The organism is Acidovorax sp. Leaf73 (assembly GCF_916855635.1).
GTDB lineage: Bacteria > Pseudomonadota > Gammaproteobacteria > Burkholderiales > Burkholderiaceae_C > Acidovorax > Acidovorax facilis.
Window position 1 is genome coordinate 56,075 of the sequence record NZ_CAKASI010000009.1, and the last position, 110,308, is coordinate 166,382.

At 65.4% G+C, this 110,308-nt stretch carries 108 protein-coding genes, 1 tRNA gene, 1 pseudogene and 1 riboswitch (2 of these 111 cut by a window edge); of the genes and pseudogenes, 46 read left to right on the forward strand and 64 right to left on the reverse strand.

Going from position 1 to position 110,308, the window contains the following annotated elements; all coding sequences use genetic code 11:
- The 3 genes in view from LPA35_RS24820 to LPA35_RS24830 are tightly spaced (at most 11 nt apart) and all read right to left on the reverse strand, a layout consistent with a single transcriptional unit that may run on beyond the window.
- Window positions 1-400, reverse strand: partial view of a response regulator transcription factor gene (locus tag LPA35_RS24820; protein WP_228899864.1) — the 5' portion only. 293 nt of this gene lie to the left of the window's left edge; the window shows 400 of its 693 coding nt (coding positions 1-400); it begins with the start codon at window positions 398-400; its stop codon lies beyond the left edge, outside the window.
- Window positions 397-2,640 (reverse strand): PAS domain S-box protein, encoded by a 2,244-nt coding sequence (locus LPA35_RS24825; protein ID WP_228899867.1) that lies wholly within the window; start codon window positions 2,638-2,640, stop codon window positions 397-399. Before LPA35_RS24825 ends, LPA35_RS24820 begins: the two co-directional genes overlap by 4 nt.
- A gap of 11 nt (window positions 2,641-2,651) precedes the next feature.
- On the reverse strand, window positions 2,652-3,716 hold the full coding sequence (locus tag LPA35_RS24830; protein WP_121507220.1) for a CDP-6-deoxy-delta-3,4-glucoseen reductase: 1,065 nt from the start codon (window positions 3,714-3,716) through the stop codon (window positions 2,652-2,654).
- 71 nt (window positions 3,717-3,787) lie between these two features.
- On the opposite strand from LPA35_RS24830, the gene LPA35_RS24835 reads away from it, so the two are divergent.
- Window positions 3,788-4,744, forward strand: coding sequence for an NAD-dependent epimerase/dehydratase family protein (locus tag LPA35_RS24835; protein WP_228899871.1), 957 nt, complete (start codon window positions 3,788-3,790; stop codon window positions 4,742-4,744).
- 25 nt (window positions 4,745-4,769) lie between these two features.
- Here LPA35_RS24835 and LPA35_RS24840 read toward each other — a convergent pair whose 3' ends face one another.
- The 7 genes from LPA35_RS24840 to LPA35_RS24870 all read right to left on the reverse strand — a co-directional run bounded on the left by LPA35_RS24840 (window position 4,770) and on the right by LPA35_RS24870 (window position 10,339).
- On the reverse strand, window positions 4,770-5,507 hold the full coding sequence (locus LPA35_RS24840; protein WP_228899873.1) for a DUF4124 domain-containing protein: 738 nt from the start codon (window positions 5,505-5,507) through the stop codon (window positions 4,770-4,772).
- A 55-nt stretch (window positions 5,508-5,562) separates the two neighbouring features.
- A complete protein-coding gene (locus LPA35_RS24845) occupies window positions 5,563-6,081 on the reverse strand; it encodes a hypothetical protein (RefSeq protein WP_228899876.1) in 519 nt (172 codons plus the stop codon).
- Between the two features lie 329 nt (window positions 6,082-6,410).
- Entirely contained in the window at window positions 6,411-7,373 is a 963-nt protein-coding gene (locus LPA35_RS24850; RefSeq protein WP_121419286.1) for a chemotaxis protein, read from the reverse strand.
- Between the two features lie 160 nt (window positions 7,374-7,533).
- Window positions 7,534-7,839, reverse strand: a complete 306-nt coding sequence (locus LPA35_RS24855; RefSeq protein ID WP_055395100.1) for an antibiotic biosynthesis monooxygenase — start codon at window positions 7,837-7,839, stop codon at window positions 7,534-7,536.
- Between the two features lie 113 nt (window positions 7,840-7,952).
- The gene (locus LPA35_RS24860) at window positions 7,953-8,816 is read right to left on the reverse strand and encodes a LysR family transcriptional regulator (RefSeq protein WP_228899878.1); all 864 of its coding nucleotides are present in this window, start codon (window positions 8,814-8,816) and stop codon (window positions 7,953-7,955) included.
- Window positions 8,817-8,841: 25 nt separating this feature from the next.
- A complete protein-coding gene (locus LPA35_RS24865; protein WP_055395103.1) occupies window positions 8,842-9,246 on the reverse strand; it encodes a hypothetical protein in 405 nt (134 codons plus the stop codon).
- A 190-nt stretch (window positions 9,247-9,436) separates the two neighbouring features.
- Window positions 9,437-10,339, reverse strand: a complete 903-nt coding sequence (locus LPA35_RS24870) for a LysR family transcriptional regulator (RefSeq protein WP_121507215.1) — start codon at window positions 10,337-10,339, stop codon at window positions 9,437-9,439.
- 313 nt (window positions 10,340-10,652) lie between these two features.
- Here LPA35_RS24870 and LPA35_RS24875 point away from each other — a divergent pair, with 313 nt between their 5' ends.
- Window positions 10,653-11,294, forward strand: coding sequence for an NAD(P)-dependent oxidoreductase (locus LPA35_RS24875; protein ID WP_228899880.1), 642 nt, complete (start codon window positions 10,653-10,655; stop codon window positions 11,292-11,294).
- A gap of 54 nt (window positions 11,295-11,348) precedes the next feature.
- Here the strand turns inward: LPA35_RS24875 and LPA35_RS24880 are convergent, their stop codons facing one another.
- The 6 genes from LPA35_RS24880 to LPA35_RS24905 all read right to left on the reverse strand — a co-directional run bounded on the left by LPA35_RS24880 (window position 11,349) and on the right by LPA35_RS24905 (window position 18,308).
- The gene (locus tag LPA35_RS24880) at window positions 11,349-11,756 is read right to left on the reverse strand and encodes a CPBP family intramembrane glutamic endopeptidase (RefSeq protein ID WP_228899883.1); all 408 of its coding nucleotides are present in this window, start codon (window positions 11,754-11,756) and stop codon (window positions 11,349-11,351) included.
- Window positions 11,757-12,226: 470 nt separating this feature from the next.
- Entirely contained in the window at window positions 12,227-13,507 is a 1,281-nt protein-coding gene (locus LPA35_RS24885) for a TRAP transporter large permease subunit (RefSeq protein WP_228899886.1), read from the reverse strand.
- 19 nt (window positions 13,508-13,526) lie between these two features.
- Window positions 13,527-14,102, reverse strand: coding sequence for a TRAP transporter small permease (locus tag LPA35_RS24890; protein WP_228899891.1), 576 nt, complete (start codon window positions 14,100-14,102; stop codon window positions 13,527-13,529).
- A 50-nt stretch (window positions 14,103-14,152) separates the two neighbouring features.
- Window positions 14,153-15,382: a fumarylacetoacetate hydrolase family protein gene (locus tag LPA35_RS24895; RefSeq protein WP_228899895.1), complete on the reverse strand. Its 1,230-nt coding sequence runs from the start codon at window positions 15,380-15,382 to the stop codon at window positions 14,153-14,155.
- Between the two features lie 54 nt (window positions 15,383-15,436).
- Window positions 15,437-17,218, reverse strand: coding sequence for an IlvD/Edd family dehydratase (locus LPA35_RS24900; RefSeq protein WP_228899897.1), 1,782 nt, complete (start codon window positions 17,216-17,218; stop codon window positions 15,437-15,439).
- A 70-nt stretch (window positions 17,219-17,288) separates the two neighbouring features.
- Window positions 17,289-18,308, reverse strand: a complete 1,020-nt coding sequence (locus tag LPA35_RS24905; protein WP_121419295.1) for a TRAP transporter substrate-binding protein — start codon at window positions 18,306-18,308, stop codon at window positions 17,289-17,291.
- Window positions 18,309-18,466: 158 nt separating this feature from the next.
- Between LPA35_RS24905 and LPA35_RS24910 the strand changes: the two genes are divergently transcribed.
- The 4 genes from LPA35_RS24910 (at window position 18,467) to LPA35_RS24925 (ending at window position 22,096) form a co-directional block, all read left to right on the forward strand.
- On the forward strand, window positions 18,467-19,441 hold the full coding sequence (locus tag LPA35_RS24910) for a LysR family transcriptional regulator (RefSeq protein ID WP_055401603.1): 975 nt from the start codon (window positions 18,467-18,469) through the stop codon (window positions 19,439-19,441).
- Between the two features lie 115 nt (window positions 19,442-19,556).
- A complete protein-coding gene (locus LPA35_RS24915; RefSeq protein WP_218298501.1) occupies window positions 19,557-20,042 on the forward strand; it encodes a hypothetical protein in 486 nt (161 codons plus the stop codon).
- Between the two features lie 145 nt (window positions 20,043-20,187).
- Window positions 20,188-20,874: an acyloxyacyl hydrolase gene (locus LPA35_RS24920; protein ID WP_228899900.1), complete on the forward strand. Its 687-nt coding sequence runs from the start codon at window positions 20,188-20,190 to the stop codon at window positions 20,872-20,874.
- Between the two features lie 183 nt (window positions 20,875-21,057).
- Window positions 21,058-21,228: riboswitch (FMN riboswitch) on the forward strand.
- Between the two features lie 316 nt (window positions 21,229-21,544).
- Window positions 21,545-22,096 carry a 6,7-dimethyl-8-ribityllumazine synthase gene (locus LPA35_RS24925; protein ID WP_142144218.1) on the forward strand — a complete coding sequence of 184 codons (552 nt, stop codon included), beginning with the start codon at window positions 21,545-21,547 and terminating at the stop codon, window positions 22,094-22,096.
- A 260-nt stretch (window positions 22,097-22,356) separates the two neighbouring features.
- Here the strand turns inward: LPA35_RS24925 and LPA35_RS24930 are convergent, their stop codons facing one another.
- The 3 genes from LPA35_RS24930 to LPA35_RS24940 all read right to left on the reverse strand — a co-directional run bounded on the left by LPA35_RS24930 (window position 22,357) and on the right by LPA35_RS24940 (window position 26,928).
- Window positions 22,357-23,958 carry a methyl-accepting chemotaxis protein gene (locus LPA35_RS24930; protein ID WP_228899902.1) on the reverse strand — a complete coding sequence of 534 codons (1,602 nt, stop codon included), beginning with the start codon at window positions 23,956-23,958 and terminating at the stop codon, window positions 22,357-22,359.
- Between the two features lie 389 nt (window positions 23,959-24,347).
- Window positions 24,348-25,622, reverse strand: a complete 1,275-nt coding sequence (locus tag LPA35_RS24935; RefSeq protein WP_228899904.1) for a CaiB/BaiF CoA-transferase family protein — start codon at window positions 25,620-25,622, stop codon at window positions 24,348-24,350.
- 109 nt (window positions 25,623-25,731) lie between these two features.
- Window positions 25,732-26,928 (reverse strand): acyl-CoA dehydrogenase, encoded by a 1,197-nt coding sequence (locus tag LPA35_RS24940; RefSeq protein WP_015015345.1) that lies wholly within the window; start codon window positions 26,926-26,928, stop codon window positions 25,732-25,734.
- A 175-nt stretch (window positions 26,929-27,103) separates the two neighbouring features.
- Here LPA35_RS24940 and LPA35_RS24945 point away from each other — a divergent pair, with 175 nt between their 5' ends.
- Both LPA35_RS24945 and LPA35_RS24950 read left to right on the forward strand, forming a co-directional pair.
- Complete coding sequence (locus LPA35_RS24945) at window positions 27,104-28,069, forward strand: LysR family transcriptional regulator (protein WP_228899905.1); 966 nt, start codon at window positions 27,104-27,106, stop codon at window positions 28,067-28,069.
- 80 nt (window positions 28,070-28,149) lie between these two features.
- Window positions 28,150-28,365, forward strand: coding sequence for a hypothetical protein (locus LPA35_RS24950; RefSeq protein ID WP_055401611.1), 216 nt, complete (start codon window positions 28,150-28,152; stop codon window positions 28,363-28,365).
- A 25-nt stretch (window positions 28,366-28,390) separates the two neighbouring features.
- Here LPA35_RS24950 and LPA35_RS24955 read toward each other — a convergent pair whose 3' ends face one another.
- Window positions 28,391-28,654 carry a hypothetical protein gene (locus LPA35_RS24955; protein WP_228899906.1) on the reverse strand — a complete coding sequence of 88 codons (264 nt, stop codon included), beginning with the start codon at window positions 28,652-28,654 and terminating at the stop codon, window positions 28,391-28,393.
- A 48-nt stretch (window positions 28,655-28,702) separates the two neighbouring features.
- Between LPA35_RS24955 and LPA35_RS24960 the strand changes: the two genes are divergently transcribed.
- The 4 genes from LPA35_RS24960 to LPA35_RS24975 all read left to right on the forward strand — a co-directional run bounded on the left by LPA35_RS24960 (window position 28,703) and on the right by LPA35_RS24975 (window position 30,755).
- Complete coding sequence (locus LPA35_RS24960; protein ID WP_121419302.1) at window positions 28,703-29,581, forward strand: DUF6279 family lipoprotein; 879 nt, start codon at window positions 28,703-28,705, stop codon at window positions 29,579-29,581.
- 166 nt (window positions 29,582-29,747) lie between these two features.
- Window positions 29,748-30,089, forward strand: coding sequence for a DUF1090 family protein (locus tag LPA35_RS24965; protein ID WP_228899907.1), 342 nt, complete (start codon window positions 29,748-29,750; stop codon window positions 30,087-30,089).
- Window positions 30,090-30,293: 204 nt separating this feature from the next.
- Window positions 30,294-30,503, forward strand: a complete 210-nt coding sequence (locus tag LPA35_RS24970; protein WP_057225408.1) for a hypothetical protein — start codon at window positions 30,294-30,296, stop codon at window positions 30,501-30,503.
- A 45-nt stretch (window positions 30,504-30,548) separates the two neighbouring features.
- The gene (locus LPA35_RS24975; protein WP_228899908.1) at window positions 30,549-30,755 is read left to right on the forward strand and encodes a hypothetical protein; all 207 of its coding nucleotides are present in this window, start codon (window positions 30,549-30,551) and stop codon (window positions 30,753-30,755) included.
- 129 nt (window positions 30,756-30,884) lie between these two features.
- Here the strand turns inward: LPA35_RS24975 and LPA35_RS24980 are convergent, their stop codons facing one another.
- The gene (locus LPA35_RS24980; protein ID WP_228899909.1) at window positions 30,885-31,883 is read right to left on the reverse strand and encodes a THO complex subunit 7 family protein; all 999 of its coding nucleotides are present in this window, start codon (window positions 31,881-31,883) and stop codon (window positions 30,885-30,887) included.
- Window positions 31,884-31,968: 85 nt separating this feature from the next.
- Between LPA35_RS24980 and LPA35_RS24985 the strand changes: the two genes are divergently transcribed.
- The 5 genes and pseudogenes from LPA35_RS24985 (at window position 31,969) to istB (ending at window position 36,732) form a co-directional block, all read left to right on the forward strand.
- On the forward strand, window positions 31,969-32,628 hold the full coding sequence (locus LPA35_RS24985) for a hypothetical protein (RefSeq protein WP_228899912.1): 660 nt from the start codon (window positions 31,969-31,971) through the stop codon (window positions 32,626-32,628).
- Window positions 32,629-32,669: 41 nt separating this feature from the next.
- Window positions 32,670-33,281 (forward strand): terminase small subunit, encoded by a 612-nt coding sequence (locus LPA35_RS24990; RefSeq protein WP_228899914.1) that lies wholly within the window; start codon window positions 32,670-32,672, stop codon window positions 33,279-33,281.
- Between the two features lie 2 nt (window positions 33,282-33,283).
- On the forward strand, window positions 33,284-33,700 hold the full coding sequence (locus LPA35_RS24995; RefSeq protein ID WP_228899918.1) for a hypothetical protein: 417 nt from the start codon (window positions 33,284-33,286) through the stop codon (window positions 33,698-33,700).
- Window positions 33,701-34,413: 713 nt separating this feature from the next.
- A pseudogene (gene istA, locus LPA35_RS25000) lies at window positions 34,414-35,939 on the forward strand (IS21 family transposase).
- A complete protein-coding gene (gene istB / locus LPA35_RS25005; RefSeq protein WP_116750439.1) occupies window positions 35,929-36,732 on the forward strand; it encodes an IS21-like element ISThsp10 family helper ATPase IstB in 804 nt (267 codons plus the stop codon). The pseudogene istA and the gene istB overlap by 11 nt, the downstream one beginning before the upstream one ends.
- 523 nt (window positions 36,733-37,255) lie before the next feature.
- Here istB and LPA35_RS25010 read toward each other — a convergent pair.
- Window positions 37,256-37,340, reverse strand: a tRNA-Leu gene (locus LPA35_RS25010).
- Window positions 37,341-37,380: 40 nt separating this feature from the next.
- On the opposite strand from LPA35_RS25010, the gene cysM reads away from it, so the two are divergent.
- From cysM to LPA35_RS25025, 3 genes are all read left to right on the forward strand, one after another.
- Window positions 37,381-38,283, forward strand: a complete 903-nt coding sequence (gene cysM, locus LPA35_RS25015) for a cysteine synthase CysM (protein ID WP_055401636.1) — start codon at window positions 37,381-37,383, stop codon at window positions 38,281-38,283.
- Between the two features lie 98 nt (window positions 38,284-38,381).
- Window positions 38,382-38,960, forward strand: coding sequence for an NUDIX domain-containing protein (locus tag LPA35_RS25020; RefSeq protein ID WP_055401638.1), 579 nt, complete (start codon window positions 38,382-38,384; stop codon window positions 38,958-38,960).
- A gap of 5 nt (window positions 38,961-38,965) precedes the next feature.
- On the forward strand, window positions 38,966-39,193 hold the full coding sequence (locus LPA35_RS25025) for a sulfurtransferase TusA family protein (RefSeq protein WP_010459874.1): 228 nt from the start codon (window positions 38,966-38,968) through the stop codon (window positions 39,191-39,193).
- Window positions 39,194-39,292: 99 nt separating this feature from the next.
- Here LPA35_RS25025 and galU read toward each other — a convergent pair whose 3' ends face one another.
- Both galU and LPA35_RS25035 read right to left on the reverse strand, forming a co-directional pair.
- Window positions 39,293-40,180 carry a UTP--glucose-1-phosphate uridylyltransferase GalU gene (gene galU, locus LPA35_RS25030; protein WP_055401640.1) on the reverse strand — a complete coding sequence of 296 codons (888 nt, stop codon included), beginning with the start codon at window positions 40,178-40,180 and terminating at the stop codon, window positions 39,293-39,295.
- 97 nt (window positions 40,181-40,277) lie between these two features.
- On the reverse strand, window positions 40,278-43,175 hold the full coding sequence (locus tag LPA35_RS25035; protein WP_228899920.1) for a valine--tRNA ligase: 2,898 nt from the start codon (window positions 43,173-43,175) through the stop codon (window positions 40,278-40,280).
- Between the two features lie 282 nt (window positions 43,176-43,457).
- Between LPA35_RS25035 and LPA35_RS25040 the strand changes: the two genes are divergently transcribed.
- Entirely contained in the window at window positions 43,458-45,323 is a 1,866-nt protein-coding gene (locus tag LPA35_RS25040) for a M48 family metallopeptidase (RefSeq protein ID WP_228899924.1), read from the forward strand.
- Between the two features lie 153 nt (window positions 45,324-45,476).
- On the opposite strand, the gene LPA35_RS25045 is transcribed toward LPA35_RS25040, so the two are convergent.
- Window positions 45,477-46,097, reverse strand: a complete 621-nt coding sequence (locus tag LPA35_RS25045; RefSeq protein WP_228899926.1) for a VOC family protein — start codon at window positions 46,095-46,097, stop codon at window positions 45,477-45,479.
- A 216-nt stretch (window positions 46,098-46,313) separates the two neighbouring features.
- On the opposite strand from LPA35_RS25045, the gene LPA35_RS25050 reads away from it, so the two are divergent.
- Window positions 46,314-48,065, forward strand: a complete 1,752-nt coding sequence (locus LPA35_RS25050; RefSeq protein WP_228899927.1) for an ABC-F family ATP-binding cassette domain-containing protein — start codon at window positions 46,314-46,316, stop codon at window positions 48,063-48,065.
- A 126-nt stretch (window positions 48,066-48,191) separates the two neighbouring features.
- Here the strand turns inward: LPA35_RS25050 and LPA35_RS25055 are convergent, their stop codons facing one another.
- From LPA35_RS25055 to hemC, 7 genes are all read right to left on the reverse strand, one after another.
- Window positions 48,192-48,770, reverse strand: coding sequence for a YceI family protein (locus LPA35_RS25055; protein WP_228899928.1), 579 nt, complete (start codon window positions 48,768-48,770; stop codon window positions 48,192-48,194).
- A gap of 87 nt (window positions 48,771-48,857) precedes the next feature.
- Window positions 48,858-49,433, reverse strand: coding sequence for a YceI family protein (locus LPA35_RS25060; RefSeq protein ID WP_121419309.1), 576 nt, complete (start codon window positions 49,431-49,433; stop codon window positions 48,858-48,860).
- Window positions 49,434-49,528: 95 nt separating this feature from the next.
- Complete coding sequence (locus LPA35_RS25065; RefSeq protein ID WP_228899929.1) at window positions 49,529-50,113, reverse strand: cytochrome b; 585 nt, start codon at window positions 50,111-50,113, stop codon at window positions 49,529-49,531.
- A gap of 338 nt (window positions 50,114-50,451) precedes the next feature.
- Window positions 50,452-51,729 carry a heme biosynthesis protein HemY gene (locus LPA35_RS25070; RefSeq protein ID WP_121507196.1) on the reverse strand — a complete coding sequence of 426 codons (1,278 nt, stop codon included), beginning with the start codon at window positions 51,727-51,729 and terminating at the stop codon, window positions 50,452-50,454.
- Window positions 51,730-51,742: 13 nt separating this feature from the next.
- Window positions 51,743-52,888 (reverse strand): uroporphyrinogen-III C-methyltransferase, encoded by a 1,146-nt coding sequence (locus tag LPA35_RS25075; protein ID WP_228899930.1) that lies wholly within the window; start codon window positions 52,886-52,888, stop codon window positions 51,743-51,745.
- Entirely contained in the window at window positions 52,885-53,697 is an 813-nt protein-coding gene (locus LPA35_RS25080) for a uroporphyrinogen-III synthase (protein ID WP_228899931.1), read from the reverse strand. The genes LPA35_RS25075 and LPA35_RS25080 overlap by 4 nt, the downstream gene beginning before the upstream one ends.
- Window positions 53,698-53,708: 11 nt before the next feature.
- Window positions 53,709-54,647: a hydroxymethylbilane synthase gene (hemC, locus tag LPA35_RS25085; protein ID WP_228899933.1), complete on the reverse strand. Its 939-nt coding sequence runs from the start codon at window positions 54,645-54,647 to the stop codon at window positions 53,709-53,711.
- A gap of 132 nt (window positions 54,648-54,779) precedes the next feature.
- On the opposite strand from hemC, the gene ppc reads away from it, so the two are divergent.
- Entirely contained in the window at window positions 54,780-57,569 is a 2,790-nt protein-coding gene (gene ppc / locus LPA35_RS25090; RefSeq protein ID WP_228899936.1) for a phosphoenolpyruvate carboxylase, read from the forward strand.
- A gap of 220 nt (window positions 57,570-57,789) precedes the next feature.
- Here the strand turns inward: ppc and LPA35_RS25095 are convergent, their stop codons facing one another.
- The 3 genes from LPA35_RS25095 to LPA35_RS25105 all read right to left on the reverse strand — a co-directional run bounded on the left by LPA35_RS25095 (window position 57,790) and on the right by LPA35_RS25105 (window position 61,130).
- The gene (locus tag LPA35_RS25095) at window positions 57,790-58,083 is read right to left on the reverse strand and encodes a hypothetical protein (RefSeq protein WP_057271535.1); all 294 of its coding nucleotides are present in this window, start codon (window positions 58,081-58,083) and stop codon (window positions 57,790-57,792) included.
- Window positions 58,084-58,409: 326 nt separating this feature from the next.
- Window positions 58,410-59,729, reverse strand: coding sequence for an AI-2E family transporter (locus LPA35_RS25100; RefSeq protein ID WP_370641521.1), 1,320 nt, complete (start codon window positions 59,727-59,729; stop codon window positions 58,410-58,412).
- A 165-nt stretch (window positions 59,730-59,894) separates the two neighbouring features.
- Window positions 59,895-61,130, reverse strand: a complete 1,236-nt coding sequence (locus LPA35_RS25105) for a spherulation-specific family 4 protein (RefSeq protein WP_228899940.1) — start codon at window positions 61,128-61,130, stop codon at window positions 59,895-59,897.
- 142 nt (window positions 61,131-61,272) lie between these two features.
- Here LPA35_RS25105 and LPA35_RS25110 point away from each other — a divergent pair, with 142 nt between their 5' ends.
- Together LPA35_RS25110 and LPA35_RS25115 are read left to right on the forward strand one after the other, a co-directional pair.
- Window positions 61,273-62,010 (forward strand): hypothetical protein, encoded by a 738-nt coding sequence (locus LPA35_RS25110; RefSeq protein ID WP_228899943.1) that lies wholly within the window; start codon window positions 61,273-61,275, stop codon window positions 62,008-62,010.
- Window positions 62,007-62,603: a FlgO family outer membrane protein gene (locus LPA35_RS25115; protein ID WP_304505262.1), complete on the forward strand. Its 597-nt coding sequence runs from the start codon at window positions 62,007-62,009 to the stop codon at window positions 62,601-62,603. The genes LPA35_RS25110 and LPA35_RS25115 overlap by 4 nt, the downstream gene beginning before the upstream one ends.
- Before the next feature lie 199 nt (window positions 62,604-62,802).
- On the opposite strand, the gene flhC is transcribed toward LPA35_RS25115, so the two are convergent.
- The 5 genes from flhC to LPA35_RS25140 form a co-directional block, all read right to left on the reverse strand.
- A complete protein-coding gene (flhC, locus tag LPA35_RS25120) occupies window positions 62,803-63,363 on the reverse strand; it encodes a flagellar transcriptional regulator FlhC (RefSeq protein WP_010459839.1) in 561 nt (186 codons plus the stop codon).
- Between the two features lie 48 nt (window positions 63,364-63,411).
- Complete coding sequence (gene flhD / locus LPA35_RS25125; protein ID WP_055400499.1) at window positions 63,412-63,738, reverse strand: flagellar transcriptional regulator FlhD; 327 nt, start codon at window positions 63,736-63,738, stop codon at window positions 63,412-63,414.
- Window positions 63,739-64,055: 317 nt separating this feature from the next.
- Complete coding sequence (locus LPA35_RS25130) at window positions 64,056-64,958, reverse strand: sulfurtransferase (RefSeq protein WP_228899945.1); 903 nt, start codon at window positions 64,956-64,958, stop codon at window positions 64,056-64,058.
- 102 nt (window positions 64,959-65,060) lie between these two features.
- Entirely contained in the window at window positions 65,061-65,972 is a 912-nt protein-coding gene (locus LPA35_RS25135; protein ID WP_121419317.1) for a DMT family transporter, read from the reverse strand.
- 314 nt (window positions 65,973-66,286) lie between these two features.
- A complete protein-coding gene (locus LPA35_RS25140; protein WP_228899947.1) occupies window positions 66,287-67,417 on the reverse strand; it encodes an aromatic ring-hydroxylating dioxygenase subunit alpha in 1,131 nt (376 codons plus the stop codon).
- Window positions 67,418-67,694: 277 nt separating this feature from the next.
- On the opposite strand from LPA35_RS25140, the gene LPA35_RS25145 reads away from it, so the two are divergent.
- From LPA35_RS25145 to LPA35_RS25160, 4 genes are all read left to right on the forward strand, one after another.
- A complete protein-coding gene (locus LPA35_RS25145; RefSeq protein WP_055400508.1) occupies window positions 67,695-67,937 on the forward strand; it encodes an exodeoxyribonuclease VII small subunit in 243 nt (80 codons plus the stop codon).
- Window positions 67,934-68,899, forward strand: a complete 966-nt coding sequence (locus LPA35_RS25150; RefSeq protein ID WP_121507187.1) for a polyprenyl synthetase family protein — start codon at window positions 67,934-67,936, stop codon at window positions 68,897-68,899. The genes LPA35_RS25145 and LPA35_RS25150 overlap by 4 nt, the downstream gene beginning before the upstream one ends.
- A gap of 115 nt (window positions 68,900-69,014) precedes the next feature.
- Window positions 69,015-70,919 carry a 1-deoxy-D-xylulose-5-phosphate synthase gene (gene dxs / locus LPA35_RS25155; protein WP_228899949.1) on the forward strand — a complete coding sequence of 635 codons (1,905 nt, stop codon included), beginning with the start codon at window positions 69,015-69,017 and terminating at the stop codon, window positions 70,917-70,919.
- Window positions 70,920-71,151: 232 nt separating this feature from the next.
- Window positions 71,152-72,234: a TRAP transporter substrate-binding protein gene (locus tag LPA35_RS25160; RefSeq protein ID WP_121419321.1), complete on the forward strand. Its 1,083-nt coding sequence runs from the start codon at window positions 71,152-71,154 to the stop codon at window positions 72,232-72,234.
- Window positions 72,235-72,750: 516 nt separating this feature from the next.
- Here LPA35_RS25160 and LPA35_RS25165 read toward each other — a convergent pair.
- From LPA35_RS25165 to LPA35_RS25175, 3 genes are all read right to left on the reverse strand, one after another.
- On the reverse strand, window positions 72,751-74,523 hold the full coding sequence (locus tag LPA35_RS25165) for a TRAP transporter large permease subunit (RefSeq protein WP_228899951.1): 1,773 nt from the start codon (window positions 74,521-74,523) through the stop codon (window positions 72,751-72,753).
- A gap of 14 nt (window positions 74,524-74,537) precedes the next feature.
- Window positions 74,538-75,158, reverse strand: coding sequence for a TRAP transporter small permease subunit (locus tag LPA35_RS25170; protein ID WP_218299121.1), 621 nt, complete (start codon window positions 75,156-75,158; stop codon window positions 74,538-74,540).
- Between the two features lie 181 nt (window positions 75,159-75,339).
- Window positions 75,340-76,467 (reverse strand): substrate-binding domain-containing protein, encoded by a 1,128-nt coding sequence (locus LPA35_RS25175; RefSeq protein WP_228899953.1) that lies wholly within the window; start codon window positions 76,465-76,467, stop codon window positions 75,340-75,342.
- 64 nt (window positions 76,468-76,531) lie between these two features.
- Here LPA35_RS25175 and LPA35_RS25180 point away from each other — a divergent pair, with 64 nt between their 5' ends.
- The 3 genes from LPA35_RS25180 (at window position 76,532) to LPA35_RS25190 (ending at window position 78,914) form a co-directional block, all read left to right on the forward strand.
- Window positions 76,532-77,269, forward strand: a complete 738-nt coding sequence (locus tag LPA35_RS25180; protein WP_228899955.1) for an ABC transporter permease — start codon at window positions 76,532-76,534, stop codon at window positions 77,267-77,269.
- Complete coding sequence (locus LPA35_RS25185) at window positions 77,266-77,997, forward strand: phosphate ABC transporter ATP-binding protein (protein WP_228899956.1); 732 nt, start codon at window positions 77,266-77,268, stop codon at window positions 77,995-77,997. Before LPA35_RS25180 ends, LPA35_RS25185 begins: the two co-directional genes overlap by 4 nt.
- An 80-nt stretch (window positions 77,998-78,077) precedes the next feature.
- Window positions 78,078-78,914 carry an extracellular solute-binding protein gene (locus LPA35_RS25190; protein WP_228900077.1) on the forward strand — a complete coding sequence of 279 codons (837 nt, stop codon included), beginning with the start codon at window positions 78,078-78,080 and terminating at the stop codon, window positions 78,912-78,914.
- Between the two features lie 177 nt (window positions 78,915-79,091).
- Here the strand turns inward: LPA35_RS25190 and LPA35_RS25195 are convergent, their stop codons facing one another.
- The 12 genes from LPA35_RS25195 to LPA35_RS25250 form a co-directional block, all read right to left on the reverse strand.
- The gene (locus LPA35_RS25195) at window positions 79,092-80,789 is read right to left on the reverse strand and encodes an AarF/ABC1/UbiB kinase family protein (RefSeq protein ID WP_228899959.1); all 1,698 of its coding nucleotides are present in this window, start codon (window positions 80,787-80,789) and stop codon (window positions 79,092-79,094) included.
- 15 nt (window positions 80,790-80,804) lie between these two features.
- Window positions 80,805-81,290, reverse strand: a complete 486-nt coding sequence (locus LPA35_RS25200) for a DUF2269 domain-containing protein (protein ID WP_121419329.1) — start codon at window positions 81,288-81,290, stop codon at window positions 80,805-80,807.
- Window positions 81,287-81,691, reverse strand: a complete 405-nt coding sequence (locus LPA35_RS25205; RefSeq protein WP_228899962.1) for a DoxX-like family protein — start codon at window positions 81,689-81,691, stop codon at window positions 81,287-81,289. The genes LPA35_RS25200 and LPA35_RS25205 overlap by 4 nt, the downstream gene beginning before the upstream one ends.
- Complete coding sequence (locus LPA35_RS25210) at window positions 81,688-82,212, reverse strand: hypothetical protein (protein ID WP_228899965.1); 525 nt, start codon at window positions 82,210-82,212, stop codon at window positions 81,688-81,690. The genes LPA35_RS25205 and LPA35_RS25210 overlap by 4 nt, the downstream gene beginning before the upstream one ends.
- Window positions 82,213-82,216: 4 nt before the next feature.
- Window positions 82,217-83,341: a saccharopine dehydrogenase family protein gene (locus LPA35_RS25215; RefSeq protein ID WP_228899968.1), complete on the reverse strand. Its 1,125-nt coding sequence runs from the start codon at window positions 83,339-83,341 to the stop codon at window positions 82,217-82,219.
- A 4-nt stretch (window positions 83,342-83,345) separates the two neighbouring features.
- On the reverse strand, window positions 83,346-85,028 hold the full coding sequence (locus tag LPA35_RS25220) for an EAL domain-containing protein (protein WP_228899970.1): 1,683 nt from the start codon (window positions 85,026-85,028) through the stop codon (window positions 83,346-83,348).
- Between the two features lie 120 nt (window positions 85,029-85,148).
- Entirely contained in the window at window positions 85,149-86,246 is a 1,098-nt protein-coding gene (gene modC / locus LPA35_RS25225; protein ID WP_228899972.1) for a molybdenum ABC transporter ATP-binding protein, read from the reverse strand.
- Window positions 86,246-86,929, reverse strand: a complete 684-nt coding sequence (gene modB, locus LPA35_RS25230; RefSeq protein ID WP_121419333.1) for a molybdate ABC transporter permease subunit — start codon at window positions 86,927-86,929, stop codon at window positions 86,246-86,248. The genes modC and modB overlap by 1 nt, the downstream gene beginning before the upstream one ends.
- A 35-nt stretch (window positions 86,930-86,964) precedes the next feature.
- On the reverse strand, window positions 86,965-87,732 hold the full coding sequence (modA, locus tag LPA35_RS25235; RefSeq protein ID WP_370641519.1) for a molybdate ABC transporter substrate-binding protein: 768 nt from the start codon (window positions 87,730-87,732) through the stop codon (window positions 86,965-86,967).
- Between the two features lie 82 nt (window positions 87,733-87,814).
- Entirely contained in the window at window positions 87,815-88,051 is a 237-nt protein-coding gene (locus tag LPA35_RS25240) for a DUF2798 domain-containing protein (protein WP_228899973.1), read from the reverse strand.
- Window positions 88,048-88,647 (reverse strand): flavodoxin family protein, encoded by a 600-nt coding sequence (locus tag LPA35_RS25245; protein WP_228899975.1) that lies wholly within the window; start codon window positions 88,645-88,647, stop codon window positions 88,048-88,050. Before LPA35_RS25245 ends, LPA35_RS25240 begins: the two co-directional genes overlap by 4 nt.
- Before the next feature lie 49 nt (window positions 88,648-88,696).
- The gene (locus tag LPA35_RS25250) at window positions 88,697-89,161 is read right to left on the reverse strand and encodes a DUF2938 domain-containing protein (protein ID WP_121419337.1); all 465 of its coding nucleotides are present in this window, start codon (window positions 89,159-89,161) and stop codon (window positions 88,697-88,699) included.
- Window positions 89,162-89,277: 116 nt separating this feature from the next.
- Between LPA35_RS25250 and LPA35_RS25255 the strand changes: the two genes are divergently transcribed.
- Both LPA35_RS25255 and LPA35_RS25260 read left to right on the forward strand, forming a co-directional pair.
- Window positions 89,278-89,721 (forward strand): helix-turn-helix domain-containing protein, encoded by a 444-nt coding sequence (locus LPA35_RS25255; RefSeq protein WP_228899978.1) that lies wholly within the window; start codon window positions 89,278-89,280, stop codon window positions 89,719-89,721.
- 26 nt (window positions 89,722-89,747) lie between these two features.
- Entirely contained in the window at window positions 89,748-90,569 is an 822-nt protein-coding gene (locus tag LPA35_RS25260; RefSeq protein WP_228899980.1) for a TOBE domain-containing protein, read from the forward strand.
- 125 nt (window positions 90,570-90,694) lie between these two features.
- Here LPA35_RS25260 and LPA35_RS25265 read toward each other — a convergent pair whose 3' ends face one another.
- Window positions 90,695-91,843, reverse strand: a complete 1,149-nt coding sequence (locus LPA35_RS25265; protein ID WP_228899982.1) for a helix-turn-helix domain-containing protein — start codon at window positions 91,841-91,843, stop codon at window positions 90,695-90,697.
- 178 nt (window positions 91,844-92,021) lie between these two features.
- Here LPA35_RS25265 and LPA35_RS25270 point away from each other — a divergent pair, with 178 nt between their 5' ends.
- From LPA35_RS25270 to LPA35_RS25300, 7 genes are all read left to right on the forward strand, one after another.
- Entirely contained in the window at window positions 92,022-92,492 is a 471-nt protein-coding gene (locus LPA35_RS25270; RefSeq protein WP_055396291.1) for a (2Fe-2S)-binding protein, read from the forward strand.
- A gap of 18 nt (window positions 92,493-92,510) precedes the next feature.
- A complete protein-coding gene (locus tag LPA35_RS25275; protein ID WP_228899985.1) occupies window positions 92,511-94,898 on the forward strand; it encodes a xanthine dehydrogenase family protein molybdopterin-binding subunit in 2,388 nt (795 codons plus the stop codon).
- An 11-nt stretch (window positions 94,899-94,909) separates the two neighbouring features.
- Window positions 94,910-95,701, forward strand: a complete 792-nt coding sequence (locus LPA35_RS25280; protein ID WP_228899987.1) for a xanthine dehydrogenase family protein subunit M — start codon at window positions 94,910-94,912, stop codon at window positions 95,699-95,701.
- Window positions 95,702-95,834: 133 nt separating this feature from the next.
- Window positions 95,835-96,749, forward strand: a complete 915-nt coding sequence (locus tag LPA35_RS25285) for a MoxR family ATPase (RefSeq protein WP_228900082.1) — start codon at window positions 95,835-95,837, stop codon at window positions 96,747-96,749.
- Entirely contained in the window at window positions 96,742-97,974 is a 1,233-nt protein-coding gene (locus LPA35_RS25290) for a VWA domain-containing protein (RefSeq protein ID WP_228899989.1), read from the forward strand. Before LPA35_RS25285 ends, LPA35_RS25290 begins: the two co-directional genes overlap by 8 nt.
- Before the next feature lie 49 nt (window positions 97,975-98,023).
- Window positions 98,024-98,650, forward strand: coding sequence for a CoxG family protein (locus LPA35_RS25295; protein ID WP_228899991.1), 627 nt, complete (start codon window positions 98,024-98,026; stop codon window positions 98,648-98,650).
- A 164-nt stretch (window positions 98,651-98,814) separates the two neighbouring features.
- Window positions 98,815-99,903, forward strand: coding sequence for an XdhC family protein (locus LPA35_RS25300; RefSeq protein WP_121507167.1), 1,089 nt, complete (start codon window positions 98,815-98,817; stop codon window positions 99,901-99,903).
- A gap of 2 nt (window positions 99,904-99,905) precedes the next feature.
- Here LPA35_RS25300 and LPA35_RS25305 read toward each other — a convergent pair whose 3' ends face one another.
- The 8 genes from LPA35_RS25305 to LPA35_RS25340 form a co-directional block, all read right to left on the reverse strand.
- Window positions 99,906-100,415 carry a low molecular weight protein-tyrosine-phosphatase gene (locus tag LPA35_RS25305; RefSeq protein WP_121507166.1) on the reverse strand — a complete coding sequence of 170 codons (510 nt, stop codon included), beginning with the start codon at window positions 100,413-100,415 and terminating at the stop codon, window positions 99,906-99,908.
- Between the two features lie 20 nt (window positions 100,416-100,435).
- Complete coding sequence (locus LPA35_RS25310; RefSeq protein ID WP_121507165.1) at window positions 100,436-101,125, reverse strand: glutathione S-transferase family protein; 690 nt, start codon at window positions 101,123-101,125, stop codon at window positions 100,436-100,438.
- 136 nt (window positions 101,126-101,261) lie between these two features.
- Entirely contained in the window at window positions 101,262-101,432 is a 171-nt protein-coding gene (locus LPA35_RS25315; protein WP_162995995.1) for a hypothetical protein, read from the reverse strand.
- Between the two features lie 94 nt (window positions 101,433-101,526).
- Entirely contained in the window at window positions 101,527-102,426 is a 900-nt protein-coding gene (locus LPA35_RS25320; protein WP_228900084.1) for a transglutaminase family protein, read from the reverse strand.
- Window positions 102,427-102,700: 274 nt separating this feature from the next.
- The gene (locus LPA35_RS25325; RefSeq protein WP_228899994.1) at window positions 102,701-103,303 is read right to left on the reverse strand and encodes a histidine phosphatase family protein; all 603 of its coding nucleotides are present in this window, start codon (window positions 103,301-103,303) and stop codon (window positions 102,701-102,703) included.
- Complete coding sequence (locus LPA35_RS25330) at window positions 103,281-104,249, reverse strand: MBL fold metallo-hydrolase (protein ID WP_121507162.1); 969 nt, start codon at window positions 104,247-104,249, stop codon at window positions 103,281-103,283. The genes LPA35_RS25325 and LPA35_RS25330 overlap by 23 nt, the downstream gene beginning before the upstream one ends.
- A 126-nt stretch (window positions 104,250-104,375) precedes the next feature.
- Entirely contained in the window at window positions 104,376-104,744 is a 369-nt protein-coding gene (locus LPA35_RS25335; RefSeq protein WP_228899997.1) for a hypothetical protein, read from the reverse strand.
- A 19-nt stretch (window positions 104,745-104,763) separates the two neighbouring features.
- Window positions 104,764-105,516, reverse strand: a complete 753-nt coding sequence (locus tag LPA35_RS25340) for an IclR family transcriptional regulator (protein WP_121507160.1) — start codon at window positions 105,514-105,516, stop codon at window positions 104,764-104,766.
- Window positions 105,517-105,606: 90 nt separating this feature from the next.
- Between LPA35_RS25340 and LPA35_RS25345 the strand changes: the two genes are divergently transcribed.
- From LPA35_RS25345 to LPA35_RS25365, 5 genes are all read left to right on the forward strand, one after another.
- Window positions 105,607-106,455 (forward strand): SDR family oxidoreductase, encoded by an 849-nt coding sequence (locus LPA35_RS25345; RefSeq protein ID WP_228899999.1) that lies wholly within the window; start codon window positions 105,607-105,609, stop codon window positions 106,453-106,455.
- The gene (locus tag LPA35_RS25350) at window positions 106,452-107,786 is read left to right on the forward strand and encodes an NAD(P)/FAD-dependent oxidoreductase (RefSeq protein ID WP_228900002.1); all 1,335 of its coding nucleotides are present in this window, start codon (window positions 106,452-106,454) and stop codon (window positions 107,784-107,786) included. Before LPA35_RS25345 ends, LPA35_RS25350 begins: the two co-directional genes overlap by 4 nt.
- Before the next feature lie 184 nt (window positions 107,787-107,970).
- A complete protein-coding gene (locus LPA35_RS25355; RefSeq protein ID WP_218299143.1) occupies window positions 107,971-108,906 on the forward strand; it encodes a bile acid:sodium symporter family protein in 936 nt (311 codons plus the stop codon).
- Window positions 108,903-109,910, forward strand: a complete 1,008-nt coding sequence (locus LPA35_RS25360; protein ID WP_228900005.1) for an NAD-dependent epimerase/dehydratase family protein — start codon at window positions 108,903-108,905, stop codon at window positions 109,908-109,910. The genes LPA35_RS25355 and LPA35_RS25360 overlap by 4 nt, the downstream gene beginning before the upstream one ends.
- Window positions 109,907-110,308 carry the 5' portion of an EamA family transporter gene (locus LPA35_RS25365; protein ID WP_228900008.1) on the forward strand. Its footprint extends 534 nt past the window's final position, so the window shows 402 of its 936 coding nt (coding positions 1-402); it begins with the start codon at window positions 109,907-109,909; the stop codon falls past the right edge of the window. Before LPA35_RS25360 ends, LPA35_RS25365 begins: the two co-directional genes overlap by 4 nt.

A 110,308-nucleotide genomic window follows, 5' to 3' on the forward strand; every position in this document is an offset into this window, starting at 1 on the left:
TCGCGGCCCGTAGCACGGCGGCCAGCAGGGTTTGCTCGTCGCAGGGTTTTTCGAGCCAGTCCACGGCCCCTTGCTTGACGGCGGTGACGGCGGAGGCCAGTTCGCCATGGGCGGACAGGAACACGGTCTTGAGCACGGCATTGCGCTCGCGCAGGGCATCGAACACCTGCAGGCCGCTCATGCCGTCCATGCGCAGGTCCAGCAGCACGCAGCCCGGGTGGGCGAGGTCGGCGCGGGCCAGGAACTCAGGGCCGCTGGCAAACGTGCGGGGCGCATGGCCACCGGCCAGCAGCAGGGCGGCCAGGGAGTTGCGCACACCCTCGTCGTCGTCCACGACGTAGACATTCGCGGGAACTGTGGTGTTGACGGTGACGGGAGTGGTCGGATGGCTGTCGGTCATGGTGTGGGCAAGAAAATGCGGGGCAACCGGATTTCAAACACGGCGCCGCCGCCGTCGCGGTTGCGCGCCAGCAGCTCGCCGCCCATGCTTTCGACAATGGAGCGGCAGATGTTCAGGCCCAGCCCCAGGCCGTCGGAACGGGTGGTGAAGAAGGGCTCGAACAGGCGTTCGGCGATCTCCGGTGGCAGGCCAGGCCCCCGGTCCAGCACTTCGAGGCAGGCAAACCGGGTATCGGCCGTGGTGCGCAGCAATAGTTCTTGCCCCTCGGTCGGCGTGGCATCTGCGCGCATCGCCTGCATGGCCTGCAAGGCGTTGAGACCCAGGTTCAGCACCACCTGTTCGAGCAGCACGCGGTCGGCATTCACGCGCAGCGGGCCGTGGGCCAGGTCCAGCCGCACCGCCACCCCGTGCCGCCGCGCCTCGGCGCGCAGGAGCAGGCCCAGGGACTGGTCCACGGCGGCATTGAGGTCGCAGGGCTCGCGGGCCTCGGGGTGTTGGCGCACCCAGCGGCGGATGCGGCCGACGATGTCGGCGGCGCGCAGGGCCTGGCTGGAGAGTGCGGTGAGGCTGTCGTTCAGCAGCTCGGTTTTGCCCTGCGCCGCCAGTGAGCGCGCTGCGGCCGCGTAGTTGACCAGGGCGGCCAGTGGCTGGTTCAGCTCGTGCGCCAGCGTGGAGGCCATCTCGCCCACGGTGATCACACGCTGCACGCGCTGCAGCTGGGCCTCGCGCTGCTGCTGCTGTTCTTCGGCGCGTTTTTGGGCGGTGATGTCCACCACCGAACTCATCCAGCCGATGTGCTGGCCGTTGCCGTCGATGAGGCGTGCGGTGTAGAACATGGTGTACACGTCGGAGCCATTGCGGTGCCGCAGCCGGTTTTCGTTGCCTTGGGGCGCGGCTTTGCCGGCCAGGGCGGTGTCGCTGTCGTTCCAGTGCCGGTCCAGGTCGTCCGGGTGCCAGTAGGGGTAGGGCGGCAGGCAGCCGATCAGCTCGTCTGCGCTGTAGCCCACCATGTCGCACATGGCGGCGTTCACGTAGACGATGCGGCCTTCGAGGTCGCGCGCGCGCATGCCCACCAGCAGCGAGTCTTCCATCGACTGGCGAAATGCCTGCGCCTGCTGCAGTGCATGGGTGCGCTCCTGGACGCGCTGCTCCAGTTCGATGCGGGCCTGCCGGTTCTCTTGCAGGCGCCGTTCGCGCAGCTGCCAGTACAGGGCGCCGAGCACCAGCAGGCCCGACGCCAGGCTCGCCAGTGCCCAGGCCTGTTGGCGCGCCAGGGCGATGGCCTTGCTGTCGGCCGTGAGGGTCAGCGTCCAGCCCAGATCGGGCAGGCGCTCTTCAAGGGCCAGATAGCGCTTGCCGGTGCCGGGCACGAGGATCTCGGTGCCTGGCTGGCCGTCGCGCTGGAGCGTTTTCCAGGGCACGGGCTGGGGTGTCCAGCGTGCGCCATACTGCTCGTCGAATTGCACCTGCTGCACGTCCTGTTCGGGCAGTGGGCGCGTGGTCTGGTACAGCCAGGGGAGGACAGAGCCGAGGAAGATAATGCCGCGCTCATCGGTCACGAAGACCGGGTCGCGCAGTTGCGCCCAGGTGTCCACGATGGGCTGCATCCACACCTTCACGGCCACGACGCCGATCACCCGGCCGTTTTCCACCACGGGTGCCGATGCAAAAAGCCCAGGTTCGCCGGTGGTCTTGCCCACGCCGTAGAACCGCCCCGGCTGCCCTTGCAGTGCATCGCGGAAATACGGGCGATTGCCGTAGTTCTGGTTCACGAAGCTGGTGGGGGTGTCCCAGTTGCTGGAGGCTACCGTGAGCCCGTCGGTGTTCATCACATACAGCGTGTCCGAGCCCGCATTGGCATTGATGGTCTGCAGGTAGGCGTTGGCAGCGCTGCGCAGCGGTTGTGCGCCGGGGTTGCGCAGCAGCTGGGCAATCAGCGGCTGCTGCGCGGCGGTGAATGGCAGGTAGCTGTAGCGGGTGGCCACGCCGCGCAGGGCCAGGGCCTGCACCTCGCCCGAGCGGCGCAGGTTGTCCCACTGGTTGTCGAGTTCGCTCTGGGTTGCCCATTCTCCCGCTCCCAGCACCAGGAGCACCGCCAGCCCCACCACGGCCGCCATGGGGCCCGTGCCGCGCACTGCGGCGCGCCATCGCGAAATCCGCCCTGGTGGGAGCGCAGTGCCGGGAGGCGGCAGCGCCAGCGGCGCACGGGGTGCAGCGGGCTCAGCCGGGGTGGTTGGCATGTGCGCCCCGGTCAGCCGCCGTGCTTGTCCGCCTCGGAGGTGAAGGAGTCTGCATAGAACTCTTCTGCGGGCAGGCCGCGCTGTGCACTGTAGGCATCGCGGGCCGAGTCCACCACGATGGGCGCCCCGCAGGCATACACCTGGTGGCCCGAGAGGTCGGCAAAGTCGTCCATCACCGCCTGGTGCACAAAGCCGGTGCGGCCCGCCCAAGCGTCTTCGGGCGTGGCATCGGACACCACGGGTACGTAGGTGAGGTGGGGCATTTCGGCCGCACGCGCCAGCACCCAGTCATGCAGGTACAGGTCGCCCGGCCGGCGGCCGCCCCAATACAGCGCGGTCGGGCGTGTGATGCCCTTGAACTGCATGTGCTCGATCAGCGCCTTGATGGGCGCAAACCCCGTGCCCGAGGCCAGCAGCACGATGGGCTTGTCGGAGTCCTCGCGCAGGAAAAAACTGCCAAACGGGCCTTCCACCCGCAGGATTTCCTTTTCCTTCATCGCGCCGAACACATGGTCGGTGAACTTGCCGCCCGGCATGTGGCGGATGTGCAGCTCCACGCCCGGCGCTTCAGCCTGCGTGTGGGGCGCGTTGGCCATCGAGTAGGCCCGGCGGGCGCCATCCCGCAGGATGAATTCGATGTACTGGCCCGCGTGGTAGCGGAAGGTATCGGCGGCGGGCAGCTGCAGGCGCACCTGCATCACGTCGTGGGATTTTTTTTCCAGGGTAGATACGCGCACCGGCATCTTCTTGATCGGATACGCGCTTTCGTCAGTGACCTGGCGTGATTCGAGCACCACGTCGGTCAGCGGTTGCGCGCAGCAGGTCAGCACCAGGCCTGCAGCCTCTTCATCGGCCGTGAGTGCCTTGGACTGGTGTTCGCCGTGGTGCACGGCGCCGCTGATCTTCTTGCACTTGCACGAACCACAGGCGCCGTCCTTGCAGCCGTAGGGCAGGCCCACGCCGCTGCGGATGGCGGCGGACAGGATGGCCTCGCCCGCATTGGCACTGAAAGCGCGGCCGCTGGGCTGCACGGTGATCTGGAACGCTGCGGGGGTTGCAGCCTCTGCGCTGGTCATGTGTGGGTATCCTTGGAATCGTCTTCGATCAAACTATCGGCCCAGCAAAAGCCAAGCAAACGGACCCAATTTTGCCTTCAATACAAAGCCCCCTTGGCGCCCTCCCTGCGCGCTTTCGCCGTGAACGCCTCCTGATCGTGGGTTGCGGTGATGTAGGTCAACGCATCCTGCGCGATCTGCAATCAGGCCCCGGCGCCGCACGCATGCGGGTGATGGCGCTCACGTCCAGCCCCTCGCGGGTCGCGGGGCTGCGCGCCCTGGGAGCCAGGCCCATCGTGGGCAATTTGGACGATGCGCCTTCGCTGCGCAGGCTTGCCGGGCTGGCCACCCGGGTGTTGCACCTGGCGCCCCCTCCGGGCGAAGGGGCCGGAGGAAATGCCTGGTGGCTGGATCCCCGCACCGTGGCCTTGGCCCGCGCGCTGCGGCTGCGAAGCCTGCCGGTGTCCTTGGTGTATGCATCGACGAGTGGGGTGTACGGCGATTGCCAGGGGGCCCTGGTGCCTGAGACGCGGGCCGTGGCTCCCGGCACCCCGCGGGCGCAGCGCCGCGTGAACGCAGAAACTGCGGTACGCCACCTGGGCCGTGCCGGTGTGCGGGCCAGCGTGCTGCGCATTCCGGGTATCTACGCACCTGACCGTGAAGGCGGCACGCCCGAGGCCCGTCTGCGCAGAGGCACGCCGGTGCTGGTGGCCGAAGACGATGTGTTTACCAACCACATCCACGCCGATGACCTGGCCCGCGCCTGCATGGCTGCGGTGTGGAAAGGGCGGCCGCAGCGCACTTACAACGTGAGCGACGCCACCCACCTGAAGATGGGCGATTACTTTGACCTGGCCGCCGACCTGTACGGCCTGCCGCGCCCCCCGCGTGTGCCCCGCACTGCAGCGCAGGAGCAGTTGTCGCTGATGCTGCTGAGCTTCATGAGCGAGTCACGCCGGCTCGACAACCAGCGCATGGTGCGGGAACTGGGGTTACGGCTGCGCTACCCCAGCGTGGCCGAGGGGCTGACCGGGCAGCCGCAGCGGTAGGGCCTGTTGCTGCGCGCCCGTGGCATCAGCAGGGCGCCTGGCCGCCGTTTGAGCGGCAGACACCACCGGGCCCGGGAAACCGCCCCGGACCTGTGCGGGGGTAGGTGTTGCCCAGGTTGTCGGTGCAGCGAAAGTCGCCACATTGGGTGAGGCGTGGTGGGGGTTGTGGGGTACCTGCCTGGGGAAACGGGTCGGGGTAGAGAGGGCGGTGCCTGGAGGGCGGAACCACCACCACGCGCGGCTGGTTGGCACGGGCCTTTTCGACCTCGGCATAGCCCTGGGGGCCCAGGCAGTCCAGGTCCACCTGCCGCTGGGCCGCTTCGAGCCGAAGTTCCTGCTCATAGGTCGAGCGCGACAGGCCTGCAGCCACCATGTCGAAATTGCGCCGCGAACGTGCACATTCCGGGGAGCGGGCGTAGTCCTGCGGTTGTGGGGCTGCGGCAGCGGCCTGCGCAGCGCGTGCCCGGTCGCGCTCGGCGTTGCGGCGGGCCTCGGTCTCTGCGGCGGTGGCCTCGGCCTGCAGCCGCTGTTGCTTGCGCTCCAGCGCCTCAGCGGCCTGTTCGCGTTCCAGTTGGAGTTCTTCCGGCGTTTTGCGCGCTTCCACTTCGCGCGCCGCCGCTCCGCTCGTACAGGCCCCGTCGGTATAGGTCACCTTGCCGGTGCGGGTGTCGGTGCATCGCACCACTTGTGCGTGGGCCACTGTGCCCAGCCAGGCTGCGCACACACAGAGGAAGAGGGCGAGATGGCGGTTGCGGAGGCTCATGGTCTGCGGCCAAGGTGGGCAAAAGCGTGGCGGTGGGAGCCCTGGTCAGCCCCTGTCAGGGCTTGTCGGGGCTGTTGGACTGTTGGCGGGAGCGCCAATCGTGGGGGTCAAACGAGTAGCTGCCTGGCGCAACACGGCCTGGAGGGGGTTGGCGGTTGCGGCGATCGTCTGCGGCGCGGCGGTCGCGCTCAGCCTGCTCGCGCAGGGCCTGGTCACGGTCGCGCTGGCGGCGGTCGAGCTCGCGGGCCTGCTGTTCGCGGCGATCACGCTCGCGTTCCCGGGCCTGCCGGTCGCGCTCGGCACGTTCCCGTTCGCGTTCACGTTCTCGCCAGTCGTTACGGTTGCGGTCTCGCTCCCAGCGATCGTCCCGATCGCGTCCGCCGTAGTAGATAACGGCTGGGGGCGCCGAATACGCGGGGTACACCGGCGGGGCGTTGTTGTAGATGTAACCCGGCTGCTCATAAACACGGTACGGAGTGGGTTCGTAGTACGGGTCACCCTGCACCGTGGCGCAGCCGGTCACCGCGGCGCCCAGGACCGTGGCAGAAATAAGGCGGGCAAGTGTGTTTGTCATGGTGGTCAGACCCTGGCAGGGAGTGGCCGTTCCACCCTGCTCGTAAAGCCCCCGAAAAGCACCCCGGCGGAGTGTTACAAATTTCGGAGGCTGGCGCGTTGAAGCCGCTTTCAATGTAGCGCGTGGCCCCCCGTTTTGGTTGACCTGCCTGTCGATGTGCGCGGTAGGACGGCGCCTATTGTCCCATCCGTCGGGACCGGGCGCTGCCGTGGAGAAACTTCAAAAACAATAGCTATAAACCATTGCCCGATTAGCGGAAGCGGCCAATTTTTTACCCAATATCTGACCGTGGGGGCGGGGCGCCTGCTCCGCGGCAGGCCGCCCTGCCTTTAAGGCTTGGGCAGCACCCGGCGGATGGTTTCGGCCAGGTCTTCCGCCACAAACTTGGCGACGTACCCATCGGCTCCGACGCTGCGCACGTGGTCTTCATTGGCCGAGCCCGACAGCGAGGAGTGAATGACCACGGGCAACCCATGAAACCGCGCGTCCTGCTTGATGTTGCGTGTCAGGGTAAACCCGTCCATTTCCGGCATTTCCAGGTCGGTCAGTACCATGGCGACGCGGTCCAAGACCGTTTTTCCCTCGGCTTCGGCGCTTTTCGCGATGGCGTTGAGACGGTCCCAGGCTTCCTTGCCGGACTTCACCATTTCATACGGGGCGTTGAGCACTTTGAGCTCTTGCTCGATGAGCGAGCGGGCCACGAACGAGTCGTCGGCCGCCAGGATGATGCAGCCGGGCTTGAGCTTGAGCTTGGCCCCAACCTTTTCTTCGGTGACCTCGTGGCCGTCCGAGGGCGAGATCATCTGAAGGATGGCCTCCACGTCCAGCACCTGGGCCAGGCGGGATTCATCCGTGTTGCCGTCCAGGCGGGCAATGCTGGTGACCAGCTTGCCAGCGGCGCCGCTGGTTTCGGCCGAGAGCACCTGTTTCCAGTCCAGTCGCACGATGTCTTCCACCGACTCGACGGCAAACGCCTGCGTGGTGCGCGCGTATTCGGTCACCAGCATGATGTTCAGGCCCGTCTGGGGCTTGCAGCCCACAATGGACGGCAGGTCCAGCACCGGAATCACCTGCCCGCGCAGGTTGACCACGCCCAGCGAATGGGCCGTGGTGCCCGCGATCGGCGTGATGCTGGGCATGGCCACGATCTCGCGGATCTTGAACACGTTGATGCCAAACAGCTCTGACTTGCCCAGGGCACTGTCGGTGCCCAGGCGAAACAGCAGCAGTTCGAACTTGTTGGTGCTGGTGAGGTTGGTCCGCTCGTCGATATCCTGCTGCACTGCTTTCATGATGGGTCCTTCGCGCAGAAAAGAAGAAGATACGCGCGTTTACAAATTCTAGGATCAGAACGGGGTGCGCAGTGCGCTAAATGTTCAGGCAATACCCGAATAGTGCACTGCCGCATCCTTGCGTGGCAGCGCTGTCACACGTTGGAGCCGGGTTGCGGGCTCAAGCCGGGGCTGGCAGGGCCACCGGCCCAAAGTGCAATACCGTGGGGAAAGGGTCGTAGAAGTGGTGCAGGAGCTGTTTCCAGTCCTGGTACCGGGCCGACTGGCGAAAGCCGATCTCATGGTCTTCCAGGGTGACCCAGCGCACCAGCAGCACATAGTCCTGCGGGCGCTCCAGACAATGGCCCAGTTCGTGTGACAGGTAACCGGGCATCGAGGCAATGATCTGTTGCGCCTGGGCAAAGGCGTGCTCGAAGGCCGCGTTCTGGCCGGGGCGGATGGTGAGGTGGGCGATTTCGAGAACCATGGTGGACTGGGGCGTGCTGTGCGCTAGGGAAGTGCCTGTTTCTACCGCAAGACTGCCGGGGTACCGTATGCAGCCTGTTGTTCTGCGCCCACCCACACCGGGAGGCGGGAGACTCAGGCAACGCTGCTCTGGGGAATCACAGAGGCCTTCAAACTGTCGGCCAGGCGGCCCAGCAGTGCGAGCATGGGTGCATCCGAGGCATCGCAGGCTAGACCCAGGTGGCGCGAGAACGCCAGGGGGCCATCGAGGGGGCGCGTGACCGAGCGGCGAGCATGCGCCGCGTGGGACTGTGGCACCACCGCCACGCCCAGGCCGCTGTCCACCATGTGCAGCAACAACTCTTCGCGTGCGGCGCTGGCCTGTACCTCCAGGGCAATGCCGCGCTCGGCCAGCAGGCGGATGAACGACTGGTGCAGCGGGCAGTAGGGCCATTCAAGAAGCGGCACCCCTTGCAGGTCCGCCAGACCGAATTTCTTCTTGAAGCGCAGGGGATGCTCCTCGGGCAACAGCATCACATAGGGCTCGCGCCACAACGACACAAACGTGTCGCCGGGCGGTTTGCAATGCTCCGCCACCAGGCGCAGCCGGGCCTCCTGCGCCGTGGCCGTGAGTCGGACAAGCGTGTTGGGCAGGAGGTCGGCAATCTGCGCAAACAGCGGCGCGGCTGGGCCCACCATCAGGTCGTCCTGCAGGAACACGCCCAGCGTTTCGCGGGGCGCATCGCGAAAGTCGCGCACCATGGCGCTGGACTGCGCCAGCAGGCTGCAGGCGCGCGGGTACAGACGGTGGGCGGCGGGGGTGGGCGCCAGACCCTGGCGGCTTCGCTCGAACAGCATGGTGTCCAGCGCGTCCTCCAGCCCCTTGATGGCCATGCTGATGGACGGCTGCGCCACAAAGCAGCGGCGCGCCGCCGTGGTCACGGAGCGTTCTTCGTAGGCCGCGACGAAGTAGCCGAGGGCGCGCAGGTCAAACAGCATGGGGTTTCAGGGGCCGGGGCCACAGTCAGGTAGGGGTGATCGTGGTGACGGTTTCGCGAAAGTAGTCGAGCTGGCCGTTTTGCGAGTGGCTCAGGATCCAGGTCAGCGACTCCACTTCGCGCTGTTGTACTCCATAAAAGAAGCGTTGGCTTAACTGGGTCATCACCCAGTCGTCGCCCAGCGGCTGGCTGTGGGTGTGAACGATTTGGGTGCCTTGCGGAAAGATCTCCGTGCCCAGACGCTGCAGCACCGTCAGCAGATCGGCCTGGTTGCGCGCGACCTGCCAGCTGGTGTCTGCATCATCGCGGTAGTGGTCGATGCGGAAATCCAGGTCATCGGCAACGCTACCGAGCAGCGTGGGGACATCGCCTTTTTCAAAAGCGGCCAGTACGCGGTCGATGGGGAAGTTTGTGGTGAGGTTGGTCGTCATGTGCGCTCTCCAGTCGGGGGTTAAAAGGGCCAGAAGCAGGCCCTTGGGGGGCGACTGTAGGCAGCCGGCGCTGCCTGCACAACGATGGAATTTGTGGGTCTGAACGATAAAAAAATGATGGATAAAAAGTGGCAGCGATATCCCTGCGAAGGAAGGCGCCGAAGGCAGTCACCCACGGACTGATCTCCTCTCATTCCGTGACGCCGGGCAGCTGGCTCAGATAGCGGTGCAGCGCGGCAATGGTCTGGCGCACCTTGGCGGGCTGGGCGTCGCGCTGGGGCGTCATGGCCCAGATGTCCAGGGTGCCAAACGACCAGTCGGGCAACAGCCGCACCAGCCGCCCGGCCTGCAGCGCATCGTGCGAATCCATGCTGCCCACCAGCGCCAGGCCCAGCCCGGCCTCGCACATCTGCTGGATCGACAGCTGGTTGTTGCTGGCAATGCGCGGCTCCACCCGCAGAGCCCGGGGATCGCCCGTGGGGCTGCGCAGGTCGATCAGCAGGCCGCCGTTTTCGCGCGCAAAGCCCAGCCAGCTGTGCGAGAGCAGTGCGTCCGGGTGCTGTGGCACGCCGTGGGCAGCCACCCAGCCGGGCGCCGCGCACAGGTACCACTGCATGCCTCCCAGGCGCCGTGCTGCCCAGGTGGAGTCCTGCAGGCGCCCGTAGCGCACGGCCAGATCGATGCGGGCATTGATGAGGTCAATGGGCGAATCGTCTACCAGCAGGCGCAGGCGCAGCGCGGGGTGGGCGGCCAGCAGCTCGCCCAGCGCTGGGGCAATGTGGCGTGCAAACCCGACGGTAGCCGACAGCCGCAGCTCGCCACTGGGGGCATCGCGCGACGCGGCCAGCTCGGCCCGCGCCTGGTCGGCTGCGGCACACATGGCGGCGCAGCGCGCGTGGTAGCGCTGGCCTGCCTCGGTCAGCGCCAGCTTGCGCGTAGAGCGGTGAAGCAGTGTCACACCGCCATCGCTTTCCAGCTTGCGCACCTGCTGGCTCACGGCGGAAGTGCTCATGCCCAGGGCGCGGGCGGCGCCGCTCATCGAGCCGTGCTGCACCACGGCGGCAAACACCGCCATGCGTTTGAGGTCTTCCATATCAGGTCTTCTCGTCAATCCCCACTGGGCTGTTGTCCGCCTCCATGCCTTGGAACTGGCGCGACCAAGGCCAGCGCCCCCGCGCAAGGGCCGCCAAGCTGCTTGTGCGGCGCTTCGCTGGAGTGCGCTGGGGGCGTCCCCATCCCGCATGGCGCAGCCTTGCGAGAGAGGGGGAAGGCGCAAAGCGACTCAGGGGGTGATTCATCCATTGTGAAGTTGAGCTTCAAAGAGAAGGCAGATTTAGCCATCTACCGCCCGCTTTGACAATCTCCTATTCTCACTACATCGCAACTTCGACCCCAAGGACATCGATATGAACATCGCCCTGATTGGCGCCACCGGCTTTGTTGGCGCTGCCGTGCTGAATGAACTGCTGCAACGCGGCCACCGCGTGACGGTACTGGCCCGCAACCCCGCCAAGCTCGCCGCGCGCGAAGGTCTTACGGTAGTGGCGGCCGACGCGCAAGACGCCGCCCAGGTCGCCAAGGCCGCTGCAGGCCATGATGCTGTGGTCAGCGCCTATAACCCCGGCTGGGAGAACCCCAACATCCACGACGAGTTCCTGAAAGGTACCCGCGCCATCATCGACGGCACCAAAGCGGCTGGTGTGCGCCGCTTTCTGATGGTGGGTGGCGCTGGCAGCCTGTTTGTGGCGCCCGGCGTGCAGCTGGTGGATACGCCCCAGTTCCCCGCCGAATGGAAGCAGGGCGCCCTGGCCGCGCGCGAGGCGCTGAACTGGATTCGCACCGAAAACACGCTGGACTGGACCTTCCTCTCGCCCCCCATCCTGCTGCAGCCTGGCGAACGCACGGGCCAATACCGCCTGGGCGACGAAGCGCCGCTGATGAATGGCGAGCAACCCGGCAGCGTCAGCGTGGCCGACCTGGCTGTGGCGATGGCTGACGAACTGGAAACGCCGCGCCATGTGCAAAAGCGCTTTACGGTGGCGAACTGAGTTTTTCTTGTCATCCGGACGATGCAGCGTTTCTCGGGCGCTGCCTTTTTTCTGTCAGACAAAAACAGCCATGTCGATCAGCGTGTGGCCCAGCACCACGGGCCACAGGGTTCTCCAGCACAGGAACCAACGGCACATCACACAATGCGCAAAGAAGGCTGCAATCACGCCGTGCCTGCCGTGCTCCCAGTGCGCCAGCGCGAAGACGGCCGATACCGCGAGTGTGAACAGTAGCTCTGAAGGGCGCTGGCGTGCACTCGAATACCAGAGCCATGGTAGCCCAATGAAAAAGATGCTTTCCACCAGCCCTGCGCTGACCGCTGCGTAGGTCTGCACCGCCGCGCCCGCCAGGCCCCGGGGGGAAAACTGCGCCAGCTGGAAGCTGCCGGGTGAGGGTCCGAGCGTCCGCCACGACAGGTTCCGCGCCACCAGAAAAACCAGCCCCGCGGTGACAAACACCATCAGGCTCTGCCATGCAAGGGGCCAAAGGTTCTTTTCTGGCGGTACGAGTCCGTAGTGTTGGGGGCGCAGCGCTGCTTTGTGGGCAAGAAGGCCAAGCAAGACTGCAGGAAGCACTACCCACTGAATCCCGTCAACCGCCCAAAAGAGCAGTGCGCCTCCGCGCCCCACGACAGGCAGGTAAAAGCCGTTGAGTTGCCAGACGGCCAACACCGGTAGCAGGGCCCAGCCCACGAGCACCTGCTGGCGGGTGTTGAGAGTAACCGGCCGTTTCTGTGTTGAGATCAAGCGCCCCTCCGGGATCAAGGTTTTTGGTGATCCCGTTCAGACGTCACGGTAAGCGCTGGCCGAAGCGGGGAAGGCCTATCTTCTCGATAAATAGACGCGCCATTTGTATCGTTCATCTCCCCGGTGTGAAATAGTCCGCGATTGGTCTCCCGCAGCGATTCAGCTGGACTGTCTGTGAAGAGCCTTTATCCCACAAACCACCGCATCGGCACCAGCACGATGGACGGGAACAGCACCATCAGGAACATCATCGCGAACTGCGCGCCCATGAAGGGGAGCACGCCCCGGGTGACTTCGTCCATGCGCATGCGTCCCACCCCTGCGACCACGTTCAGCACCGTGCCCACCGGCGGAGTGATCAAGCCGATGGCGTTGTTCATGATGAACAGCACGCCGAAGTAGACAGGGTCGATGCCTGCGGCTTTGACCACCGGCATCAGCATGGGCGCCAGGATCAGGATGGTGGGCGTCATGTCCATGGCGGTGCCCACGGCCATCACCAGCAGCATGATGGCCATCATCAGCAGGATGGGGTTGTCCATGAAGGGCTTCAGCAGCGAGACCAGCTGTCTGGGGATGTCGGCCACGGTGATGAGCCACGCGCTCACCATGGCGGCGGCCACCAGGAACATGATCACGGCCGTCGTTTTGGCAGCGCTCACGAACACGGCGGTCAGCTGGCGCCAGTGCAGCTCGCGGTACACCACCGTGGCCACGAAGAGCGCATAGACGGCGGCCACGGCGGCGGCTTCGGTAGGGGTGAACACGCCCATCTTCAGACCCACGATCACGATCACTGGGAGGAACAGCGCCCAGGTGGATTCCTTCAAGGCCTGCAGCTTCTCTGCGGTCGTTGCTCGGGGCGGCGGCAAAATGCTCTCGCGCTGCGACACCCAGTACCAGGCCGCAGCAATGGACAGCCCCATCAGCAGGCCCGGCACGATGCCCGCCAGAAACAGCTTGCTGATCGACACGTTGGCCGCGACGCCAAACACCACAAAACCAATGGAAGGCGGAATCACCGGCGCGATGATGCCCGCCGAGGCAATCAGCCCCCCGGCGCGCGCCTTGTCATGTCCGGCCTTCACCATCATGGGCAGCAGCAATGCGGCCAGCGCAGCGGTGTCTGCCACGGCAGAGCCCGACAGCGCCGCCAGCATGCAGGCCGCGAGGATGGCCACAAAGCCCAGCCCGCCGCGCTTGTGGCCCACCAGCGTGAGCGCCAGCTTGACGATGCGCTGCGACAGGCCGCCCGCATTCATGATCTCGCCTGCCAACATAAAAAACGGCACGGCCAGCAGCGGGAACGAGTCCGCGCCGTTGATGACGTTCTGCGCAAGGATCTGCGCGTCAAACAGGTCCAGGTGCCACATCAGCGCCACGCCAGACACCAGCAGCGCGTAGGCAATGGGCACACCAATGGCCATGGCCGCCAGCAGGGAGCCGAGAAAGATGAATACGGTCATGCGAGTGTCTCCGGGGGGCTCAATGGGATGGCGGCTTGCGTGACGGCAGCGCCGCGCGGTCCAGCTGCATGTCGGGCAGGGTGGCCACATCCTCCGACCCGGAGGTCTGCACCAGCTGGTCGTCTGGTACCTGCCCCGACAGCAGCCTCCACAGGTTGAGCAACAACAACAGGCCCGACGCCACGGCAAACACCACCCCGGACGCATAGAAGATCGCCACCGATGCGCCGGTTACCGGCGCTTCCACATCCCAGTTGATGCGGGCCTGGGTCAGGGCGCCACTGAACAGCAGCCAGGTGCAAAACAGCATGAGCCCGTGGCTGATGGCCAGGCACACCCGTTGCGCGATGGGTGGAAGCTTGGTGAGAACCAGGTCGGTGCCCAGGTGGCCGTGTTCCTTCACCGCCACGATGGCGCCCAGGAACGTGATCCACACGAACAGCCAGCGCGACACCTCTTCGCTGACCGCAATGCCCGAGTTGAATGCGTAGCGCAGCACCACGTTGCCGAACACCATCACCACCATCACGGCCAGTGCCAGCGCGATGAGAACGTTGATCCACCGACAGCACCGGTCTATGAGGGCGTTGAGCATGGGTGTCTCCTTGGTCTTCTTCTGGTGTGCGTGCCGTTGCGGCCTGTGGCTCAAAGCGCTGCGTCGCGCAACAGGCCGCGCTGCGTCAGGTTACTGATAAAGGCGCGCAAACCAAAGCGCCAGGGCGCCGCCACCTCGCTGTGCGCCACGCGGTTGTGCAGGCCACCCAGCCACGCGCTCTCGATGGACACCAGATCGCCCAGCTTGTGGGTAAAGCCACCACCCGGCTGGTCGCGGTCTTCAATGGGCGCGAACAGCGTGCCCAGAAACAGCATGAAGCCATCCGGGTACTGGTGCGCGGCCAGGGTCTGCGCCACGAGGTCGCTGGGGTCGCGGCTGATGCTGGCCATGGTGTTGATGCCGCGCAACTCATAGCCATCCACCCCTGCAACGCTCAGGTGCACGGTTTCGCTGCGCACCTTGTCCATCCCGAAGCTGGCGTCGAACAGGCGGATGAACGGGCCTAACGCGCACGAGGCGTTGTTGTCCTTGGCCTTGCCCAGCAGCAGGGCGCTGCGGCCCTCGATGTCCCGCAGGTTCACGTCGTTGCCCAGCGTGGCGCCCACGATCTGGCCCCGGCTGTTCACGGCAAGCACCACCTCGGGCTCGGGGTTGTTCCAGGCCGAATCGGAGCGGATGCCGATGTCGTCCCCGCAGCCGACGGACGCCAGCACCGGCGCCTTGGTGAACACCTCGGCATCGGGGCCAATACCCACCTCCAGATACTGCGACCACAGGCCTTTCTCTTGCAACAACGTTTTGAGTTCCATGGCCTCGGGCGAACCAGGGCGGATGTCGGCAAGGTTCTCGCCGATCAGCTCGATGACCTGGCTTCGCAAGGCTTGCGCACGGCTGGCGTCGCCCCGGGCCTGTTCTTCGATCACGCGCTCGATCAGGCTGGCCGCAAACGTCACGCCCGCAGCTTTGACCACCTGCAGGTCGCACGGCGCCAGCAGCCAGGGGCGGCTCGTGTCGCGCGTGCCGGGCAGGCTGTTGGCCAGCAGGTCATCCACGCTGCACAGGTACTGGCCGGTGGCTGCACGCACCGCCTCGGCGGGCGCCAGGGTGTCGAGCAGCGTGCTCATGGTGGGGTAGTGCGCGCTGAGGTCAAACACGCCTTCGGGCCGCAGGGCCACCACAGCTGGGCCCGCGACGGCGCCCTGTGGTGTCCACACCCGGCCCACCAGCGTGCCCTGCAGGCCATCGTCGGGAAGCACTTGCAATGCGGTCTGGGGCGCACGGGCCCGTTCGGCAACTGCCGCCGCCGTCATGTTGTTCATGGAGAGTCCTTCGAAAAAATCCGGGGGTGGCGCCGGTGGCCCGCCCGCTCGTTGTCAGTGGTTGTGGCGTGGTGTCTTTTCGGAAATGCGCTGGAATGCCAGCGCGAAGTCGAGCGTCGCGCCATCGGCCAGCTGCCCCGTCTTCTCGCGGTACAGCGCTTCCCAGGGGGACTGGCTCGCGGGCACGGGTGGGTCGGGCAGTTCACGCTTTCGGCGGGCGATTTCCTCGGGCGCGACCAGCGCATCGCAGCGCCCGGTGTTGAGGTCGGTGCGGATGGTGTCGCCGCTTTGCAGCCAGGACAGGCCCCCGCCCACGGCGCTCTCGGGCGATGCGTTGAGGATGGAAGGGCTGTCTGCCGTGCCCGACTGGCGCCCGTCGCCCAGCGTGGGCAACGTGTTGATGCCGCGCCGGATCAGCGCATCGGGCGGCTGCATGTTGACCACCTCGGCCGAGCCCGGCCAGCCGATGGGCCCGGCGCCGCGCATGACCAGGATGCAGCCCTCGTCGATGTCGAGCGCTGGGTCGTTGATGCGTGCGTGGTAGTCGTCCGCGCCTTCAAAAACCACGGCACGGGCTTCGAAGATGCCCTCGCGGCCCGGCTGGCTCAGGTAGCGCTCGCGAAACGCGGGCGATATCACCGAGGTTTTCATGATGCCGAAGTCAAACAGGTTGCCGCTGAGCACCAGGAACCCAGCTTTTTCCATCAGCGGCGCGTTGAAGGGGCGAATCACTTCACGGTCGCGCGCTTCGTGGCCCTGCAGGTTGTCGCCGATGGTTTTGCCCGTCACGCTGGCGCAGTCGTTGTGCAGGCGGCCCGCTTGCTGCAGCTCCCACATCAGCGCAGGCACACCGCCCGCGCGAAAGAACCGTTCGCCCAGGAACTGGCCTGCAGGCTGCATGTTCAGCAGCAGGGGCAGGTCGTAGGCGTGGTCCGTCCAGTCCTGGGCCTCCAGTACCACGCCTGCATGGCGCGCCATGGCCATCACGTGCACCTGCGCATTGCTGGAGCCCCCGGCCACACTGATGACCGACAGCGCGTTCAAGAAGCTCTCGCGCGTCAGGATGCGCGAGGGTCGCAGGTCTTCATAGGCCATATCAACAATGCGCCGCCCGGTTTCGTAGGCCATCTGGCCGCGTTCGCGGTACGGTGCAGGAATGGCCGCGCAGCCGGGCAGCGACAGGCCCAGCGCTTCGGCCACCGCGTTCATGGTGGAGGCCGTGCCCATGGTGTTGCAGTGGCCCGCCGACGGTGCGCTGCTGCAGGCGCGCTGCAGAAACTCTTCTTCATCAATCTCGCCCGCCGCGAGCTGGCGGCGGCTGCGCCAGATCACGGTGCCCGAGCCCACCAGTTGCCCTTCGTGCCAGCCGTCCAGCATCGGCCCGCCCGAGAGCACGATGGCCGGGATGTCCACCGTGGACGCGGCCATGATGCCGGCCGGTGTGGTCTTGTCGCAGCCCGTGGTCAGCACCACGGCATCGATGGGGTAGCCGTACAGGATCTCCACCAGCCCCAGATAGGCCAGGTTGCGGTCCAGCGCGGCCGTGGGGCGGCGGCAGTTTTCAAAGATGGGGTGAACAGGGAACTCCATCGGAATGCCGCCCGCATCGCGGATGCCGTCGCGCACGCGGCGCGCCAGGTCCAGGTGGATGCGGTTGCAGGGCGACAGGTCGCTGCCCGTCTGCGCGATGCCGATGATGGGCCGGCCCGAGCGCAGTTCCTCGGGCGTGAGCCCGTAGTTCATGAAGCGTTCGAGGTACATCGCGGTCATGTCCGAGCGCTCGGGGGCGGCAAACCAGTCGCGGGAGCGGAAGGGGCGGCGGGGTGTTTTGGTCATGGGGTCGGGGCGTCGCAAAAGGAGGGGCGGGGCGCAGCTGCAACCAGCTGCGCCCCGAGAGGTGAATCGCTTACTTCCCGCCCCGCGCCTTCGCCAGCTCGCCCATCATTTCGCTGGTGGTCTCTTCACCAAACTCCTTGCCGTACTTGGCCAGCACGGGCTGCAGCTTGGTACGCAGCTTGGCCTGCTCGGCAGCAGGCAGCTCGGTGATCTGCATGCCGGCCTTCTTCAGCTCGCCCAGGGCGGTTTCGCTGAAGGCGCGGATGGTCTTGCGCTCGAACAGCGTGGCCTCGCGGGCAGCCTCCTGCACGATCTTGCGCTCGTCGGCCGAGAGGCCATCCCAGGTCTTCTTGGAGATGAGCAGCACCCACGCGCTGTACATGTGGCGCGACAGCACCAGATGCTTTTGCACCTCATAGAACTTGCTGGCCAGGATGGTGGCAGGCGGGTTCTCCTGGCCGTCGACGGCCTTTTGTTCCATGGCGGTGTACAGCTCGGTGAACGGCATGGGCGTGGCGTTGGTGCCCAGCGCGTTGAAGGTGTCGAGGAACAAGGGGCTCTGGATCACGCGCAGCTTCAGGCCTGCCAGATCGTCGGCCGTGTTGATAGGTCGGCGCGAGTTGGTCACATGGCGAAAGCCGTTTTCCCAAAAGCCCAGGCCGATCAGGCCCTTGTCGGGCAGCATGGCCAGCAGCTTCTGGCCGAAGGGGCCGTCGAGCAAGGCGTCGGCTTCGGCCTCGGTGTTGAAGGTGAGTGGCAAGTTCAGCACGCCAAAGGGCTTGATCAGCGACATCAGCGTGGATGAATCCGGAATCGTCATCTCCAGCGTGCCGCCGCGCAGGGCCGAGGTCATGCTGACATCGTTGCCCAGCGCACCGCTGGCAAACAGCTTGGCGTTCATCTTGCCGCCGCTCTTGGCCTGCAGGCGCTCGGCAAAGTGGCGCACGGCCTGGGCCTGCGGGTGGTCGTCGCTCAGGCCAATGCCGACCTTGAAGGTGTGTTCCTTGACTTGGGCCGCGACGGGGGCGGCAAAGGCGGCCAGCAGCGTGGCAGCAAGCGCCAAGGATTTAGCGAGGGTCTTGAATTGCATGGTGTCTTGTCTCCGTTGGAATGGCGGGACCCCGTTGGCGAGGCCTTTGGCGCCTGCGGCTTTTTTTGGGGCCAGCCGTTATCGACGCAGAGCGAAGGTTAGGTTTCGCGCCCTGCCGGGTCCACTGAATGTTTTGCGACAATCCATTCCAAACGCTTATGAGTCCAGACGAATTTCCGGGTAAACCCTTGTCTTTGGCGCAGGCCTGCGCGCGGCTGCGCTTTCGGCATTTGCAGTTTCTCGACATCCTGGGCCGCACGCGCAACCTGCGGCTGACAGCCGAGCAGATGCACGTCACGCAGCCTGCGGCCACCAAGATCCTCATGGACATCGAGGAGATCCTCGAGGCGCGCCTGTTCGACCGCCTCTCGCGCGGCATGCGGCCCAACGAGCTGGGGCTCTTTACGCTGCGCTACGCCAGCGCGGCGCTCGATGGGCAGCGCAAGTTTGTGGACGAGTTCAATGCGCTCAAGCAGGGCGGCCACGGCCATGTGACGGTGGGCGCGATCACCGGCTCGGCAGCGCATGTGCTGGTGGCGTCGGTGGTGGAGCTCCAGCGCTTGCGGCCCCTGCTGGTCATCAAGATCCTGGAGCAGAGCAGCGACCAGCTCATCGCCTGGCTGGCCGAACGCAAGATCGACCTGATGATTGGCCGCTTCACCACCGAGGACCAGCGCAGCCAGTTCCACTACGAGCACCTGTCCGCCGAGCCGCTGCATGTGGTGGGTGGGCAGCACCACCCGCTGCGCGGCGCCACCGACCTGTCGCTCACCGAGCTGGCGCACTGGCCGTGGATTCTGTACCCCGCCTCCACGGCCGTGCGCAAGGTGTCGGACGACCTGTTCGGCGGCGCCGGCCTGGCGCTCACGGCGGGGGTGGTAGAGACACCGTCCTTCCTGTTTGCGCTGGAGCTGATGAACACCACCCACATGATGTCGCTGCAGCCCGCCGCGCTGATCCAGAAATATGTGGACCGAGGCCTGCTCTCGCGCATCCCCGTCGAGCTGCCCGACCGCATGCCCAGCTACGGCCTCATCACCCGGCTGGGCGAGCCGCCCACCCCTTCGGCACAGGCCTTTATCGATGTGCTGCGCGAGGCGGCGGGCGTGGCGCCGGACGCTTTGGGGGAGTGACCAGACCTGCGCTATGCACGGCCTTTTTCGATAACCAATGGTTATTGGAAATGAGGATGGCCAAGCCCTGCCGTTATGCTCTGCGCCCTTTCCCGCAACCCAGGCCTTTTTCTCCATGACCGACGCACCCGACACGCCCGACACCATCCAGGAACCCCGCTGCTGGAGCGATGGGCGCTGGACGGCGCAGGTCATCAAGAACGAGGACGACGATGGCTGGGCCGTGTCCATGACGCTGAAGGGGGAGTCCGAACCCGCGCTGGTGGGCCCCTGGACCATGGGCCGCGACAAGAAGAACCCCAAGCCGCTCGATGTGTCGGCCTTCCACACCCTGGTCAAGACCGCGAGCGAGGTGGTGCGCCGCCATGAGCAGCAACTGCACGCGCAGCTGAACAAGAGCGTGCACATCACCACCGCCGACGGCCAGCGCCTGCGCGTGGCGCTGGCCATCGTGCCCGACGAGGAAGGCGCCACGGCCACGCTGAGCGCCGAGGATGCACTGGGCCAGGAAATCGCCCGCGTGCCTGCGCCGCCCACCTTCCGCCTGACCGCCGCCAGCGCTACCGCTTGGGCGGACGGGGGCTTTGCGCGGCCCCGTTGACCTCGGCGCCCAGCGCTTTTTGCACGCCCCCGACAAGGTACCGACGAAGAGTTTCTTGCAGCCCTGCGCGCTGCCAGGTGCTGCGCGCAGGGCGACGTTTGGGTAGATTGGAGGGCATGGCCCAGTGGCCCGTCGGAGTCCTGCCGTGCGTTCCTCATTTCCACCCCTGCTGCCATTGCCTTCCCCGTCCGAGGGCTTGTTCCCGCCACCACCGCGAGCCGGCTGTGCTGGAGCCGCCCTGCTGGCCTGCTGCGCGCTGTTGCCCCTGCCGGCCCTGGCGCAGCAGGGGGCTGGCGCCCCGCAGCCCTCCGCCCGGGCCCAGGAGCTTGCGGCCTCCGCTACCCCCGAGCCGCGCCGCATCTTCATCGACGGCGCACGCGCGGCCAGCGACGTCGGGCTGGCCTCGGTGGGTGTGCAATGGCCCTGGGCCTGGCGCCGTGATTTTTTGGGCGGCGAACTTACGGGGCACTGGGATACCCACATCGCGCACTGGCGCGTGCCGCCCGGCACCGCCGTGCCGGGCGGGCGCCGCCACTGGACGCAGCTGGCGGTGGTGCCGACACTGCGTTGGCGATTCGACGGCGGGCGGTCCGCCTGGTTCATGGAAGGCGGCATCGGCCTGTCGGCGCTGGACGGGCACTACGCCAACCGGCACAAGGCCTTCAGCACCCGTTTCAACTTTGCCGACCACCAGGGCGTGGGCTTCAACTTTGGCGCCCGCCGCCAGCACGAACTGATGCTGATCGTGCGCCACATTTCCAACGGTGGCATCCGCAAGCCCAACCCGGGCGAAGACTTTGTGCAGGTACGCTACAGCCGGTCTTTTGAATGATCCGGCTTCCATCAACTTGAACCGTTCGCTGAGCGCCGTTCAAGCGCCGCGCCTGGCTTGGGCAGGCTCAGCCAGAACGGGTGAACGGGATCGGCGCCGGGGGGGCAATCGCATTGGCGACGGCGCGAATGTCACCAAGCTCCTAGAATCTCCCTGCCGGCCCTGGATCCACTCCAGGGCCGGCAGCGTTCTCAGGGCGGGGCGGAATTCCCCACCGGCGGTATTTGAGGGCTGAAAAGCCAACAAGAGCCCGCGAGCGCCTGTGGTGCCGTTCTTTGGAACAGGCCCGCAGGGTCAGCAGATCTGGTGCGAAACCAGAGCCGACGGTCACAGTCCGGATGAAAGAGATCGCGAAACTAGGGATGTCCTGCATAACCCTCGCGAGTCGGTGGTAGTGCGGATTGGGATGGGCCACAAGGCGACTTTTTGCAGCCAATAGCGCGGCTATTGGTAAGAAAAGCAACGCAGCGGACCGCCCGAGACCGCGCTATCACGGACCGCAGGGAGTTATGCAGGACATCCCTAGAGCACCCGCCATGGGTGGCTGGGCCCTTGGCGTTTGCCTGCGTGTTTTTTGCCCGCTCGCAAGCGCCGTGAGGCCTGCGCCGCCCTGTGCAGGCGCCGTGTTCGCGCGCGCCCTGATTCTGGTCTGACCTGTTTTGAGGAACCCATGAATCAGTCTTCTGCTACTTCTCCCGTCTCTCCCCTCGCGCCTGTGGCCGCACACCGTGGCGCCCGCGTGGCCATTATCAGTGCCAGCTGGCACCAGGACATCGTGCACCAGGCGCGTGACGCGGCCCTGGCCGAGTTCGACCGCCACGGCCTGCCACCCGCGCAGGTGGCGCTGTTCGATGTGCCCGGTGCGTTCGAGATCCCGCTGTTGGCCCGCAAGCTCGCGCGCAGCGGGCGCTACGACGCCATCGTGGCCTGCGCGCTGGTGGTCAACGGCGGCATCTACCGCCACGAGTTCGTCACCACCGCTGTCATCGACGGCCTGATGCGCGTGCAGCTCGACACCGAGGTGCCCGTGATGTCGGCTGTGCTCACCCCGCGCGACTTTCACGACCACGAGGACCATGTGCGCTTCTTCCGCGAGCATTTCGTGAAGAAGGGCACCGAGGTGGCCCAGGCCTGCCTGCAGACCATGGCCTACCTGCGCAAGCTGGCCTCGCCCACGTTGGCCTCCGTGCAGCAGGCTTCGCCGGTGCTGGCAGAAGCCTGAGTCGATGGTTTTTAGATTGCTATCTTTTAAATAGCTTTTAGCGCTTGATGGTAAAGCGCTAGGGATGTCCTGCATAACCCTCGCGAAGCGGTGGTAGTGCGGATCGGGATGGGGCGCAAGGCGTCTTTTGGCAGCCAATAGCCGGGCTATTGGCAAGAAAAGCAACGCAGCGAACCGCCCGAGGCCGCGCTATCACAGACCGCAGGGAGTTATGCAGGTCATCCCTAGAGGCCGATTTGGCCTGAAATTTCTGCGCCGCCTCAGCCAGCGGCCAGACGGGGCTGGTGCGGCCCGGGCACTGGCAAGTGGGCGCGTGTGGGAGCGCTGGCTTCAGAGTCCGCCAGTCGGAACACCGCCACCGCCTGCACCAGCTGCTGCGCCTGCACCTTCAGGCTGTCGGCAGCTGCCGCGCTCTGTTCGACCAGCGCCGCGTTCTGCTGCGTGGCCTGGTCCATTTCGGTGATGGCGTCCCCCACCTGGGCCACGCCTGCACTTTGCTCACTGCTCGCGGCGCTGATCTCGCCCACGATGTCCGTCACACGGCGGATGGCGCTGACCACCTCGCTCATCGTGGCGCCCGCCTTGTCTACCAGCGTGGTGCCCAGCTCTACGCGCTCCACGCTGGCGTGGATCAGGGTCTTGATCTCCTTGGCGGCGTCTGCGCTGCGCTGGGCCAGGTTGCGCACCTCGCTGGCCACTACCGCAAAGCCCCGGCCCTGCTCGCCCGCGCGGGCTGCTTCCACGGCGGCGTTCAGCGCGAGGATGTTGGTCTGGAAGGCGATGCCGTCGATCACGCTGATGATGTCGGCAATCTTCTTGCTGCTGTCGTTGATGCCCTTCATGGTGGTCACCACCTCGGCCACCACATCGCCGCCCTGCACGGCCACGGTGCTGGCGCTCACGGCCAGCTGGTTGGCGGTGCGCGCGTTTTCGGCATTGGCCTGCACGGTGGAACTCAACTCCTCCATCGACGCCGAGGTTTCTTCCAGCGCGCTGGCCTGCTGCTCGGTGCGGGCGCTCAGGTCATTGTTGCCCTGTGCGATTTCGGTGCTGGCGGCGGCCACGCTGTCGGCGTTGTTGCGCACATTGCTCACCACGTGCGACAGGCTGATCTGCATGTCGTGCAGGGCATTCAGCAGCAGGGCGATTTCGTCCTTGCCCTGCACTTGCCGTGCCACGGTGAGGTCGCCGCTGGCCACGGCCTGCGACACGCGCACCGCGTTGTCCAGCGGGTTCACTACGGTGCGGCTGAAGGCAATGGCGCCCGCAATGCCCAGGGCGCACACCACCAGCATCACCACCAGGCTGATGGTGGTGGCGCGCTGCGCTGCTTTGGCGGCGCGCTCGGCCACTTCGCTGCTGGCCTTGGCGATCAGGCCACCGGCCTGGTCCAGCAGCTGCGAGGGCTCGCGGTCCATGCCCGCCACGGCCTTGTCGCCCGCCTGCGGGTCGTGGTCTGCGGCCTTGAAGGCCTCAAACCCCTTTCGGTAGGCCGCGCCCATGCGCTCGTGGGCCTGGGAAAACTGCTGCACGCGTTCACGGCCTTCGCCGGGGGGCAGAGCGACCACGAGCTTTTGCGCCTCGTCCTTGATGGCCTTTTCCTGTTTTTCAAACGCGGCCCAGTAGCGCGTGAGCTGGGCTGGGTCCTTGCCGCGCAGCAGTACGTTCTTCCATTCCTGCACCTGCACCTTGAAGTTGTTGAGCATGTCCGCCGCCATGCGCTCGTGCTCGAAGCTCTGGGCCACGGTGGTCTGGTAGGTGTCGAGCGCCTGGTTCAGGCGGCTGATGCCAAACAGCGCCGCCGCAAACAGCAAAAGCAGCGACACGGTAAAGGCCAGGGGGAGCTTGAGGCTGAGCTTCATGGGGAACTCCTGTGGGGTCCACGATTCGCCGCTGGGGCGGGGCAAAGTGCATGCGGCCCAGTCGGACTTCCCCGTACGTTGCGGCGGTTGTCCCACTGCGCCTCTCGTCTCGGTCAACCGGCGCGTGCTGTGCGCCGTGCCGGAGAGATTCCCGCTGCCATTATGGAGAGATGTGTAAATTTTTGTACATGTCTTTTTTACCAAGGTGCGAACACATGTAGGCGCCGAGAGTACCAAGATTTGTTATCAAATTGATAGCTGTTAGCGCTTATTGGATAGGCGCTAGAACCTGATTTGGTTCAGATGGTGCAGACAAAAAAGCCTTGCCGGTCAGGGCAAGGCTGTTCAATGGCGGGGGCGTTGCGCAGCTCGGTGCAGCGTGGGTCTGGCTACAAAACCCCGCTGGCCCGCAGCGCCGCAATGCGCGCCGAGTCCAGCCCCATCTCGCGCAGCACTTCGTCGGTGTGCTGGCCCAGTGCCGGTGGCGCGTTGCGCAGCACGGGTGGCGTGGCCGACAGGCGCAGCGGGCTGGCCACGCCGGTGATCTGCTGCACCTTGTCGGTGGCGGCCTCGCCGTCCTTCCAGCGCGGCAGCGTCACGGCCAGGCCACGGGCCTGCACCTGCGCGTCGTCAAACGCCTGGGCGATGGTGTTGATGGGGCCGCAGGGCACGGCCTTGTCTTCCAGCAGCGTGATCCAGTCGGCCGTGGTGCGCGTACGCGTCACGGCCTCCATGGCGGGGATCAGGTCGGTGCGGTTTTGCACGCGCAGCGTGTTGGTGGCATAGCGCGGGTCGCTGGCCCACTGGGGCTGCTCGGCGGCTGCGCAAAAGCGCTGGAACTGGCCGTCGTTGCCAATGGCCAGCAGCATGTTGCCGTCGGCGGTGGGGAAGTCCTGGTAGGGTGCGAGGCTTGGGTGGCTGTTGCCCATGCGCCCGGGCGCCTTGCCGGTGGCAAGGAACCCCGATGCCTGGTTGGCCAGCACGGCCATGCCCACGTCGAGCAGCGCCATGTCGATGTGCTGGCCCTGGCCCGTGCCATTGGTGGCGTTGTCGCGCACATGCAGCGCGGCCAGGATGGCGTTGCTGGCATACAGGCCGGTGAACAGGTCGATCACGGCCACGCCCACGCGCATGGGGCCGCCGCCGGGCTGGTTGTCGGCCTGGCCGGTGATGCTCATCAGGCCCGTCATGGCCTGCACCATGAGGTCGTAGCCCGCGCGCTCGGCGTAGGGTCCGTCCTGCCCGAAGCCGGTGACGGAGCAGTAGATGAGGCGCGGGTTGAGCGCGCGCAGGCTCTCATGGTCCAGGCCATATTGCTTGAGGCCGCCAACCTTGAAGTTCTCCACCACGATGTCGGCCTCTTGCGCCATCTGCTTGATGAGCGCCTGGCCGTCGGGCGAGGCCATGTCGATGGTCACCGAGAGCTTGTTGCGGTTGCAGGCGGTGTAGTAGCTGGCCTGGTTGGTGTCGTTGCCCTCGGCGTCTTTCAAGAAGGGCGGGCCCCACTGGCGCGTGTCGTCGCCCACGCCAGGTCGCTCCACCTTGACCACATCCGCACCCAGGTCGGCCAGGATCTGCGTGCACCACGGGCCTGCGAGCACGCGGGAGAGATCGAGCACCTTGATGCCTGCGAGGGCGCCGGGGGAGGTAGAGGGGGTGGTCATGGTGTGGTGTACTATGAAATTGATAGCTGTCAGCGCATGATTGACCAGCGCTACAAGGCAAAAACACCGCAAGGGCGGTGTTTTTGCCGGTTTTCGGAACGCAGGCCGATCAGTTGGCGAACGCGGCGATGCCCGTCTGGGCGCGGCCCAGGATCAGCGCGTGCACATCGTGCGTACCTTCGTAGGTGTTCACCACTTCCAGGTTCACCAGGTGGCGGGCCACGCCAAACTCGTCGCTGATGCCGTTGCCGCCCATCATGTCGCGCGCCAGGCGGGCAATGTCCAGCGCCTTGCCGCAGCTGTTGCGCTTGATGATGGAGGTGCCTTCCACGCTGGCCGTGCCCGCGTCCTTCATGCGGCCAAACTGCAGGCAGGCCTGCAGGCCGATGGCGATTTCGGTCTGCATGTCGGCCAGCTTCTTCTGGATGAGCTGGTTGGCGGCCAGGGGGCGGCCAAACTGCTTGCGGTCCAGCGTGTACTGGCGGGCGGTGTGCCAGCAGAACTCGGCCGCACCCAGGGCGCCCCAGGCGATGCCGTAGCGCGCGCTGTTCAGGCAGGTGAAGGGGCCCTTGAGGCCTTGCACTTCAGGGAAGGCGTTTTCTTCGGGCACGAACACGTCGTCCATCACGATCTCGCCGGTGATGGAGGCGCGCAGGCCCACCTTGCCGTGGATGGCGGGGGCTGTCAGGCCCTTCATGCCCTTTTCGAGCACAAAGCCGCGGATGGGGCCCACGGCGCCGCCTTCGGACACTTCCTTGGCCCAGACCACGAACACGTCGGCCACGGGGCTGTTGGTGATCCACATCTTGCTGCCCTTGAGCTTGTAGCCGCCATCGACCTTGTAGGCGCGCGTGGCCATGCTGCCGGGGTCGGAGCCGTGGTCGGGCTCGGTCAGGCCAAAGCAGCCGATCCACTCGCCGCTGGCGAGCTTGGGCAGGTACTTCTGGCGCTGGGCTTCGCTGCCGAATTCATAAATGGGCACCATCACCAGCGACGACTGCACGCTGGCCATCGAGCGGTAGCCCGAATCCACGCGTTCCACCTCGCGGGCGATCAGGCCGTAGGCCACGTACGACAGGCCGGGGCCGCCGTATTGCTCGGGGATGGTGGGGCCCAAGAGGCCCACTTCGCCCATCTCGCGGAAGATGCTCACGTCCATCTTTTCGTGGCGGAAGGCGTCCAGCACGCGGGGTGCCAGCTTGTCCTGGCAATACGCTGCGGCAGCGTCGCGGATGGCGCGCTCGTCGTCGGTCAGTTGCTGGCTCAGGAGGAAAGGGTCATCCCATTGAAAAGCGGCGTGGGCCATGTGTGTCTCCGGTCGGAAAGAAGGTGAAAGAAACGGGTCTGGAGCGCATCGTAGGCCTTGGGGTGGTGGCCCGCAAGCGAGTTCTTTTCATCCAGATATGCGTTGTTGGAATGTATGAAATACTCGCGTCCATAGGTTGCAAGTGAGATAACCTCGTTAAAAGTTCCTCTTCATCATGCGCCGCAACATCCCATCGACCCAGGCCCTGGCCTGTTTTGAAGTCGCCGCCCGACACGAGAGCTACACCCGCGCCGCGCAGGAGCTGTCGCTCACCCAAAGCGCGGTGTCGCGCCAGATCCAGGCGCTGGAAGAATTTTTGGGCGTGGCGCTGTTTCGCCGCACGCGCCACGGCGTGGTGCTGACGCCTGCGGGCGCCCACTACGGCCGCCAGGTGGCGCGCTGGCTGCAGGGCCTGGAGCGCGATACGCTGGACGTGATGGCCCACCAGGGCGAGGGTGGCACTCTGTCGCTGGCCGCAGTGCCCACCTTTGCCACGCGCTGGCTCATCCCACGCCTGCCGCTGCTGGCGCAGGAGCATCCGGACATCGTGGTGCACATCGACACGCAAACGCGGCCTTTTCTGTTTGCCGGCACCACCTTCGATGCCGCCTTGTATGCCGGCACGCCCGAGCAGGTCGCCAACTGGCCCGGCGTACAGGCGCAACTGCTGATGCATGAAGACGTGGTGCCCGTGTGCAGCCCGCGCCTGCTCGAATCCGCCGCGCCCCGGGGCCGCGGTCGCGCCCACCAGCCGATCGCTGCCGAGGCGCTGGCCGAGCTGCCGCTGCTGCAGCAAAGCACACGCCCCTATGGCTGGCGCCAGTGGTTTGATGCGATGGGTGTGGATACCCCGCATGCGCTGGATGGCCCGCGCTACGAGCTGTTCTCCATGCTGGCCGTGGCCGCCACGCATGGCATGGGCGTGGCGCTGATGCCGCCTTTGTTGATCGAGGCCGAACTGGCCAGCGGCGAGCTGGTGGTGGCCTGCAACCGCCCGTTGCGTGGCGAGCGTGCCTACTACCTCATCAGCCCCGCGCAAGCCCAGCCGCCGGTGTTGGGGGCGTTTGCACGGTGGCTGCAGGGCATGGCAGCGGCGGCAGGCGGAGTGCCGCCGGTCGCCGGGGCAGACGGCAAGGGATGACGCGCTTGCATCCGCCCAGGGGCTGAACTAATCTGGTGGCGCTGGAGTCTGTCTGCACACACCGATCCGGGAGTGACCCCATGACCACCTACCATGCCCCGCATTTCGACCCCACCGTGGACGAGATCGAGACCCTCAAACAACTCGAAATGGGCCAAGTCATTACGTTGCCCCATGCGCTCAAGGACCACGTGTCTGGCCGCCTGCTCGAATGGGGCTTCATCACCAAAGGCTCTGGCGGCGAACTGGCCATTACGCCCAGCGGTCGGCAACTGATTCGCCGACAGGACAATTAGTGTGGTGTTGCACGCTATCCGGCACTTAAAACCGCGTCTTTTCGACCAGGGCTGCGTTGCAAATCCGCGCGATACCTACGGGTATCGCTGTGGTTTGCGCCTTGCCCTGGCCAAAAAATCCATCGGTTTTCAATGTGCCGTCAAGCATGCAACACCACACTAGCCCCACGGCGCCGTAGAGCGCCACCGATGGCAAGGTCCTGCCGCACTGCTCCACAGTGTCGGGGCTGTCGGCAATCCTCGCGCAGTTGGCGGGGTATTGCAGCCCGCAAATTTCGCCGTGCAGCATTGGCCCTATCCTGCCTCTTTCGCTTTCCTTTCTTCACGAGGAGCTTCTGTGCGCGCACCGTCCCTGATTCGCAAAGCACTGTGTGCTGCCACCCTGGCGGCATGTGGTCTGCTGTTGCAAGGCTGCAGCACTGTCAAGCTGGCCTACAACCAGGTGCCGCACCTGGCCTACTGGCAGCTGAACAGCTACCTCGGCCTGTCAGAAACCCAGACCGAGCGCGTGCGCGACGAACTGGGCGACCTGCACCAGTGGCACCGTGACACCATGCTGCCCCGGCATGCCGAGCTGCTGCAAAAGGTACAGCAACAACTGCCATCTGCCATATCGCCCGGCCAGGCCTGCCGCACCTACGACGCAGTGCGCACCCAGATCGACAAGGTCATCGCCCAGGCCGAACCCAAACTGGCCTGGCTGGCCGCCCAGCTCACCGACACCCAGATCCGCAACCTGCAAAAGAAGCAGGCCGACAGCAATGCTGAATGGAAGAAGGAGTGGATAGACATCACGCCCGACAAGCTGCGAGAGCAGCGCTTCAAGCAGATCTTGTCCCGCGCCGAAGGCTTCTACGGCGCCTTGGACGAACCGCAAAAATCCGCATTGCGCACCTTCATCGCCCAGTCGTCCTTTGACCCACAGCGCACCTATGCCGAACGCCTGCGCCGCCAGAAAGACCTGGTGCAGGTGCTGCAGAAAATCGCCGAAGACCGCACCAACACCGACCAGGCCCGGAGCCTGCTGCGCGGTTACCTCGCACGTTTTCAAACATCGCCCGACGCGGCCTACCAGCGTTATGCGCAGGCGCTGGTGGAAGAGGGTTGCGAAGGCTTCTCTAACGTGCACAACGCGATGACGGCTGCGCAGCGGTTGAAAGCAGTGCAGTCGGTAAAGGGGTATGAGCAGGACTTTCTGGTGCTGGCGGCGCAGTGAGCGTTGGAAGGTAGAAATACGAACAAGAGATGAACAAAAGGCCGCGTTGCCCCTGAAGCCGCTCAGGGCCGCCTGTGACGCCCGACCGTGTCCCGCGTGTGGCATCGAGGTCGCCCGCGCCAATTGCTGTCATGCTCAGCCCCCATTCCCTCAGGTACTTACTTGTATGCGTTTCAGCGGCTATTGCACTTTGGTCATCGCGATAACCGTGGCAGGTTTCGCTATCGCTCAGCCTGCGAATCCGGCGGACAACCACACCTCGTGCACTGCAGAAAAGGCGGACGTCGAAAAACGCATGGAAGTCGCGCGATCCAAGGGGCAGATGCTGCTACGTAGGCAACTGGCTGACCAACTGGCGGCGCTGCAATCGAGCTGTCAGCCGCTCGCGGTTGATCAGGGCCACACGGCGAATATTGAAAGGCTGGAGAAGGAAGTCCGAGCGCTCAGGGCAGAGCTTGAAGCTGCCGAGGAGCAGTTGCGCAAGCTGAAAAGCGAAGCAAATCGCTAGACGGTGAATGGACTGCAGGAGCCGCGCCAGGGGCCGCAGACTCGGCGTCACGCTGCGGGTTGAGAGATTTCCATGCCAGATGGCAGCCGTAAAAATGAACCCGGGGTGTGGGGCTAGTTGGGCTCTGTGTGCCGGTGACTGTAGCCTCGCAGACCACCCCAAAGTAACGCGCTGAAAATGGCACTTTAGAAGATGGAAGCCCCTGTGAATCAACCTGTTGCCCATGCCGAGCTGATCGCCACTTTCAAAAGGGCGCAGGCTGACGCCGCCCACAAGCAGGGACTCATCAAGGCTGTCGGCGCCAAGGGCCCAAAAGCCATTCAGGCGGCTGTTGATACGGCAGCCAAAGCAGCGAAGCGCAGGGATTCGTATGCGGAAAAGCTCGCTGCGCTGGGGGTGGTTCTCGAGGATTGAGCGGGGTACGGCGATGGCATCTGCCCGACAAGGCGAGCCGTGTCCATGACCCATTCGCCCGACGGACCGAGCAAGCTGGAGATCGGTGACACCTGCATCGACATCTGGCCGCAGGAGCGGCGCATGCTGGCCAACCAGCTTCTGGGAGACGCTGTGCAGTACAGCAACATCCAGACTGGGCAAGACCTCAACTTGCTTGCGCACCAGGTGTGGGGAGATCTAAAGCAATTGAGGCGGGACCTGGGAGGCTGACCGTCATGGGGTCCTGCAATCGGTGACACCTACTGCAGGAGAGGTAAGCCACGCATATGCAGTTGAAGCTTGTGGGTAGGTTGCTTCAAAGCAGCATCTATTTGATCTCAAGCACGCACAGGCAAATGTCTACTTGGCAAGCAAGGAAGGTGCGCTGAAACCGATTTGCCGAAGCCATCTGGCGAATTGCATGCCAGGTTCATGGAGTTCGTAAACACTACCATTTGTTGGGATATTTCGGAGAAAACCGTGTACTACCAAGGTCTGAACTTGCTCGTCTGGCCTTGCCACACCAAGGCTTCTAAGGACAGAAGTCCAACTATCAATCGCTTTTCCATGCCTGCTGCCATGCTGAGCAAGCGCCAACATGGAAAAGATGGTTTCCTCTCCGGCATGACTTAAGAATAGGCCTTTGACTGGAAATTCAAACTGTTGATGATCTGAGGGAGTCCACGGCCAAAGAACGGGCTGATCGTCATACAACACAAGAGGCGTTGATGCATGCGAAGGCTGCGTCAATCGAATACCGAAATGATGTGCTTTCACACCCGTGTCTTGCTTGTGGTAGTCGAATTTCTCTCGGGGCGGTGGTGCTTTCAGCTTCGTAATTTCCGCCTGAGCTTCTTCCAGCTCATTTTTTAGCGCAGCGATAGTTGCCTCTCGTTTTTCTCCTGCTTTCTGGAGGTTCTCGAGTGATTGAGCTGTTTCCGCTTTCTCTTGTTGCCATTCAGCTCTTTGCTTGATCATGATGGCCCGCATTTCCAGGGCCTCTTGTACTGAAAGCGTCCTGGTTTCTGCGACTTGGAAAAGTGCTTCTCGGTTGAGGTTGCTCATTTTCTCGTGATCTGTAGCAATCTTCCGCAGCGCGGGCGGCAAAACATAAATCCAGAACAGTGCGGCTGCAAGCGGTATGGTTGTTCCGTGCAAGAGCCAATGCCACCATTCCGTCATGAGCTTTGTATCGATGTAAACGATCTTGTCCCTCCATCCGCCGTCGCCAACCAGCACAAGCAACAGTCGGAAATTCCAGATCGCCCAAGCGATAGCAAACGCACTTACAAGCGGGTTGCCAAAGCGTTCTCTCACGGTTTGAAAAATACCCAGCACGAAGTTCTTTGCGTCGTCCATTGCATCCCTCTGTGGTTTGCCAATTCTAGGCATTGAGGAAACGCTCCAATGGCATCATTGACTGAGTACGAAAGGAAGGTAAACGATGGAACCCGCACAACTGCAAGAGCTTGCAAAATTGATCGCTCTGGAAGTGAGTCTGCCTCAGTGGGCTGCATATTTGACGCTATTGGTCTCAGCAGTGTTCGGGGTCTACGTTATTGCCTATCAGAAGAAGCGCGGCGAGTCTAAGGCATTGCAGGCTGACTTTGAGATGCTGAAAATTCAGCTCGTGGAAAACACAAAAGCCTCTGAGGCAGTTCGACAAGCGCTTGCTGGCAGGGTTTGGATTCAGCAGCAGCAGTGGGCGAGACGCGAAGGGCACTACTTGGAATTGCTAGCCGCGATCTCGCTGATGGTGAACGTAGGTGACGATTTTTCAACTGCAGCGCGGGATCTGGAAAAATCCTATGACGAGAATTCAAAACAATACGGCAAGGCTGCAGAACTCCTGAAGAGGTTGGAAGAGGCGCGAGTCGACCTGCGACGGCTGGCCGGGTCTTTTGCGCTGTTCCTGTCCGATGAGGCAGTTGCTGCCGTGAATCAACTTATTGAAACCAAGTTTTCTATTGCCAAGGAAGCAGGGAACCTTGTGGAGTACGGAGAGTTTTGGACAGATGCCGCAAGGCAGGCGTATGCCAGAGTTTTGAGTCAGGCCAAACACGAGCTCGCTGAGATCAAGGGCGGTATAGCCGCCCCCCAGTAGGGTTTCCGCATTCCTCGCACACACGGGACCATCCCGTGTAAATGGAAACCGGCAACCGCAAGACACGAAAATCAGTACCCAGCGCCAAGAAGGGCCGCACAGCCGCGCCCGTGAAGGTCATCGACTGGGTTGGGGTTGAGAGGGCTTACTGCGGAACTCGCCAATCCACGCGCGATATCGGCAAGGCATTCGGCATCTCGCACACCATGGTGGCCAAGCACGCCGCCGCCAAGGGCTGGGCCCGGCCTTCCAAGGACCAGATTCCAAACCCGCCCCCCAGAAAAGGGACGACTGAACTGGAGCCACGCCAGGAGCGATTCGTTCAGGAGTACCTGATCGACCTCAACGGCACCCAGGCATACATGCGCGCCGAGCCGGGGACGACCGAGAAGAGCGCTCGCACCCAGGCATCCCGCATGTTGGCAAAGGTCAACGTGCAGAAAAGGATAGCGGCCGAGCGCTCAAAGACAGCGACAAAGCTCGAACTGACCTGCGAGCGCGTCCTGGCTGGGTACACCAAGCTGGCTTTCTTCGACATGCGCCAGGCCTACCACGACAGCGGTGCACTGAAGCTGCCCCACGAGCTCGACGAAGACACTGCAGCAGCCATTGCGGGCTATGAGACCGTGGAGATGGATGGCGGGGGCACCTAGACGTGGAGATCACCGAGCAGCCCATGCAGGTCACGTTCCAGAACTCTCATTTCCAGCAGGCGCTGGAGATGCGCAAGGCTGGCGTGCGTATCAACGACGCGACGATGGTGCGGTACTCCAACCTTTCGGACAAGAGCACCGTAGTCCAGCACGACCGCGCGCTGCAGGCCCGGCGCAGCGCCTTGGTGAAGCAGTTCGCCATGGCTGCCATGGCGGGAGACGAGGAAGGGAAATCAGAGGCCCGCGAGGCCATCGCCAGTTTCAACGAGAAGAACCCGAACCGCCGCATCCAGGCCATCCAGCTAGCGCAGAGCGTGCACCAACGCGAGAAGCGAATCCGGGGGGCGAAAGAGGGCGTCTACCTACCGAGTAAGCGGCGGGATTCCATGGAGGCAGGTAGGTTTGCAAATGAGCAATGAACACGGATCACTGTTGCCACCACGGCATGTATAAGACCTCCGCGCCCATAGACCGCGTGAGCAGAAGATGGTGGTCGCGTAGATCACTGAGGACAGCTTGGCCTGTGGGAAGGGTCGTGGACCAAGAGCCAGCGCCACGTCGCAGATCTTGTGCTTCCAGTGAGCCCTCCTCTACGTGCGCTCCGCCTAAATGGTGACAGACCGTCTGCATCAGCTCTGCTCTGTCAATGATGGCATCACCGCAATGCACCACTTCCTCAAACCAGTTCTTGAGGGGCAATACGGGGTAGGACCCGTCCGAGGATGGGCTTGTGATTGGCCTTGGACGCGGCTCCCCTGGAACAAACTCCATATTGAACGAAACCGTCCAGGTGCCATGACTACGAAGCTGCTGTTGCTCCGCCTTTGTCATACCCAGGCCCTGAAAAGACGGTAAGGATATTCGCTCCTTGATTCCAAGTTGTTTGCAGAGCGATATGGACTTCTTCGTGTCATAGAACAGCACCCGCATCGCAACCGCTAGGTCTAGAGAAGCTTCGAAATCACCCGAGTCGTAGTTTGCGCAAGCCCGCTGAATACGTCGGATCTGCTCTGAAAGCCGTGCTTGTTGATTTCCACGCAGAAGTGACCCACTAACCCCCGGGATTTCCATCCAAACCTGACCCACGTACTAACCCTAGCCTGCTGCTTTGTTGAGCAGCAGGAGACCAGGAGTGATAGACGTGGCAACACTGAGTGTCATCAGGCGCTGGGCCCTGCGAGAGCAGCTGTCCATCAGGGAGATCGCCCGCCGCACGGGCCTCTCGCGCAACACCATCCGCAAGTACCTGCGCGCAGGCGAGGCCGAGCCGCACTACGCCAAGCGGGTCAGTCCTTCCAAGCTCGACCCCTTCGCATCGAAGCTCTCGGGCTGGCTCAAGACCGAGGCGGGGCGCTCACGCAAGCAGCGGCGCACCGTCAAGCAGATGTACATCGATCTGCAGGCGCTCGGTTACGGCGGCTCCTACAACCGCGTAGCGGCCTTCGCCCGGATCTGGCAAGAGCAGCGCCTCGTGGCGCAGCAGACCACCGGGCGCGGCACCTTCGTTCCCCTGGCCTTCGGTCCGGGTGAGGCCTTCCAGTTCGACTGGAGCGAGGACTGGGCTGTTCTCGCCGGCGTGCGCACCAAGCTGCAGGTAGCCCACTTCAAGCTCAGCCACAGCCGAGCGTTCTACCTGCGCGCCTATCCCTTGCAGACGCATGAGATGCTGTTCGATGCCCACAACCATGCGTTCGTAGTCCTGGGCGGTGTACCCCGCCGTGGCATCTACGACAACATGCGCACCGCCGTAGACCGGGTGCGCCGTGGCAAGGAGCGCGACGTCAATGCGCGCTTTGCGGCCATGGTCAGCCACTTCCTGTTCGAGGCCGAGTTCTGCAATCCCGCGTCGGGCTGGGAGAAGGGCCAAGTGGAGAAGAACGTGCGCGATGCCCGCCATCGCCTGTGGCAGGTCGTGCCGCCATTCCCTGGCCTTGTGGAGCTCAATGATTGGCTTCAGGAGCGTTGTGTGGCCCTGTGGCACGAGATCGAGCACGGCAAGCTGCCGGGTACCGTTGCGGATGTCTGGGCCGCGGAGCGGGCTGCCTTGATGCCGGTACCGCGTCCCTTCGATGGCTTTGTTGAGCACACGAAGCGAGTCTCTCCCACCTGCCTGATCCACTTCGAGCGCAACCGCTACAGCGTGCCGGCGCCATTCGCCAACCGACCCGTGAGCCTGCGGGTCTACGCGGATCGCTTGGTGGTCGCGGCCGAAGGCCAGATCGTCTGTGAACACCAGCGGCTGATCGAGCGTAACCACCATGGTGCGGGACAGACAGTGTACGACTGGCGCCACTACCTGGCGGTGCTGCAGCGTAAGCCCGGGGCCTTGCGCAATGGCGCGCCGTTCCTGGAACTGCCAGCGGCCTTCAAGCGACTGCAGGCCACCTTGCTCAAGCAACCCGGCGGCGACCGGGAGATGGTGGAGGTACTGGCACTGGTGCTGCACCACGATGAACAGGCTGTGCTCGCTGCAGTGGAGTTGGCACTGGAGTCAGGGGCTGCCAGCAAGACGCACATCCTGAGCGTGCTGCACCGCTTGCTGGACGGCAAGCCCGCTCCAGCACCGGTCACATGCCGCAGGCCCTCAAGCTGGCGGTGGAACCCCAAGCCAATGTGCGTCGTTACGACCAATTGAGGGAGGTGCGCTATGCGTCATGACCCTGCCATCGCTTCTATCGTGATCATGCTGCGCGAGCTCAAGATGCACGGCATGGCCCAGGCTGTCGCTGAGCTGGCCGAGCAAGGTGCACCGGCCTTTGATGCAGCACAGCCCATCCTGTCCCAACTGCTCAAGGCCGAGACCGCCGAGCGGGAGGTGCGCTCGGTGGCCTACCAATTGAAGGTGGCCAGGTTCCCGGCGTACAGGGACCTGGCTGGGTTTGACTTCGGCCACAGTGAGGTGAACGAGGCGCTGGTGCGCCAGCTGCACCGCTGTGAATTCTTGGAGGACGCCAACAACGTGGTGCTGGTGGGTGGACCGGGGACGGGCAAGACCCACATCGCCACAGCCCTCGGGGTGCAAGCCATCGAGCACCATCACCGCAGGGTGCGGTTCTTCTCCACGGTGGAACTGGTCAATGCGTTGGAGGAGGAGAAGGCCAACGGCAAGCCCGGACAGTTGGCCCACCGGTTGGCCTATGCCGATCTGGTGATTCTGGACGAGCTGGGCTACCTGCCATTCAGTGCCTCTGGAGGAGCCTTGCTGTTCCACCTGCTGTCCAAACTGTACGAGCGCACGAGCGTCGTGATCACCACCAACCTGAGCTTCAGCGAGTGGGCCAATGTGTTCGGAGATGCGAAGATGACCACGGCACTGCTGGACCGGCTCACGCATCACTGCCATATTCTGGAAACCGGCAACGACAGCTACAGGTTCAAGAACAGCTCCGCACAGCAACCACCACAGACCACCAAGAAGGAGAAGGCGACCAAGAACTTATCCACAACGTGAGCGTGAAGTTCACGAACCAGGGTGGGTCAGATCGAGATGGAAATGGTGGGTTAGGTTTGCGTGGAAATCAACAATCCGATACCTCTATCGGGCTGCCATTGAATTTGCCTTGCTCTGGCTTCGTGCCATCCATTGGCACGCAGCCATAGAGGCGGCACAGGTGCAGGTCGTCGGCCTGGGCTCTGGTCAGAACCAGCTTTTGCGGAAGCGCGGCACCGTGCGCGCGTCAGTGTGCGCGGAATGCGTTTGTCGCGCGGCGGTGGATGTCTGCCATGCCTGGGCGGCAGGGTGGGAGGTCTACGATGTCCTGAGCTGCCATGCGGGGATTCTGTCGCAAAAAAAAGCTCGCAATCAGACTGCTAGATCGCGCACCACCTGCTGCGGATGGGGCCACGCAGCACCGTCGAGCAGGCCAAACAAAAAAGACCCCGAGGCTGACGCCTGGAGGTCTTTGTTTGTCATTTGCGGAACGTCACGGCGAACAAACGCGGAACATGCTGCAAATAACATAGCTAAAAAGCTATGGTGCCCGGGGCCGGAATCGAACCGGCACGCCTTGCGGCGGGGGATTTTGAGTCCCCTGCGTCTACCAATTTCACCACCCGGGCTGTAATTCGTGAAGCCCCAAATTATGGCACAGTAGGGCGCATGAAATATCCGACGATTGAAGATGCAGTGGGTAACACCCCTCTGGTCGCTTTGCAGCGCATTGGGGCCAAGGACAACGCGGCGCGCGGCAATGTGGTGCTGGGCAAGCTGGAGGGCAACAACCCTGCCGGGTCAGTCAAGGACAGGCCCGCGCTGTCGATGATCCGCCGGGCCGAGGAGCGTGGCGACATCCGCCCCGGCGACACGCTGATCGAGGCCACGTCGGGCAACACCGGCATTGCGCTGGCGATGGCGGCGGCCATCAAGGGTTACCGCATGGTGCTCGTGATGCCCGAAGACTTGTCCATCGAACGCGCACAGACCATGAAGGCCTTTGGTGCCGAACTTGTGCTCACGCCCAAGAGCGGCGGCATGGAGCACGCACGCGACCTGGCCGAGGCCATGCAAAAGCGCGGCGAGGGCAAGGTGCTCGACCAGTTCGGCAACCCCGACAACCCACGCATCCACTACGAAACCACCGGCCCGGAGATCTGGGAGCAGACGGGCGGGCGCATCACGCACTTTGTGAGCGCCATGGGGACCACGGGCACCATCACCGGCGTGTCGCGTTTCCTCAAAGAGAAGAACCCTGCCATCCAGATCATCGGCGCGCAGCCAGAGGAAGGCTCGCGCATCCCGGGCATCCGCAAGTGGCCGCAAGAGTACCTGCCCAAGATCTATGACCCGAGCACGGTGGACGAGCTGGTCTATGTGAACCAAGACAGCGCCGAAGACATGTGCCGCCGTCTCGCGCGCGAAGAGGGCATCTTTGCAGGCATCTCTGCCGCAGGCGCGTGCTGGGTGGCGCAGCAGATTGCGGCGCGCGACAGCAATGCCACCATTGTGTTCATCGTGTGCGACCGGGGCGACCGGTATCTGTCTACCGGTGTGTTTCCGGCGTGACAGGCGGCCGTCGGCTGCCGGGTTCGAAGGTTTTAATGAAATTGGCTGCTAGCGCTTGATGGATAGGCGCTAGCAGCTATAAAAATGATAGCTCTACCATGCACTACGAAGTCCGCCACTGCACCCACTGCGGTACCGCGCTACAGCCCATCACCCTGGCCGAAGACGGAGGCGACAAGGAGCGGCTGCGCTGCCCCGCCTGCGGCTGGACCCACTGGAACAACCCCACGCCCGTGCTGGCAGCGATTGTCGAGATCGACGGCAAGGTGCTGCTGGCGCGCAACGCGGCCTGGCCGGGCAAGATGTTCGCGCTGATCACCGGCTTCATGGAGGCAGGCGAGTCGCCCCAGGAAGGCATTGCGCGCGAGGTGAAGGAGGAAACCAACCTCGACGTGCAGTCCACCACCCTGGTGGGCGCCTATGAGTTCCTGCGCATGAACCAGATCATCATTGCCTACCATGTGGTGGCCACGGGGCAGGTTCAGTTATCGCCCGAGCTGGTGGATTACCGGCTGTACGATCTGGCAGACCTCAAATGCTGGCCGGCGGGCACGGGCTACGCGCTGGCCGACTGGCTGCGCACCAAGGGGCACGAGCCGGTGTTTTTTACCGCTGAAGAAAATGCAGAACGGCGGCGCGGCCTGGACGAACAACCGCCGCAGCCGCCAAAGGATTGACGACCATGGACATTCACAAAGAAATCGACACCCGGGGCCTGAACTGCCCCTTGCCCATCCTCAAGGCCAAGAAGGCGCTGTCCGACATGGCCAGCGGCCAGTTGCTGAAGGTGGTGGCCACCGATGGCGGGTCGCTGCGGGATTTTCAGGCGTTTGCCAAGCAGACGGGCAACGAGCTGGTGGAGCAGCAGACGGTGGGCGAGGAATACATCCACATCCTGCGTCGTCGGTAGATTTAAGAAAAAATAGCTGCCAGCGCTCTATGGATAAGCGCTGGCAGCTATTAATTTGGAAGCGTTTGAGGCGCTTCCAGTGTGAGCCCGGACTGTGGCTTACAGCGCCAAGGTCTTCAGATATTCCCGGAACTGCGCGCCCACCTGCGGGTGCTGCAATGCCAGTTCCACCGTCGCTTCCAGAAATCCTTCCTTGCTGCCGCAGTCGTAGCGCTTGCCTTCGTACTGGAAGGCGTACACGGCTTCGTGCTGCATCAGGCGGGCAATGCCGTCGGTGAGCTGGATCTCGCCGCCCACGCCGCGTGGCTGGTTGCGGATCTCGTCGAACACGCCGGGCGTGAGGATGTAGCGGCCGGCCACGCCCATGCGCGAGGGGGCGACATCGGCCTTGGGCTTTTCCACGATGCGTTCAATGCGGATCAGCGGGCCGCCAGCGGGCTCGCCGGCCACGATGCCGTATTTGTGGACCTGGTCTTCCGGCACTTCCTGCACCGCGATGACCGAGCGGCCTTGCTGGCGGAAGGCGGTGGCCATCTGGGCCAGCACGGGCTGGCCGCCTGGGGGGCCCACCATCAGGTCGTCGGCCAGCAGCACGGCAAAGGGCTCCTTGCCCACCAGCGGCTCGGCGCACAACACGGCGTGGCCCAGGCCCAGCGAGCGGGGTTGGCGCACGAACGCGCAGTCCATGTCGTCGGGCTGGATGGAGCGCACCAGCGCCAGCAGTTCCTTCTTGCCGGCGGCTTCGAGTTCGGCCTCCAGCTCATACGCCGTGTCGAAATGGTCTTCGATGGCGCGCTTGCTGCGGCCGGTCACGAAGATCATGTGGCGGATGCCAGCGGCATAAGCTTCTTCCACAGCGTACTGAATCAGCGGCTTGTCAACCACGGGCAGCATTTCCTTCGGAGACGCCTTGGTGGCAGGCAGAAAACGGGTGCCCAGGCCAGCGACGGGAAATACGGCTTTGCGAACGGTGGTGGCAACAGTCATGAGACTCCTTGAGTGAAGACAGGGATTCGGGGTGTTGTGGTCGTCGTGGATATGCAAGTGTCAGGCCAGAGTTGCCCGGCCTTTCACTTTTGTTCTCTCAGCCCAGGCGGCCCAGCTGGTCGCGCAGGCGGGTCAGCGTGGCGCCGAAGTCAGCGATGCGCTTCTTTTCCTGGTCGATCACGGCCGGTGGGGCCTTGGCCACAAAGGCTTCGTTCGAGAGCTTGTTGTTGGCCTTGGCGACTTCGCCTTCGATGCGGGCGATTTCCTTGGACAAGCGGGCCTTCTCGGCGGCCACGTCAATCTCCATGTACAGCGCCAGCCGAGCTTCGCCCACCACGGCCACAGGTGCTGCCTGCGCGGCAGCGGCCCAGGCGGCCTCGTCGTCAAACACCTTGACCTCGCTGAGCTTGGCCAGGGCCTGCAGCACCGGGCCTACGCCGCGCATGAAATCGGTGTCGCCCACCGTGTACAGCGGCAGGCGGGTGGACGGGGACACATTCATTTCGCCACGCAATGCGCGGCAAGCGTCCACCAGCCCCTTCACGCGGCCCATGTGGGCTATTGAAGCCTCGTCGATCTTGTCCAGTTGCGCCTGAGGGTAGCGGGCGATGCTGACCGATTCGCCGGGGATTCCGGCCACAGGCGCCACCACCTGCCACAGGGCTTCGGTGATGAACGGGATGATGGGGTGGGCCAGGCGCAGGATGGCTTCGAGTGTGCGGATCAGCGTGCGGCGCGTGGCGCGCTGCTGCGCTTCGGTGCCGTTCTGGATCTGCACCTTGGCGATCTCCAGGTACCAGTCGCAGTACTCGTTCCAGACAAAGTCGTAGATTGTGTTGGCCACGTTGTCCAGGCGGTATTCCTCAAAGCCCTTGGCGACTTCGGCCTCGGTCTTTTGCAGCAGCGAGCTGATCCAGCGGTCGGCCTGGCTGAACTGCATGTAGCCGTGGGCAGAGCCTCCGGGCTGGCATTCTTCCTTGGTGTGCTCTTTCAGGCCGCAATCCTGGCCTTCGCAGTTCATCAGCACAAAGCGGCTGGCGTTCCAGAGCTTGTTGCAGAAGTTGCGGTAGCCCTCGCAGCGCTTGCTGTCAAAGTTGATGCTGCGGCCCAGCGACGCCAGTGCGGCAAAGGTGAAGCGCAGCGCATCGGCGCCATAGGCCGGGATGCCCTCGGGGAACTCCTTTTGCGTGTTCTTGCGCACCGTGGGCGCAGTCTCGGGCTTGCGCAGGCCGATGGTGCGCTTGTCGAGCAGCGGCTCCAGCGCAATGCCGTCGATCAGGTCCACCGGGTCGAGCACGTTGCCTTCGGACTTGGACATCTTCTTGCCCTGCGCGTCGCGCACCAGGCCGTGGATGTACACGTGCTTGAACGGCACGCGGCCGGTGAAGTGCGTGGTCATCATGATCATCCGGGCGACCCAGAAGAAGATGATGTCGTAGCCCGTGACCAGCACGGTGCTGGGCAGGTAGAGGTTGAAGTCGTCGGTGTCGGCGGTGCCTTGGTTCGGCCAGCCCATGGTGCTGAAGGGCACGAGCGCGGACGAGTACCAGGTGTCCAGCACGTCTTCATCGCGGCGCAGCGTCTTGCCGGGGGCCTTGGCCTGGGCTTCGGCTTCGTCGCGGGCCACGATCACGTTGCCGTCTTCGTCGTACCACGCCGGGATCTGGTGGCCCCACCACAGCTGGCGGCTGATGCACCAGTCCTGGATGTTGTTCATCCACTGGTTGTAGGTGTTCACCCAGTTCTCGGGCACAAAGGTCACTTCGCCACTGGCCACGGCATCGATGGCCTTTTGCGCAATGCTCTTGCCGGTGGCGTCGCCTTCGCCCACCTTGCTCATCGCCACGAACCACTGGTCGGTCAGCATGGGCTCGATCACCTGGCCGGTGCGGGTGCAGATCGGCACCATGAGCTTGTGCTTCTTCACCTCGACCAGCGCGCCGATGGCCTCGAGGTCGGCCACCACGGCCTTGCGGGCCACAAAGCGGTCCATGCCCTGGTACTTGGCGGGCGCGTTCTCGTTGATGGTGGCTTGCAGGGTCAGCACCACGATCATGGGCAGCTTGTGGCGCTGGCCCACGGCGTAGTCGTTCTGGTCGTGCGCAGGCGTTACCTTCACCACGCCCGTGCCGAACTCCTTGTCCACGTACTCGTCGGCGATCACCGGGATCTGGCGGTCGCACAGCGGCAGGTTCACCATCTTGCCGATCACGTGCGTGTAGCGTGAATCCTCGGGGTGTACCATCAGCGCCACGTCGCCCAGCATGGTTTCAGGCCGGGTGGTGGCCACCGTCAGGCTGCCCGATCCATCGGCCAGCGGGTAGGCGATGTGCCAGAGCGAGCCGTCTTTTTCTTCGCTCTCGACTTCCAGGTCGGACACGGCGGACTGCAGCTTGGGGTCCCAGTTCACCAGGCGCTTGCCACGGTAGATCAGGCCCTGCTCATACAGCTTCACGAAGGTGTCGGTCACCACGGCGCTCAGCTTGTCGTCCATGGTGAAGTATTCGCGGCCCCAGTCCACGCTGTCGCCCATGCGGCGCATCTGCGTGGTGATGGTGTTGCCGGACTTTTCCTTCCACTCCCACACCTTGCTCACAAAGTTCTTGCGCGCCTCGGGCGGGGTGGTGCCCATGTCGTAGCGGCTGATGCCTTGCTCCTGCAGCTGGCGCTCCACGACGATCTGCGTGGCGATGCCCGCGTGGTCGGTGCCCGGCACCCACACCGTGTTGAAGCCACGCATACGGTGGTAGCGCGTGAGGCTGTCCATGATCGTCTGGTTGAACGCATGGCCCATGTGCAGCGTGCCCGTCACATTAGGCGGGGGCAGCTGGATGGAAAAGGCGGGCTCGCCCGCCTGGGGCTGGCCCGTGCCACGGTGGCCTGCGGTGCCATACCCGCGCTTTTCCCATTCGGGGCCCCAGTGGGCTTCCAGCGCGGCGGGTTCAAAGGACTTGGACAGGCTGTCGAGGCCGGGTTGTGCTTGGGGCGTGCTCATGGGGTTTGGCAGAAGGAAGAGGCAGGCACAGGGCGTGCCTCAACGGTCAAGAGGGTGGACCGGGCATTTTACGGGAGCGCCAGCCGGTCTCCCCCTGCGCTCGCATCCCACCGGCATTCCGTCTGTCGGGCATTTCTCGCCAATTGTTACCTTGTCGCTCGACCTGCCCGCCGTGGCGTCTTGATAATCCCGCCCGGTGGAGCGAGAGGGCCCCTGGAGAGGGGGGCGGGCTCCACGCATTGTCCGGGTCAAAAACATACAACCAATCGGTCCCATCCATCCATGCATCTTCCATCCGCACTCCGCGCGGGCCTTGCCAAGGTCTTTGTCTACGCGCTGCTGGCGCTTTTTCTCATCCCGGCGTTGACCTATGGGTTCACCATCTACGCGCAGCGCGACCAGGACGCGAACTTTGTGGCCGGCATCAGCCAGCGCATCGACTCTGAAAAAGGCATGCCGCCCGCCGAGAAGCAGGCGCGCAAGGACTACTACCGCAGCAACCCGCCGTCCACCATTTGCGACAACACGACGCCAGAGGCGCAGGACTACCGCGAAGCCCTGTGCGAGCGCTATTCCGACGTGTGGCAGTTCCACATGGCGCGAGCAGTGTCGTTCTGGACCCTGGTGGCCAGTGGCGTGCTGCTGGTGGCGGTGCTGGGCCTGGGCGCGCTGGCCTTTGCCGACCGCACGCTGCAGTACACCAGCTTTGTCGCGGGCTGGCGCCTGACCACCTGGGCCAGTGCCGCCGCGCTGGTGGTGCAGGGGGCGATGGCGGTGTGGCTGTCGTTCTGGGTCACGGCGTTCTTCTTTCACAAGTATTCGCCCAAGCTCATCATCGTCGTGGGGCTGGCCGTGGCGGTGGGTGTGTTTGTGGCGTTGGCGGGCATCTTCAAGCGCGTGCAGTCTGACAACCATGCCGTGGGCGAGCTGGTGTCCGAAGACGATGCGCCCCTGCTGTGGAAGCGCATCCGCCACATGGCCCAGCGCCTGAAGACCGAGCCTCCGCAGAACATCGTGGCGGGTATCGACGCCAACTTTTTCGTCACCGAGGCGCCGCTCACGGTGGGCAACCACACGCTCACGGGCCGCACGTTGTTTGTCAGCCTGCCGCTGCTGCGCATCCTCGACCAGGCCGAGGCCGACGCCGTGTTTGGCCACGAGCTGGCCCACCTGCGCGGCGGCGACACCCAGAGCAGCGCCCGGCTGGGCCCGAAGCTGGTGCAGTTTGACCACTACCGCCACGCGATCCGCAGCGGGGGGCTCTCGGCCGTGGTGTCGCCAGTGCTGGACCTGTACCGCACCATCTTCGAAATCGCCCTGGCGCGCGACAGCCGCGAGCGCGAGTTCAAGGCCGACCGCATCGCTGCCAAGCTCATCTCGCCAGCGGCCATTGCGCAGTCGCTGGTCAAGATCGCGGCCTACGCGCAATACCGTTTCAAGATCGAGGACGAGCTGTTTGGCCGCAACGAGCGGCACGACACCACCACGCTGGGCATCGCCCGCTTTGTGGCCCAGGGTCTGGCCCCCTATGCGGCCTCCGACGATTTTCTGGATGCGATGAAGACGGCCAACGTGCCCCACCCGTTTGACTCACACCCCGCCATGCCCGAGCGCCTGCGCAACGTGGGCATGGCACTGCAAGAGCGCGACTACGGCGCCATCGCCGTGCGCGCGCCCGCCGCCACCTGGGTGCAGGAGATTTTGACGGCGGACGCGATCGAGCAGCGCCTGTGGAGCGACTATGAACAGCAGTTTGCGCAAGACCATGAACGCAGCCTGGCCTACCGCTACGAGCCCGCCACCGACGAAGAGCGCGCCCTGGTGCTGCGCTACTTTCCGCCCGTGGTGTTTGCGCTCAAGGGGGAGAACACGGTGGAGGTCAGCATCGACGGCATCCGCACCTCGGCCGACGAGACCACGGTGTTCTGGGACGCCATCAAGGCGCTGGAATTCAAGGAAAGCAGCTTCGGCAATGCACTGGTCGTGACGCACCCCGAAAAGAACGCCCTGGGCCTGGGCGCCAAGACCAGCAAGATCAAGCTGTCCGGCCTCACCAAGGAAAAGGACCAGTTCAACGCCGTGGTGGGGGCCTACTGGCAGCGCCACCAGATCATGCGGGCGCAGCAGCAACAGCCTCAGGAAGGCTGATTGCGACCGGCGGAGTGGTTGGTGGAGCTTTGCTACCAAATAAATAGCTGTTAGCGCTTGTTGGTAAAGCGCTGGAGGCTATTTTTACCTGTATTTTTATCGCTGACGCCACGTTGCACGTTGGGTGTGCAACGTGGCGGCGCCAAAGGCTTGTCAGCCTTTGACGAACTCTGGCCGGTCGTTCTGCTGCGGCTTGAGCGGTTCCACCGCCTTGCCTTCAGCGCGCTCCTTGCGCCACTGCTCCTTGCGCGCCGTCCACTCGTTCAGGCGGGCGTGGGCCACGGTGCTGTCCTTGGCCATCTGTTCTTCGTCGGCCAGCTGGGCCGACAGCTCCAGACGGATACCGTTCGGGTCAAAGAAATAGATGCTGTGAAAGATGTGGTGGTCCGTTACGCCCAGCACCTCGATGCCGTGGGCCTCCAGGCGCCTCTTGGTGTTCTCCAGCTCCTGCACCGTGTCCACGCGAAAAGCAATGTGGTTGACCCACAGCGGCGTGTTCGGCGAGGGCTCTGCCTTCACGTCGTCGCCCAGGTCGAAGAAGGCGATGAAAGAACCGTCCTTGAGGCGAAAGAAGAAGTGCGTGTAGGGGCAGTATTCGCCCGTGCTCGGCACGTAGTCGCTCTGGATGATGTGGTACAGCGGCAGGCCCAGGATGTCCTCATAGAACTGGCGCGTTTCTTCAGCGTCACGCGCCTTGTAGGCGTAGTGGTGCAGTTGCTGGATGGGCGCGGGCGGGGGCAGGGTGGCCAGATCAGGTTTCAGGATGGCGTTCATGCAGAGTCTCCTCAAATCGGTTTTGCGATTCTACTATTCGTAATTGATTTACGTTAAGTTAATTTTTTGAGGGCCGGGATTGCGGTACATTCCGCAGTCGTCCTTCTTTGCCCCTGAGGTATTCGTCCGATGCGCCTGTAAGCCCCTCAAGCCTTTCCTTCCTGCTTGCCCATTGCCGGGCCAGGCGGTTGTATGTCTTGTCTGGAGTGCTTTTGCATGGCGACACCTTCAATGCCGGGCGATTCCGCCCATCGCAGCCGCAGCGCTGCCGCAGCCTCGACGGCTGCCTTCCCTCCTCGGCCCTCTAATGCCGCGCCCCGCAGTGCGGCTTCGTCTGCGGGTCCCGTTGTCCTTCAGTTCCACGACGTCACATTCAGCTTGCCTGATGGGCAGGCACTGTGGGCACGCCCGCTGAATGTGGCAGTGGGCCAAGGCGTGATCGGCTTGGTGGGCGCCAACGGCGTTGGCAAAAGCGTTTTCTTGCAGCTTGCGCAGCGCATGCTGCAGCCTGCAAGCGGTGTGGTGGTGGGTAGCCCGTCGCTGCACGCGGTGGCGCAGGAGGTCGGTGCAGCCCCTTCGGCCACCGTCGCCGATATTGCGGGCCTGGGCCCGGTTCTGGGTGCACTCGACCGACTGGAAGCGGGCCGGGGCACGCCCGACGATCTGCTTTTGGCCGACGGGCGGTGGGACCTGCCCTCGCAATGGCAGCAGGCGCTGCACGCGCTGGGGTTGGGCCACCTGCCGCCGGGACACGCGGCGCAGCACCTTAGCGGTGGCGAGCGCATGCGCGTGGCGCTGGCGGGGGCATTCCTGTCGGGCGCCGATCTGCTGGTGCTGGATGAGCCCACCAACCACCTCGACCGGCCGGGTCGGCGCTGGTTGATGGAGTCGCTGGCGCAGTGGCGCGGTGGCGTGCTGGTGGCCAGCCACGACCGCGAATTGCTGGGCATGGCGAACAACATGGTTGCGTTGTCTGCAGCGGGGCTGCAGCGCTACGGCGGAAACTGGTCCGTGTACGAGGCACAGCGCCAGGCCGAGGCTGCTGCTGCCCAGGCCGCGCTGGACCACGCGCGCACCGAGCGCGAGCGGGGCATGCGGGCGCTGCAGCGCGAGCACGATGCCCAGCAGAGCCGCGCCGCGCGGGGGCGCGAGGCCGGCCGCACTGCCAACCAGGCATCCGTCCTGCTGGACCGCAAGAAGAACAACGCCCAGGCCCACGCGGGTCGCGAGCACGAGCGGCAGCAGCAGGAGCGCCTGCGGCTGAACGATGTGGTGCGCGAGGCCGCTCAGCGTGTTCCTGCAGGGGGCGCTACGGCGCTGGTGCTGCCCCAAAGCGCCGTGCCTGCGGGCAAGCAGGTGCTGGCGTTCGAGCAGGTGCATGTGCCGCATGCGCCGCCCGGCTTTCCTCCGCTCCATGGAGTCTGGAGTGGGCCCATCCGCATCGCCATCACCGGGCCCAACGGCTGCGGCAAAAGCAGCCTGCTGCGCACCATTGCCAACCCTGCGTTGGCCACTGCGGGGCGGGTGTTGCGGGGTGTGCGGGCCGCCTGGCTGGACCAGCACAACGCCGCCCTGCTTCCACCCCAGCACGGTGTGCTGGCGCGCCTGCAGGCGCTCGGCACGCCCCTGCCCGAAGCGGCGCTGCGCACGCACCTGGCCCAGATGGGGTTGGGCGCGGACAAAGTGCAGCGGCCTGCGGGCGTGCTCAGCGGTGGAGAGCGCATCAAGGCCGCCCTGGCCTGCGCCCTGTGGTCGGGCGAGCCCGCGCAAATGCTGCTGCTCGACGAGCCCACCAACCATCTCGATGTGGACGCCATCGAAGCGCTGCAGTCCGCCTTACAAGCCTTCACGGGCGCGCTGGCCGTGGTGACGCACGACGTCACCTTCCTGCGTGCGCTTGGGCCTCATGTGGTGTGGGCCTGGCAGCCCCAAGGCTGGAACCTGGATGCCACGCTGGACACTGCCTGAAACGCCCGGCGAAGTGCGCGTGCATGAAAAAGCCACCCGCTGCGTGAACGCAGGGGTGGCCCGTGGGTTTGGCGCGCAGCAGCCGCCCTTCAGGGGCGAGCAGCCCGCGTGCCTGCCGATGGTGGATTACTGCTTCACGGCTTCAATCTGCACCACCAGGCGCACGTTCTTGGGGAAGCCCCATTCCACGCCGTAGTTCATGCCCCACTGGGTGCGGTCGATGGTGGTTTCAAAGTCGCCACCGCACACTTCGCGCTTGAGCATGGGGCTGTCGTAGCAGTTGAACTGCGTGGCCTTGAGGGTGACGGGCGCGGTCTTGCCCAGCAGCGTGAGCTGGCCGGTCACTTCGCTGACCTTGTCGCCGTTGAAGCTGAACTTGTCGGACACGAACTTGATCGTGGGGTGCTTGGCTGCGTCAAACAGGTCGGCGCTTTGCAGGTGCTTGTCAAAGGGAGGCGTGCCGGTATTCACCGAGGTGGTGTCGATGGTGATGTCCACCTTCCCGGTCTTGGCGGCGCGGTCAAATTCCACAGTGCCTTGCTTCTTGTCGAAGCGGCCACGGTTGGTGGTGGCGCCAAAGTGGCTGATCTCGAACGTCACGAAGGTGTGCGTGGGGTCGATGGCGTAGTTGGCGGCCTGGGCAGCGCCAGCGGTCATTGCGGTGGCAGCGGCCACGGCGAGCAGGGAGAAGAGGGACTTGCGCATGAAAAAGACTCCTTGAAAAGAGGAACTACGAAACGAACCAGGGGAAAAACGGAGGATGAAAGAGGCGTAGCTGGAGCCAGAAGCTGGTCAAAGCTTGCCGACGCCAGTCAGTGCGAGCTTGAACTTCACGGTGACGTCGTCGGCCACCATCGAGGTGTCGGCCCACTCGTTTTCGCCGATCTTGAAAGCCAGCCGCTTGATGGGCAGCGTGCCGGTGGCTGTAGTGGTGGGGCCGCTTTGCGTGAGCGCCACGGGCACCACCACGTTCTGCGCGGTGCCCTTGATGGTGAGCTTGCCTGCCACCTCAAACTTGCCGCCGCCCAGTGCCTTGATGGCAGTGGATTCGAACTGCGCCTGCGGGAACTTGGGCACGTTGAACCAGGTGGGCTTGGGCAGCTCGGCATCGGTCTCGCGCGAGCCCAGCGTGGCGCTGCCGGTGTCTACCGTGAAGGCGATCTTGCTCGTGGCCAGCTTGGCCGGGTCGAACGCCACCTGGGCGCTGAACTTCTTGAAATGGCCATCCAGCGGCACGCCCATCTGGCGCGCGGTGAACTGCACCTCGCTCTGGGCGGGGACCAGTTGCTGCTGGGCCAGTGCGGCCTGGGCGCTCAAGGCCACGGCGGCCACCAGGAGGGTGCGAGACAGTTGGGAAGACAGGTTCATGCAAAAAACTCCGTTCAAAAGACAGAAAGTGAAAGCCAGATCCATGATCTGGAGGGCGGTGCGTTGCCCCGCCATGCACGCGGCTCAGGGGTGTTTCATCTGCCCGGCAGCATGCGGGCGATGAGCCCATCGCGGTCCACTATCTGGTGCTTGAGCGCGCCTGCGATGTGCAGCAGCACCAGGCCCGCCATCGCAAAGGCGGTGTATTGGTGCCAGGGTTTGATCGCCTCGGCCAGCTCCTTGCTCACGGGCACGAAGTCGGGCAACTGCCACAGGCCCAGAAACACGATGGGAAAGCCTGCTGCCGAGCTGTAGGCCCAGCCAATCAACGGCACGGCGAAAAACAGCGTGTACAGCAGCCCGTGCGTGGCGTGGTGCGCCAGCTTTTGCCAGCCCGGCATGGCGTTTTCGATGGCTGGCGGCAGCGCGGGAGGGCGGTGCGTGGCGCGCCACAGCAGGCGCAGCACCGACAGCACGAGGATGGTGACCCCCGCCCACTTGTGCCAGTTGTAGAGCTTGAGCCGCTGCGGCGAGAACGGCAGCCCGGTCATGTAAATACCCACGCCAAACAGGCCGATCAGTGCCAAGCCCAGCACCCAGTGCAAAAGCATGGCGGTGCGCGTATAGCGGCGGGGCGGTGCGTCGGCAGCGGTGCGGGTGGCGGTGGCTGAAGCAGTCATGAAGAGAGGAAACGTGGGGCTGTTGGACGGAGCGCCGGGCGGGGTCGCCAGCCCGTTCGGGGCTGACATCCGTCAAGCGATGGGGCAGTGTAGGAAGCCGTTGCCGCATTCGGCTTCAGGCAGATTGATGCTTCAATTCAAAAAAAATGAATTGATAAGGCCTGAGCGCTCAAAGTTCCCCAATGCTGTGCACGCTGCACCAGCGTGTATCCGATGGGGTGTGAGGGCGGCGGATTCACCAGGGATGCCCTGGTTCGGTGCGGCCCAGAGCGCTGCGGCCCGCGCTTTTTTACGCAAAGGGCTGCGCCTGGAAGGCGCAGCCTTGCAAAGAAGGCCGTTTACCGGCCGAGCGCGGCCTTCTTCCAGGCCTCGGCGGCGGCGCTGTCGTCGCCGCGTTTTTCTGCCAGCTCGGCCAAGTGGCGCCAGGCGCTGGCCCGCAGGCTGCTGTCGCCCAGCTGCTGCGCCGCCTGTGTGAGCAACTGCTGGGCCTTGCCCCACAGCTGGCGCTTGAGGCAGGCCATGCCCGCCAGGTACTGCAGGCGGGCGTCGCGGGGATTTCCCTGGTAGGCCGATTCGATGCGCGCCAGCCAGGGGGCGTCGAGGTCGTCCAGCCCGGCTTCGAGTGCGCGCACCAGCTTCAGCGCGTGGTGTTCGGCCAGCGCATCGGGCAGGTCCACCATGCGGTCCCACACGGGCAGCAGCCAGGCGCGTACCTGCGTCGCGTCGCCGCCCAGGGCTGCCAGCCGCTGTGCGGCGTGGATGGCCAGCTCGGGCATGCTGCGCTCGGACGATTCCAGCGACATCCAGGTCTGCTGCAGCTGCGCGGTGTCGTGTGCGCTGTTGATGAGTTCAATGGCCAGGCCCCGCACGATGCTCTGGGCCGCAGCGGGCGAGAAGGCGCGGTGCTTGCCCAGCAGGCGTGCGGTGTCCAGCGCCTCCTGCGTCTGGCGTGCCAGGCGTGTGGCTTTGAGCTTGATGCGCAGCGACAGTGTGCGGCGTGCGGCACCTTGCGGCAGGGCCGCCAGGCGGTCGAGCGCAGCGTTGGCATCGCGGTCGTCCAGCGACCAGCGGGCGGCACGCATCTGGGCGCCCTCGCGCATTTCCTGCTCGTTCACGGTGCCGCGCAGCGGGGCCTCTTGCAGGGCGTCCTGCAGATGGCTTTCGCGCGTGGCGCTGTCTTGCAGCGCGTGCGAGGCCTCGGCCGCAATCATGTGGGCCAGGGCGCGCAACTGGCGGCCGTGGGGCACGGCCTCGCCAGCGGTGGCCAGCGCGTTTTCTTGCGACAGCGCAGCCACCGCAGCCTTGCGCGAGCGGATGAAGCGCCCGCCCAGCATGTGCGTCAGGGCGTCCAGCAAGGCCGCGTGCATGGCGCGCTCCTTTTGCTGCACGCGCCAGCGCCGGGCCTGGTGGGGTAGCTCCAGCAGCGCCGCCAGGGCGCGCAGCGCGGCGTACACGGTGACAAACCCGCCCACCAGCAACAGCACGACCAGGTTCAGCGACAGGTCGATGCGGTACGGCGGCCAGTACAGGGTGACGGTGCCCTGGTTGTTGCCCGCAAACAGCGCGGCGGCCACCGCCACGCCAAACAACGCCAAAAGCCAGAGTGCTGCACGCATGCGTACCGCTCCCTTATCGGCCGGCTGCAGCTGTTGCCAGCGCAGAGAGCGTTTCGTCCAGGCGCGGCTGCTCGGCCGCCTTCATGCTGGCCTGGGCGGTCTGCAGCGTGCTGGCAGCGTTCTGCGTGCGGCGCGATGCCGGGTCAAAGTATTTGTTGAGCGCAGCGTTGGCGGCGGCCAGGTCGGCGCGGGCCGATTCGAACTGGCGCGCCAGCACGCCCAGGCGGGCGTTGAGCAGCTTGAGCTTGAGGTTCTCGCGCAGGAAGAAGGTCTGCTCGGGCGCCAGCAAGATGGCCTCGGGCTGGTCGATGCGGCTCACGCGCACCAGGCCCCGGGCCTCGTCGCGCACCACTTCCCAGCTGCGCTGCAAGGCTGCCTGCCACCAGGCCAGGTCACCCTGGTTGAGCGGTGGCGTGTTTGTGGGAGCGGGTGTGGCTGCCAGGCGGCGTGTGGCGGCGGCCTGGGCCACGGCGTTCAGCACGGGCAGCTCGTCCACCTGACGCACCAGGTCGTCCAGGCGGGCCAGCAGGCCGGCGGTGTCGGTCACGGTGGCGCGGGTCAGGCGGTCCAGGTCGCGGCCAATGGCGCGCTGCACGGGGGCCAGGCGGGGCTGGGCGGCGCGTTCGATGCGCTGGTTGGCGCTTTTAAGCGCGGCCACCAGGGGCTCCAGGCTGCCGGTGAGCTGGGCCTGTTGCTGGGCTAGGCGGATGGCCGATTCGATGTCCACCACCAGGTTTTCGTCGCGCGAGCGCGACAGGCTTTGCATCAATTCTTCAAGCTGGCTGCGCTGCAGCGCCACTTCGCTCACCCGTGCTTCGGCCACCGACAGGCGGGCTGCCGTCTCGCGCACCAGTTCTTCGGCCTGGCGGGCCATGGTGCGGGCCTCGATGGCCTGCGCGCCCGAGTCGGCGGACTGACGGGCCAGTTGCTCTTGAATGGCGCTGAGCTTTTGCCACAGCATGCCGCTGCTGACCAGCGCGGCAGCGGCCACCGCGCCCAGGAGCAGCGTGACGGCGCCACCCCGGCCCGGGGTAGGTGCTGGAGGTGCGGACGCGGCTGCCGGGCCCACGGCCGGTGCGCCCACGGGTGCCGCGACAGGTGCCGCCATGGGCGCTGCGGTGGGTGCGGGGGGCAGATCGTTGGGGGGCACGGAACTCATGCGGCCGATTCTATCGAGGCCACCACATCCTCCAGCGCCGGACGGCATTCCCGCACGGTGCCAAAGCCCGCTGCGCGGGCCGCTTCGGCGATGCGCGGGTGGGTGGCCAGTGCGTGCGCGGCGCCCCAGTGCTGGCCGGGCAGGGCCTCGGTCAGGTGGGCTACGGCTTCAGAGCTGCTCAGCAGCCAGATGGAGCCATCGCACGCTGCCTGTTGCGCCAGCGCCACCTCGCGCGCTGAAAAATGCGGCGCGCCGCGTTGGTAGGCCACCACAAACTCCACCGTGCCGCCCGCCGCCTCGATCTGGCGCGCCAGCCAGTCGCGGCCGTTGCCTGGGCTTTCATGTACGCCCTGGGGCGTGGAGGACCTCCCGCGCACGATCAGCACGCAGTCGCCGGGCTGGATCTGCCCAGAGACCTGCTGCCACAGCGCTTCCGAGTCGAACTGGGGTGCATCCGGTGCCGGGCCGTCGATGCAGCCAGGCGGCACACCGGCCTGCTCCAGCGCACGCGCCGTGCCGGGGCCCGGAGCCCATGCTCTTGTTTTGATAGCTGCTACCGCTTGTCCATCAAGCGCTAGGGCCTTATTTGGCTCAAAAAAATGAAACACCGCATTGCCACTGACAAACATCAGGGCCCGGTACTGCGCAAGCCGCGCATGCGCCTGGGTGAGTGCTTGCTCTGCCGCTGCGTCACGGCAGGGGCCGATGGCGATGAGCGGCAGGGCCACGGCTTCCACACCACGCGCGCCCAGCAGCTGTACCCAGTGCGCAGCCTCGCGTGCGGGCCGCGTGACGATCACCCGGGGCATGGCATGCGCGTTCAAACCAGGGGTTCGGCGCCCCGGGCACCACCGGCACGCAGGCGCTGCGCAATCGCGTCGCCCAGCGCTTCGGCCTGCGCCAGCGTGGAGACGGCGGCGCTGGCCGCTGCGCGCACCAGGGGGGCCTGCGCGTCCACGTCGCCCCAGGCGGCGTCGAGCTGCAGCACGCCATCGGTGAACGTGCCGTGCGCGGCCAGCGGCATGGAGCAGCTGCCGCCCATGGCGCGGCTCACGGCGCGCTCTGCGGCCACGGTCAGCCAGGTGGGCTGGTGGGCCAGCGGGGCCAGCGCGTCGATCAGGTCTTGCCGGTCGCTGCGCACTTCAATGCCCAAGGCACCCTGGCCCGCTGCGGGCAGCATGGCCGTGGGCGCAAACGTGGCGCGGATGCGGGATTCCAGCCCCAGGCGCTTCAGGCCCGCAGCCGCCAGCACGATGGCGTCGTACTGGCCTTCGTCCAGCTTGCGCAGGCGGGTGTCGAGGTTGCCACGCAGGGGTTCGATCTTGAGGTCGGGCCGCAGGGCCTGCAGCAGCACCTGGCGGCGCAGGCTGGAGGTGCCCACCACCGCGCCCTGGGGCAGGGCATCAATGTTCGGGTAGTTGGGTGAGACAAACGCATCGCGTGGGTCTTCGCGCTCCATCACGCAGGCCAGGGCAAAACCCTCGGGCAGCTCCATGGGCACATCCTTGAGCGAATGCACCGCAATGTGCGCGCGGCCTTCTTCCAGCGCCACTTCCAGCTCTTTCACAAACAGCCCCTTGCCGCCCACCTTGCTGAGCGAGCGGTCCAGGATCTGGTCGCCCTTGGTGGTCATGCCCAGCAGCTCCACCGTGTGGCCCCGTTCGCGCAAAAGAGCCTGTACATGCTCGGCCTGCCACAGCGCCAGGCGGCTCTCTCGGGTGGCAATGACGATGGAAAGGGGGGAATGGGCGAGGCTCAAGTTCGTAACCTGTTTGTAATCATTCAGGGGCGGGCGATGCTAGCATGCGCCCGCACTGGGGCCGGTGCGCCCCGGGGGATGCGGGGGCAGGCGGCGCCAGGTCACCTACCCACCTCCGGAGACCCACGCACCATGAAACGATCCGACAAGGACCAGCCCCTGATTGACGACATCCGCCTGCTTGGCCGTATTCTGGGCGATGTGATCCGGGACCAGGAGGGCGTGGCCGCCTATGAACTGGTCGAGCAGGTGCGCAAGCTTTCGGTGGCCTTCCGCCGCGATGCCGACCAGGAGGCCGATCGCGCGCTCAAGAAGCTGCTCAAGTCCCTGTCGGGCGACCAGACGGTGAGTGTGATCCGCGCCTTCACTTACTTCAGCCACCTGGCCAACCTGGCCGAAGACCGCCACCACATCCGCCGCCGCGCCGTGCACGAACGCGCGGGCGACACGCAAGAGGGCAGCATCGAAGTCGCCTTGTCGCGCCTGCGCTGGGCTGGCATTGCGCCCAAGACCATCTCGCAGACGCTGGCGGGCAGCTACGTAGCCCCGGTGCTCACTGCCCACCCCACCGAGGTGCAGCGCAAGAGCATTCTGGACGCCGAGCGCGACATCGCCCAGCTGCTCGCTACGCGCGACGACATCCAGGTGCGCGCCCAGCTCTACAACAGCGCCAAAGACGCACTCACCCCCCGCGAGCTGGCCGCCAACGAAGCCCTGCTGCGCGCCCGCGTGGCCCAGCTGTGGCAAACGCGCCTCTTGCGCTACAGCAAGCTCACCGTGGCCGACGAGATCGAGAACGCGCTCTCTTATTACGAAGCCACCTTCCTGCGCGAAATCCCCAAGATCTATGCCGACCTCGAAAACGAGCTGGGCCAGTACCCCGTACACAGCTTTCTGCGCATGGGCCAGTGGATCGGCGGTGACCGCGACGGCAACCCCAATGTGACGGCGCAAACGCTGCAATACGCGCTGGGCCGCCAGGCCGAGGTGGCCTTGCGCCACTACCTGACCGAGGTGCACTACCTGGGCGGCGAGCTGTCATTGTCGGCCCGCCTGGTGCAGGTATCGGCCGAGATGGAGGCCCTGGCCCAGCGCTCGCCCGACACCAACGAACACCGCGTGGACGAGCCCTACCGCCGCGCCCTGACAGGCATCTACGCGCGCCTGGCTGCGTCGCTCAAAGACCTGACCGGTGGTGAGGCCGCCCGCCACGCCGTGGCCCCGCAAAACGCCTACGCCAGCGCCGAGGAGTTCCTGGCCGACCTGCGCGTGATCGAAGCGTCATTGAAGTCGCACCACGGCGAAGCCCTGGCCGCAGAGCGCCTGCACCCGCTGATCCGCGCCGTGCAGGTGTTCGGCTTTCACCTGGCCACGGTGGATTTGCGCCAAAGCTCTGACAAACATGAAGAAGTGGTGGCCGAGCTGCTGGCCAAGGCGCGCATTGAGCCCAACTATGCAAGCCTGCAGGAGGCCGCCAAGCGCGCCCTGCTCATCAAGCTGCTGAACGACGCACGCCCGCTGCGCGTGGTGGGTGCCGAATACTCTGCCCATGCCAAGGGCGAGCTGGCCATCTTCGAAACCGCCCGCGTCATGCGCGAGCGCTTCGGCCACGAAGCCATCCGCCACTACATCATCAGCCACACCGAAACCGTGAGCGACCTGCTGGAAGTGCTGCTGCTGCAAAAGGAAGTGGGCCTGATGAATGGAACCTTGGACACCGAGTCCAAGAACCACCTCATCGTGGTGCCGCTGTTCGAAACCATTGAAGACCTGCGCAATGCCGCGCCCATCATGCGCGAGTTCTATGCACTGCCCGGCGTGGCTGCCCTGGTGCAGCGCAGCGGTGGCGAGCAGGACATCATGCTCGGCTACAGCGACAGCAACAAAGACGGCGGCATCTTCACCAGCAACTGGGAGCTGTACCGCGCCGAGATCGCTCTGGTCGAACTCTTCGACGAACTCGCCACCACCCACGGCATCCAGCTGCGCATGTTCCACGGCCGGGGCGGCACCGTGGGCCGGGGCGGCGGCCCCAGCTACCAGGCCATCCTGGCGCAACCCCCCGGCACCGTGCGCGGCCAGATCCGCCTGACCGAGCAGGGCGAAGTCATCGCCTCCAAATACGCCAACCCCGAGATCGGCCGCCGCAATCTCGAAACCCTGGTGGCCGCCACCCTCGAAGCCACCCTGCTGCAGCCCACCAAGCCCGCCACCAAGGCGTTTCTGGACGCCGCCGCCCAGCTCTCGCTGGCCAGCATGGGCAGCTACCGCGCGCTGGTGTACGAGACGCCCGGTTTTACTGACTACTTCTTCAACTCCACCCCCATCCGCGAGATTGCCGAGCTCAACATCGGCTCCCGCCCCGCCAGCCGCAAGGCCAGCCAGAAGATCGAAGACCTGCGCGCCATCCCCTGGGGCTTCAGCTGGGGCCAGTGCCGCCTCACGCTGCCCGGCTGGTACGGCTTTGGCTCGGCGGTGGACGCCTTTGTGAACACCGAGGGCAAAGACCCCAAGACCCAGCTCGCTCTGCTGCAAAAGATGTACCGCCAATGGCCGTTTTTCCGCACCCTGCTGTCCAACATGGACATGGTGCTGGCCAAAAGCGACCTGGCCCTGGCCTCACGCTACAGCGAACTCGTCACCGACGCCCGCCTGCGCAAAAAGGTGTTCACCAGCATCGAGGCCGAATGGCACCGCACGGCAGAGGCCCTCACCCGCATCACCGGCGACAAACAGCGCCTCACCCACAACACGGCCCTGGCCCGCTCCATCAAGCACCGCTTTCCGTACATCGACCCGCTGCACCACCTGCAGGTCGAACTGGTGCGCCGCTGGCGCGCAGGGCAGGGGGATGAACGGGTGCAGACGGGGATTCACATTTCTATTAATGGCATTGCTGCGGGGTTGCGTAATACCGGCTGAGTGGCGGACAGCGCAGCGCGATTCGAACCTGCGCATCGCGGCCTGTTTTGATCGCAGGCACCCATAACAAAAAGGGCTCCCGAAGGGAGCCCGATCTGCCTGCCCGCCCCTGCGGTTCAGTTAACACTCCCCATGGCAGCGCCACCCGCAAATGCAAAGTGCCACCGCCATGGGAAGTCCCGCAACTGCTTCAACCAAACTCAAGCAGTTGGTCTACCAATTACATGGCGCTGAATTCGCCCGAAGGGATCTTGCCGGTGCGCAGGGCTTCAGCAGCCTGGGCACGCACGGCAGCGCGGTCGGCGGTGGAGGTGTAGGTCACCACACGCGAACCAGCAGGTTCCTGGCTGCGGGTCTGGGCGACGGTTGCGGCTTCAGCGGCCACTTCAGCGCGGGTGCGGTTTGTTTCAAACTTCAGGGCGAATTGCGAGCTGTCGGCTTCGTCAGCATGGGCGCCAAAAGAAGCGAAAGCGGCAACGGCAGCGACGGAGAGGAAACGGGCGGTCTTGTTCATGATGAAAATCCTTGAAGGTTAAAAAGCGTCTCAAAAAAGCCGGGTCAAAAACCATTTCTGAACCGGGTTCGGTGAGTCGCCTTGCGGGTTCGGCTCATCGATGGGATGAACTGTACGCCGATGGTGTTCACGGAAAAACTACCTGGTCGCGAACTAACTGTTCCAGTATTGGAAACAATCTTTGAGGCCGCCTTGACCTCCTGGGCCACGCCGGTGCGCCGTGATGGCGAGCGATATGGGTGGAGTGGGTGAGGTGGGGGCTGATATGGCATCGCCCCGCAGCGTGGCGGGGGAGGCATCTGCCGGTTTGCGGCAGATGCCGGGTATCAATCCCCCAGCAATTCGCCCACGGCCTTCAGGTCTTCCACCCGGTCGCACACGGCCTTCACGGCCATCATCACCGGGATGCCCAGCAGCAGGCCCCACAGGCCCCACAGCCAGCCCCAGGCGAGCACGCTGACGAACACGGCCACGGGGCTCATGCTGCTGGTGCGGCTGGTGAGCCAGGGGGTCAGCAGGTTGCCCACCAGGGTGTGGATGACCAGCGATGCACCGCCGATGGCCAGGGCCATGTCCAGGGTGCCGAACTGCAGGAAGGCCACCAGGGCCGATGCGCCGGTGACCAGGGCCGAGCCGATGTAGGGCGCGAGGTTGAGCACTCCGGCCGCCACACCCCACACGGCGGCGTTCTCCAGGCCCAGGGCCCAGTAGGCAAGGCCGGTGGCCACGCCCACCAGCACGCTGGTGAACACCTGCACCATCAGGTAGCGTTGGATCTGGTTGGTGATGTCTTCCAGCACGTGGATGGTGACCTTGCGCCGCTCCAGGCTGGTGCCCGCGATGCGCAGCAGCTTGTTGCGAAACAGGTTGCCCGATGCCAGCGCAAAGTAGGTAAGGAACACCACCACCGTGAGCTGCCCCAGCGCGGACATGAGCCCCATGGTGCCGCTCCACAGGTAGTCGCGGATGTTGAAGGGCGGGCGCTCCACCACCACGCGCTGCACGCCGCGCCGGGGTGGGTTGGCGGTGGCGCTGTTCTCGTTGGCGGCCTGTTCGATCTGCGTGGCGGCCTTTTGCATGGTGTCGAGCGGGCTGCTGGCGCCGGTGCGCGCCTTGAGGCTGTCGCGCACCTTCTTGGCGGCCACGGGCAGCGAGTCCACCAGTTGCGCGGCGCCATCGCTCAGCGACCAGGCGGCGCTGGCCAGGCCCAGAACGATGGCGATCAGCAGCACACCGGCCCCCAGCCAGCGGGGCACGTAGCAGCGCCGCAAGACTTCCACCACGGGCCGCAGCGCCGTGGTGAGCAGCAGGCTGAGCATGATGGGGATGAACACCGCGCTGGCCCAGTGCAGCAGGGCCACGCTGGCAAACAGCGCCAGCAGCGCGAGCGAGAGGTTGCGCACGTCCACGGGCATGTGGAGCATGAGTGGACCGGGGAGGGATGCGGTGGATGCGGGCGCGCCGCTTGGTGGTTGCGCAGGCGGTGGGGCCGCTTCGTCCGCTTGGGCCATTTGGGGCACTGGTGCGGGGCTGTCCGCCGCAGGCGCGTGGGGGGGCAAGGTCGGGGCTGCGTCAGCGGCGGAGCGGTCTGGCTGTGGCGGCTCGGCAGCGCGGGCGGGCGGGGATGCAGGGGTGGGCTCGGTCATCATGCGCGGATTGTGATGGGACTCGGGCCTGCTGGGTTGTAGGTCGGGCTGACATGCAGCGTGTCGGCGGAGGGATGCGGCGGTTCGGAAGCTCTGGCGGGTGGTTTGCCCGGCGACCCGCCAGCGGTGCCTGTGTGGCAGGGTTCGGCGCCCTGCCCGGTGGCATCAGCACAGCGGCAGCGGGCGCTTCTTGTTGAGTGCATCCACCGTGCCCAGCAGTTGCTGCCAGTAGGTGGGCAGTGACGACCACGAGGCGCCGATGGCCAGGTTGGTGGCATAGACCATGCCGGTGTTCAGGCGGGGCCGGTGGGCGTGCTTGACGGCGGCCTGCATGTCGGTGCAGGTGCTGGCGGTGTGGACCAGCATGGCCTGGGCGGTGTTGTCCTTGGCGTAGACCCAGGTACTGGCGGGCTGGGGGTCTGTGGCCTGGTAGGCGGCGGCATTGCCTGCGTAGGTGACCAGCGTGTCGGCCACACCCGCATAGGCCGCTACGGGGTAGGTGCCTGGGTTGCCGATCACGGTGGGCGCGTTGGGCGGCGTGGCGCCTTTGCTCATGCCCGAGGCCCGGGCCTTGGCGTAGTTGTAGACGTCCTGAAAGTACGCCAGCCGTGCGCTGTCGGTGGCCATGCCGTCCAGGAAGAAGCCGTCGAGCTGGTCGGGGTAGAGGCGGATGTAGTTGTCGATGGTGGCCTTCACGTCAGCCACCGAGCGCGACCCGCCGCTGCCCGAGGTGGCCACGTAGGCGACGACTTTGTTGGTGGTGCCCGCCACGGCCTTGAAGTCTGTGATGGCCGTGAGCAGGTCGTCGTCAACCTCGGAGTCCGCGGTCAGCACGCCGTCGCTGGCGCTGGCCACGGCGGTGATCTGCACGTCCGGGTAGCTGGCTGCGCCGCTGGTGAGGGTGGCCCAGGGCGATGAGGTGCCGCTGGCGCTGAAATACGCGGGCACCAGCACCTGCAGGTTTTTGTGGGCGGGGCGTACGTAGTACGTGAGGCTGTCGCCCGCCGTGTTGGCGCTGCTGGTGGCCGTGGCGCTGACCTGGAAGGTGGCGCTGGGCGGCAGGCTGCTCACGGTGAGCGTGGTGCTGGCCACGCTGGCCACGGTGGTGGGCGCCACGGGGGAGAAGGTGGCGGCTGCGGAGGGGTTGACGGTAAAGGTGACCACCGTGCCGTTGGGGGCTGCGCCGCCGTTGACGGTGACGTCGGCCGCCAGCGGCTCAGATGCGCCGGGTTCGAGCACGTTCTCGGTGGGCTGCACGAAATGCAGCGTGACGGGCGCGCTCGCGGGTGGCGGTGGGGCGGTCGTGTTGTTGTCCTTGTCCGTGGCGCCGCCGCAGCCCGCCAGAGCCGCAGTGAGGGCCATCAATGACGCGAGGCGGTGGGTGCGGGTTGTGGTGAGCATGGTCTTCACGGAGGGTTGGTATGAATGGGTTGATTGTGAAGGTTCGTGCGTGCGGCTCCAAGGGCTGAAACGGTCGCTTTGGCCGGGAAAAACGGCCTTGTTGCGCCGATTGCCGCAGGCGGGCGCCAGTACCATGGCCCACATGCCATCCTTCCTTCACCGCATTCCGGCCGCCGCAGCAGCCTTGCTGTGCGCAGCGCTGCTGGTCGGCTGCGGCACGCTGGACGTGCCGCGTGCCGACAACTACCCCGCCACCGGCCAGAAGAAAGCCCGCGCCGTGCACCATTGGGATGTGCTGGCGGGCGATGTGGCCGGGCGCGTGGCCGAAAAAATCGCATCTTGGCCCGAGGGCGAATACCCGCTGTACGTCACGGTGGCGGACAACTCCAGTTTCAACCAGAGCTTTCTCAAGTTGCTCAAGGTGCACCTGCTGAACCGGGGCGTGGCGGTGTCCACGGTGCCCACGGCGGTGGAGCTGGAGGTGCAGACGCAACTGGTGCAACACGGGTCTGGCTCACCGCGCGGCCTGCCCGTGCCCATGGCCGGCACCATCATCGGCACTGGCGTGGGCGTGTGGCGCGACTGGGCGGTGCACTATTCCGACCGCACCCTGTTGCCGGGTGTGGCCACGGCCCTGGGCGTGGGGGCAGGGGTGGCGCTGGACATGGCCCAGCTCTACACCCAGGGCGCCGCCGCAGGCGGACCCACGCGCACCGAGGTGCTGATCACGTCCACGCTCAAGTCGCGCGACCGGTACCTGGCCGGAACGGCCGATCTGTATTACATCGAGGGGGCCGACGCGGTGCTGTATCAGCCCGAGCGGCCGCCCGCGCCTGCACCGATGACGCCCGTCAAGACCTGGCGGGTGGTGGCGCCATGAAGGGGCTGTGGACGTCGCAACAAGTTCCCCGGGGCGCACGCGCCGCCAGCTGGTGGGCGGCTGCCGCCCTTGCGCTGGGGGGGCTGCAGGGCTGCGAGACCACCAACCCCATGCACAGCTACTACTACGGTGATCGGGCGGGCGGAATATCGCGCTCCAACCTCATCGAGCTGAATGAACGCGCCACCGATGCGCTGCTGCAGACCGCACCGCTGGATGCCAACCAGCCCGTGCTGGTGGCCACTCTGGTCAATGTGGACCGGCTCACTGAATCGTCGCGGCTGGGCCGCATCTTCTCGGAGCAGATCGCGGGCCGCATGGTGCACCGGGGTCTGAAGGTGACCGAGGTGAAACTGCGGGAGAACCTGCTGCTGCAGCGCGACCAGGGTGAGCTGCTGCTGTCGCGCGAGGTGCGCGAGGTGAGCCAGTCGCAGAACGCGCAGGCCGTGGTGGTGGGCACGTATGCGGTCTCCACGTCGGTGGTGTACATCAGCCTCAAGCTGGTGAACCCGGTGGGCAACACCGTGGTGGCGGCGCACAACTATGCCGTGCCAATGGATGACAACGTGCGCGCGCTGTTGGCTGGAAGATAGATGACATCCCCCTGAGCGGCTTCGCCGCTTCCCCCTTCTCTCGCGCGCTACGCGCGGGAAGGGGGACGCCGCCAGCGCGGCGGGGCGGCCCTTGCGCGGCGGCCTTGGCGAGTGCCGCGCCCATTTTTTCGGTCGGGGTGGGAATCAGGCTAGCGCGCCCGTTTGGTAGGTGCAAAAAGCTAATGCTTTGATATCCATCTCAGTGCAACATGAGTGCGCCAGCCGTCTTGCTCTTGCCGGCGCGGGCGGGTGGGTTGCACAGGCCGCAGGTGAAGTGGCGGTTCTCATACAGCTCGGTCACGAACTGGCCGCTGCACTGGCTGCACTTGGTGCGCGTCAGCATGCCGGCGTCCACAAATTTCACCAGGCGCCAGGCGCGCGTGAAGGAGAGCAGGGGTTCGATCTCGGCCGTGGCGACCTGTTCGTTGTACAGGCGGTAGGCTTTGGTCAGCAGCTCCACCGAATCCAGGTCCACGCCCTTGGACAGGTATTCGTAGATGTTCAGGAACAGCGAGCTGTGGATGTTCTCTTGCCAGGTCAGGAACCAGTCGGTGGAGAAGGGCAGCTGGCCTTTCGAGGGTGACTTGCCCGCGATCTCTTTGTACAGCCGGATCAGGCGTTCATACGACAGCGTGGTTTCCGATTCCAGCACCTGCATGCGGGCGCCCATCTGGATCAGCATGGCCGCGCGTTCGATCTGCTTGGATTCGTTCAGCACGCTCTTGGCGGGGGCTTTGGCAGCGGGGGCGTTGGTGGACATGGCGGGCTTTCGGTGGAGACTGGGGGAAGAGGGCTGCGGGCAAATGTTTCAGAGCACTTCCGACACGCGGCTGGCCATCAGGATGTTGGCGTGCAGCGTGTTGGTGGCTTCGTTGCCCACCTTCTTGGCCGAGTGGTTGGTGAGCAAGCTCCACACCAGGTTGTCGTCCACGCGGAAGCTGCAAAGAAGCGTGTTGCGGGAGGCCAGTTTCATCACTTGCGCTGGCGACAGCGATGCCAGAATGTCGGCAGACTCTTCGTTCATGCCCAAGCGGAACACGGCTTCGGCCTTGTCCTGACGGATCAGGGTTTGGGCCAACATCAGGTAGGTGAGGTTGGCTTCGCGGATTTCAGCGAGGATTTGTTCGTTGGTCATGGCAGCTTCCTTTTTTCCAGTACCGGGTCTTGCGTTGCCTGCTGATTGCAGGTTTTGCGTGATCCGTTGAAATGGATTGTGAAACCGCCCCAATCAGAAATTAAGTCGGGGTTTGGCTGTGCCGCGTGTCTGGTTCTGCGGTGGGCCGTGTAGGAATTTGCCCTACACGCACATCAGGTGCAGGCTGGCATTTCAGGCGATGGCCGCTGCTGTGGCAGTGGGCCCAGGCTGCCCACTTCTGTTCATGGTTTTGATAGCACCCTCAAAACCATCTTTTTTGCACTTTTACAACCTGCGCTGCCGTGCTGGACGCTGGATCAGCCTTTTTCGACCGGGCGCGTGGGGTCTGAACACCACTCGCTCCAGCTGCCGGCAAACAATGCCGTCGGGCCGAGGCCGGCTATCTCCATGCCCAGCAGATTGGGCACGGCGCTCACGCCGCTGCCGCACTGGTGCACCACGGTGGCGGGGTCACGGCCGCCCAGCAGCGCTTCAAATTCAGCGCGCAGCACGTCAGCAGGCTTGAAGCGGCCATCCGCGCCGATGTTTTCGGCAAAGGGGCGGTTCAGCGCGCCCGGAATGTGGCCCGCCACGGGGTCCAGCGGCTCCACTTCGCCCCGGTAGCGGGCACCTGCACGGGCGTCGATCACGGTCTGGCCGGGCTGCTGCAGGCGCGCGAGCACCTCGCTGGCCGTGGCCAGCTGGCGCAAGGGGGTGCCCAGCTGGAAATTGGTCTGGAAGTGCGCGGGCTCTTCGCCGCTGTTCACCGCCCCACCGGCGGCCTGCCAGGCTTGCAGCCCACCGTCGAGCACGGCCACGGCATCGTGCCCCGCCCACTTGAGCATCCACCACAGGCGGCCACAGTAGTTGGCGCCCTGGCGGTCGTACACCACGGCCTGCATGCCATTGGCAAAACCCACGCTGGACAGCCACATGGCAAAACGCTCGCGGCTGGGCAGGGGGTGGCGTCCACCGGATGCCGGCTGGTCGGCTTCCTGGGCGGTCAGCGTGCCGTGAGCGCCGGGGGCACCGTGTTTGGCGCTGAGGTCGTTGTCAAGGTTGGCGTACACCGCGCCGGGGATGTGCGCCTGTGCGTACTGCTGGGCACCGGCCGTGGGTTGCATCAGTTCGAAGCTGCAGTCAAACACCATCAGCGGCGCACCGCTGGCGATCAGGGATTGCAGGTCGGGGGCAGAGATGAGCGTGGTGTAGGTGGTCATCGGCAGAAAATGGGCAAAGTGACGGAGTGCGTCGAAAGGGGCTCCATTGTGGCCATCCCGGTGGGGCGTGTCCTCGTGTGGCCGTATCTGTTTTTGTATCCGTCAGTGTTCTTCGGCAGGTGCCCCGGGCGCAGCCCGCGCGCGCAGGATGGTGGCCACGATGCCGCTGCCTACGATGAGGGCCATGCCGAACCAGCCGATGGGCGGGATCTTGTCGCCAAACAGCAGCACGCTGTAGACGGCGGCAAACACGATGCCCGAATACTGCAGGTTGGCCACCACCAGCGTGCCGCGCTGGGTCTTGGCGCTGGCGTAAGCCTTGGTCATGCACAACTGGCCGCCCGCAGCCAGCACACCGATGGGCAGCAGCCACAGCGCCTGCCAGCCCGGCCAGTCCGACACGCCGGTAAACAGCATGGCCCCGCCCCCCGCCACCGCAGAGCCCACGGCGAAGTAGAAAACGGTGCGCGATTCGGGCTCGCCCAGGCGCGACAGCGCCACCACCTGCATGTAGGCAAATGCAGCCGTCAGGCCGGACATCAGCCCGATCAGTCCGGCAAAGGCCTGGTTCTGGTCCAGGCTTGGGCGCAGCATCAGCACCACGCCCACGAATCCGGTGAGCACGGTGAGAATCAGCGGCCCTTGCAGGGCGGGCCGTGGCGATGCCGCAGAAGGGCGCCAGGCCAGCAGCGTGCCGCCGACCAGGAAGGCGGCGATCCACACGCTGCTCATGTAGTTGAGCGTCATGGCCGTGGCCAGCGGCAGGTGGGCAATGGCGTAGAACCAGGCGCCCAGCGACGCCACCCCCACCAGGCTGCGCCAGGCGTGCATGCCGGGGTATTGCGTGGCCAGCGTCACTTTTTGAGAGCGTGCCAGCAGCCACAGGATGGCCATGCCGATCAGGCCCCGGTAGCACACCAGTTCGGCCGAGTTGAAGAAGTCCGATGCGATCTTGACGCACACGCCCATGCTGGCAAACAAGAACGCGGCCAACACCATCCAGAGGGCTTGCATCGTGACGTGATCCTGTGAAAGGCCGCGCGCCGCACGTGGGGCATAGGATTGCACGGCTTGAAATAAAAATAGCTGCCAGCGCTTGCGGATCAAGCGGTGGCAGCTATTGTAATGAGAGCGGTCAGGGTAGTCGTCGCGAATGGATAGCGTTTACCTCGCTGTTCGAGACTTCACAGATCGACGGCACAAACTCAGGTTGGGGCCTCTCAAAACTGGCGCCGCCCAGGCCAGTGCCCCCGCGCGAGGCCGCCAAGCCGCGGATGCGGCGCTTCGCTTGCGTGCGCCGCCCCGTTGGGGGGAAGACGCGAAGCGGCTCAGGGGGGGCTCCCCATGACCTGGCGGTACCACTCGTGGAAGTGCTGCATGCCATCTTCCATGGGACTCTGGTAGGGGCCGACCTCGTTGTCGCCGCGCGCCAGCAGGGCCTTGCGGCCTGCGTCCATGCGCTCGCCGATTTCGTCGTCCTCGATGCAGGTCTCCATGTAGGCGGCCTTCTGCGCCTCGACGAATTCGCGCTCGAAGGCAGCGATCTCCTCGGGGTAGTAGAACTCCACCATGTTCAGCGTCTTGGTGGGGCTGATGGGGTGCAGCGTGGACACGGTGAGTACATGCGGGTACCACTCGATCATGATGTGCGGGTAAAGCGTGAGCCAGATGGCGCCGTACTTCGGCGGCTTGCCTTCGCGGTAGTCCAGCAGCGCCTTGTGCCAGCGCTCGTACACCGGGCTGCCGGCTTTGCCCAGGCGGTTGGCCACACCCACGGTTTGTACCGAGTAGTTCTTGCCGAACTCCCAGCGCAGGTCGTCACACGTCACAAAGCTGCCCAGGCCTGGGTGGAAGGGGCCGACGTGGTAGTCCTCCAGATAGACCTCGATGAAGGTCTTCCAGTTGTAGTTGCACTCGTGCAACTCCACATGGTCGAGCACGTAGCCGTCAAAGTCCAGGTCGGCACGCGGGCCCATCTGGGCCAGGTCGGCGGCCACATCGTAGCCGTTGTCTTCAAACAGCAGGCCGTTCCACTCGCGCAGCTTGTAGTTGTTCAGGTTCAGGCACGGGTCATGCGCAAAGTGGGGTGCGCCCAGCAGCTCGCCCTGGGGGCTGTACGTCCAGCGGTGCAATGGGCACACGATGTTGCCGCCCGCGCTGCCCTTTTGCTGGGTGTTCAGCGAGCCTTTGCCCTTGAGCATGACGGCCTGGCGGTGGCGGCACACGTTGGACACCAGCTCAATGCCGCCTTGGGCGTTGCGCACCAAGGCGCGGCCCTCGCCCTCCTGGGGCAGTGCGTAATAGTCGCCCGTGTTGGGCACCGCCAATTGGTGCCCCACATAGCGGGGCCCGCGCTGGAAGATGGTGTCCAGCTCGCGCTGGAACAGCGCATCGTCAAAGTAGCTTGAAACTGGTAGTTGGCTTGCGGCCTGCTGCAGTTGAAGACTTAAATCAGACATGGGTGACCTGACCTAAAGACTCCCCACAGGGAGAAAGTGCGGGAGGTGCGCCGGGGAATGCGCATCTGGAAAAAAGGAAACCGGCTAGGGTGGCTAGCCGGCTCGACTGGAATGGGATTATAGGCGGTGGGGTTATTCCCGCACCCCCGCTACGTGAATAGAAAACATCGCTTTCTGAAAATAGAGCGGCGTCACGCATCGGACCGCGTCTGACACGAAGGGCGTACCGGTGCGCCTAAAATCATTGGTTTTTCACCCGCGCTCTGCCGCCCCCTCCATGCCCAAGGCCCCCGCAACCCCCGCTCCTCCCGCCGAACCTGCCAGCTACGAGGCGGCCCTGGAAGAGCTGGAGCAACTCGTGGCCCGCATCGAGTCGGGCCAGTTGCCGCTGGACCAGATGCTGGCCGGCTACCAGCGCGGCGCCACGTTGCTGGCGTTTTGCCGCCAGCGGCTCGAAGCCGTGCAGGACCAGATCAAGGTGCTGGATGAAGGGCAACTGCAACCATGGAACCAGGAATGAGCGCGGTGCCAATGAATTTCGAGAGCCAGCCGCTGGACATGAACCTCTGGAGCCAGAACCACCTGGCCCGGGTGGAGCAGGCCCTGTCGCAATGGGTGGGCGATGGCGCACCCGCCGGGCTGGGCGACGCCATGCGTTATGCCGTGCTCGATGGCGGCAAGCGGCTGCGGCCCCTGCTGGTGCTGGCGGCCTATGAGGCGGTCTGCAGTGGCGCACCGGCCTCTGCGGTGGTTGACGATGCCGCGCTGCGCGCTGGCCTGGACGAGGCGGCCCTGCGGGCCGCGTGCGCGGTGGAACTCATTCACGCCTACTCGCTGGTGCACGACGACATGCCCTGCATGGACAACGACGTGCTGCGCCGTGGCAAGCCCACCGTGCATGTGCAGTTTGGCGAGGCCCAGGCGCTGTTGGCGGGCGATGCCTTGCAGGCCTTTGCATTTGAGTTGCTCACGCCCGACAACACCCTCATCCCCGCCGCCACGCAGGCCACGCTGTGCAGGCTGCTGGCGCGGGCCGCCGGATCGGCCGGCATGGCGGGCGGGCAGGCCATCGACCTGGCCAGCGTGGGTGTGGCGTTGACCGAAGACCAGTTGCGCCAGATGCACCGGCTCAAGACCGGCGCGCTGCTGCAGGGCAGTGTGCTCATGGGGGCGGCGTGCGGCCACGCCGTGGGCGCGGCCTACCAGGCGCTGTCCGACTACGGGGCCGCCATGGGCCTAGCGTTCCAGGTGGTGGATGACATCCTGGACGTGGTGGCCGATTCGGCCACGCTGGGCAAGACGGCCGGCAAGGACGCTGCGGCCGACAAGCCCACCTATGTGTCTTTGCTGGGGCTTGCGCGGGCGCAGGCCTATGCCCAGGAGCTGCTGGCCGAGGCCCATGCGGCCCTGGCCCGCAGTGGCCTGCCCGATAGCCGCGCGCTGGCGGCCCTGGCGGACATGGTGGTGCGCCGCTCGCACTGAGCCTGGCCCGATGATCCGTGCTGCACCCTGTTCATGCCCGTTGCAGTGAAATCAATGCCAAATCGGCCTCCAGCGCTTTCCTGTAAAACGCTGGCAGCTATGAAAAGAATAGTAAATGTCCACGATGTCCTTTCCCCTGCTGCAGACCATCAATGACCCGGCCGACCTGCGCCAGCTTTCGCGCGCAGATCTCAAGGCCCTGGCGACCGAGTTGCGCGGGTTCGTGATCGAAAGTGTTGCGCGCACGGGTGGGCACCTCAGCTCCAACCTGGGCACGGTGGAACTGACGATCGCGCTGCACCATGTCTTCAACACCCCTGAAGACCGCCTGGTGTGGGACGTGGGCCACCAGACCTATCCGCACAAGATCCTGACCGGCCGCCGCGACCGCATGCACACGCTGCGCCAGTTGGGCGGTATCTCGGGCTTTCCGCAGCGGGCCGAGAGCATTTACGACACCTTTGGTACCGCGCATTCGAGCACCAGCATCTCGGCCGCGCTGGGCATGGCGCTGGCCGCCAAGCGCAAGGGCGAAAACCGCCACGCCGTGGCGATCATCGGCGATGGCGCCATGAGTGCGGGCATGGCGTTTGAGGCGCTGAACAACGGCGGTGTGGCCGATGCCAACCTGCTCGTGGTGCTGAACGACAACGACATGAGCATCAGCCCGCCCGTGGGCGCGCTCAATCGCTACCTCGCTCAGCTCATGAGCGGGCAGTTCTACGCGGCTGCCAAGAACGTGGGCAAGACCGTGCTGCGGCCCGTGCCGCCCTTGCTGGAGCTGGCCAAGCGCTTTGAGCAGCAGGCCAAGGGCATGGTGGTGCCTGCCACGCTGTTCGAGAAGTTCGGCTTCAACTACATCGGCCCCATTGATGGGCATGACCTCGATTCGCTGATCCCCACCCTGGAGAACATCAAGGGCCTCAAAGGCCCGCAGTTCCTGCACGTGGTCACCAAAAAAGGCCAGGGCTACAAGCTGGCCGAGGCCGACCCCGTGGCCTACCATGGCCCCGGCAAGTTCGACCCCTCCGTGGGCCTCACCAAGCCCGCCACGCCGCCCAAGCAGACGTTCACGCAGGTGTTTGGTCAGTGGCTGTGCGACATGGCCGCACACGACTCTCGCCTGGTGGGCATCACGCCCGCCATGCGCGAGGGCTCGGGCATGGTGGAGTTTGAAAAACGTTTTCCGGACCGCTACTACGACGTGGGCATTGCCGAGCAGCATGCCGTAACCTTTGCCGCCGGCATGGCCTGCGAAGGCGTCAAGCCGGTGGTGGCGATTTACTCCACCTTCCTGCAGCGCGGCTATGACCAGCTGATCCACGACGTGGCCCTGCAAAACCTGCCCGTGGTGTTTGCGCTGGACCGCGCGGGCCTGGTAGGCGCCGACGGTGCCACGCATGCAGGCGCGTACGACATCCCGTTTGTGCGCTGTATTCCCAACATGAGCATGGCCTGCCCGGCTGACGAGCGCGAATGCCGCCAACTGCTCAGCAGCGCCTTCGAGCAGGACCACCCCGTGGCCGTGCGTTACCCGCGTGGCAGCGGTGCTGGTGTGGCACCACTGGCGGCGTTGGATGGCCTGCCTTTTGGCAAAGGCGAGATCCGTCGCGAGCGCCAGGGCACCGATGCCAAGGCGCCGCGCATTGCGATCCTGTCGTTTGGCACGTTGCTGTACCCCGCGCTGGAAGCGGCCGAGGCTCTGGACGCCACGGTGGTCAACATGCGCTGGGCCAAACCCATCGACGAGGCCTTGTTGCGCGAGGTGGCCGATCGCCACGATGCGCTGGTCACGCTGGAAGAGGGTGCGATCATGGGCGGTGCGGGCAGCGCCGTGACCGAGGCTCTCCACAGCACGGGCATCGTGCGGCCCGTGCTGCAGCTGGGCCTGCCGGACGTGTTCATCGAACATGGCGACCCGGCCAAGCTGCTTGCGTTGCAGGGACTCGATGCCGAGGGAATCCGCCTTGCGATCGAGCGGCGGTTTTTGCCCGCGCTGCAGTCGGTGCGGGCTGCCTGATCTGCCAGGGTGGTCTGCTGCAGTCCCGTTTTGCAGCGGGGTGTGTGCGGCTGTCCCCAAGATGCTTGCAGAAGCCTGAAGCCATGTGCAAGGGCAGGGATTTTCGCGGGAAAACCCGCAAAAGTCTGAGGGGGCATGTTTCTACAATGAACCCGGCTCAAACAAGTCCTTGACGGCGCCGTGCACAACGCGTGCGCCCAAGTTTCGCAATCACTATATCGGAGAGAACCTCATGGATCGTCGTTCAATCATCAAGCAGGCTGGCATCGCTGGCGTGCTGGCTGCAGGCGTTGCGCCTGCTGTCCACGCCCAGGCTGCCATTCGTTGGCGTCTGGCTTCCAGCTTCCCCAAGTCGCTGGACACCATCTATGGCGGCGCTGATGTGTTCTCCAAGGCCGTCAAGGCCATGTCGGGTGGCAAGTTTGAAATCTCCGTGCACGCTGGTGGCGAGCTGATGCCCCCCTTTGGCGTGATGGACGGCGTGCAGCAGGGCACCGTGGAGATGTGCCACACCGTGCCTTACTACTTCTACGGCAAGAACCCCGCCTTCGCGCTGGGTTCGGCAGTGCCCTTCGGCTTCAATGCCCGCCAGATGAATGCCTGGATGCTGCATGGCAATGGCCGCAAGCTGATGAACGAGTTCTACGCGAACTACAACGCCATCAGCTTCGCTGGCGGCAACACCGGCACCCAGATGGGTGGCTGGTTCCGCAAGGAGATTAAGTCGCCGGATGATTTCAAGGGCATGAAGATGCGCCTGGGCGGTGGTCTGGTCGGTGAAGTGATGCAAAAGCTGGGCGCTGTTCCCCAGAGCATCCCTGGCGGCGAAATCTACCAGGCCCTCGAAAAGGGCACGCTGGACGCTGCCGAATGGGTGGGTCCGTACGACGACCAGAAACTGGGCTTCAACAAGGTGGCTCCGTTCTACTACTACCCCGGCTGGTGGGAAGGTGGCCCGGAAGTGGACTTCTTCGTCAACCAGAAGGCCTTCGACGGCCTGTCTGCCGAGAACAAGGCCATCATCGAAGCCGCAACCAACGTGGCCCACATCGACATGCTGGCCAAGTACGACGCGCTGAACCCCACGGCCCTCAAGCAACTGGTGGCTGCCAAGACCAAGGTGCTGCCGTTCTCGCAAGCCGTGATGGACGCTTCGTTCAAGGCCTCCATGGAAGTCTTCGCTGCCAACGACGCGAAAAGCCCCGAGTGGAAGAAGATCTACGCCGACATGCGTGCATTCCAGCGTGACCAGGTGCTCTGGTTCCGCTTTGCCGAAGCCCGCTACGACTCGTTCATGTCTTCGCAGAAGCTCTGATCCCGAGTGGCTCTGGAGTGGCGGCGCAAGCTGCCATGCCAAGGTCTGCAAAACCCGTCCTCTCCCGGACGGGTTTTTTTTCGTCCCTGTGTTCTGTGAGGCGGCACCTTGCTGTGGCCTTGCGGCCCCCTCAACCGCAGGAACGTGGGCGAGGTCCCAAGCCCCCAAGCCCCCAAGCCCCCAAGCCCAGCCCGACCAGGCTGCTTGACTCTCGATGCCTTGGAGTGCGCGGCCGGTGCCTGTTTCCTGCTGAAGCCACTCGAGTCGTGAAGAGGCTTCCTTTTGGCTGCTCGCCGCCAAGAAAGAGGGTGGCAGGGGATCCAGGGGCTCGTCTGCTTGCGCGCTGTGCCAGAGTCGATGCTCCACCGCTACCTCCATGATCCATGGCGCACCGGACCCCCTCCGCGTCTGCTCCATAAAAAAACCTCCGCAGAGGTTTCCCATCTGCGGAGGTTTGAGGACCAGGGCGCGGGGCCCGGGTCAGACTGAATCACGGTCGTCTTGCAAGCGGTGTGCTCACTTCTTGTCGGTGGACATGGAGTCTTGCAGTGCCTTCAGGGGGTCGTCTGCTGCAGGAGCAGGCGCGGGGTCCGCAGCGCCTGCCATGCCGGCAGTCGGATCGGCCGCTTCGGCGCTAGCGTCGGGCATGGCGGCTTCCATTTCCATGCGGACCTTGTCGAGGTCATAGACCTGCTTCTCGTCGAGCCCGCTCGAGACGATGCCCGGGAAGGCGATCACCAGAGCCACCATCAGCAGTTGGATGCACAGGAAGGGAATGGCACCCCAGTAGATCTGGGGGGTGGTGACCGGCGCAATCATCTTCTTGGTGACCTTGTCCATGTACTCCTTCGCCGGGGCCACGCTGCGCAGGTAGAACAGCGCAAAGCCAAACGGTGGGTGCATGAACGACGTCTGCATGTTGATGGCCAGCAGCACGCCAAACCAGATCAGGTCAATGCCCAGCTTATCGGCCACGGGGGCCAGCAGGGGCACGACGATGAAGGACAGTTCAAAGAAGTCCAGGAAGAACGCCAGGAAGAACACCATGACGTTCACGACGATCAGGAAGCCCAGCTGGCCCCCTGGCAAGCCGGTCATCAGGTGCTCCACCCACAGCGGGCCGTCCACGCCCTGGAAGGTCAGGCCGAATATCGTGGCGCCCACCAGGATGAACACCACAAAACACGACAGCTTGGTGGTGGTGGTGACAGCCTGGCGCAGCAGCGACATCGTGAGGCGGCCGCGGAGGACGGCCATGATGCCGGCGCCCAGTGCGCCCATGGCGCCGCCTTCGGTGGGGGTTGCAACGCCCAGGAAGATGGTGCCCAGCACCAGGAAGATCAGCAGCAGCGGAGGGATCAGCACGAAGGTCACGCGTTCTGCTGCCCGCGAGAGCAGGCCCATCCGGGTGATCTTGTTGATGCTGGCAGCCACGAAGGCCAGTGCCACGCCAAAACACATGGACACCACGATGGTTTCGTCCAGCGCCACGCGGTCCACGGCTTCACCGGACCACCAGGTGTGCAGGGCAGGCATGTTCTTGGCCACATAGATGGATGCCGCCACGCAGATGCCGGTCAGCACCAGCAGCGAGGTCACACCGCTCTTGCCGTTGTCGTCGCGCAGCGTGCGCGCTTCGGGCGGGATGGCGGGCACCCACTGGGGCTTGAAGATGGCCAGCAGAATCACGTAGAGCGCATAGAAGCCGGTGAGCATCAGGCCGGGCACGAAGGCGCCCTTGTACATGTCGCCCACGCTGCGGCCCATCTGGTCGGCGATGATGATGAGCACCAGAGAGGGTGGAATGATCTGCGCCAGCGTACCGGAGGCTGCGATCACCCCCGCCGCGAGTCGCCGGTCATAGCCATAGCGCAGCATGATGGGCAGCGAGATCAGGCCCATCGAGATCACCGATGCAGCCACCACGCCCGTGGTGGCTGCCAGCAGCGCACCCACGAAGATCACGGCCAGTGCCAGGCCGCCACGGATGGGGCCGAACAGCTGTCCGATGGTGTCGAGCAGGTCCTCCGCCATCCCGCTTCGCTCCAATATGAGCCCCATGAGCGTGAAGAACGGAATGGCCAGCAAGGTGTCGTTCTGCATGATGCCGAAGATGCGCAGCGGCACGGCTTGCAGCAGGGCTTCGGGCAGCACGTTCAATTCAATGCCGATGAAGGCGAAGAACAGTCCGCAGGCGCCCAGGCTGAAGGCGACCGGGAAACCCACCAGCAAAAAGCAGATGAGCCCCGCGAACATGATGGGGGCGAGGTTATGGGCGAGAAATTCCATGGTGTGTGCTCCGCTCAGGCGGCCTCGCTCTTGTTCTTGCCGTTGCCCTTGGCGGCTTCGGCCAGGTTGCGGATGGATTCGGCCAGTTCTTCTTCAGCCGTTTTTTCAATCTTCTTGACCGTGGGGTCTTCGATCAGGCCCTGCAGGAACCCCAGGCGCTTGATGAGTTCGGAGATGCCTTGCAACCACAGCAGGGTGAAGCCCAGCGGCATCATCAGGTACACGGGCCAACGGATCAGCCCGCCAGCGTTGTTCGACATTTCGCCCGACGCGAGGGCGCGGGTGAAGAAGGGAATGCCATACCAGAGCACCGCCAGGCACATGGGCGTGAGGAAGACGATGTAGCCGAACACGTCGATCCAGATCTGGGTGCGCTTGGAAAAGCGGCTGGAGATCACGTCCACCTTGACGTGTTCGCCCTGGAGCAGCGTGTAGCCAGCGGCCAGCAGGAACGACGCGGCAAACAGGTACCACTGGATTTCCAGAAAACCGTTGGAGCTGATGTTGAACGCTTTGCGGACCACGGCGTTCACACCGCTGATGACTGTGGAGGCCAGGATGAGCCAAACCACATATTTACCGACCTGGGTGTTAAGCCAGTCGATCCCCCTTGATAACTTCAGTAGAGCCTGCATGGTGTCTCCAATAAAAAGGCTTTGCGTGCGATATGCCGACCCACGCGCCGGTAAGCGCAACGAATCGACAAACTTTTACAACGGCGCGATTCTACGGAGCACTGTAGGCCCAGGCTGACGGCAGCGTGACGGTGTTATCCCGCAGCCGGTACTCATTCTGTAGCTATAAAAAAAGTAGCAATTAGGGTTTCTTCCTAGGCTCGGAAGTGCGCTTTTTGCGGGTGAACTGCCACCACGGCAGCACCGTGTTCATGGCCTGCACCTCGCCGCACTGCCAGGGGCTGTAGCCCGGCAAGGTGGCCATCTGGGCCAGCCATTCGGGGGTTTGCAGCAAGTTGCGCAGGGCCAGCGTGGCGGGTTGGTCCAGGCTGGCTTTCAGGCAGGCCAGGTGGTAGCGCTCGTGCACCAGCGGCACAAAATCCAGCCCACGCGCCCGGGCTGCCACTTCAATACCCATGCCCACATCGGCCGCACCCGCAGCCACAGCCTGGGCAATGGCGGTGTGAGACGGTTCGTTGAGCGCATAGCCTCGAATGGCCTGGGCCTCCACGCCGGCCTGGACCAGCAGGTCGTCGAGCAACACGCGGGTGCCAGTGCCCAGTGGCCGGTTGAGAAATCGGGCGCTGGTGCGGGCCACGTCGGCCAGACTGCCCAGCCCAAGCGGGTTGCCCGGTGCCACGATGAGGCCCTGGGTGCGCTGGGCAAAGCCGATGATCTTGTGCAACCCGGGCTGCAGCAGGGGCTTGTAGGTGCGCGCAGTCAATGAATCGGCGGCGGGGTGCTCCACCGTGTGAAAACCCGCCAGCGTGCAACGCCCCTCATTCAGCGCACGGATCGCATCCACACTGCCCGTGAAGCGGATATCGAGGTGCAGCGCGCCCGCATCGGCCTGCGCGGCGGCGTGGGTGCGCAGCGCCACCAGCGCATCGTCATGGCTGGCGTACAGGGTGAGCACATGGGCGTTGGGGTCAAAGGCCACGGCAAAGGCGCGCTCCAGGTCGGCGTGCAGCGCGGCGATCTGCGGCGCGAGCCGCGCCTGGGCCTGGCGCTCGGCCCACAGCAACTTGGTGCCGAACTCGCTGAGCTGCGCCGACTGCCCCTTGCCCCAGATGATCAGCTCGCCGCCCAATTGCTCCTCCCAGCGCTTGAGGGCGCCCCAGACATGGCGGTAGGACAGGTCCAGCGCGCGCGCCGCGCCCGAGATGGAGCCCTGCTCGGCCACGGCCTGCAGCAGTTCGGGCAGTGGGTTGCGGATCAGCGCATTGCCTGCATCGCGGCTGAGCGTGTAGTGAAGTTGGACCCTATGCACGGACGTTCATATCGCTGGATATTGGTGAGGTGCCTACGATAGCTGAACCCGATCACAAGGCCCCATGTCCACCCTTACCGAAAGCGCGAGCACAGCGCTGCAACTCACCCTCTCCTCCGACCCCGTCCTGTGGACCATCGTGGGCCGCTCCTTGTCCGTCAGCGCCACCGCATGCCTGATCGCCTGTGGCGTGGGCCTGGTGCTGGGCGCCTGGCTCGGCGTCGCCCGCTTTGCCGGGCGCGGTGCTGTGCTGGCGGTACTCAACACCTTGCTGGCGGTACCGTCGGTGGTGGTGGGGCTCGTGGTGTACCTGGTGCTCTCGCGCAGCGGGCCGCTGGGTGCGCTGGGCTGGCTGTTCAGCTTCAAGGCCATGGTGCTGGCGCAGGCCATTTTGGTGCTGCCGGTGGTCACGGCGCTGACGCGGCAGGCGGTGGAAGACGCCGAGCGCGCGCATGGCGAGCAACTGCGGTCGATGGGCGCGAGCCCGCTGCTGCGCAGCCTGCTGCTGGCCTGGGACGAGCGCTATGCGCTGCTCACCGTGCTGCTGGCCTCGTTTGGCCGCGCGATCTCCGAGGTGGGCGCGGTGATGATCGTGGGCGGCAACATCGACGGCTTCACGCGTGTGATGACCACCGCCATTGCGCTGGAGACCAGCAAGGGCGACCTGCCCCTGGCGCTGGCGCTGGGCATCATCCTGCTGGCCGTGGTGCTGGCGCTCAACGTGCTGATCGCGCTGGTGCGCCGCTGGCGCGAACGGGTGGATGGATCGACCTCCAGCACGCCCGTGGGGGTGGCGGCATGAGCGGGCGATCGGCAGCCTCCCCCTGGGTCGACCTGCGCCAGGTGTCCGTGCGCTACGGCCGCGTGCAGGCGCTGGACCAGGTCTCGCTCTGCATCGCGCCCGGCGAGCGCGTGGCACTGGTGGGCGCCAATGGCAGTGGCAAAAGCACGCTGCTGCGCGTGCTGCACGGCTTGGCGGATGCGGCGGGTGGAGGCTTTCAGTGCGATGCCACCCTGCAGCAGGCCATGCTGTTCCAGCGCCCGCACATGCTGCGCACCAGCGCGCAGAACAACGTGGCGCTGGCGCTGTGGCTGCGCGGCACGCGCTGGCGCGATGCGCGGCTGCAGGCCCTCACCGCACTGCAGCGCGTGGGCCTGCAGGGCATCGCCGCGCAGAACGCCCGCACCCTGTCGGGCGGGCAGCAGCAGCGTGTGGCGCTGGCCCGCGCCTGGGCGCTGCGGCCCGACGTGCTGCTGCTGGACGAACCCACCGCGAGCCTCGATCCCCATGCCAAGCGCGAGGTCGAAGCCCTGATGGCCGACTTTGCCGCCAGCCACAGCGCAGCCGGCCCGGCCCACCCCGTGACCATGGTCTTCAGCAGCCACAACCTGGGCCAGGTCAAACGTCTGGCCAGCCGCGTGATCTACCTGGAGCACGGCCGCCTGGTGGCCGATCTGCCCGTGCACGACTTTTTCAACGGCCCCTTGCCGGAGGCCGCCCGTCTGTTTGTCAAAGGAGAACTGGTATGACAAGAATTGACCCCCACGCTCCTCACTTCGTGGGGTCGCTGCCCCCCCAGGGGGTTTTTTCATCGTGGGGCGGCCCGGTGATGAAAGACTTCAAGCCTTTTTGTGGCCTAGCGCTTATCCATAAAGCGCTAGCAGCTATCATACTTGTAGCATCCGGCCCGGTGCTTGCGCAGAGCATCACCATGGCGTCCACCACCTCCACGGAGCAGTCCGGGCTGTTCGGCTACCTGATGCCTGAATTCAAGAAGGCCAGTGGCCTGGACGTGAAAGTGGTGGCGCTGGGCACCGGCCAGGCGCTCGATATGGCGCGCCGGGGCGACGCCGACGTGCTGTTTGTGCACGACCAGGTGGCCGAAGAAAAGTTTGTGGCCGACGGCTGGGGCGTGAAGCGCTACCCCGTGATGTACAACGACTTCATCCTCATCGGCCCGAAGAATGACCCGGTGGGTACCAAAGGCAAGGACATCGTTCAGGCCCTGCAGAAGCTGTCTGCCGCCAATGGCAACTTCATCTCGCGCGGCGACAAGAGCGGCACGCACGCGGCCGAGTTGCGCTACTGGAAGCTCGCGGGCGCCGACGCCGCAAATACCTCAAAAGGCAGCGGCTACAAGGAGTGTGGCTGCGGCATGGGCCCTGCGCTCAACATTGCGGCATCGAGCGGCGCCTATGTGCTGGCCGACCGTGGCACCTGGCTCAACTTCAAGAACCGCGCCGACCTGGCCGTGTTGGTCGAAGGTGACACCAAGCTCTTCAACCAGTACGGCGTGATGGTCGTGAACCCCGCCAAGCATCCCCATGTGAAGGCGCAGGATGCGCAGAAGTTTGTGGACTGGGTGGTGTCGCCCGCAGGCCAGGCGGCCATTGCGGGCTACAAGATAGGCGGCGAACAGCTGTTCTTCCCGAACGCGGGCAGGTAAATCCCCCTGAGTCGCTTCGCGCCTTCGCCCAAAGGGGGACGCCAGCAGTGGCCCGGCAAGGCCGGTTCCGCGGCATCGGCTTGGGTCGCGCCAGTTTCCTGGCGGCGGGGAGAAGGGTTGCCGCCTCAGCCCCGTAGATTGGGTTGACCCGAAGGGCGTAACCCGACAGCTGCATGCTCAGTCATCGTCGCGGTGGTGGCTGCTGCGCCAGATGGCCCGCACCAGCCACAGGCCACACACCACGGCACCAAAGAACCCCAGGAAGCCAAACGCTGGCAGGCCAAACAGCGTAGGCCCACCCTTCACGGTCATCACGATGGACGAGCCAATGATGAGCGCTGCAATCACCAGCGCCATCGCCAGCCGGTTGGCCGACCGGTCGATCTGGTCGCCCACACGTTTGAGGTGGGCCAGCTCGATGCCCACCTGCAGGTGCCCGCGCCGCGCATTGCGCAGCAGCCGCCCGATGTCGTCCGGCAACTGCTCCACCGTGGCCAGTGCACGCCGCAGGGTGCTCCACGCGCGCCCGGCGAGCACCTTGGGCTCGTAGCGCGCGCGCACTACCTGCTTGAGCAGCGGCAGCGCTTCGGTGGCCATATGGAAGTCCGGATCGAGGTTGCGGCCCATGCCTTCGAGCGAGATGAAGGCCTTGATGAGCAGCGCCAGGTCGGACGGCAGCCCCAGGTGGTGCTCGCGCAGGATGGCCGTCACGTCGGCCAGCATCTGCCCCAGGCTCAGCTGTGCCAGTGGCACACCGTGGTACTGGTCCACAAAGGCCTCGATCTCGGTTTCGAGCTGGCCCAGGTTCAGGCCCTGCGCGTCGCCCGTCCAGTCCAGCAGCACGTCGGCCACGGCCTGAGGCTGGTGTTCGACCAGGCCCAGCAGCAGCTGCAGCAGCTCGTCGCGCCGGCGCTGCGACAGGCGGCCCACCATGCCAAAGTCAATGAAGGCAATGCGGTTGCCCGGCAGGTAAAACACGTTACCGGGGTGCGGATCAGCGTGGAAAACGCCGTCCTTGACGATCATCTGCAGCACCGCCTGCGCACCCCGCTGCGCCAGCACCGTGCGGTCAAAGCCCGCCTCGGGCGTCAGAGCCGCCAGGGCTCCGCCGGGTGTGCCGTCGATGAAATCCTGCACGTTGATGCGCTCGCGCGTGTAGGCCCAGTGCACGCGCGGGATCACGATGTGGGGCTGCGCCGCCATGTTGGTGGCAATGCGTTCGGCCTGGCGGCATTCGCCGGCCAGGTCCAGCTCGCGGCGCAGTGAGCGAGCGAACTCGCGCACCAGTTGCTGGGGCCGGTAGGGCTTGAGCGCGGGCAGCTCGGCCTCGGCCAGCGCGGCCAGGCGCTGCAGCAGGCGCAGGTCGGCCTGGATGGTGTCGGCAATGCCGGGGCGGCGGATCTTGACGATGACTTCGCTGCCGTCCTGCAGGCGTGCGCGGTGCACTTGCGCAATCGATGCGGCGGCCAGCGGCGTGGTGTCAAACCAGGCAAAAACGGCTTCGGGTTCGGCGCCCAGGTCTTCGCGCAGTTGCGGGCGCAGCGCATCGATGGGCACAGCGGGCACCTGGCTGTGCAGTTTCTCGAATTCTGCAATCCACTCCGGGCCAAACAGGTCGGCCCGGCCCGCGAGAATCTGGCCAAACTTGACGAACGCGGGGCCCAGCTCTTCGAGTGCCAGCCGCACCTGCACGGGGGGCTCCACGCGGGCCAGGTCTGCTGCGTGGGTCCAGTTCAGTGCCTGGCCCGCGCGCTCCAGCCGGTCTGCCAGGCCCAGGCGGCGCACGGTGTCGCCAAACCCGTGGCGCACCATCACGCCCAGGATTTCCTTCAGGCGCCCCAGGTCGCGGGCAGTGTCCAGGGTCTCGATCAGCATGGGGCGATGATAGGTTCAGAAGTTCAGTGCAGGTTTGTTCACCATCAGGTAGAACACCACGGCCATGGCCACAAAGGCCGGGTAGCCCAGGGCCTCCCACCAGCGGGCGTAGCGCCAGTACAGAGGTGGCAGCACCCCGTCGCCCTGGGGCGCCTGTGCCGCCTCTACCGCCATGTCGCGCATGCGCAGCTGCAGCCACACCACGGGCAGCCAGCAGGCACCGGCCACCGCATACAGGCCCAACGACACGGCCAGCCAGGGCGTTGTCAGCGGCAACCCCGCCACGGCGGCCATGGCGAGGCCGGTCGCTGGCTGGACGAAAACGGTGGGCGTGGTGAACCACCAGTCCGCCCGCACCACCAGGCGTGTGACCACCGCCTGTGCCTGCACATTGCCGCTGCGGTTGGTGAAGAACATGTAGAACGCAGAGCCCAGACCGGTGCCGACCAGCAGCACGCTGGAGATGATGTGCAACCATTTGAGGGTGAGGTACAGGCTCATGGCTTAGGTGGCGAGGTCGCGATGGTCGAGCCTTGCAGCAGCACCCACAGGATGGCGGCGATCGGCAGGTTCTTGGTCAGCGGCCCGAAGGGGTGCAGCCACCATGCAGGGTGTATGGCCGTGGCCAGCAGTGTCATGGCCAGCATCACCAGCAGGGCCGCTCCATACGCCTTGCGACCGGGGCGGAGCGCCAGCCACAGCCCCAGCACCGCATCGGTAGCCGCCCCGGCCAGGATGATGGCGGTGGGTAGCCACGATGTGTTGCCCTCGGTCCACGCGGCGGGTAGGCCCGCCAGCAGCTCGCGGCTTTGGCCGTGCAGCTCCCACACGCTGACCACGGCGGTGGCCAGCCAGACGAGCACGAGGCTGGCGCGCAGCAGTTGGGTAGATGCGCGGTTCATGGGCTTGCCTTGTGCGCGGCAGAGGGCGCGGGGCCCTGCGCCTGTTGCCAGTCTGCAATGTCGGCAGCGCGGATCGCCAGGAACTGCGCCAGGCGCTGGAAACGCTGGCGCGTCTTGCGGACAAAGATCCAGTCCACCAAAGGCTCCATGACAGCCCGAAAGGCTGCCGGGCCCACTTGAAAGGTATAGGTGTAGATCAGCAGGGACTGGTGGGGGCCTTGGCCCTGGTGGCGCATGGAGGCTGCCCACTGGGTGAAAGGGAACGAACGGCCAACCATAGCCGCAGCCGCGAGCACGGGGCGGTCATAGCTGACGAACTGTGTGCGCATGGACAGCGCCCGCAACGCGCCGGCGCCCAGGTTCTCGGTGGTGGCGCCCACACTGGGACAGGGCGCACCACATTCCACGCTGGTGCGGCGCACCAGCGAATCCCACTGGCACCGCCACTCGTGGTAGTGGAAGGCATCAAAAACAATGTCGGCACGCGCTGGCATCGGGAAGGTCAATTTCCGGTGGGCCATGGCCTCATTCCTCCACCACATCGGTCACCATGCCCCACTTCGCAAACTCGGGTGCAAAGGCCGACAGCGGCAGCAGGCTGGTGCTGGTGTGTGCGCCGGTGGGCAAGGGTTGTCCAACAGCCAGTTGGCGCGCCAGCAGGATGGCGGCCATGCAGGGGATCTCGGGGCCATGGTCGTGGTCGGCTGCAATGTGCCAGGCGCGGCGGCGGGGCTGGCCTTGCGCACCGGTGCCCACCACGCGCACCACCATGCCGCCCAGTGGCGTGCCCAGAAAGTCCAGCGCGCCGCCCGCGTGGTGCATCAGCCAGGCCAGCTTTTCGGGATGGGGCAGCACGCCCCAATGGCGCAGCGCTGCAAGGGTGGCGAAGGCTCTCTGTGCCAGGCCCACCTCCAGCGCGGCGTGGAAGGTGACGCGGTCGCGGGCTTTGTAATGGGCTGGGAAAATTTCCAGATCCGGGATGTCGCAGACCGCCCCCAGGCGCGGTTGCAGCCGCTGGAACTGGACCGGCGTGGGCTGCGCCCAGCCCCGTTTCGGCTGCCAGCGGCCGTCTTGCCACACATCGATGGCCAGGCCACAGTAGCTCAGCACGGCCGCCAGCGTGGCCTGTCCGCGTGGGGCGCGTTGCGCGGGGGCGATGCAGATGTCGATGCTGTCAATGCACTGCCAGTCCGCGCACAGGTGGTCGATGACGGCCGAGGACAGCGCGGGCACAGTGCTGGCGCCAGCGATGGCGGTGCGTCCGGCGGCGGTAAACGCGGCCTGCATGGCAGCTGGAAAGTCGCACACAAAACGGCGGCCATCGGCCAGGTCGATGTAGTGCGCGCCCGCCGCAGCGGCGGCCTGGGCCACGCTGCAACCCTGCGCCTGAAAAGGCCCCGCAGTGTGGATGACCAGATCCACGCCCCATTCGCGCAAGGTGGCAGCAAGACCCGGGGCCTGGTGGTCGAGGGCCACGCCCTGAGCGCCGTGGCCCAGTGTGTTCGCCAAGGCCTGGGCGCGGGATGCGTCGCGGCCCGCCACCAGCAGGGCGATGTGGTGGCGCGTGGCCGCGTCGCCTGCCAGCGCGCGGCAGATGCGTGCGCCAAAGTTGCCGTACCCGCCCAGGACCAGTGTTTTGAGTGTTGCCATGGGTTCAGAGTCCGGGGGCTGGCGCGATGGCGGGCGGGAGTGCTGAAATCGGTGTGGAACCCGCCGGGCGCAGCAAGGCCTGCAGCGCTGCGCGCTGGGGCTGCATGTGGGTGTGGTGCCAGTCGGGTACGTGGGCTGCTGGAATGGGTTTGCTGAACACGTAGCCCTGGATGCAGTGCAGCCCAATGGCGGCCAGCGTCTGCAGCTCCTCCACGGTCTCCACGCCTTCCACCACCACAGACAGGCCGAACTCGCCGGCCAGCGCGCTGATATGCCGCAGCAGCATCTGCCGCCGGCTGTCCTGCGGCAGCTTACGCACAAAGAGCCGGTCGCATTTGATGCCTGCAATCGGCAGGTCGGCCAGCATGCCCAGCGACGAGTAGCCGGCGCCAAAGTCGTCCATCCACACCACAACACCCATGGCGCTGAGTGTGTGGATGGCTGCCACCATCTCCGTGCCCAGCGCAATGATGGCGTGTTCGGTCATTTCGAGTTTGAGGGTGCGCGGCGGCAGGCCGCGCAGGGCCAGTTCTTCACGCAGCCACGGGGCAAAGCGGTCGTCCAGCAGCGTGATGGGGGCCACGTTCACGCTGAGGGTCGTGTCGTTCAGGCCCTGGGCTTGCCAGGCCTTGGCACTGTCGAGTGAGTTGCGCAGGATCATCCGGTCCACTTCGGGCGTCTTGCCCTGCAACTCGCACACCAGCAGGAAGGTTTCAGGGTTGATGGCGCCCAGGGTCTTGTCGGTCATGCGCAGCAGGGCTTCGAACTGCACGCCACGCTGCTGAAAATCGACGATGGGCTGAAAGTGCAGCGCCAGGTTTTCCGGGTGCAGAAGCCGGTGCAAATGGTCCGCAATGAGCGACAGCTGCATGTCGCGCTGGGCGTTTTGCGCCGTGGCCGATGACCGCATCATCGACAGCCCGCGTCGCAAGAGCTGCTGGCGGCCAGCGTCCGAGCGCATGTTGCTCATCTGTTCCAACGCTACGGCAATGGCAAAGACCAGCACGGTGACCAGCAGCGCAATGCCGTCGGACTCACCGCTCGGGTCGCCCAGGTGCAGTGCAAAGGTGTTGACCAGCATCCAGTGCAGCACCAGGATGGCGGCGCCGCACAGCACCTTGTCTTCCCAGGTTTGTGCGCGGTAGCGGGGCGTGAGCATGCTGAGCTTGGCCGAGCGGTGCCGGATTGCGGTGCACGCCGCAAGGGCCACGGCCGTGGCCATGGACGCCATGATCGCCAGCACATTGACCTGCGAAAAACTTTGCACGTGGCCCCAGGTGATCGCAAAGTGCCCCGTCAGCATGCCAGCCGCCAGCCATACACCGGCCACCACAATGCGCGCCTTGCTGGCGCTGGTGCTGAGTGTCGGAATGGTGAGTCGCGCACTCACCGCCATGATCAGCAGGCCACTGAGGGCGGGCACCAGCTCCAGCACGTGGTGCGCCAGCTCGGCATACATGAACAGACCCACCACATCCAGGGCCCAGACAATGCAGCCAATGCACAGGGCAGCTTGCGAGGCGCTGATGCGGCGGCTCGATGGATCGACCGAAAACGCCGTGTGTTCGACCAGGCGCTGGCACACATGCACCACCAGCGACGCGAAGATCCAGAACAGCAGGCTTTGGAGCAGCGGCGGAAACCCCACTGCAAACGCCACGGTGGCGTCGTGCCAGATTGAAACCATTTCCACCCCTTGTTCCCACCCTTGTTTTTTGACGGTCATCATACGACCGATGGGAGGCCCCGGTGGCCACTGGGTTCGCCTGTGGGGCCTTCGGTGGGGAGGCCCGGATTGCGCTGCCCATCAGTTCACGATGGCAATGCCCTTCACCTGCGCAAATACGGGTTGGCCGGGCGCCAGCGCCAGCGCCCGGGCCGAGCGTTGCGTGACCCGCGCCAGCAGCCGTGTGGTGCCTGCATCCAGGGCCACCATCATTTGCCCGGGGCTGTCTTCGCCCAGCGCCACCACCGTGGCTGGAAGCACATTGAGGATGCTGGTGTCGCTGGGTGCGGTGAGTGCCAGGCTTACATCACGCGCCTGCACCCGCAGCCGGATGGGCTCGCCCGTGGCGTGTGCCTTGGGGCTGACCAGCATCAGGTGCCCACCGCTGAATGCCACGGTCGTGATGTGGTCCTGCGGGTCGTGCTGTTGCACCGTGCCTTCGATCACCGTGGCGGCGGTGTCGCCATGGGCCAGGGGCAGGTCCAGCCGCACGATCAGTTCGTTGGTGCGGCCCTGTGCCAGTACACGGCCCTCACGCAACAGCACCATGTGCCCGGCCAAACTTGCCACCTCGTCGATGGCGTGGCTCACATACAGCATGGGGATGTCGAGGGTGCGTTGCAGCCTCTCCAGATAGGGCAGGACCTCGCCCTTGCGCTGGGCGTCCAGCGCAGCCAGGGGCTCGTCCATCAGCAGCAGGCGGGGGCTGGTGGCCAGCGCACGGGCGATGGCCACGCGCTGGCGTTCGCCGCCCGACAAGGCCTGGGGCTTGCGGTCCATCAGGGGGTCGATGCCCAGCAAGTCCACCGCCTGCTCCAGCGCCACCTTGCGGCGTGCGGGGGGCGTGCGCTTCAGGCCGTAGTCGATGTTTCCACGCACGCTCAGGTGGTCGAACAGGCTGGCCTCCTGGAACACATAGCCCAGGCCCCGCTCGTGTGTGGCGCGCCAGATGGTCTGTGCATCGTCCTGCCACACCTCGCCGTTGACCTCCACACGCCCAGGTTGCGCGCGCTCCAGACCGGCAATCGCGCGCAGGCAGGTGGTCTTGCCGCAGCCCGAGGGGCCGAAGAGGGCGGTCACACCCCGGCCGGGCAATTGCAGGTCCACATCCAGCGTAAACCCGGGGCGAGTCAGCGTCAGTTGCGCGGTGATCTGTGCCGAAGAAGCAGTGGTGGTCATCACTGCACCATCGACAAAGTTTTGCGGCGGGTGAGGTTCAGCCCCAGCAGCACCACAAACGAAAACAGCACCATGCCGCCCGCCAGCCAGTGCGCCTGGGTGTATTCCAGCGCCTCGACGTGGTCGTAAATCTGCACAGACACCACGCGCGTGACACCCGGGATGTTGCCGCCCAGCATGAGCACTACACCAAACTCGCCCACCGTGTGCGCAAAGCTCAGGATCGCGGCGGTGATGAACCCGGGGCGCGCCAGCGGCAGCGCTACAGTGAAGAAACGGTCCAGCGGTCCTGCGCCCAGCGTGGCCGCAGCCTCCAGCGGGCGCCGGCCGATGGCTTCAAAAGCGTGCTGCAGAGGCTGCACCGCAAAAGGCAGCGAATAGATGAGCGAGCCCACCACCAACCCCCAGAAGGTAAAGGGCAGGGTGCCGAGCCCCAACCACTGCGTGAACTGCCCCAGGGGGCCGTTGGGGCCGAGCGTGACCAGCAGGTAAAAGCCGATCACCGTGGGCGGCAGCACCAGCGGCAGCGCCACCACGGCCGACACCGGGCCGCGCCAGCGCGACGGCGTGTGCGCCAGCCACCAGGCCAGCGGCGTGCACAGCACCAGCAGCAACACCATGGTGGTGCCCGCCAGCCGCAGCGTGAGGCCGATGGCTGCCAGATCAGCGCTGGAAAATGGCATGAAGATGGGCGATCCGTCGATTGGGGCGCAGGCGGTCAGAAACTATAGCCGTACGATTGGATGATTGCGCGCGCCTTGCTGCCGCGCAGGTAGGTCAGCAGTGCGCTGGCCGCCGCGCTGTCCTTGCCTGGCATCAGCAGCACGGCATCTTGCCGGATGGGTTCGTGCAGGCTGGCCGGCACCTGCCAGGCCGAGCCGCTCGTGATCGTGCCGTCGGCCATCACCTGCGACAGCGCCACAAAGCCCAGTTGCGCATTGCCGGTGGAAACAAATTGGAAGGTCTGGGCGATGTTCTCGCCTTGCACCAGGCGCGGCTGCAGGGCCGTCGCCACGCCCAGCTTTTCCATCACCTGCAGGGCCGCCGCGCCATAGGGCGCCAGCTTGGGGTTGGCAATGGCCAGGTGCTTGAAATCACCCGACTTGAGCACATCGCCCTTGGCATCCACGGTGCCGGGTTGTGCGCTCCACAGCACCAGCGTGCCGATGGCATAGGTAAAGCGCGAGTTGGCGACGGCCTTGCCCTCGCGCTCCAGCCGGGCAGGCGTGGTGTCGTCGGCCGACAGCAGCACCTGAAACGGCGCCCCGTGGGTGATCTGTGCGTAAAACTTGCCGGTGGCACCGAACGAGAGCTCGGCCTTGTGGCCCGTGTCGGCCTCAAAAGCTGCGGCGATCTTCTGCATGGGTGCCGTGAAATTGGCGGCCACCGCGACCGAGACGGTGTCGGCATGTGCCACCCCTAGCATGGCCCATGCAACACCAGCACAGGCGAGGGTGCGGATCATGGATGCGGCGAGGTGGGGCATGGCGGTTGGCGCAAAAGCGCTATTCGTTTATGGAATAGCGAGAGTATAGGCAAGGTCGTGCGTTTTCCCTGCCTGCCTCTGTCTATCCTTCACCTTCACGCGCGACGACCCGCGCCACCACCTTGCGGGCCAGCGGCGCCGCCAGCATGACCGCCGGGAAGGCGAACAGCCACCCCGTGAGCCACGCGCCCGCCCAGAGGCCTAGAAACCCCTGGTCCACCTGCGCGGCTCGAAAGGTGGAGATGCCGGACACCAGCAGCGACATCACGCCCGACAGGATGAAGCTGAACAGCACGGGGCCGTAGCGGGCGGGGATCATGCAGCCACCGCCTCGGCGGGTTGGTGTGCCGCCACACCGCCCAGGCGCTGCAAGGTCTCGGCGAAATGCCGCCCAAAGATGCGGGCGGTCTTGGTATCGCCTGGCACAAACGCATCCGCTGCCGCCCCATGGCCTGCCTGCGCCATCAGGCCCGACCAGGAGCCGAGACGGTTGGCTGCTTCGTCATACGGAACCCCGGTGTGCTGCTCGGGCAGGATGGGGTTGCCCACCCACACCATGCCGTGCTGCATGGCAAACACCCACATCGACAGCAGTGTGGACTGCTTGTCGCCCGCTGGCAGCGACGACACGGTGAAGCCCGCCGCGAGCTTGTTCTTGAGCTGCTGCGTTTTCCACAGACGGCCGGTGGCGTCCATGAAGGTCTTGAACGGACCGGAGACTCCGCCCAGGTAGGTGGGCGAGCCCAGGATGAAGCCGTCGTAGTGCAACAGGCTGTCGGGTGCGTGGGCCAGGTCTTCGGCTTGGCGTAACTCGGCGTGGATGCCGGAAACGCCCTGGGCGCCCTCCAGAACGTGGCGGGCGATGTGTGCGGTGTGCCCGTGGGCGCTGTGATAAATGATGGCGATGGTTTTCATGGCATGGGTTCCAAACAAGTGATTTCGAGGGGAAAAACGCGCAGAACCGTCATCGAGAAATCAGTGCGATGGCGAGCGCAGACAGGTACAGGCCGAAGCCAAAGACGGTGTGGTTGGCCAAGCTGCGCAGGCAGTTCTTGAGCGGCGTGGGCGTGCGCGATGCCGCAAAGCCCGAGCCCATGGCGGGCTGCATCACCAGCAGCGGCGCCGCCACGGTGCAGACGCCCACGGCCAACGCGGGCAGCAGGGTGGGGCTGCGTACCCAGTCGGCGCCCTGGAGGCCGACCAGCACGGTGGCAAACGCCATGCCCACGGCGTAGTGCGTGAGCCAGCCCCAGGCCAATTCCCCCCGGATGGGCACCGCCTTGGCGATGGCGGCATGGGCAAACTGGCCCCGAAACAGATGGCCCACCCAGCGGCCGATGAAGGCGAAGTTGAGGGTGGGGACGCCCAGGTGCTTGAGCAGCAAAAGCCATGCGTCCATGACGGCGGTAGCGCCGATGCCTATCAGCATCGCGAGGGGAAATTCTTGCAGTGGGAGTGTCATCAAAGCACCTCGAAAAGTTGACGGAAGGAGGTTTTGAAGGGAATATAGAAGTTCAAGTCAACTTGAAGTCAAGGGGTTTTTTGATGGACATTGCCGAAGTCGCCAAACGCTCCGGGCTGCGGGCCTCCACGCTGCGGTATTACGAGGAAAAGGGGTTGATCCACTCTGTAGGCCAACCTGGCGAGCGCCGTCGTTTTGCGCCGGGCGTGCTGGACCAGCTGGCGCTGATTGCGCTAGGACAATCGGCCGGGTTCTCGCTGGACGACATCCGTGCCATGTTTTTGCCCAGCGGCGAGCCCAGCATTGACCGGCAACTGCTGTCGGCCAAGGCCGATGAACTCGATGCCATGGTCAAACGCCTCAAGGCCATGAGCAACGGTCTGCGGCATGCGGCAGCCTGCCCGGCCGAGAGCCATGCGCAGTGCCCCTCCTTTCAGCGGCTGCTGAAGGCAGCAGCGACTGGCGCGCTGGAGCGCCAGCAGAAGCTGGCAAAGCCTGTCACGGGGCTGCGCCGCAAGGCGGCGTGAAGGGAGAGCTCAGGCATCATCCGCGCATGCCTGTTTCTCTTTCTCTCACGGATGCGCTGGGCCATGCCCTGGCCGACAAACGCATCGACATCCTGCGCCAGATTGGCACCTGCGGCTCCATCTCGCAGGCCGCGCGTGCCGTGGGCGTGAGCTACAAGGCCGCGTGGCAGGCGGTGGACACGCTGACCAATCTGGCGGGCACGCCGCTGGTGGCACGCGCGGTGGGTGGGGCAGGGGGCGGCGGTGCGCAGCTGACCGAGGCGGGGCACCAGCTGCTAGCTGCGGCCGACGCGATGGCGCAGGCGCGGGGCGCTGTGCTGTCGCGCTGGCAGGTCACGCCCCATGCGGGCCCTGCGCTGGCGCGGCTGGCGGTGCGCACCAGCATGCGCAACCAGTTGCCGTGTGTGGTGGAGCGGCTGGTGGTGCAGGGGCAGATCGTGGCGGTGCACCTGCGGTTGGGCAATGCGAGCGATGGCGACGGTGCCGCAATGGGCGTGCCTGCAGCACTGGCCGCGCGCATCACCCGTGAGAGTGCGGAGCTGCTGGGCCTGCAGCCAGGGCTTGCCGTGCAGACGCTGTGCAAGGCCACGGCCGTGCGCGTGGAGCGGAGTGGTCGTTTGGCATCAGCGTCTGGGTCTGCGGTGGCCGATGCACCCGGCATCCACCGCCTGCCCGCAAAAGCCACGCGCGTGGTGCGGGGCGAGTCGGGCGATGAGGTGTCTGCCGAGCTGTCGGGTGGCTTGCAGATGGTGGGTTTTGCGGCGCCCGGCAGTGGCCTGCGCGCGGGCAGCCCGGTCGTGCTGGTGGTGGAAGACAACGCCGTGGTACTGGCCTTGGCCGAGGTCTGAGACTGGGCCCATTGAGGGAATCGCGCTATATATTTTATAGCTATTGGCGTTTGCTGAATAAGCGCTAGCGGCCAATTTGATGCAAATATCTGCTGCGCCTTGTTGGCAGGTGCCGCAGCCGCCGATCACAGCCCCTTGGGATGGCCCAGTTTGCGGTACACCGTGGCGCGGCTGATGCCGAGCACCCGGGCAGCTTCTGCCACATTGCCACGGGCGTCTTGCACGGCTTGGCGAATCAGGGCGGTTTCAGCCTCGCGCAGCGGTGCGGCCGTGGGCGGGGCGCCCACCAGCGCCGGGGACAGGGTGGCAACAGGCTGGCTGGCGCCACGGGCGTTTTCTGGCCGTTGCGCTAGCGCCTGCAGGCGCAGGCCCGACCACAGGGGCAAATCGATCGGCTGCGCCGGGTGCCGCCGCGCAGCATCGAACAACATGGCCCACGGCATGGCCAGCAGGTCGCTGGCGTGGGTGGGCGCACCCGGGGTGCGCAGTGGCTGGGGCACCAGTTGGCGGGCCATGCTGTTGCAGCCCACCACAAATCCATCGCCGTCCAGTGCCAGCAGGCCGTCGCCCTCGCTGCCCAGCGGGCCGCCGGGCCAGTTCACGCGCAGCAGCAGGGCATGGGGCAATTGCAGCAGCAAGGCGTCTTCCATGGCGCGGGCCGATCGGGCCACCAGGTGGCGCAGCTCGGGCCGCTCGGGCACATCCACGCCGGTCAGGTCCAGCATGCCCACACACTGGCCCTGCGGGTCGAACAGCGGTGCTCCTGCACAGCTGTAGCTGGCGTTGTCATCAAAGAAGTGTTCGCCCCGGTGCAGCCACACCGGCTGCAGCTCGGCCAGCGCAGCGCCGATGGCTGTGGTGCCCACGGCCGCTTCCGACAGGTCGATGCCCACGCGGCCAATGGCGCTGGCGCGCGGGTCGTCTGGGTCGCAATGGCCTTGCACGTCCACCACGATGCCGCGTGCGTCCGTCAGCATGGCGAAGTAGTGCATGCCCGCAATCGCGCGGGTGAGCTGTTGCAGCACGGGCCGGGCCGCGCGCAGCAGGTGGTGGTTTTGCTCCAGGCTACGGCGCAACGCCGTGGCGCTGACGGCGTCAAATGCCACACGGTGGGTGGGGTTGAGCCCCTGGGCCAGGCAGCGTTGCCACGACCGTGCAATCCATGGCTCCACCTCGGCCCGCAGGGGCGCTGCGCCATCCGCCAGCAAGCTTTGGCGCGCCTGTGCAATCAGTGCGTGGCGGTGGGCGGGGGAGGTGGGCGCGGAGGACAGCATGGTGAACCGAATCCTTGAGCTGCGCATGATGCGCTGGTGTGCGCTGCAACATGTTTCATTTTGAGAATATCCGGCCGGGGCTGCCGGAAATCTAGGGTTGTCCCTAGGGATGGGTGGTGGGGCGCGGCAGAAGATGCGCGAGGTCAGTCCAGCCAAAACCTATTCAGGAGACAGCCAGATGCAAGTCCAGTTCACGGTCAACGGGCGCGCTGCCAGTGTTGACGTCCCCCCCAATACCCTGCTTGTCCATGCGCTGCGAGAGCACCTGCTGCTCACCGGCACCCATGTGGGTTGTGACACCAGCCAGTGCGGGGCGTGTACGGTGCATGTGAACGGCAGGGCCGTCAAATCCTGCGCCATGCTGGCGGTGCAGGCCCAGGGGGCCGAGGTGACCACCATCGAAGGCATGGCCACCCCCGACGGCACCATGCACCCCATGCAGGCCGCGTTCAAGGAGTGCCATGGCCTTCAGTGCGGCTTCTGCACCCCGGGCATGGTGATGAGCGCGGTGGACTTGTGCAAAAACCACCCCAACGCCAGCGAAGGCGAGATCCGCGAGCTGCTCGAAGGGAACATCTGCCGCTGCACGGGCTACCAGAACATCGTGCGCGCAGTGCAGGTTGGCCAAAAGGCCATGGCTTCAGCGTAAACACACAGGAGAAGAACCATGGGTGCATCCGACTTTTCCAAGCTGCCGCACATCGGCGAATCGCTCAAGCGCAAGGAAGACTACCGCTTCCTGACCGGCGCGGGCCAGTACACCGACGACGTGGTGCTGGCGGCGCAAAGCCATGCGGTGTTTGTGCGCTCGCCGCACGCACACGCCAAGATCAACAGCATCAATGTGGAAGCGGCCAAGGCCGCGCCGGGCGTGCTGGGCGTGTTCACCGGTGCCGACGTGGCGGCCGACAACATCAACGGCCTGCCTTGCGGCTGGCTCATCACCAGCACCGACGGTCAGCCCATGAAGGAGCCGCCGCACCCCATCCTGGCGCAGGGCAAGGTGCGCTATGTGGGCGACCACGTGGCCATCGTCGTGGCGCTGACGCAGCAGCAGGCGCGTGATGCGGCCGAGCTGGTGGAGGTGGATTACGACGTGTTGCCCGCCGTGGTCAGTGTGGCCGATGCGGCCGCAGGCACCGTGGCCGGCGCAGGGCTGCATGATGCAGCGCCGGACAACCACTGCTACAAATGGGCCATTGGCGACAAGGGCGCGGTGGACGCCGCATTTGCCAACGCCGCGCACGTGACGAAGCTGGATCTGGTCAACAACCGCCTCATCCCCAACGCGATGGAGCCCCGCGCCGCCATTGGCTCGTACAGCCGCGCCAACGACGAATACACGCTGTACGTCAGCAACCAGAATCCGCACGTCGAGCGGCTGCTGATGACCGCCTTCGTGATGGGCCTGCCCGAGCACAAGGTGCGCGTGATTGCGCCCGACGTGGGCGGCGGCTTTGGCTCCAAGATCTTCTTGTATGCCGAGGACGTGTGCCTGACCTGGGCGGCCAAGAAGCTCAACCGCAACATCAAGTGGGTGGCCGATCGCAGTGAGTCTTTTGTGTCGGACGCGCATGGCCGCGACCATGTGAGCCATGCCGAAATGGCGATGGACAAAGACGGCAAGTTCCTGGCCATGCGCGTGCACACCGACGCCAACATGGGAGCCTACCTCAGCACCTTTGCCAGCGCAGTGCCCACCATCCTGTACGCCACGCTGCTGGCCGGGCAATACACCACCCCGCAGATCTATGTCGAGGTCGATGCCTGGTTCACCAACACCGCACCAGTCGATGCCTACCGCGGCGCAGGCCGGCCCGAGGCCACCTACCTGCTGGAACGGCTGGTGTCGCGCTGTGGCTGGGAGATGGGCCTGGGCCAGGACGAAATCCGCAAACGTAACTTCATCACCAGCTGGCCTTACCAGACGCCCGTGGCACTGCAGTACGACGTGGGCGACTACCACGCCTGTATGACGCAAGCGCAGGAACTGGCCGACGTGGCGGGCTTTGCGGCGCGCAAGGCGGCCAGCGAGGCCAAGGGCTTGAAGCGCGGCATCGGCTACAGCAGCTACATCGAAGCGTGTGGGATTGCGCCGTCCAACATCGCGGGCGCCCTGGGCGCGCGCGCAGGTCTGTTTGAATGCGGCGAAGTGCGTGTACATCCCACGGGCAGCGTGACGGTGTTCACCGGATCGCACAGCCACGGCCAGGGGCACGAGACCACCTTTGCGCAGGTGGTGGCCGCGCGCCTGGGCATCCCGGTGGAAAACGTGGACATCGTGCACGGCGACACGGGGCGCGTGCCGTTTGGCATGGGCACGTATGGCTCGCGCTCCATCAGCGTGGGCGGCGGGGCCATCATGAAGGCGCTGGACAAGATCGAGGCCAAGGCCAAGAAAATCGCCGCGCACTTGATGGAGGCCAGCGACGCCGACATCGACTTCAGCGGCGGTGAGTTCACCGTGCGCGGCACGGACAAGAAGATCCCGTTCGGCCAGGTGGCACTCACGGCCTATGTGCCGCACAACTACCCGCTCGACAAGCTCGAACCGGGCCTCAACGAAACCGCGTTCTACGACCCGACCAACTTCACCTTCCCTGCTGGCACCTACATCTGCGAAGTGGAGGTGGACCCGGCCACAGGCAGCACCCGCGTAGACAAGTTCACGGCCGTGGACGACTTCGGCACCATCATCAACCCCATGATCGTGGAGGGCCAGGTGCACGGAGGCCTAGTGCAGGGCATCGGCCAGGCGCTGATGGAAAACTGCGTGTACGACCGTGAAACGGGTCAGCTCCTGACCGGCAGCTTCATGGACTACGCCATGCCGCGCGCTGATGACTTCCCCGAGTTCAAGCTGGGCCATGTGTGTACCCCCTGCACGCACAACCCGCTGGGGACCAAAGGCTGCGGCGAGGCGGGGGCAATTGGCTCGCCACCGGCGGTGATCAATGCGGTGCTGGATGCACTGCGCCCGCTGGGGGTTAAAGAGTTCGACATGCCCGCATCGCCACACCGTGTGTGGGAAGCGATTCAGAGTGCCAAAGCCTGAGGAGAACCAGCATGTACGCATTCACCTTTGAAAATCCCTCCTCCACCGCCGCCGCTGCACAGCTCATCGCCCAGGGCGGCAAGCTGCTGGCCGGTGGCCAAAGCCTGCTGCCGTCGATGCGGCTGCGCCTGGCCAACCCCGAGAAGATCGTTGACCTCAACAACATCCCCGAGCTGGCGGGCATCCGCCGCGAGGGCAACGCGCTGGTCATCGGCGCCATGACGCGCCACATGGACGTGGCCAACAGCGCCGATGTCAAGGCCGCCATCCCCGCGCTGGCCGACTTGGCGGCGCACATCGGCGACCGGCAGGTGCGCGCACGCGGCACGCTGGGTGGTTCGGTGGCCAACAACGACCCAGCGGCGTGCTACCCCAGCGCCGTGCTGGGCCTGGTCGCCACAGTCATCACCAACCAGCGCGAGATTGCGGCCGACGACTTTTTTGTGGGCATGTACACCACGGCGCTGGAAGAGGGCGAGATCATCACCGCCATCCGCTTCCCCATCCCCAAGCGCGCTGCGTACCTCAAGTTCAAGCAGGCGGCCTCGCGCTTCTCGCTGGTGGGCGTGTTTGTGGCGCAGACCGATGCCGGCGTGCGCGTGGCCATCACCGGCGCGGCCAGCAGTGTGTTCCGCCACGCGGGGCTGGAAGCAGCGCTGAACCAGAGTTTTACGCCCGCATCGGCGGCGGCGGTGAAGATCGATGCAAGCGATCTCAACGCTGACATCCACGCCAGTGCGGCCTATCGCGCCAACCTCATCAGCGTGCAGACCCAAAGAGCAGTAGCGCAAATCCTGGGCTGATGGGGGATAGCACCCGCGCCCTGCATACTGCATCCAGGGGCGGGTGTTTGAATGAAATTGGCCTCTAGCGCTTTTCTATCAAGCGCTATTAGCTATAGAAACTATAGTAATGAACGTTTCCCCTCCCGTGCCCATGACCGCGCCTGCGCTGTCCTCCATCGACGCCCTGGTGTCTGCCTTGCAGGGCGTGGGCTATTTTGCCGACCGGCGGCTGGCCACGGCCGTGTTCCTGGCGCTCAAGCTGCAGCGCCCGCTGCTGCTGGAGGGCGAGCCCGGCGTGGGAAAGACGGCGCTGGCCCAGGCGCTTGCCAAGGTGCTGGAACGCAGCCTGATCCGCCTGCAGTGCTACGACGGGCTGGAGCAGCGCGAGGCGCTGTATGAATGGAACTACGCGGCCCAGCTCTTGCACATGCGCGCAGCGGAAGGCAAAGGCAGCGCCGACATGGCGCAGGTGGAACGCGAGGTCTACCAGGACCGCTACCTCATCCGACGCCCTTTGCTGCAGGCGCTGCAGGCGCCCGCACCCGGCGCCGTGCTGCTCATCGACGAAGTGGACCGCGCCGACGAGCCCTTCGAGGCCTTCCTGCTCGAATACCTGGGCGAGTACCAGGTCAGCATCCCCGAGATCGGCACCGTGCGCGCCACGGCCACGCCGGTCACCATCCTCACCAGCAACCGCACGCGGGATCTGCACGACGCCGTCAAACGCCGCTGCCTGTACCACTGGCTGGACTACCCCGAGCGCGAGCGCGAACTGGCCATCGTGCGTGCGCAGGTGCCGGATGCCAGCGCCGCCTTGGCCATCCAGGTGGCGGATTTTGTGGGCCGTTTGCGCAGCCAGCCATTTGCCAATGCCTTCCAGCGCGCGCCGGGCATCGCAGAGAGCGTGGAGTGGGCCAAGGCGCTGGTCGCGCTCGACACCATCGTGGTGGACCCCGAAGTGGTGTCCGACACCGCAGGCATCTTGTTCAAGCAGCGCGAGGACGTGGCTGCGCTCACGCGCGACATCGCGGCGCAGTTGCTGCAACCCGCTGAGGCCGATGCCTGAGGGCTCAACCGTGGCAGAGGTCAAAACGATCTCCCAGCTGGGCGATGCCCGCACGGGCAAGCTCGCCGACAACCTGAGCGGTTTTGGCCGCACCCTGCGCCGCGCCGGCGTGCGCGTGGACGCCGCCCGCATGGCGCTGGCCCAGCAAGCCGTGATGCTGGTAGGGCTGCAGCGCGAGGACTTTTGCGCCGCGCTGGAGGCCGTGCTGGTCAGCCGCGAGCAGGACCGTTTGGTCTTCCGCGAGTTGTTCGACGCGTACTTTCGCAACCCCAACGTGGCGCAAAAGCTGCTGGCGCAGATGCTGCCCAGCGCTGAGTCCAAGGCCGAGCCCGCCAAACGCCGCCCGCGCGTGAGCGAGGCGTTGGCCCCCGTGCGTGCGGCCAGCAACGCCCCCCCGCCGCGCGAGGACGAGAAAATCGATTTCGACGCCGCCATGACGGCCAGTGACCTGCAGCGCCTGCGGCAGGCCGACTTCAACCAGCTCTCGGCCAGCGAATACCTGCTGGTGGAGCGCCTGGCGCGCGAGGTGCCCTTGCCTCTGCCGCGCTACGCCGCCCGCCGCACCCGCCCCGGTGTGCGCGGAAGCCGCCCGCACTGGCCCGGCGCCATGCACCACGCGGCCCGCAACGGGGGCGAGGTGCTGCGCATCCCGCTGCTGCAGCGGCGTAAGCAACCGCTGCCGCTGCTGGTGCTGGTGGATGTGTCGGGCTCTATGGAGCGTTACGCGCGGCTGCTGCTGGCGTTTTTGCATGCCGCCACGGCACCGCGCCACACCGGCGATGCCGTGCGCCGCGACGTGTTTGCGTTTGGCACCGGGCTGACCGACCTCACGCCCGCCTTTCGCCTGGCCGACACCGACGCGATGCTGCAGGTGGCCAGCCATTCCATCAATGATTTTGCGGGGGGCACCCGCATGGGCGACAGCCTGGCCCAGCTGCGTTTGCAGCATGCCCGGAGGCTGGTGGGGCGGCGCACCCTGGTGCTGCTGATCAGCGACGGGCTGGACACAGGCACGCCCGAGGTGCTGGCGCAGGAACTGGGCTGGCTGCGCCGCCATTGCGGACGCCTGCTGTGGCTCAACCCGCTGCTGCGATTTGAGGGCTATGCGCCCACGGCACGCGGCGCCTCCGAACTGCACCGCCAGGCCCACGGCACGGTGGCCGTGCACAACCTGAGCCGCCTGCAGGATCTGGCGGCCAGCCTGGCGGCCGTGCTGCGGCAGTGACCGATTTCAGAGATAACCAGACAACACCAGACAACACAAGGAACCCACCATGGAAATGCAAGCCAGCCGCACCCTTGCCGTGAGCCAGCAGCAGGCCTGGGAGGCACTCAACGATCCTGAGGTGCTCAAGCTGTGCATCCCCGGCTGCGACAAGGTCGAGGCGATCGGTGAGAACCAATACGCGGTCGCCATGGCACTCAAGATCGGCCCCGTGTCGGCCAAGTTTGCGGGCAAGATCACGCTGTCGGACATCGTGCCACCAGAGAGCTACACCATCGCCTTCGACGGATCGGGTGGTGTGGCGGGTTTTGGCAAGGGCAATGCGCAGGTCAAACTGGTGCCTTTGCCCGCGGATGCCGTTGGGCAGGAAAGCTGCGAGCTGCACTACACCGTGCATGCCACGGTGGGCGGCAAGATCGCGCAGCTGGGACAGCGGCTCATCGACGGCGCGGCCAAGAGCATGGCGGAGGATTTTTTCAAGCGCTTTGACAACGAAATGCAAAGCCGCAATTCGCGCGCGCCGGCAGACGATGGTGCGGCATCCTCCGAAGCGCCCACCGAGCCTGGGGCACTGGCGGCGTCGGCGGGGGAGGATATTCCCCCCAGCGGCATTCCGGTTTGGGTGTGGGTGGTGGGCGCGGCGGCGCTGGTGCTGATAGCCTGGGCAATCAATTGACTCCCCCTGAGCCGCTTCGCGTCTTCCCCCGGGGGGGACGCCTCCGGTGGACCGGCAAAGCCGGATCCACGGTGGCGCTGGCCTGGGCGCCGCGCGGTTTCAGACGCAGCGGGCGTAGATGGGAATATCTGAATAAGCGGTAGAAATGAATTGGTGACGGAACGATGGAAAACCTGGATGTGATGGTGTTGCGCACGCTGCAGGGCTGGCGGGCCGCCGGGCGGCGGGCGTTGCTGGCGACGGTGGTGCGCACGTGGGGCTCTTCACCCCGGCCGGTGGGCTCCATCATGGCGCTGTGCGAAGACGGTTCGGTGGTGGGGTCTGTGTCGGGCGGGTGCATTGAGGACGATCTGATTGACCGCCACACCCGGGCCTATGCGCAGGGCGCGCCCACGGCGAATGCGGTCGGAGACAAGGATCACCGTATTCCCAGCGGCCCGCCGACGTTTGTGAAGTACGGCGTCACTGCCGACGAGGCGCACCGCTTCGGCTTGCCCTGTGGCGGAACGCTGGAGCTGCTGCTGGAGTACGACCCGGCCCCGGACAGCCTGGCAACACTGATCACCGCGCTGGAGGCTGGGCGCCTGATGCAGCGCAGCGTGCGCTTGGTCGACGGCGCGGTCACGCTAACGCCTGCGGCAGCGCCCACCGAGCTGGTGGTGGATGCTGAGCGGCTTACCAACACCTTTGGCCCCGAGTACCGCATGCTGCTGATCGGCGCGGGCCAGCTGGCGGAATACCTGGCCACCATGGCGCTGTTCAACGGGTTTGCGGTAACGGTGTGCGACCCGCGCGAGGAATACCGGGGCAGCTGGAACGTGCCTGCCGCCACGGTGGTGAGTGACATGCCCGACGACGTGGTGCTGGCCTTCAAGCCCGACCGGCGCAGTTGCGTGGTGGCCCTCACGCACGACCCCAAGCTCGACGACCTGGCGCTGCTGGAGGCGCTGAATACCGACGCGTTTTATGTGGGCGGCATCGGCTCGCGCCGCAACAACGAGGCGCGCCGCGCCCGCATGATCGAACACTTCGACCAGACCGAGGAGAGCCTGGCCCGCCTGCGCGGACCGATCGGCATCTACATCGGCAGCAAGACACCACCCGAGATTGCGGTGAGCGTGATGGCCGAAATTTTGGCCGTCAAAAACGGTGTCACCCTGCCGCGCGACATGGAAGTGGCCCAGGCCAAGAATGACCGGGAGCTGGCGCACAACGACCCCGGCGCGCTGGTGTGTGGGGTGCGCGCCGCGTAGTGCTAAAGCGGCCTGGACCGCCGCTGCAACTGCTGCCGCACATGGTGCAGCAGGCCATCACAGGCGTCTTCCACCAGGTCCAGCACCTCCTCAAAACCAGCGGCCCCGCCGTAGTACGGATCGGGCACCACGGGGCTGTCGAACCGTTGGCAGAACTCTGTCATTCGGCGCAACTTGCGGGCGTGTTCGGGTGGACAAAGGTCTTGCGCAAGGGCCAGGTTGTCCCAATCCATCGCCAGAACCAGATCGTGGCGTTCAAAGTCGTTGGCCAGCATCTGCCGAGCGCGCAGATCCGACAGGTCGTAGCCCCGTTGCGCCGCATGGCGTTGGGTCCGCTCGTCCGGTGCCTTGCCGGGGTGGTAGTTGTGGGTGCCTGCCGAGTCCACACGCACCTGGCTGGCCAAACCACTGTGAACCACCTTGTGCCGGAACACGCCGTGGGCCGTGGGGCTGCGGCAGATGTTGCCCATGCACACAAAAAGCACCGAGTAGGTAGCGACGCGGTCAGGCATCTCTGTGATCCCGACGATGTTCAGGCGGACATCACCACCGGGCCACCCTTGGCAATGCCGCGCTGGTACGCGGGGCGGGCCTCCATGCGCTGCTTGTAGGCCAGAAGGTTGGGGCACGCACCGGCCTTGCTGGCGCGTGAGAGGGCAGCCTCCACCGCAAAGCTCATCTGAAAATCGGCCATGGTGAGGTGCTCGCCCGCAAACCAGCGGTGCGTGCCCAGGTGCTGCTCCATGAAGTCGAGCGCGGTGTTCACATTGGGGTCGATCAATTTCTCCTGCACCGTGCCGCACAGTGCCTTGGCGATGGGCTTGACGAAGAAGGGCATCGGCTGCGTGGGGATTGTCATGAACACCAGCTTCATCACCAGCCAGTTCATCAGCGAGCCTTCGGCGTAGTGCATCCAGAAGCGGCACTGGCGGTACTCTGGCGTGCGCGGCGCCGGTTGCAGGTGGGCCAGGTCGCCGCCCGCCTGGGCACCGTAGGTTTCCACCAGGTATTCGATGATCGCGCCCGACTCGGCGATGACCTCTTTGCCGTCGGTGATCACCGGTGATTTGCCCAGCGGGTGGATCTTCTTGAGTTCGGGCGGGGCCAGCTTGGTGGCCTTGTCGCGCTGGTAGATTTTCAGCTCGTAGGGAACACCCAGTTCTTCGAGCAGCCAGAGAACGCGCTGCGAGCGCGAGGTTTCGAGGTGGTGGACGGTGATCATGGGTGAATATTGGCACAGGTTGCCGGAGCAAGGCGCCACCGGCCGGGTGGTGTGAAAGCCCCAGAAAGCAAAAAGCCCTCTGGCGAGGGCTTTCTTGTAAGGAACCAACCGCAGTCGGCCCGTGGCGATCTGGCGATCAGCCGCCCTTCTTGGAGCGCTTGCCAGGGTTCTTCTTGCTGCGGGTTGCCACACCGCGTTCCAGGCTCACGCGCTGGCCACGGCCGGGAGTGGCCAGGGTGTAGCCGGGCACGGGCGTAGGGCGGGGGGTGCGCTTGCGGTCTGCTTCGGTGACGATCTTGTTGCCCATGGTAGGTCTCTGAGTTGGTGGAAAAAGGAGAGATTTTAGGCCACAGCCGGGTTGCCGGGCTTTCAAAGGTGTTTGGCAGGTGTTTTGTGGGTGCTCAGGCCGCCACAAAACCTGCGGCCACACCCGCCGCCACACCTGCGCCGTGGTCGGTGGACAGCGCTTGTGTGCAGTGGCGGGGCAACTCAAAACCCCGCGCGGCATCCTGAATGGCCATCGTACGGATCACGGGGGGCTTGGCCCACACGCCACCGAAGATGGTGGCAAAGGCCACATCTGCCGCATCCCGCCCCACACCAAACCGCAGCAGGCCCATGGGGATCGCCGTGCCAGACGGGTCAAAGATGTACCAGCGGTCGCCCAGGTACACCTCCACATAGGCATGAAAGTCGGGGGGGCCCAGGGCCGGGTCAGCGCCGTAGTCGGTTCCGGTGGTGAAGCGGGCCGGGATGTTGATGGCGCGGCACAAGGCAATCATGAGGTGGGCGAAGTCACGGCACACGCCCACCTGCTCCACCAGCGTGTCCACCGCAGAGGTGTTGGAGTTGGAAGTGTTGGAGGTGAACGCCACGTGCCGCTGCACCCAGTCGCAGATCGCCTGCACGCGGCTATGCCCTTGCCACAGCGCACCAAACTCGTTCGTCGCCAGGCGCAGCAGCCGGTCGGACTGGCAATACCGGCTGGGGTAGATGTAGCCCATTACCTCTTGCGGCAGGCGCCGCACCGGTACCTCTGCCAATTGGGAGGGGTCGATGCGGTAGTGGTTGATATCGACCGTGGCTGAATACGACAGCTCCAGCGTGCCGGGCTCTCCATGCAGCCGCAGGTAGCGGTTGCCCGTGGCTGGATCGGTATGAATGTGGTGGGCAATGGGCTGGTTGATGACCAGGCGCTCTGCGCTTACCGACTGGTTGGGTGTCTGCGCCGCGTGGATGTTGAAGACAAAATCGGCACCATACTGGTCCACCTCGTAGCTCAGATCAATCTGCAGCTCCATGCGTACGCGGTCATGGCTTGGCTGGTTTGCAGGGACTGTGCCGACTTGCTGGGCGGGGTAGGGGGCAGGCCAGGTGGCAGCGTTGCGGGTATTTGACTGCGGGGGAGGGCTTTGGGTGTTTGCCATGGGCATGTCCTTCGTGCACCGCGTTCCGGGGCATCCGGCACAGCAGCGTGGCTTGAGGATAGTCCTTTCCCCCGCGCCCGATGTAGGCGAACGACCCGCCGCCATGCCCGCCCGCTACCCATTCGCGGGAAGCCGCCAGGTCACCCCGTCAGGCGGGTATGGAAAGACGCGCCACGACCTCGACGTTGCCACTGCGATCTGCCCGGAGAATCAGTCCTTCGCCCGAGCTGGTGTTGGTATTTGCCAGGTCGGACAGCACAAACATGTGGGTGAACCACACTTCGAAACGACCGGGCTGGGACGACGCTGTGGCCAGCGCTGTACGCAGTTCACGCAGGTGGGCCGCGCCGGTGGTCTCCGGGCTACCCCGGGGCGACCCGAGTGCCGCCCAGACCTGCGGCGTACCAAAGGCGAGGGTGGCACTGTCCACGCAGCGGCACCAGGGGCTTGATAAAACCTTGCCAGGTTGGAGTTGCCGTTGCTGAAACCACGCGCCCACGCTGCGTGCCTGTGCGCGGCCTTCTTCGCTCAGATTGCGCTGGGTGCTGCAGTCACCCAGGCGGAATCCTGGGGGGTCGAACGTGCCGGGGGCCAGCGCGTGGCGGAAGGCGGCCACCACCCCGCCCTTGCGCAACAATGCTTCGGCATCCGCGTCTTGCGCCGCCCAGCCGCGCAGGCTGGCCAAGGCCAGCCCGGCGCCCAGCACCGCGCGGCGGGCAATGCGGGGCTCAGGCGGCAGGCTGGAAGGCATAGCCATTGCCAGAAGCCGCCATGCGGCCAAACGCCGGGAACGGGAAGTGGAAGCCGCCCAGCATGGCATTGCTGGCGGTGATGCGCTGGAACACATCGCGCCGCACCTTGCGCGCAGCCTCGGCGTCCATGTCAAAGGTCACAGCCCAGTCGGGATTGCGTGCGAACAGTGCAGGCACGTTGGTCAGGTCTGCCACGTAGAAGAACTTCTGGCCCGACGAGGTCAGCTCGAACAGCGTATGACCCGGCGTGTGGCCATAGGCCGCCACAGACTTGATGCCCGGCGCCACTTCCGCATCGGCCGCAAACTGCACCAGCGTGTCTGCGGGCATGGTGGCAAAGGTGCGGCGCACGTTATCGAATGCACCCTTCATGCCAGCGGGCGCAGCGGCCATGCGGGCGTCGTCCATCCAGAACGCGTGTTCGGCGGCGGGCACCATCACCTTGGCCTTGGGGAAAACCAACTCACCGGCCTTGTTGCGGATGCCGTTGATGTGGTCGCCGTGGTAGTGGCTGATCAGCACGGTGTCGATGTCGGCTGCCTGCATGCCCGCCGCGCGCAGGCTGTCGAGCAGCTTGCCGGTGGTGGCGCCACCAAACTCGCCCAAGCCGGTGTCGATGAGGATCTTGCGCGCGCCTGCCACCACCAGAAAGGGTGTGTAGGGCACGTCGATGTAGTCGGTGGGCAGTCCTTGCGATGCCAGCAGCGCACGCACCTCGGTCAGCGGCGCGTTCTTCACAAATTCCTCTCCCAGCGGGCGGCGCGTGATGCCATCGTTCAGCGCAATCACCTCCACATCGCCCACCTTCATGCGGCGAAAGCCGGGGCTGGGCAAGGTGGGGGTTCCGAAGTTGGGCGCGTTCTGGGCCCACACGGGGACAAACGAGCCCGCTGCGTAAACGGTGGTGGCCAGGCTTGCACCCAGGAAGTGGCGGCGTGACAGCATGAAACTCTCCGGTCTTGAGTTGAACTGAGGAGTCGCAACTGTAGCGATGCCGGAGAGATTGCCGCTTGCCGACGCGCTAACCTGTTCGCAACGTGGGGCTTTTGCTGGTAATTGGGGCTATGGAGGCTATTCGATCGCGAAGGCGTCGCGCAACGCACCGCAAAAGTCAGCATTTCCGCTGATTGTCAATGTGATCGTGGTCCGGGGTGGGGCGGGGTTGCCTGGCGCCGCACGCAGTTGCCCGGCGTTGTCATCAAACGTCAGCACCAGCGGTGTGCTGATCTCCTGCACGCCTTGCAGGTCGTAGTGCCATATGCCCCCATCTTCCGACGGGCCGCAGGCATCGGGCCAATGCTGGTGCGCCCAGACCAGCACGGCGCTGATCTCTGCATGTAATGCGGGAATCTGCGCGGGCTGCACGCTCGCCATGGCGTCAAACGTACCTACGCCGTCCGCGTCTTCGCTGTAGTCAAAATCCAGGTAGTTCAGGTTCATGGTGTCCGTTAAAGAGATGTCATGTCCAGGTACGGCCCAGCGCCTGGGCGGCTTCGCCCAGGCGGGTCACCTGCTGTAGCGCCTGCGCCAGCGGCATGCGTGCCGCCGGTGCTTGCAGGGCCACGGCGCAGCGTACCTGCCGCCGCCCGCTGCCCAGCACAGGCACAGCCACACAAACGAGACCGTCCACAAACTCTTCGGCATCTGTGGCGTAACCCTGCCGCAGGATCTGCTCCAGCTCGGCCTCCAGGGCGGTGCGGTCGGTCAAAGTGGTGGCCGTGTGGCGGGTCAGCGGCAGTCCGTCCAGGATCGCCGCCCGGCGCGCGGCCGACAGGTGGGCCAGAAACAGCTTGCCGCTGGCCGAGCAGTGGATGGGCACGCGCGTGCCGGGCCGCAGCTCCATGCGCAGCGGAAAGGCCGACTCCACGCGGTCCAGGTAGATCACCTCGGCGCCGCTGAGCGCCGTGAGGTTGCAGCTCTCGCCAATATCGGCCACCAGCTGGCGCAGCACCGCATGGCGCACGCCATGCTGGGTGCCCGCGCTGAGCGTGCTTTCGGCCAGGCGCAGCAGGCGGGGTGCGGGGGTGTAGCGGCGCCCATCGGGCTCGCGCGCCAGCAGGCCACCGTTTTCGAGCTGGCCCAGCATGCGGTGCACGCTGGGTTTGGGCCAGCCTGTGGCCTCGATGGCGTCCGCCAGGCTGAACGGGCGGCCATGGGCGCACATGATTTCCAGCAGTTCAAACAGGCGCAGGCTGGGGGATGAGTTGGTCATAAATCCCGGAATTCGAGACGAATCCATAAAACATTTCGGGATTATTGAGCATTGTGGCTAAGCTGCAAACCAACATTTCACGGGGTGCTCATGGCGGCGACTTTTCAGAACGCGGTACTCACCGGCGCTTGTGGTGGCCTGGGCCAGGCCCTGGCGCGGGAGCTGATCGGCCAGGGCGCTGCCGTGGCGCTGGTGGGGCTTCACTTGCCCACGTTGCGGGCACTGGTTGCGCTGGCGCCTGGGCGCTGCGCGGTGTACACGCCCGATGTGGCCGACAGCACCGCGATGCAGGCCATGGCGGCCGACTGGATGGCGCGCTCGGGCGCGGTGCCCGACCTCGTCATTGCCAACGCGGGCGTGGCAGGCGGCTTTGACACTGCCGAAGCCGACGACCTCGCGGTGCTGCGCCGCATGCTGGAGATCAACCTGCTGGGCGCGGCCACCACCTTTCAGCCATTTGTGAAAGCCATGCGCGCGCAGCGGCGAGGCGCCCTGGTGGGTGTGGCCAGCATTGCAGGCTGGCGCGGCATGCCGGGCAACGGTGCCTATTGCGCGAGCAAGGGCGGGCTCATCCGCTACCTGGAGAGCCTGCGTGCCGAGCTGCGCGGCGAATCCATTGTGGTCAGCACGGTGAGCCCTGGCTACCTTCGCACCGCGCTCACGGCGGGCAATCGTTTTGCCATGCCGGGCCTGATGGAGCCCGAAGCCGCCGCCCGGGCTCTGCTGGCGGGCGTCGCGCAAGGTCGTACCCACATCGTGCTGCCCGCGCGCATCGGCTGGTTGGCCCGCTTGCTGAACCTGTTGCCCGACGCCCTGCACGACCGACTTCTGCTGGGCCAGCCGCGCAAGCCGCGCGTGGGCGAGGCGGGGGCCACGGCCATTCCGGGCCTGCCGTTGCCTGCGGAGACACCGATACACAACGAAAGCAAAAACGCATGACAACGGAGACAACACCCACTGTGGCAGATACCCGCACCCAGATCGCTCTGATAGGCGCAGGCCCCAGTGGCCTGGCGGCTGCGCGCAACCTGCAAAAGCTGGGCGTGCCCTTCCAGGGCTTTGAAGCGCACACCGACGTGGGCGGCCTGTGGAACATCGAGAACCCGCGCAGCACGGTGTATGAGTCCGCGCACCTCATCTCCAGCAAACACACCACGGAGTTCACCGAATTCCCCATGCGGCCCGAGGTGGCCGACTACCCCAGCCACCGCGAGATGCGGCAGTACTTCATGGACTTTGCCGAGCACTTTGGCCTGCGTCCCAGCTACTGGTTTGGCACCCGCGTCTTGAAGGTGGAACCCGTGGGCGAGGGCGCAGCGCCGCTGTGGCGCGTCACCTGGAGCCAGCACGGTGGACCCGCGCAGACCGCAGAGTTCAAGGGTGTGGTGATTGCCAATGGCACGCTGGCCGAGCCCAACATGCCGCGCTTTGAAGGCCAGTTTGATGGCGAACTGCTGCACACCAGCGCCTACAAAAGCGCCGAGCTGTTCAAGGGCAAACGCGTGCTGGTGGTGGGCGCGGGCAACTCGGGCTGCGACATAGCCGTGGATGCGGTGCATTACGCGCGCAGCGTGGATCTGTCGGTGCGGCGCGGCTACTACTTTGTGCCCAAATACGTGTTCGGCCAGCCCGCCGACACGCTGGGGGGCAAGTTCAAGATGCCGCCCTGGCTCAAGCAGAAGATCGACAGCGTGGTGCTGCAGTGGTTCACCGGCGACCCGGCGCGGTTTGGCTTGCCCAAGCCAGACTACAAGATGTACGAATCGCACCCCGTGGTGAACTCGCTGGTGCTGCACCACCTGGGCCACGGCGACATCCATGTGAAGCCCGATATTGCACGCCTGCAGGGCCACACCGTGTTCTTCAAGGACGGTAGCGCGCAAGACTACGACCTGGTGCTCTGCGCCACCGGCTACAAGCTGCACTACCCTTTCATCGACCACAGCCTGCTCAACTGGAACGGCATGGCGCCGCAGCTGTACCTCAACATCCTGTCCCCGCGCTTCGACAATCTGGCGGTGATGGGGATGATCGAGGCCAGCGGCATCGGCTGGCAGGGCCGTTACGAGCAAGCGGAGCTGGTAGCGCGCTTTTTCAAGGCGCAGTCTGAAGGATCACCGCGCGCCGAGGCCCTGCGCCAGGCCAAGGCCGGGCCTCCACCCGATCTGTCGGGTGGCTTCAAGTACCTGAAGCTCGAACGCATGGCGTACTACGTCCACAAGGACACCTACCGCAACGCGGTGCGGGCAGCGGCCTCTGCCCTGGCATGAAAGCCCCCCTGAGGCGCTGCGCGCCTTCCCCCCGCTCTCGCAGCGCTGCGCACTGCGGGCAAGGGGACGACGCCCTCGCTGCGGGGCGGCCCTTGCTTGGCGGCGTCCCGCGCTGTCGCTGCGACAGTTTCGTGCGTTGCGCGTTGCGCAATACGCGGTGAAGAACTGAACTCAAAGGTTATCTATGCTGCCCGTGGACGAAATACGCCTTAACTTCAACCCTGCATCGCTCGTGGCGCTCAATGTGGTGCTGGGTTTTCTCATGTTCGGCATTGCGCTCGATACGCGCGTGGCCGACTTCAAGCGCGTGCTGCGCATGCCCGGAGCCATGGCAGTGGGCATTGCGGCGCAGTTCATCGTGCTGCCTGCCGTGACCTTTGTGCTCACGCTGCTGCTCCAGCCCGGCCCCAGCATTGCGCTGGGCATGATCCTGGTGGCCTGCTGCCCGCCGGGCAATGTGAGCAACATCCTCACGCACCGCGCCGGGGGCAATGTGGCGCTGTCGGTGTCGATGACGGCGATCTCCAACGCGCTGGCCATTGTGCTCATGCCGCTCAACTTCGCGTTCTGGGGCGGTTTGCACCCCACGGCGGCGCCGCTGTTGCGCAGTATTGCGCTCGACCCGCTGGAGATGGCGGGGCACATCGTCGCCATCATCGGGCTGCCGTTTGCGCTGGGCATTCTGTGTGCGGAGAAGCTGCCGCGTTTCACGCAGCGGGTGAACAAGCCCGTGCGCATCCTCAGCTTTGTCTGCCTGATCGGTTTCATCGTCGGGGCTGTGGCGGGCAACTGGCGCTACTTCCTCGACTACGTGGGGCTGGTGCTGCTGGCCGTGGTGTTGCATGACGCACTGGCCTTTGGCACCGGCTATGCCTGCGCGCGGCTCAGCGGCTTGTCGGACTACGACCGGCGCGCGGTGAGCATTGAGGTGGGCATCCGCAACGCGGGCCTGGGCCTGGTGCTGATCTTCAGTTTTTTTGGAGGCCTGGGGGGCATGGCTGTGGTGGCGGGTGTCTGGGGCTTCTGGGACATCATTGCCGGCCTGGCGCTGGCGGGATGGTGGGGCCGCAGACCTGCGGTGGTGCCGCTGGGGGCTTCGGCCAAGGAGCACGGTGCATGACGGCTTCTTCATTGGCAACGCGCCGCATCCTGGTGACCGGGGCCGACGGTTTTCTGGGCCGGGGTGTAGTGGCCGCCCTTGCGCGCGAGGGTGTGCACACGCTGGTGGCGGCCGATGTGCGCGAGGTGCCTGCCGAGCGCCGCCTGCCTGGCGTGATCTATCTGGTGCAGGACGTGCGTGACCCCGCGCTGGCGCAGACGCTCGCCGACCATGCCATCGACAGCGTGGTGCACTTGGCCTCCATCGTCACGCCGGGCAAAGGATCCAACCGCGAATTCGAATACTCCGTGGATGTGCTCGGCAGCAAAAATGTGCTCAACGCCTGCGTGGCCACGGGTGTCAAGCACATCGTCGTCAGCTCCAGCGGGGCCGCGTATGGTTACCACGCCGACAACCCCGCCTGGCTGCGCGAGACCGATGCGCTGCGCGGCAATGCGGTGTTTGCCTATGCCCACCACAAGCGGCTGGTAGAAGAGATGCTGGCGCAGTACCGCGCGGACCACCCCGCGCTGGCGCAGACGGTGCTGCGCATCGGCACCATCCTGGGCGAGCGGGTGGACAACCAGATCACCGCGCTGTTCGACAAACGCCGCCTGCTGGCCATCCGTGGCAGCGAGAGCCCGTTTGTTTTCATCTGGGACGAGGACGTGACCGGCGCCATCCTGCATGCGTTGCGCACGCAGCGCGCTGGCTGTTTCAACCTGGCGGGCGATGGTGCGCTGCCGCTGCGCGAGATCGCCCGGCGCCTGGGTAAACCGGTGCTGGAGTTGCCTGCGGGCCTGCTGCGTGCCGCGCTGGCGGTGGGCTCCGCGCTGGGCCTGAGCCGCTACGGGCCCGAGCAGCTGGATTTTCTGCGTTACCGCCCCGTGCTGCTCAATGCCGCGCTCAAGGAGGTGCTGGGCTACGTGCCCGGCAAGACCAGCGCAGAGGCGTTCGAAGCCTTTGTGGCTGCCCGGGCGCGCCAAGGGCGGCCGGTGGCTGCGGCTGCGGCGGTGGCTGCATGACGGCGCGGGCGCTGAGCCGTGGCGACTTGCTGCGCGCGTTGGCCGTGGTGGTCATCTGGGGGCTGAACTTTGTGGTGATGAAGCTGGGCTTGCAGGGGCTCAGCCCCATGCTGCTGGGTGCCCTGCGTTTCACTGCGGCATCGCTGCCGTTTCTGCTGTTCGTACCCCGCCCATCGATGCCCTGGCGCTTTGTGGTGGGCTATGGGCTGGCGCAGGGGCTCGGGCAGTTCGGCTTTCTGTTCCTGGGGCTGCAGCTGGGCATGACGGCGGGCATGGCGTCAGTGGTCATGCAGACGCAGGCTTTCTTCACCCTGCTGCTGGCCGCCCCGCTACTGGGTGAGCGCGCCAAACCCTGGCAGTGGTGGGGGCTGCTGCTGGCGTTCGGCGGGCTCATGACC

Excerpts from the sequence above, each read along its gene's own strand:
- ppc (WP_228899936.1), top strand. The coding sequence starts at position 54,780 with ATGAAACGATCCGACAAGGACCAGCCCCTGATTGACGACATCCGCCTG.
- LPA35_RS25210 (WP_228899965.1), bottom strand. The coding sequence starts at position 82,212 with ATGGCCCACCGGAAATTGACCTTCCCGATGCCAGCGCGTGCCGACATT.
- LPA35_RS25185 (WP_228899956.1), top strand. The coding sequence starts at position 77,266 with ATGAGCGGGCGATCGGCAGCCTCCCCCTGGGTCGACCTGCGCCAGGTG.
- modC (WP_228899972.1), bottom strand. The coding sequence starts at position 86,246 with ATGACCACCACTGCTTCTTCGGCACAGATCACCGCGCAACTGACGCTG.
- LPA35_RS24825 (WP_228899867.1), bottom strand. The coding sequence starts at position 2,640 with ATGCCAACCACCCCGGCTGAGCCCGCTGCACCCCGTGCGCCGCTGGCG.
- dxs (WP_228899949.1), top strand. The coding sequence starts at position 69,015 with ATGTCCACGATGTCCTTTCCCCTGCTGCAGACCATCAATGACCCGGCC.
- LPA35_RS25130 (WP_228899945.1), bottom strand. The coding sequence starts at position 64,958 with ATGACCACCTACACCACGCTCATCTCTGCCCCCGACCTGCAATCCCTG.
- LPA35_RS24925 (WP_142144218.1), top strand. The coding sequence starts at position 21,545 with ATGAATCAGTCTTCTGCTACTTCTCCCGTCTCTCCCCTCGCGCCTGTG.
- LPA35_RS25190 (WP_228900077.1), top strand. The coding sequence starts at position 78,078 with ATGAAAGACTTCAAGCCTTTTTGTGGCCTAGCGCTTATCCATAAAGCG.
- LPA35_RS24865 (WP_055395103.1), bottom strand. The coding sequence starts at position 9,246 with ATGACGACCAACCTCACCACAAACTTCCCCATCGACCGCGTACTGGCC.
- LPA35_RS25265 (WP_228899982.1), bottom strand. The coding sequence starts at position 91,843 with ATGCTGTCCTCCGCGCCCACCTCCCCCGCCCACCGCCACGCACTGATT.
- LPA35_RS24975 (WP_228899908.1), top strand. The coding sequence starts at position 30,549 with ATGACCCATTCGCCCGACGGACCGAGCAAGCTGGAGATCGGTGACACC.
- LPA35_RS24905 (WP_121419295.1), bottom strand. The coding sequence starts at position 18,308 with ATGCAATTCAAGACCCTCGCTAAATCCTTGGCGCTTGCTGCCACGCTG.
- LPA35_RS25315 (WP_162995995.1), bottom strand. The coding sequence starts at position 101,432 with ATGGGCAACAAGATCGTCACCGAAGCAGACCGCAAGCGCACCCCCCGC.
- LPA35_RS24830 (WP_121507220.1), bottom strand. The coding sequence starts at position 3,716 with ATGACCAGCGCAGAGGCTGCAACCCCCGCAGCGTTCCAGATCACCGTG.
- LPA35_RS25345 (WP_228899999.1), top strand. The coding sequence starts at position 105,607 with ATGGCGGCGACTTTTCAGAACGCGGTACTCACCGGCGCTTGTGGTGGC.
- LPA35_RS24870 (WP_121507215.1), bottom strand. The coding sequence starts at position 10,339 with ATGGAAGACCTCAAACGCATGGCGGTGTTTGCCGCCGTGGTGCAGCAC.
- LPA35_RS25215 (WP_228899968.1), bottom strand. The coding sequence starts at position 83,341 with ATGGCAACACTCAAAACACTGGTCCTGGGCGGGTACGGCAACTTTGGC.
- LPA35_RS25360 (WP_228900005.1), top strand. The coding sequence starts at position 108,903 with ATGACGGCTTCTTCATTGGCAACGCGCCGCATCCTGGTGACCGGGGCC.
- LPA35_RS24950 (WP_055401611.1), top strand. The coding sequence starts at position 28,150 with ATGACCACCTACCATGCCCCGCATTTCGACCCCACCGTGGACGAGATC.
- LPA35_RS24875 (WP_228899880.1), top strand. The coding sequence starts at position 10,653 with ATGAACATCGCCCTGATTGGCGCCACCGGCTTTGTTGGCGCTGCCGTG.
- LPA35_RS24860 (WP_228899878.1), bottom strand. The coding sequence starts at position 8,816 with ATGCTGTTTGACCTGCGCGCCCTCGGCTACTTCGTCGCGGCCTACGAA.
- LPA35_RS24845 (WP_228899876.1), bottom strand. The coding sequence starts at position 6,081 with ATGACAAACACACTTGCCCGCCTTATTTCTGCCACGGTCCTGGGCGCC.
- LPA35_RS24915 (WP_218298501.1), top strand. The coding sequence starts at position 19,557 with ATGACCGACGCACCCGACACGCCCGACACCATCCAGGAACCCCGCTGC.
- LPA35_RS25205 (WP_228899962.1), bottom strand. The coding sequence starts at position 81,691 with ATGAACCGCGCATCTACCCAACTGCTGCGCGCCAGCCTCGTGCTCGTC.
- flhD (WP_055400499.1), bottom strand. The coding sequence starts at position 63,738 with ATGACCAACGAACAAATCCTCGCTGAAATCCGCGAAGCCAACCTCACC.
- LPA35_RS25355 (WP_218299143.1), top strand. The coding sequence starts at position 107,971 with ATGCTGCCCGTGGACGAAATACGCCTTAACTTCAACCCTGCATCGCTC.
- LPA35_RS25285 (WP_228900082.1), top strand. The coding sequence starts at position 95,835 with ATGACCGCGCCTGCGCTGTCCTCCATCGACGCCCTGGTGTCTGCCTTG.
- LPA35_RS24880 (WP_228899883.1), bottom strand. The coding sequence starts at position 11,756 with ATGGTGTTTGTCACCGCGGGGCTGGTTTTTCTGGTGGCGCGGAACCTG.
- LPA35_RS25180 (WP_228899955.1), top strand. The coding sequence starts at position 76,532 with ATGTCCACCCTTACCGAAAGCGCGAGCACAGCGCTGCAACTCACCCTC.
- modA (WP_370641519.1), bottom strand. The coding sequence starts at position 87,732 with ATGCCCCACCTCGCCGCATCCATGATCCGCACCCTCGCCTGTGCTGGT.
- LPA35_RS25025 (WP_010459874.1), top strand. The coding sequence starts at position 38,966 with ATGGACATTCACAAAGAAATCGACACCCGGGGCCTGAACTGCCCCTTG.
- LPA35_RS25270 (WP_055396291.1), top strand. The coding sequence starts at position 92,022 with ATGCAAGTCCAGTTCACGGTCAACGGGCGCGCTGCCAGTGTTGACGTC.
- modB (WP_121419333.1), bottom strand. The coding sequence starts at position 86,929 with ATGCCATTTTCCAGCGCTGATCTGGCAGCCATCGGCCTCACGCTGCGG.
- LPA35_RS24885 (WP_228899886.1), bottom strand. The coding sequence starts at position 13,507 with ATGACCGTATTCATCTTTCTCGGCTCCCTGCTGGCGGCCATGGCCATT.
- LPA35_RS24945 (WP_228899905.1), top strand. The coding sequence starts at position 27,104 with ATGCGCCGCAACATCCCATCGACCCAGGCCCTGGCCTGTTTTGAAGTC.
- LPA35_RS24980 (WP_228899909.1), bottom strand. The coding sequence starts at position 31,883 with ATGGACGACGCAAAGAACTTCGTGCTGGGTATTTTTCAAACCGTGAGA.
- LPA35_RS25040 (WP_228899924.1), top strand. The coding sequence starts at position 43,458 with ATGCATCTTCCATCCGCACTCCGCGCGGGCCTTGCCAAGGTCTTTGTC.
- LPA35_RS25250 (WP_121419337.1), bottom strand. The coding sequence starts at position 89,161 with ATGCTGATAGGCATCGGCGCTACCGCCGTCATGGACGCATGGCTTTTG.
- LPA35_RS25275 (WP_228899985.1), top strand. The coding sequence starts at position 92,511 with ATGGGTGCATCCGACTTTTCCAAGCTGCCGCACATCGGCGAATCGCTC.
- LPA35_RS25300 (WP_121507167.1), top strand. The coding sequence starts at position 98,815 with ATGGAAAACCTGGATGTGATGGTGTTGCGCACGCTGCAGGGCTGGCGG.
- LPA35_RS25340 (WP_121507160.1), bottom strand. The coding sequence starts at position 105,516 with ATGACCAACTCATCCCCCAGCCTGCGCCTGTTTGAACTGCTGGAAATC.
- LPA35_RS24855 (WP_055395100.1), bottom strand. The coding sequence starts at position 7,839 with ATGGTTCTCGAAATCGCCCACCTCACCATCCGCCCCGGCCAGAACGCG.
- LPA35_RS25150 (WP_121507187.1), top strand. The coding sequence starts at position 67,934 with ATGAGCGCGGTGCCAATGAATTTCGAGAGCCAGCCGCTGGACATGAAC.
- LPA35_RS24840 (WP_228899873.1), bottom strand. The coding sequence starts at position 5,507 with ATGAGCCTCCGCAACCGCCATCTCGCCCTCTTCCTCTGTGTGTGCGCA.
- LPA35_RS25280 (WP_228899987.1), top strand. The coding sequence starts at position 94,910 with ATGTACGCATTCACCTTTGAAAATCCCTCCTCCACCGCCGCCGCTGCA.
- LPA35_RS25110 (WP_228899943.1), top strand. The coding sequence starts at position 61,273 with ATGCCATCCTTCCTTCACCGCATTCCGGCCGCCGCAGCAGCCTTGCTG.
- LPA35_RS25295 (WP_228899991.1), top strand. The coding sequence starts at position 98,024 with ATGGAAATGCAAGCCAGCCGCACCCTTGCCGTGAGCCAGCAGCAGGCC.
- LPA35_RS24900 (WP_228899897.1), bottom strand. The coding sequence starts at position 17,218 with ATGACCAAAACACCCCGCCGCCCCTTCCGCTCCCGCGACTGGTTTGCC.
- LPA35_RS25035 (WP_228899920.1), bottom strand. The coding sequence starts at position 43,175 with ATGAGCACGCCCCAAGCACAACCCGGCCTCGACAGCCTGTCCAAGTCC.
- LPA35_RS25135 (WP_121419317.1), bottom strand. The coding sequence starts at position 65,972 with ATGCAAGCCCTCTGGATGGTGTTGGCCGCGTTCTTGTTTGCCAGCATG.
- LPA35_RS25070 (WP_121507196.1), bottom strand. The coding sequence starts at position 51,729 with ATGCGTGCAGCACTCTGGCTTTTGGCGTTGTTTGGCGTGGCGGTGGCC.
- LPA35_RS24940 (WP_015015345.1), bottom strand. The coding sequence starts at position 26,928 with ATGGCCCACGCCGCTTTTCAATGGGATGACCCTTTCCTCCTGAGCCAG.
- LPA35_RS25165 (WP_228899951.1), bottom strand. The coding sequence starts at position 74,523 with ATGGAATTTCTCGCCCATAACCTCGCCCCCATCATGTTCGCGGGGCTC.
- LPA35_RS25330 (WP_121507162.1), bottom strand. The coding sequence starts at position 104,249 with ATGCTGTCACGCCGCCACTTCCTGGGTGCAAGCCTGGCCACCACCGTT.
- LPA35_RS24910 (WP_055401603.1), top strand. The coding sequence starts at position 18,467 with ATGAGTCCAGACGAATTTCCGGGTAAACCCTTGTCTTTGGCGCAGGCC.
- galU (WP_055401640.1), bottom strand. The coding sequence starts at position 40,180 with ATGACTGTTGCCACCACCGTTCGCAAAGCCGTATTTCCCGTCGCTGGC.
- LPA35_RS24890 (WP_228899891.1), bottom strand. The coding sequence starts at position 14,102 with ATGCTCAACGCCCTCATAGACCGGTGCTGTCGGTGGATCAACGTTCTC.
- LPA35_RS25305 (WP_121507166.1), bottom strand. The coding sequence starts at position 100,415 with ATGCCTGACCGCGTCGCTACCTACTCGGTGCTTTTTGTGTGCATGGGC.
- LPA35_RS25350 (WP_228900002.1), top strand. The coding sequence starts at position 106,452 with ATGACAACGGAGACAACACCCACTGTGGCAGATACCCGCACCCAGATC.
- LPA35_RS24850 (WP_121419286.1), bottom strand. The coding sequence starts at position 7,373 with ATGAAAGCAGTGCAGCAGGATATCGACGAGCGGACCAACCTCACCAGC.
- LPA35_RS25260 (WP_228899980.1), top strand. The coding sequence starts at position 89,748 with ATGCCTGTTTCTCTTTCTCTCACGGATGCGCTGGGCCATGCCCTGGCC.
- LPA35_RS25050 (WP_228899927.1), top strand. The coding sequence starts at position 46,314 with ATGGCGACACCTTCAATGCCGGGCGATTCCGCCCATCGCAGCCGCAGC.
- LPA35_RS25080 (WP_228899931.1), bottom strand. The coding sequence starts at position 53,697 with ATGCCCCGGGTGATCGTCACGCGGCCCGCACGCGAGGCTGCGCACTGG.
- LPA35_RS25195 (WP_228899959.1), bottom strand. The coding sequence starts at position 80,789 with ATGCTGATCGAGACCCTGGACACTGCCCGCGACCTGGGGCGCCTGAAG.
- LPA35_RS25245 (WP_228899975.1), bottom strand. The coding sequence starts at position 88,647 with ATGAAAACCATCGCCATCATTTATCACAGCGCCCACGGGCACACCGCA.
- LPA35_RS25140 (WP_228899947.1), bottom strand. The coding sequence starts at position 67,417 with ATGTCTGATTTAAGTCTTCAACTGCAGCAGGCCGCAAGCCAACTACCA.
- LPA35_RS24985 (WP_228899912.1), top strand. The coding sequence starts at position 31,969 with ATGGAACCCGCACAACTGCAAGAGCTTGCAAAATTGATCGCTCTGGAA.
- LPA35_RS25255 (WP_228899978.1), top strand. The coding sequence starts at position 89,278 with ATGGACATTGCCGAAGTCGCCAAACGCTCCGGGCTGCGGGCCTCCACG.
- LPA35_RS25170 (WP_218299121.1), bottom strand. The coding sequence starts at position 75,158 with ATGCAGGCTCTACTGAAGTTATCAAGGGGGATCGACTGGCTTAACACC.
- LPA35_RS25240 (WP_228899973.1), bottom strand. The coding sequence starts at position 88,051 with ATGATCCCCGCCCGCTACGGCCCCGTGCTGTTCAGCTTCATCCTGTCG.
- LPA35_RS24955 (WP_228899906.1), bottom strand. The coding sequence starts at position 28,654 with ATGCTGCACGGCGAAATTTGCGGGCTGCAATACCCCGCCAACTGCGCG.
- LPA35_RS25320 (WP_228900084.1), bottom strand. The coding sequence starts at position 102,426 with ATGGAGCTGCAGATTGATCTGAGCTACGAGGTGGACCAGTATGGTGCC.
- LPA35_RS24930 (WP_228899902.1), bottom strand. The coding sequence starts at position 23,958 with ATGAAGCTCAGCCTCAAGCTCCCCCTGGCCTTTACCGTGTCGCTGCTT.
- LPA35_RS25060 (WP_121419309.1), bottom strand. The coding sequence starts at position 49,433 with ATGAACCTGTCTTCCCAACTGTCTCGCACCCTCCTGGTGGCCGCCGTG.
- LPA35_RS24965 (WP_228899907.1), top strand. The coding sequence starts at position 29,748 with ATGCGTTTCAGCGGCTATTGCACTTTGGTCATCGCGATAACCGTGGCA.
- LPA35_RS25105 (WP_228899940.1), bottom strand. The coding sequence starts at position 61,130 with ATGCTCACCACAACCCGCACCCACCGCCTCGCGTCATTGATGGCCCTC.
- LPA35_RS25310 (WP_121507165.1), bottom strand. The coding sequence starts at position 101,125 with ATGATCACCGTCCACCACCTCGAAACCTCGCGCTCGCAGCGCGTTCTC.
- LPA35_RS25055 (WP_228899928.1), bottom strand. The coding sequence starts at position 48,770 with ATGCGCAAGTCCCTCTTCTCCCTGCTCGCCGTGGCCGCTGCCACCGCA.
- LPA35_RS24990 (WP_228899914.1), top strand. The coding sequence starts at position 32,670 with ATGGAAACCGGCAACCGCAAGACACGAAAATCAGTACCCAGCGCCAAG.
- LPA35_RS25095 (WP_057271535.1), bottom strand. The coding sequence starts at position 58,083 with ATGAACAAGACCGCCCGTTTCCTCTCCGTCGCTGCCGTTGCCGCTTTC.
- LPA35_RS25100 (WP_370641521.1), bottom strand. The coding sequence starts at position 59,729 with ATGACCGAGCCCACCCCTGCATCCCCGCCCGCCCGCGCTGCCGAGCCG.
- LPA35_RS25160 (WP_121419321.1), top strand. The coding sequence starts at position 71,152 with ATGGATCGTCGTTCAATCATCAAGCAGGCTGGCATCGCTGGCGTGCTG.
- LPA35_RS24895 (WP_228899895.1), bottom strand. The coding sequence starts at position 15,382 with ATGAACAACATGACGGCGGCGGCAGTTGCCGAACGGGCCCGTGCGCCC.
- istB (WP_116750439.1), top strand. The coding sequence starts at position 35,929 with ATGCGTCATGACCCTGCCATCGCTTCTATCGTGATCATGCTGCGCGAG.
- LPA35_RS25200 (WP_121419329.1), bottom strand. The coding sequence starts at position 81,290 with ATGAGCCTGTACCTCACCCTCAAATGGTTGCACATCATCTCCAGCGTG.
- LPA35_RS25075 (WP_228899930.1), bottom strand. The coding sequence starts at position 52,888 with ATGAGTTCCGTGCCCCCCAACGATCTGCCCCCCGCACCCACCGCAGCG.
- LPA35_RS25325 (WP_228899994.1), bottom strand. The coding sequence starts at position 103,303 with ATGCCTTCCAGCCTGCCGCCTGAGCCCCGCATTGCCCGCCGCGCGGTG.
- LPA35_RS25145 (WP_055400508.1), top strand. The coding sequence starts at position 67,695 with ATGCCCAAGGCCCCCGCAACCCCCGCTCCTCCCGCCGAACCTGCCAGC.
- LPA35_RS25115 (WP_304505262.1), top strand. The coding sequence starts at position 62,007 with ATGAAGGGGCTGTGGACGTCGCAACAAGTTCCCCGGGGCGCACGCGCC.
- LPA35_RS25065 (WP_228899929.1), bottom strand. The coding sequence starts at position 50,113 with ATGACTGCTTCAGCCACCGCCACCCGCACCGCTGCCGACGCACCGCCC.
- flhC (WP_010459839.1), bottom strand. The coding sequence starts at position 63,363 with ATGTCCACCAACGCCCCCGCTGCCAAAGCCCCCGCCAAGAGCGTGCTG.
- LPA35_RS25020 (WP_055401638.1), top strand. The coding sequence starts at position 38,382 with ATGCACTACGAAGTCCGCCACTGCACCCACTGCGGTACCGCGCTACAG.
- LPA35_RS25335 (WP_228899997.1), bottom strand. The coding sequence starts at position 104,744 with ATGAACCTGAACTACCTGGATTTTGACTACAGCGAAGACGCGGACGGC.
- cysM (WP_055401636.1), top strand. The coding sequence starts at position 37,381 with ATGAAATATCCGACGATTGAAGATGCAGTGGGTAACACCCCTCTGGTC.
- LPA35_RS25045 (WP_228899926.1), bottom strand. The coding sequence starts at position 46,097 with ATGAACGCCATCCTGAAACCTGATCTGGCCACCCTGCCCCCGCCCGCG.
- LPA35_RS25290 (WP_228899989.1), top strand. The coding sequence starts at position 96,742 with ATGCCTGAGGGCTCAACCGTGGCAGAGGTCAAAACGATCTCCCAGCTG.
- LPA35_RS24935 (WP_228899904.1), bottom strand. The coding sequence starts at position 25,622 with ATGACCACCCCCTCTACCTCCCCCGGCGCCCTCGCAGGCATCAAGGTG.
- LPA35_RS25220 (WP_228899970.1), bottom strand. The coding sequence starts at position 85,028 with ATGGTTTCAATCTGGCACGACGCCACCGTGGCGTTTGCAGTGGGGTTT.